This is a genomic window from uncultured Pseudoteredinibacter sp. (assembly GCF_947500695.1).
GTDB lineage: Bacteria > Pseudomonadota > Gammaproteobacteria > Pseudomonadales > Cellvibrionaceae > Pseudoteredinibacter.
Genome location: NZ_CANMSS010000002.1, coordinates 576,163 through 684,717, shown reverse-complemented (window position 1 = coordinate 684,717; position 108,555 = coordinate 576,163). Strand labels below are relative to the sequence as shown.

General features: G+C 45.5%; 108 protein-coding genes and 1 tRNA gene (1 of these 109 only partly in view). 47 read left to right on the top strand and 62 right to left on the bottom strand.

All coding sequences use genetic code 11. The annotated features are described in order from the left end of the window. Window positions 1–474: 474 nt before the first annotated feature. Window positions 475–1,167, bottom strand: coding sequence for a fumarylacetoacetate hydrolase family protein (locus tag Q1A08_RS06655; protein ID WP_299771090.1), 693 nt, complete (start codon window positions 1,165–1,167; stop codon window positions 475–477). Window positions 1,168–1,290: 123 nt separating this feature from the next. On the opposite strand from Q1A08_RS06655, the gene serA reads away from it, so the two are divergent. Next, window positions 1,291–2,520, top strand: a complete 1,230-nt coding sequence (gene serA, locus Q1A08_RS06650) for a phosphoglycerate dehydrogenase (protein ID WP_299771088.1) — start codon at window positions 1,291–1,293, stop codon at window positions 2,518–2,520. Between the two features lie 62 nt (window positions 2,521–2,582). Here the strand turns inward: serA and Q1A08_RS06645 are convergent, their stop codons facing one another. After that, a complete protein-coding gene (locus Q1A08_RS06645) occupies window positions 2,583–3,362 on the bottom strand; it encodes a transporter substrate-binding domain-containing protein (RefSeq protein WP_299771086.1) in 780 nt (259 codons plus the stop codon). A 237-nt stretch (window positions 3,363–3,599) separates the two neighbouring features. Here Q1A08_RS06645 and Q1A08_RS06640 point away from each other — a divergent pair, with 237 nt between their 5' ends. Then, window positions 3,600–4,664: an AraC family transcriptional regulator gene (locus Q1A08_RS06640; protein WP_299771084.1), complete on the top strand. Its 1,065-nt coding sequence runs from the start codon at window positions 3,600–3,602 to the stop codon at window positions 4,662–4,664. A gap of 83 nt (window positions 4,665–4,747) precedes the next feature. Next, complete coding sequence (locus tag Q1A08_RS06635; RefSeq protein ID WP_299771082.1) at window positions 4,748–6,052, top strand: serine hydrolase domain-containing protein; 1,305 nt, start codon at window positions 4,748–4,750, stop codon at window positions 6,050–6,052. Window positions 6,053–6,107: 55 nt separating this feature from the next. On the opposite strand, the gene Q1A08_RS06630 is transcribed toward Q1A08_RS06635, so the two are convergent. The 6 genes from Q1A08_RS06630 to cyaY form a co-directional block, all read right to left on the bottom strand. Further along, complete coding sequence (locus Q1A08_RS06630; RefSeq protein WP_299771080.1) at window positions 6,108–6,419, bottom strand: pyrimidine/purine nucleoside phosphorylase; 312 nt, start codon at window positions 6,417–6,419, stop codon at window positions 6,108–6,110. Between the two features lie 468 nt (window positions 6,420–6,887). Then, on the bottom strand, window positions 6,888–8,093 hold the full coding sequence (locus Q1A08_RS06625; RefSeq protein WP_299771078.1) for an acyl-CoA dehydrogenase family protein: 1,206 nt from the start codon (window positions 8,091–8,093) through the stop codon (window positions 6,888–6,890). Window positions 8,094–8,256: 163 nt separating this feature from the next. After that, a complete protein-coding gene (locus Q1A08_RS06620; RefSeq protein ID WP_299771077.1) occupies window positions 8,257–9,261 on the bottom strand; it encodes an alpha/beta hydrolase in 1,005 nt (334 codons plus the stop codon). A 3-nt stretch (window positions 9,262–9,264) separates the two neighbouring features. Next, window positions 9,265–10,464, bottom strand: coding sequence for a hypothetical protein (locus tag Q1A08_RS06615; RefSeq protein ID WP_299771075.1), 1,200 nt, complete (start codon window positions 10,462–10,464; stop codon window positions 9,265–9,267). Window positions 10,465–10,504: 40 nt separating this feature from the next. Next, complete coding sequence (locus Q1A08_RS06610) at window positions 10,505–11,191, bottom strand: crotonase/enoyl-CoA hydratase family protein (RefSeq protein ID WP_299771073.1); 687 nt, start codon at window positions 11,189–11,191, stop codon at window positions 10,505–10,507. Window positions 11,192–11,279: 88 nt separating this feature from the next. Further along, window positions 11,280–11,696: an iron donor protein CyaY gene (cyaY, locus tag Q1A08_RS06605; protein ID WP_299771071.1), complete on the bottom strand. Its 417-nt coding sequence runs from the start codon at window positions 11,694–11,696 to the stop codon at window positions 11,280–11,282. 65 nt (window positions 11,697–11,761) lie between these two features. On the opposite strand from cyaY, the gene Q1A08_RS06600 reads away from it, so the two are divergent. Genes Q1A08_RS06600 through Q1A08_RS06575 form a run of 6 tightly spaced genes read left to right on the top strand, consistent with a single transcriptional unit; the run spans window position 11,762 to window position 16,481 of the window. Then, window positions 11,762–12,001: a lipoprotein gene (locus Q1A08_RS06600; RefSeq protein WP_299771069.1), complete on the top strand. Its 240-nt coding sequence runs from the start codon at window positions 11,762–11,764 to the stop codon at window positions 11,999–12,001. Window positions 12,002–12,052: 51 nt separating this feature from the next. Further along, a complete protein-coding gene (gene lysA / locus Q1A08_RS06595) occupies window positions 12,053–13,291 on the top strand; it encodes a diaminopimelate decarboxylase (protein WP_299771067.1) in 1,239 nt (412 codons plus the stop codon). 31 nt (window positions 13,292–13,322) lie between these two features. After that, window positions 13,323–14,153, top strand: coding sequence for a diaminopimelate epimerase (dapF, locus tag Q1A08_RS06590; protein ID WP_299771065.1), 831 nt, complete (start codon window positions 13,323–13,325; stop codon window positions 14,151–14,153). Beyond that, window positions 14,150–14,830, top strand: coding sequence for a DUF484 family protein (locus tag Q1A08_RS06585; protein ID WP_299771063.1), 681 nt, complete (start codon window positions 14,150–14,152; stop codon window positions 14,828–14,830). The genes dapF and Q1A08_RS06585 overlap by 4 nt, the downstream gene beginning before the upstream one ends. Before the next feature lie 2 nt (window positions 14,831–14,832). After that, the gene (xerC, locus tag Q1A08_RS06580) at window positions 14,833–15,732 is read left to right on the top strand and encodes a tyrosine recombinase XerC (protein WP_299771061.1); all 900 of its coding nucleotides are present in this window, start codon (window positions 14,833–14,835) and stop codon (window positions 15,730–15,732) included. A gap of 11 nt (window positions 15,733–15,743) precedes the next feature. Continuing rightward, entirely contained in the window at window positions 15,744–16,481 is a 738-nt protein-coding gene (locus tag Q1A08_RS06575; protein ID WP_299771059.1) for an HAD family hydrolase, read from the top strand. A gap of 6 nt (window positions 16,482–16,487) precedes the next feature. On the opposite strand, the gene Q1A08_RS06570 is transcribed toward Q1A08_RS06575, so the two are convergent. The 5 genes from Q1A08_RS06570 to Q1A08_RS06550 form a co-directional block, all read right to left on the bottom strand. After that, entirely contained in the window at window positions 16,488–16,751 is a 264-nt protein-coding gene (locus Q1A08_RS06570) for a hypothetical protein (RefSeq protein ID WP_299771057.1), read from the bottom strand. A gap of 578 nt (window positions 16,752–17,329) precedes the next feature. Then, window positions 17,330–17,668: a P-II family nitrogen regulator gene (locus Q1A08_RS06565; RefSeq protein WP_166852649.1), complete on the bottom strand. Its 339-nt coding sequence runs from the start codon at window positions 17,666–17,668 to the stop codon at window positions 17,330–17,332. Window positions 17,669–17,831: 163 nt separating this feature from the next. Then, window positions 17,832–19,082, bottom strand: coding sequence for an ammonium transporter (locus Q1A08_RS06560; RefSeq protein ID WP_299771049.1), 1,251 nt, complete (start codon window positions 19,080–19,082; stop codon window positions 17,832–17,834). A gap of 95 nt (window positions 19,083–19,177) precedes the next feature. Further along, the gene (locus tag Q1A08_RS06555; protein WP_299771047.1) at window positions 19,178–19,516 is read right to left on the bottom strand and encodes a P-II family nitrogen regulator; all 339 of its coding nucleotides are present in this window, start codon (window positions 19,514–19,516) and stop codon (window positions 19,178–19,180) included. 53 nt (window positions 19,517–19,569) lie between these two features. Next, a complete protein-coding gene (locus tag Q1A08_RS06550) occupies window positions 19,570–20,286 on the bottom strand; it encodes a TorF family putative porin (protein ID WP_299771045.1) in 717 nt (238 codons plus the stop codon). A 421-nt stretch (window positions 20,287–20,707) separates the two neighbouring features. Between Q1A08_RS06550 and Q1A08_RS06545 the strand changes: the two genes are divergently transcribed. From Q1A08_RS06545 to Q1A08_RS06510, 8 genes are all read left to right on the top strand, one after another. Continuing rightward, window positions 20,708–20,971 (top strand): accessory factor UbiK family protein, encoded by a 264-nt coding sequence (locus Q1A08_RS06545; protein ID WP_299771043.1) that lies wholly within the window; start codon window positions 20,708–20,710, stop codon window positions 20,969–20,971. Window positions 20,972–21,130: 159 nt separating this feature from the next. Then, the gene (locus Q1A08_RS06540) at window positions 21,131–22,648 is read left to right on the top strand and encodes a YifB family Mg chelatase-like AAA ATPase (protein WP_299771041.1); all 1,518 of its coding nucleotides are present in this window, start codon (window positions 21,131–21,133) and stop codon (window positions 22,646–22,648) included. 78 nt (window positions 22,649–22,726) lie between these two features. Further along, window positions 22,727–24,748 carry a DNA helicase Rep gene (rep, locus tag Q1A08_RS06535; RefSeq protein ID WP_299771118.1) on the top strand — a complete coding sequence of 674 codons (2,022 nt, stop codon included), beginning with the start codon at window positions 22,727–22,729 and terminating at the stop codon, window positions 24,746–24,748. A 108-nt stretch (window positions 24,749–24,856) separates the two neighbouring features. Further along, window positions 24,857–25,237, top strand: coding sequence for a BlaI/MecI/CopY family transcriptional regulator (locus Q1A08_RS06530; RefSeq protein WP_299771039.1), 381 nt, complete (start codon window positions 24,857–24,859; stop codon window positions 25,235–25,237). A gap of 6 nt (window positions 25,238–25,243) precedes the next feature. Beyond that, entirely contained in the window at window positions 25,244–26,230 is a 987-nt protein-coding gene (locus Q1A08_RS06525; RefSeq protein ID WP_299771037.1) for a M48 family metalloprotease, read from the top strand. Window positions 26,231–26,335: 105 nt separating this feature from the next. Continuing rightward, the gene (locus tag Q1A08_RS06520; protein WP_299771116.1) at window positions 26,336–26,986 is read left to right on the top strand and encodes a HupE/UreJ family protein; all 651 of its coding nucleotides are present in this window, start codon (window positions 26,336–26,338) and stop codon (window positions 26,984–26,986) included. Window positions 26,987–27,000: 14 nt separating this feature from the next. After that, window positions 27,001–27,522, top strand: a complete 522-nt coding sequence (locus tag Q1A08_RS06515; RefSeq protein WP_299771036.1) for a hypothetical protein — start codon at window positions 27,001–27,003, stop codon at window positions 27,520–27,522. Between the two features lie 33 nt (window positions 27,523–27,555). Continuing rightward, window positions 27,556–27,885, top strand: a complete 330-nt coding sequence (locus Q1A08_RS06510) for a DUF6488 family protein (RefSeq protein ID WP_299771034.1) — start codon at window positions 27,556–27,558, stop codon at window positions 27,883–27,885. A 528-nt stretch (window positions 27,886–28,413) separates the two neighbouring features. On the opposite strand, the gene Q1A08_RS06505 is transcribed toward Q1A08_RS06510, so the two are convergent. After that, window positions 28,414–28,800: a c-type cytochrome gene (locus tag Q1A08_RS06505; RefSeq protein ID WP_299771114.1), complete on the bottom strand. Its 387-nt coding sequence runs from the start codon at window positions 28,798–28,800 to the stop codon at window positions 28,414–28,416. A 301-nt stretch (window positions 28,801–29,101) separates the two neighbouring features. On the opposite strand from Q1A08_RS06505, the gene Q1A08_RS06500 reads away from it, so the two are divergent. The 7 genes from Q1A08_RS06500 (at window position 29,102) to Q1A08_RS06470 (ending at window position 34,701) form a co-directional block, all read left to right on the top strand. Further along, window positions 29,102–29,989, top strand: coding sequence for an AraC family transcriptional regulator (locus tag Q1A08_RS06500; protein ID WP_299771032.1), 888 nt, complete (start codon window positions 29,102–29,104; stop codon window positions 29,987–29,989). 61 nt (window positions 29,990–30,050) lie between these two features. Then, window positions 30,051–30,764, top strand: a complete 714-nt coding sequence (locus Q1A08_RS06495; protein ID WP_299771030.1) for an AzlC family ABC transporter permease — start codon at window positions 30,051–30,053, stop codon at window positions 30,762–30,764. After that, on the top strand, window positions 30,761–31,078 hold the full coding sequence (locus Q1A08_RS06490) for an AzlD domain-containing protein (protein WP_299771028.1): 318 nt from the start codon (window positions 30,761–30,763) through the stop codon (window positions 31,076–31,078). The genes Q1A08_RS06495 and Q1A08_RS06490 overlap by 4 nt, the downstream gene beginning before the upstream one ends. A gap of 156 nt (window positions 31,079–31,234) precedes the next feature. Then, window positions 31,235–32,263, top strand: a complete 1,029-nt coding sequence (locus Q1A08_RS06485) for a fatty acid desaturase family protein (protein WP_299771026.1) — start codon at window positions 31,235–31,237, stop codon at window positions 32,261–32,263. Window positions 32,264–32,331: 68 nt separating this feature from the next. Beyond that, window positions 32,332–33,150 (top strand): amidohydrolase family protein, encoded by an 819-nt coding sequence (locus tag Q1A08_RS06480; RefSeq protein WP_299771024.1) that lies wholly within the window; start codon window positions 32,332–32,334, stop codon window positions 33,148–33,150. An 84-nt stretch (window positions 33,151–33,234) separates the two neighbouring features. Then, the gene (locus Q1A08_RS06475) at window positions 33,235–33,906 is read left to right on the top strand and encodes a 2-hydroxychromene-2-carboxylate isomerase (protein WP_299771022.1); all 672 of its coding nucleotides are present in this window, start codon (window positions 33,235–33,237) and stop codon (window positions 33,904–33,906) included. Between the two features lie 84 nt (window positions 33,907–33,990). Beyond that, window positions 33,991–34,701: a glutathione binding-like protein gene (locus tag Q1A08_RS06470; protein WP_299771020.1), complete on the top strand. Its 711-nt coding sequence runs from the start codon at window positions 33,991–33,993 to the stop codon at window positions 34,699–34,701. A gap of 115 nt (window positions 34,702–34,816) precedes the next feature. Here Q1A08_RS06470 and Q1A08_RS06465 read toward each other — a convergent pair whose 3' ends face one another. Further along, window positions 34,817–35,416 (bottom strand): hypothetical protein, encoded by a 600-nt coding sequence (locus Q1A08_RS06465; protein ID WP_299771018.1) that lies wholly within the window; start codon window positions 35,414–35,416, stop codon window positions 34,817–34,819. A 115-nt stretch (window positions 35,417–35,531) separates the two neighbouring features. On the opposite strand from Q1A08_RS06465, the gene Q1A08_RS06460 reads away from it, so the two are divergent. Continuing rightward, window positions 35,532–36,395, top strand: a complete 864-nt coding sequence (locus Q1A08_RS06460) for an SDR family NAD(P)-dependent oxidoreductase (protein WP_299771016.1) — start codon at window positions 35,532–35,534, stop codon at window positions 36,393–36,395. Here the strand turns inward: Q1A08_RS06460 and Q1A08_RS06455 are convergent, their stop codons facing one another. The 13 genes from Q1A08_RS06455 to Q1A08_RS06395 form a co-directional block, all read right to left on the bottom strand. Continuing rightward, the gene (locus Q1A08_RS06455) at window positions 36,396–37,187 is read right to left on the bottom strand and encodes a PaaX family transcriptional regulator C-terminal domain-containing protein (RefSeq protein WP_299771015.1); all 792 of its coding nucleotides are present in this window, start codon (window positions 37,185–37,187) and stop codon (window positions 36,396–36,398) included. A gap of 118 nt (window positions 37,188–37,305) precedes the next feature. Beyond that, window positions 37,306–38,628 carry a sulfatase gene (locus Q1A08_RS06450; RefSeq protein ID WP_299771013.1) on the bottom strand — a complete coding sequence of 441 codons (1,323 nt, stop codon included), beginning with the start codon at window positions 38,626–38,628 and terminating at the stop codon, window positions 37,306–37,308. An 8-nt stretch (window positions 38,629–38,636) separates the two neighbouring features. Beyond that, window positions 38,637–39,644, bottom strand: coding sequence for a type I glyceraldehyde-3-phosphate dehydrogenase (gene gap / locus Q1A08_RS06445; RefSeq protein ID WP_299771011.1), 1,008 nt, complete (start codon window positions 39,642–39,644; stop codon window positions 38,637–38,639). A 71-nt stretch (window positions 39,645–39,715) separates the two neighbouring features. After that, window positions 39,716–40,834: a DUF819 family protein gene (locus Q1A08_RS06440; protein ID WP_299771009.1), complete on the bottom strand. Its 1,119-nt coding sequence runs from the start codon at window positions 40,832–40,834 to the stop codon at window positions 39,716–39,718. A 117-nt stretch (window positions 40,835–40,951) separates the two neighbouring features. Then, window positions 40,952–41,257 carry a hypothetical protein gene (locus tag Q1A08_RS06435; protein WP_299771007.1) on the bottom strand — a complete coding sequence of 102 codons (306 nt, stop codon included), beginning with the start codon at window positions 41,255–41,257 and terminating at the stop codon, window positions 40,952–40,954. Continuing rightward, the gene (locus tag Q1A08_RS06430) at window positions 41,254–42,249 is read right to left on the bottom strand and encodes a sugar kinase (protein WP_299771005.1); all 996 of its coding nucleotides are present in this window, start codon (window positions 42,247–42,249) and stop codon (window positions 41,254–41,256) included. The genes Q1A08_RS06435 and Q1A08_RS06430 overlap by 4 nt, the downstream gene beginning before the upstream one ends. Window positions 42,250–42,275: 26 nt before the next feature. Next, window positions 42,276–43,463 (bottom strand): mannonate dehydratase, encoded by a 1,188-nt coding sequence (gene uxuA, locus Q1A08_RS06425; RefSeq protein WP_299771004.1) that lies wholly within the window; start codon window positions 43,461–43,463, stop codon window positions 42,276–42,278. Between the two features lie 18 nt (window positions 43,464–43,481). Then, window positions 43,482–44,984, bottom strand: a complete 1,503-nt coding sequence (locus Q1A08_RS06420; protein ID WP_299771002.1) for an aldehyde dehydrogenase family protein — start codon at window positions 44,982–44,984, stop codon at window positions 43,482–43,484. Window position 44,985: 1 nt separating this feature from the next. Further along, a complete protein-coding gene (gene hisC, locus Q1A08_RS06415) occupies window positions 44,986–46,071 on the bottom strand; it encodes a histidinol-phosphate transaminase (RefSeq protein ID WP_299771000.1) in 1,086 nt (361 codons plus the stop codon). A gap of 92 nt (window positions 46,072–46,163) precedes the next feature. Further along, the gene (locus tag Q1A08_RS06410; protein ID WP_299770998.1) at window positions 46,164–47,801 is read right to left on the bottom strand and encodes a thiamine pyrophosphate-dependent enzyme; all 1,638 of its coding nucleotides are present in this window, start codon (window positions 47,799–47,801) and stop codon (window positions 46,164–46,166) included. Between the two features lie 39 nt (window positions 47,802–47,840). Beyond that, complete coding sequence (locus tag Q1A08_RS06405; RefSeq protein WP_299770996.1) at window positions 47,841–48,095, bottom strand: hypothetical protein; 255 nt, start codon at window positions 48,093–48,095, stop codon at window positions 47,841–47,843. Between the two features lie 8 nt (window positions 48,096–48,103). Further along, the gene (locus Q1A08_RS06400) at window positions 48,104–49,258 is read right to left on the bottom strand and encodes a nitrilase-related carbon-nitrogen hydrolase (protein WP_299770994.1); all 1,155 of its coding nucleotides are present in this window, start codon (window positions 49,256–49,258) and stop codon (window positions 48,104–48,106) included. A 55-nt stretch (window positions 49,259–49,313) separates the two neighbouring features. Continuing rightward, window positions 49,314–50,897 carry an NAD(P)/FAD-dependent oxidoreductase gene (locus tag Q1A08_RS06395; protein WP_299770992.1) on the bottom strand — a complete coding sequence of 528 codons (1,584 nt, stop codon included), beginning with the start codon at window positions 50,895–50,897 and terminating at the stop codon, window positions 49,314–49,316. A gap of 349 nt (window positions 50,898–51,246) precedes the next feature. Here Q1A08_RS06395 and Q1A08_RS06390 point away from each other — a divergent pair, with 349 nt between their 5' ends. Beyond that, a complete protein-coding gene (locus Q1A08_RS06390) occupies window positions 51,247–51,966 on the top strand; it encodes a FadR/GntR family transcriptional regulator (RefSeq protein ID WP_299770990.1) in 720 nt (239 codons plus the stop codon). A gap of 18 nt (window positions 51,967–51,984) precedes the next feature. On the opposite strand, the gene Q1A08_RS06385 is transcribed toward Q1A08_RS06390, so the two are convergent. From Q1A08_RS06385 to Q1A08_RS06375, 3 genes are all read right to left on the bottom strand, one after another. Then, on the bottom strand, window positions 51,985–52,761 hold the full coding sequence (locus tag Q1A08_RS06385) for an SDR family NAD(P)-dependent oxidoreductase (RefSeq protein ID WP_299770988.1): 777 nt from the start codon (window positions 52,759–52,761) through the stop codon (window positions 51,985–51,987). Window positions 52,762–52,857: 96 nt separating this feature from the next. Next, window positions 52,858–55,155, bottom strand: coding sequence for a TonB-dependent receptor (locus Q1A08_RS06380; protein ID WP_299770986.1), 2,298 nt, complete (start codon window positions 55,153–55,155; stop codon window positions 52,858–52,860). 391 nt (window positions 55,156–55,546) lie between these two features. Further along, on the bottom strand, window positions 55,547–56,173 hold the full coding sequence (locus Q1A08_RS06375) for a bifunctional 4-hydroxy-2-oxoglutarate aldolase/2-dehydro-3-deoxy-phosphogluconate aldolase (protein ID WP_299770984.1): 627 nt from the start codon (window positions 56,171–56,173) through the stop codon (window positions 55,547–55,549). Window positions 56,174–56,371: 198 nt separating this feature from the next. Here Q1A08_RS06375 and Q1A08_RS06370 point away from each other — a divergent pair. Continuing rightward, window positions 56,372–56,448: transfer RNA gene (locus Q1A08_RS06370), tRNA-Arg, on the top strand. Window positions 56,449–56,807: 359 nt separating this feature from the next. On the opposite strand, the gene Q1A08_RS06365 is transcribed toward Q1A08_RS06370, so the two are convergent. Then, entirely contained in the window at window positions 56,808–57,662 is an 855-nt protein-coding gene (locus Q1A08_RS06365; protein WP_299770982.1) for an SDR family oxidoreductase, read from the bottom strand. Between the two features lie 119 nt (window positions 57,663–57,781). Between Q1A08_RS06365 and Q1A08_RS06360 the strand changes: the two genes are divergently transcribed. Continuing rightward, window positions 57,782–58,672, top strand: coding sequence for a LysR family transcriptional regulator (locus Q1A08_RS06360; protein ID WP_299770980.1), 891 nt, complete (start codon window positions 57,782–57,784; stop codon window positions 58,670–58,672). 120 nt (window positions 58,673–58,792) lie between these two features. On the opposite strand, the gene Q1A08_RS06355 is transcribed toward Q1A08_RS06360, so the two are convergent. Both Q1A08_RS06355 and Q1A08_RS06350 read right to left on the bottom strand, forming a co-directional pair. After that, complete coding sequence (locus Q1A08_RS06355; RefSeq protein WP_299770978.1) at window positions 58,793–59,551, bottom strand: helix-turn-helix domain-containing protein; 759 nt, start codon at window positions 59,549–59,551, stop codon at window positions 58,793–58,795. Continuing rightward, on the bottom strand, window positions 59,538–59,945 hold the full coding sequence (locus tag Q1A08_RS06350) for a carboxymuconolactone decarboxylase family protein (protein WP_299771112.1): 408 nt from the start codon (window positions 59,943–59,945) through the stop codon (window positions 59,538–59,540). Before Q1A08_RS06350 ends, Q1A08_RS06355 begins: the two co-directional genes overlap by 14 nt. 659 nt (window positions 59,946–60,604) lie before the next feature. Here Q1A08_RS06350 and Q1A08_RS06345 point away from each other — a divergent pair. The 3 genes from Q1A08_RS06345 to Q1A08_RS06335 are packed head-to-tail and all read left to right on the top strand — an operon-like array spanning window position 60,605 to window position 62,109. Continuing rightward, window positions 60,605–61,168: a TetR/AcrR family transcriptional regulator gene (locus Q1A08_RS06345; RefSeq protein WP_299770976.1), complete on the top strand. Its 564-nt coding sequence runs from the start codon at window positions 60,605–60,607 to the stop codon at window positions 61,166–61,168. Window positions 61,169–61,197: 29 nt separating this feature from the next. Further along, window positions 61,198–61,491 carry a hypothetical protein gene (locus Q1A08_RS06340; protein WP_299770974.1) on the top strand — a complete coding sequence of 98 codons (294 nt, stop codon included), beginning with the start codon at window positions 61,198–61,200 and terminating at the stop codon, window positions 61,489–61,491. 18 nt (window positions 61,492–61,509) lie between these two features. Then, a complete protein-coding gene (locus tag Q1A08_RS06335) occupies window positions 61,510–62,109 on the top strand; it encodes a DNA-3-methyladenine glycosylase I (RefSeq protein WP_299770972.1) in 600 nt (199 codons plus the stop codon). 178 nt (window positions 62,110–62,287) lie between these two features. Here the strand turns inward: Q1A08_RS06335 and Q1A08_RS06330 are convergent, their stop codons facing one another. Next, the gene (locus Q1A08_RS06330) at window positions 62,288–66,769 is read right to left on the bottom strand and encodes an EAL domain-containing protein (protein WP_299770970.1); all 4,482 of its coding nucleotides are present in this window, start codon (window positions 66,767–66,769) and stop codon (window positions 62,288–62,290) included. On the opposite strand from Q1A08_RS06330, the gene Q1A08_RS06325 reads away from it, so the two are divergent. Continuing rightward, the gene (locus Q1A08_RS06325; RefSeq protein WP_299770968.1) at window positions 66,762–66,884 is read left to right on the top strand and encodes a hypothetical protein; all 123 of its coding nucleotides are present in this window, start codon (window positions 66,762–66,764) and stop codon (window positions 66,882–66,884) included. The genes Q1A08_RS06330 and Q1A08_RS06325 overlap by 8 nt on opposite strands. A gap of 285 nt (window positions 66,885–67,169) precedes the next feature. On the opposite strand, the gene Q1A08_RS06320 is transcribed toward Q1A08_RS06325, so the two are convergent. Then, window positions 67,170–67,745 (bottom strand): thioredoxin domain-containing protein, encoded by a 576-nt coding sequence (locus Q1A08_RS06320; protein ID WP_299770966.1) that lies wholly within the window; start codon window positions 67,743–67,745, stop codon window positions 67,170–67,172. A 418-nt stretch (window positions 67,746–68,163) separates the two neighbouring features. Here Q1A08_RS06320 and Q1A08_RS06315 point away from each other — a divergent pair, with 418 nt between their 5' ends. Genes Q1A08_RS06315 through Q1A08_RS06305 form a run of 3 tightly spaced genes read left to right on the top strand, consistent with a single transcriptional unit; the run spans window position 68,164 to window position 70,203 of the window. Then, entirely contained in the window at window positions 68,164–68,811 is a 648-nt protein-coding gene (locus tag Q1A08_RS06315) for a DUF6134 family protein (RefSeq protein WP_299770964.1), read from the top strand. Between the two features lie 4 nt (window positions 68,812–68,815). Beyond that, on the top strand, window positions 68,816–69,328 hold the full coding sequence (locus Q1A08_RS06310) for a lipocalin family protein (protein WP_299770962.1): 513 nt from the start codon (window positions 68,816–68,818) through the stop codon (window positions 69,326–69,328). After that, a complete protein-coding gene (locus Q1A08_RS06305) occupies window positions 69,328–70,203 on the top strand; it encodes a 1-acyl-sn-glycerol-3-phosphate acyltransferase (RefSeq protein ID WP_299770960.1) in 876 nt (291 codons plus the stop codon). Before Q1A08_RS06310 ends, Q1A08_RS06305 begins: the two co-directional genes overlap by 1 nt. 14 nt (window positions 70,204–70,217) lie before the next feature. On the opposite strand, the gene Q1A08_RS06300 is transcribed toward Q1A08_RS06305, so the two are convergent. Next, the gene (locus Q1A08_RS06300; protein WP_299770958.1) at window positions 70,218–71,021 is read right to left on the bottom strand and encodes an enoyl-CoA hydratase/isomerase family protein; all 804 of its coding nucleotides are present in this window, start codon (window positions 71,019–71,021) and stop codon (window positions 70,218–70,220) included. Window positions 71,022–71,133: 112 nt separating this feature from the next. Here Q1A08_RS06300 and Q1A08_RS06295 point away from each other — a divergent pair, with 112 nt between their 5' ends. Next, window positions 71,134–72,348, top strand: coding sequence for an MFS transporter (locus tag Q1A08_RS06295; protein ID WP_299770956.1), 1,215 nt, complete (start codon window positions 71,134–71,136; stop codon window positions 72,346–72,348). Here the strand turns inward: Q1A08_RS06295 and gap (Q1A08_RS06290) are convergent. Continuing rightward, the gene (gene gap, locus Q1A08_RS06290) at window positions 72,345–73,349 is read right to left on the bottom strand and encodes a type I glyceraldehyde-3-phosphate dehydrogenase (RefSeq protein ID WP_299770954.1); all 1,005 of its coding nucleotides are present in this window, start codon (window positions 73,347–73,349) and stop codon (window positions 72,345–72,347) included. The two genes, Q1A08_RS06295 and gap (Q1A08_RS06290), sit on opposite strands and share 4 nt — an antisense overlap. A 355-nt stretch (window positions 73,350–73,704) precedes the next feature. Between gap (Q1A08_RS06290) and Q1A08_RS06285 the strand changes: the two genes are divergently transcribed. The 3 genes from Q1A08_RS06285 to Q1A08_RS06275 are packed head-to-tail and all read left to right on the top strand — an operon-like array spanning window position 73,705 to window position 76,067. Continuing rightward, window positions 73,705–74,247: a VOC family protein gene (locus Q1A08_RS06285; protein WP_299770952.1), complete on the top strand. Its 543-nt coding sequence runs from the start codon at window positions 73,705–73,707 to the stop codon at window positions 74,245–74,247. A gap of 12 nt (window positions 74,248–74,259) precedes the next feature. Further along, entirely contained in the window at window positions 74,260–75,870 is a 1,611-nt protein-coding gene (locus Q1A08_RS06280) for an FAD-dependent oxidoreductase (RefSeq protein ID WP_299770950.1), read from the top strand. A gap of 11 nt (window positions 75,871–75,881) precedes the next feature. After that, entirely contained in the window at window positions 75,882–76,067 is a 186-nt protein-coding gene (locus tag Q1A08_RS06275; protein WP_299770948.1) for a DUF2783 domain-containing protein, read from the top strand. Between the two features lie 88 nt (window positions 76,068–76,155). Here the strand turns inward: Q1A08_RS06275 and Q1A08_RS06270 are convergent, their stop codons facing one another. The 5 genes from Q1A08_RS06270 to Q1A08_RS06250 all read right to left on the bottom strand — a co-directional run bounded on the left by Q1A08_RS06270 (window position 76,156) and on the right by Q1A08_RS06250 (window position 83,088). Next, window positions 76,156–77,667 carry a trypsin-like peptidase domain-containing protein gene (locus Q1A08_RS06270; protein ID WP_299770946.1) on the bottom strand — a complete coding sequence of 504 codons (1,512 nt, stop codon included), beginning with the start codon at window positions 77,665–77,667 and terminating at the stop codon, window positions 76,156–76,158. An 11-nt stretch (window positions 77,668–77,678) separates the two neighbouring features. Then, window positions 77,679–78,287, bottom strand: coding sequence for a hypothetical protein (locus tag Q1A08_RS06265; RefSeq protein WP_299770944.1), 609 nt, complete (start codon window positions 78,285–78,287; stop codon window positions 77,679–77,681). Between the two features lie 122 nt (window positions 78,288–78,409). Continuing rightward, on the bottom strand, window positions 78,410–79,606 hold the full coding sequence (locus Q1A08_RS06260; protein WP_299770942.1) for an MBL fold metallo-hydrolase: 1,197 nt from the start codon (window positions 79,604–79,606) through the stop codon (window positions 78,410–78,412). A 106-nt stretch (window positions 79,607–79,712) separates the two neighbouring features. Further along, window positions 79,713–80,708 carry an MBL fold metallo-hydrolase gene (locus Q1A08_RS06255; RefSeq protein WP_299770940.1) on the bottom strand — a complete coding sequence of 332 codons (996 nt, stop codon included), beginning with the start codon at window positions 80,706–80,708 and terminating at the stop codon, window positions 79,713–79,715. A gap of 82 nt (window positions 80,709–80,790) precedes the next feature. Continuing rightward, window positions 80,791–83,088 carry a molybdopterin-dependent oxidoreductase gene (locus tag Q1A08_RS06250; protein ID WP_299770938.1) on the bottom strand — a complete coding sequence of 766 codons (2,298 nt, stop codon included), beginning with the start codon at window positions 83,086–83,088 and terminating at the stop codon, window positions 80,791–80,793. Window positions 83,089–83,321: 233 nt separating this feature from the next. Here Q1A08_RS06250 and Q1A08_RS06245 point away from each other — a divergent pair, with 233 nt between their 5' ends. After that, window positions 83,322–84,068, top strand: coding sequence for a class I SAM-dependent methyltransferase (locus Q1A08_RS06245; RefSeq protein ID WP_299770936.1), 747 nt, complete (start codon window positions 83,322–83,324; stop codon window positions 84,066–84,068). Between the two features lie 8 nt (window positions 84,069–84,076). Then, window positions 84,077–84,241: a hypothetical protein gene (locus Q1A08_RS06240; protein WP_299770934.1), complete on the top strand. Its 165-nt coding sequence runs from the start codon at window positions 84,077–84,079 to the stop codon at window positions 84,239–84,241. A 34-nt stretch (window positions 84,242–84,275) separates the two neighbouring features. On the opposite strand, the gene Q1A08_RS06235 is transcribed toward Q1A08_RS06240, so the two are convergent. The 5 genes from Q1A08_RS06235 to Q1A08_RS06215 all read right to left on the bottom strand — a co-directional run bounded on the left by Q1A08_RS06235 (window position 84,276) and on the right by Q1A08_RS06215 (window position 90,277). Further along, a complete protein-coding gene (locus Q1A08_RS06235; RefSeq protein ID WP_299770932.1) occupies window positions 84,276–85,967 on the bottom strand; it encodes a methyl-accepting chemotaxis protein in 1,692 nt (563 codons plus the stop codon). Between the two features lie 334 nt (window positions 85,968–86,301). Further along, entirely contained in the window at window positions 86,302–87,789 is a 1,488-nt protein-coding gene (locus Q1A08_RS06230) for a methyl-accepting chemotaxis protein (protein WP_299770930.1), read from the bottom strand. A gap of 22 nt (window positions 87,790–87,811) precedes the next feature. Further along, window positions 87,812–88,321, bottom strand: coding sequence for a DUF6436 domain-containing protein (locus tag Q1A08_RS06225; protein ID WP_299770928.1), 510 nt, complete (start codon window positions 88,319–88,321; stop codon window positions 87,812–87,814). Window positions 88,322–88,432: 111 nt separating this feature from the next. Beyond that, entirely contained in the window at window positions 88,433–89,272 is an 840-nt protein-coding gene (locus Q1A08_RS06220) for an NAD-dependent protein deacetylase (protein WP_299770926.1), read from the bottom strand. Between the two features lie 27 nt (window positions 89,273–89,299). Continuing rightward, window positions 89,300–90,277, bottom strand: a complete 978-nt coding sequence (locus Q1A08_RS06215; RefSeq protein ID WP_299770924.1) for a threonine/serine dehydratase — start codon at window positions 90,275–90,277, stop codon at window positions 89,300–89,302. 76 nt (window positions 90,278–90,353) lie between these two features. Between Q1A08_RS06215 and Q1A08_RS06210 the strand changes: the two genes are divergently transcribed. Next, the gene (locus tag Q1A08_RS06210; RefSeq protein WP_299770922.1) at window positions 90,354–90,767 is read left to right on the top strand and encodes a DUF393 domain-containing protein; all 414 of its coding nucleotides are present in this window, start codon (window positions 90,354–90,356) and stop codon (window positions 90,765–90,767) included. Between the two features lie 78 nt (window positions 90,768–90,845). Here the strand turns inward: Q1A08_RS06210 and Q1A08_RS06205 are convergent, their stop codons facing one another. Genes Q1A08_RS06205 through Q1A08_RS06185 form a run of 5 tightly spaced genes read right to left on the bottom strand, consistent with a single transcriptional unit; the run spans window position 90,846 to window position 95,331 of the window. Beyond that, window positions 90,846–91,172, bottom strand: a complete 327-nt coding sequence (locus Q1A08_RS06205) for a DUF6482 family protein (protein ID WP_299770920.1) — start codon at window positions 91,170–91,172, stop codon at window positions 90,846–90,848. Between the two features lie 19 nt (window positions 91,173–91,191). Further along, window positions 91,192–91,950: an SDR family NAD(P)-dependent oxidoreductase gene (locus Q1A08_RS06200; protein ID WP_299770918.1), complete on the bottom strand. Its 759-nt coding sequence runs from the start codon at window positions 91,948–91,950 to the stop codon at window positions 91,192–91,194. Continuing rightward, window positions 91,947–93,200 carry a cyclopropane-fatty-acyl-phospholipid synthase family protein gene (locus Q1A08_RS06195; protein ID WP_299770916.1) on the bottom strand — a complete coding sequence of 418 codons (1,254 nt, stop codon included), beginning with the start codon at window positions 93,198–93,200 and terminating at the stop codon, window positions 91,947–91,949. Before Q1A08_RS06195 ends, Q1A08_RS06200 begins: the two co-directional genes overlap by 4 nt. Then, window positions 93,197–94,000, bottom strand: coding sequence for a DUF1365 domain-containing protein (locus Q1A08_RS06190; protein WP_299770914.1), 804 nt, complete (start codon window positions 93,998–94,000; stop codon window positions 93,197–93,199). The genes Q1A08_RS06195 and Q1A08_RS06190 overlap by 4 nt, the downstream gene beginning before the upstream one ends. After that, the gene (locus Q1A08_RS06185; protein ID WP_299770912.1) at window positions 94,000–95,331 is read right to left on the bottom strand and encodes an FAD-dependent oxidoreductase; all 1,332 of its coding nucleotides are present in this window, start codon (window positions 95,329–95,331) and stop codon (window positions 94,000–94,002) included. The genes Q1A08_RS06190 and Q1A08_RS06185 overlap by 1 nt, the downstream gene beginning before the upstream one ends. 120 nt (window positions 95,332–95,451) lie before the next feature. Between Q1A08_RS06185 and Q1A08_RS06180 the strand changes: the two genes are divergently transcribed. The 4 genes from Q1A08_RS06180 to Q1A08_RS06165 all read left to right on the top strand — a co-directional run bounded on the left by Q1A08_RS06180 (window position 95,452) and on the right by Q1A08_RS06165 (window position 98,031). After that, window positions 95,452–96,021 (top strand): sigma-70 family RNA polymerase sigma factor, encoded by a 570-nt coding sequence (locus Q1A08_RS06180; protein ID WP_299770910.1) that lies wholly within the window; start codon window positions 95,452–95,454, stop codon window positions 96,019–96,021. Continuing rightward, on the top strand, window positions 96,018–96,686 hold the full coding sequence (locus Q1A08_RS06175) for a ChrR family anti-sigma-E factor (protein WP_299770908.1): 669 nt from the start codon (window positions 96,018–96,020) through the stop codon (window positions 96,684–96,686). The genes Q1A08_RS06180 and Q1A08_RS06175 overlap by 4 nt, the downstream gene beginning before the upstream one ends. 134 nt (window positions 96,687–96,820) lie before the next feature. Continuing rightward, on the top strand, window positions 96,821–97,774 hold the full coding sequence (locus Q1A08_RS06170) for a MerR family transcriptional regulator (RefSeq protein ID WP_299770906.1): 954 nt from the start codon (window positions 96,821–96,823) through the stop codon (window positions 97,772–97,774). Beyond that, window positions 97,771–98,031: a DUF3081 family protein gene (locus Q1A08_RS06165; protein WP_299770904.1), complete on the top strand. Its 261-nt coding sequence runs from the start codon at window positions 97,771–97,773 to the stop codon at window positions 98,029–98,031. Before Q1A08_RS06170 ends, Q1A08_RS06165 begins: the two co-directional genes overlap by 4 nt. A gap of 66 nt (window positions 98,032–98,097) precedes the next feature. On the opposite strand, the gene phrB is transcribed toward Q1A08_RS06165, so the two are convergent. The 7 genes from phrB to Q1A08_RS06130 form a co-directional block, all read right to left on the bottom strand. Further along, entirely contained in the window at window positions 98,098–99,501 is a 1,404-nt protein-coding gene (gene phrB / locus Q1A08_RS06160) for a deoxyribodipyrimidine photo-lyase (RefSeq protein ID WP_299770902.1), read from the bottom strand. Between the two features lie 9 nt (window positions 99,502–99,510). Further along, a complete protein-coding gene (locus Q1A08_RS06155) occupies window positions 99,511–100,461 on the bottom strand; it encodes a DUF523 and DUF1722 domain-containing protein (RefSeq protein WP_299770900.1) in 951 nt (316 codons plus the stop codon). An 86-nt stretch (window positions 100,462–100,547) separates the two neighbouring features. Next, window positions 100,548–101,615, bottom strand: coding sequence for a ferrochelatase (hemH, locus tag Q1A08_RS06150; protein ID WP_299770898.1), 1,068 nt, complete (start codon window positions 101,613–101,615; stop codon window positions 100,548–100,550). Between the two features lie 146 nt (window positions 101,616–101,761). Then, window positions 101,762–102,922 carry an acyl-CoA dehydrogenase family protein gene (locus Q1A08_RS06145; protein WP_299770896.1) on the bottom strand — a complete coding sequence of 387 codons (1,161 nt, stop codon included), beginning with the start codon at window positions 102,920–102,922 and terminating at the stop codon, window positions 101,762–101,764. Between the two features lie 118 nt (window positions 102,923–103,040). Next, window positions 103,041–103,901: an acyl-CoA thioesterase II gene (locus Q1A08_RS06140; RefSeq protein WP_299770894.1), complete on the bottom strand. Its 861-nt coding sequence runs from the start codon at window positions 103,899–103,901 to the stop codon at window positions 103,041–103,043. 198 nt (window positions 103,902–104,099) lie between these two features. Then, the gene (locus Q1A08_RS06135) at window positions 104,100–104,831 is read right to left on the bottom strand and encodes an SDR family NAD(P)-dependent oxidoreductase (RefSeq protein WP_299770892.1); all 732 of its coding nucleotides are present in this window, start codon (window positions 104,829–104,831) and stop codon (window positions 104,100–104,102) included. Between the two features lie 114 nt (window positions 104,832–104,945). Next, a complete protein-coding gene (locus Q1A08_RS06130; RefSeq protein ID WP_299770891.1) occupies window positions 104,946–105,455 on the bottom strand; it encodes a helix-turn-helix domain-containing protein in 510 nt (169 codons plus the stop codon). A 146-nt stretch (window positions 105,456–105,601) separates the two neighbouring features. Here Q1A08_RS06130 and Q1A08_RS06125 point away from each other — a divergent pair, with 146 nt between their 5' ends. Beyond that, window positions 105,602–107,419 (top strand): sulfatase-like hydrolase/transferase, encoded by a 1,818-nt coding sequence (locus Q1A08_RS06125; protein WP_299770890.1) that lies wholly within the window; start codon window positions 105,602–105,604, stop codon window positions 107,417–107,419. An 8-nt stretch (window positions 107,420–107,427) separates the two neighbouring features. Here the strand turns inward: Q1A08_RS06125 and Q1A08_RS06120 are convergent, their stop codons facing one another. After that, window positions 107,428–108,324, bottom strand: coding sequence for a glycosyltransferase family 2 protein (locus tag Q1A08_RS06120; RefSeq protein WP_299770888.1), 897 nt, complete (start codon window positions 108,322–108,324; stop codon window positions 107,428–107,430). 20 nt (window positions 108,325–108,344) lie between these two features. Then, window positions 108,345–108,555, bottom strand: partial view of a glycosyltransferase family 2 protein gene (locus tag Q1A08_RS06115; RefSeq protein ID WP_299770886.1) — the end only. The gene runs 1,568 nt beyond the window's last position; the window shows 211 of its 1,779 coding nt (coding positions 1,569–1,779); its start codon lies off the right edge, out of view — the gene reads right to left on this strand; it ends in the stop codon at window positions 108,345–108,347.

Genomic DNA, 108,555 nt, shown 5'->3' with positions numbered 1-108,555 from the left:
GGGTCAGATCCCACTTCTTTTAAGAAAGCGGAGGCTGATGGCTTTTAGCGGCTTAACCTAGACGGGATCTGACCCCGACTCGAAGACACACTGCCTGAAACATAGCCAACCCATTTAGGGGGTCAGATCCCACTTCTTTTAAGAAAGCGGAGGCTGATGGCTTTTAGCGGCTTAACCTAGACGGGATCTGACCCCGGATCGAAGACACTTTCGCTGAAACTTAGCCAACCTATTTAGGGGTCAGACCCCACTTCTTTTAAGAAAGCGGAGGCTGATAGCTTTTAGTGGCTTAACCTAGACGGGATCTGACCCCGGTTCGAGGGCACTCCCCCTGAAACATGGCCAACCCATTTAGGGGTCAGACCCCACTTCTTTTAAAAAAGCGGAGGCTGATGGCTTTTAGTGGCTTAACCTAGACGGGGTCTGACCCCGGGGTGGAGGCACCATAGCCGGAGGCCACTACGAAGCCCGCGCTTAATAAGTCCTAGCTACCACTTCTGCGGCTAAATCGATATTGTTGCTCTGGGTCTTCAGCTCAAACTGCAGCTGATCGCCTGGCTCAATGGGGCCAACGCCTGCGGGGGTGCCGGTTAGTACGATATCGCCCGGCATTAGGGTGAAGTGTTCGGTGATATGACCAATCAACGGCAAGATACCGGTAAGCATGTCACTGCTACGGCCTTCTTGTTGTAGCAGGTGATTGCGTGTCATGCGCAGCTCAATGGCGGACCAATCCTCATCTGCATCAGGGCTGATAAAGCCTGAAACCGGGCAGCTGCCATCAAAGGCTTTGGACTTCTCCCAAGGCAGGCCCTTCTCTTTTAGCTCACTTTGCACATCTCTAAGCGTTAAATCTAAACCGATACCTACACCAGCGATGGCAATATTGGCCTGAAAGTCGGTAGCGCGGGCAATCTCGGCACCGATCAAAATGGCGATTTCGGTTTCGATATGACAGCTACCGCGATTCACTGGAATGCTGAAATACGGGCTGATGCGGCTCACCGCCGTGGGCGGCTTCATAAACAAGATAGGCTCATCGGGCACAGGATTATTAAGCTCGGCCGCATGCGCCGCGTAATTACGTCCAACACAGACTATTTTACCGACACCTCGGTCAACACAAGGGGCGAAAGGCTGACCATCCAGCGTAATTTCAGCGGCCATAAGCTTAGAACTCCAAATCAATAGCACCACGGGCTGCATATGCTATCATAGCGCGCCTTAAAACAGGGCCGACGCATGCGTAAAGAGCCCAAAAGACGACCCATAGCAAGTAACGAGTTTCCCATGGCCAGTATTTCCCTGGAAAAAAGCAAGATTAAATTCCTGCTCCTAGAAGGTGTTCACCAATCCGCCATTGATACCCTAACGGCGGCGGGCTACACCAATATTGAATATCTCAAGACTTCCCTGCCGGAAGCCGAGCTGATTGAAAAGTTAGCCGATGCCCATTTTGTTGGCATTCGCTCGCGCACCCAGCTAACCCGCAAGGTGCTGGAAGCGGCACCCAAGCTGATTGCTGTAGGCTGCTTCTGCATTGGCACCAATCAGGTCGATTTAAAAGCCGCTGAAGAGCTAGGTGTGGTGGTGTTTAACGCACCTTACTCCAACACTCGCTCGGTTGCCGAGCTGGTGATCGCCGAAGCCATTTTGCTATTGCGCGGCATTCCAGAGAAAAACGCGGTTTGTCACCGTGGTGGCTGGATGAAATCAGCGGTGGATTCCTATGAAATCCGCGGCAAAACCCTAGGCATTATCGGTTACGGTTCTATCGGTACTCAGGTGAGTGTATTGGCCGAATCCCTAGGCATGAAGGTTATCTTCTTTGATGTGGTTACCAAGCTGCCATTAGGTAATGCCAGCCAGGTTCGCAATCTAAATGAGCTGCTTAATCGCTCTGATATTGTTAGTTTGCATGTGCCTGAAACCGCCGCTACCAAAATGATGATGGGCGCTGAAGAAATTGCCCAGATGAAAGATAAAGCCATTTTGCTAAACGCCTCGCGCGGCACCGTGGTAGATATCGAAGCCCTTGCCGAAGCCCTTAAGGCTGGCAAAGTTGGCGGCACAGCGATTGATGTGTTCCCAGTAGAGCCACGTGGCAACGATGACGAATTCCAAAGCCCATTGCGTGGCATTGATAATGCCTTACTTACGCCACATATCGGCGGCTCTACCCAAGAAGCCCAAGAAAACATCGGCCTAGAAGTTGCCGAGAAGTTAGTGAAGTACTCGGATAACGGCACCACCATCACCGCCGTAAACTTCCCGGAAGTTGCACTGCCAGCACATTCCGATGTACACCGCCTATTGCACGTCCACAAAAACGTACCTGGTGTGATGTCAGCTATTAACTCGGTGTTTTCTGAAAACAATATCAACATTCTAGGCCAGTACCTGCAGACCAACGAATCGGTAGGTTATGTGGTTGTCGATATCGATGCCGAATACAGCGACGTTGCCCTGCAACAGCTTAAGAGCATCGAAGGCACTATGCGCTGTCGCGTGTTGTTTTAAGAAATCGCTTTTACTTAAAACCCAGCTTAAAACCTTAGCCGTGTCATACTAATGTGACACGGCTAATCTTCTTTCCCATCAACTTTAACAACACTGGCAACACCATAACGCTGCAGAATAGCTTTATGCGTGCCATCTCGATACATAGACCCCAAAGCCTCCGACAGTTCTTTTTGCAGTAAAGCATGATTCTTTATCGGAGCGCGCAAGCTAATTGACGGATAAAAGCCTCGTCGAGAGTATGGCCCTGGGTGCATCACCTCAACCTCCAAGCCCACCTCATCGGCATAGTGCAGTGCCACATCAGTATACATAAATATAGCGTCTACTCGCCCGCGCTTTAACATCTCCAACACTTGCCGATGACTGGCAATTCTACTGACTTCGATATAGTTTTTATCTTTTGCTGCTTGTAGCTCCTCTCCCAGTGGAACCACATTGATTAAACCTATTCGTTTGCCTCGCAGGTCTTGCGGCGATTCATATTTAAAACCCTTTCCCGCCAAAACCAACAAACGATACTCAGCCCAGCGCAAGGGGTAGTCTGGATACAAGGAGAACTCTTGAAATTCTTTATTACTGTAATTGAAAAATAAATCCAATTTTCCTAGGCGATAATCCCTCATTGCCCTAGCAATGGATATCTGCACCACCTCCAATTCAAAACTAGGCATTCGCCGAAAGGCTTCAATGCTCAGCTGCAGATCAGGGCCATCCAATTTGCCATTAATATTTTGCTGAAGAGGCGGATATTCAATATTAAATTGCACCAAACTCACCTTTTCGGCGAAGGTAAGCAACGACACACAAAGCAGGCTTAATACACTTACAAGCTTCAACATTTAACTACACTCAATACCACAACTAAGACCAACCCTATAAGCACAGCGTTAGCTACACGCAAAGCTACTCGAAAAAGCAGCTGTATTTTCAGCATAGACTAATCTTGCAACCTAGCGGCGGGTAAAGCACTGAAACTTCGAGGAGGGTGTCACCCTGCTTTCCTATAAGCTTCCAAATGGCATGTTCTCACCTTAAACATATGAGACAATCTGGGCTCACTAAGCAAAGTAAATGCAATGACCATTTCAGTATCCACTGTCCAACTACTAGATCTCGCCCTACGCTTTGCCGCTATCGGGCCACTGTGTTTATTGTTGCTCTATCTTATTAAGCAATATGGCTTTAAGGCGCCAGAAAAGCTTGGTTTGTGCCTTTCAATAATCGCTTATATCGCCCTTACCGCCCCCATCGAGAATCACCATTATGGCTTTAGTCGCAATGTTTTATTGCTGCTAACCGATATCGTTCCGTTTATGGCCCTGTGGTATACATTAAGGCAACTAGATGCAGGCTTTACACTACAGCAACTACCCAAAAGCGTTTTAATTGCAACTGCCGCTTGGTTTATTGCCCTAGGCGTTTTGTTTTTAGGTTTTGACGGCAAGCACGTCTTACATGATATTAATCACGGCTTAGGGATCACCTTGCTACTGGCTTTGGTTTATCTCTGCCTGCGAGATTTTCTGGATGATCTCGACAACCACCGTCGTCGCACACGTATATTGCTGGTGGCGTTTTGCTCGCTGTATATGGCGGGCTTGGTAAGCTTCGAATTTATGGATCGCGATATTCGTAATTCTTGGCAATTTAGCCTATCGAACGCGCTGTTTATCTTTATCATCATTCAAGGCATTTGTGCTTACGTTATATTTGCCTCTAGGACAAACAGCCTCAAAGAAAACAACTCTAAAGAAAGCAGCGACGCTGCTCAGCAAAAGCGCGATGCCAAGCACAAGTCAGAACAGGCCAACAAGCAACAACTGGATAAGCTAAAACAGCTCATGGAGCAGGACGCTTTTTTGCAAACCGAACTCAGCATTGGCAAGCTGGCTGAACAAATGCACTTACCCGCCCATCAACTGCGCCGCTTAATCAATCAAGAGCTGGGCTATAACAACTTCTCGCAATACCTAAACAGCTATCGCATACCCTGGGTTTGCCAACAGCTGCGCGACCCCAGCAATAGCTCGCCTGTTTTAAGCATCGCCTTAGAAGCTGGCTATGGCTCTATTGCACCATTCAATCGAGCCTTTAAGGCTCAAATGGGGCTCACCCCCAAACAATATCGTGATCAATTTTAAAAATTTTCGGATATTTTCAATTCTGCAAAGCAGAAATAAGCTAAATCCGGTGAAATAAGCGCTTTTCTTCGCTGGAGCATTACGTGAAAAAACTGATTCTCAGTCTTGTTGCCATTTTAATCGCAGCTTTTATCTATGCCGCCCTACCGGTATACCAAGGTTTATCCTATCGCGGTAAGGCGCCAATGTTGGCCTTCAACTATATTGATTGGCCAAAAGATCAACCTGCTACCAGCAATGTCCACCAGCCTCGCTTTACCACGCTTGATACCGCCGCTCTAAAAGCGCTAAAGGCGCAACAAAAAGTCGTCTCGGCTCCAGGTTACACCGCGGCCGTTGCGATCGATGGCAAGATGGCGTGGTCAGCAAGTGTAGGCTGGGCCGATATCGAAGATAAAGTTGCTATGAGCACAGCGACCAGCATGCGTATTGGCAGCACTTCAAAAGCACTAACAGCCACCGCACTTGCCCGCCTTGTATCTCAAGGCAAACTGGATTTGGATGCCCCACTCAACAGTTACTTCAAAGAGCTGCCCCACCCAAGCTGGGCCAAGATAAGCGCAAGGCATTTAGCATCCCATATGTCGGGCTTACCCCATTACCGTCGCAATGCAGATCGTTATGGCATGCTGGCCAGCTTAAGCGCCCAGGGTGAATACGATAATGTACAAGATGCCGTAAAGCTGTTTGATGCCAGCGATTTACTCTTTGAGCCCGGCGACGAGTTTAGCTATTCCAGCTGGGGCACTGTATTACTTAGCGCCCTAATTCAGATAAAAGCCGAGCAACCCTACCAAAACTTTATGGGGGAGGCCGTTTTAACACCACTCAATATGAGCTCAACCCGCAGCAAGCTCTCGCAACAGGGCAAGAAAAACAAGACGCCTACCGCCCAGTTCTACTGGCAAGACCCAAAACAAACTAGCCGCTTAAAGCCATGGTACTCACTCAACCTTAGCCATCGCCTGGCAGGTGGCGGCTGGCTATCCACCTCGATGGATCTTGCGCGCTTAGGTCAGGGTTTTATGAATGAAGACTTTTTACCAGTAAATATCCGAGAGCAGTTTTGGACCCCACAAAAGCTCAATAACGGTGAATTTAATCCGCAGCATTATGGCCTTGGGTGGCGAGTTCACGAGCTAAAACTCGGCGAAGATTTCGAGCCACTGATGTATATGCATCACGGCGGGGTCGCCGCTGGCGCACAAAGTTTTTTACTAGTAGTGCCACGCTATAAACTTTCGATGGCGATCAATGCCAACATTAGAACAGAGGTGTTTTCAGATTTTGCGAAGGTAAGTCATGAGCTATTAAAGCTGTTTATTGCCGAACTAGAAACGCAAAGCATTGAGAGACAAAATAAGGCACAAGCAGAACTACAGATTTGAGAGAAAATCAGGGTAAAAAAGCACAGGCTAGGTTTTCCCCAGCTGTGCTTTTTATTTACAGGTAAGAACAGCAGTAATCTAGAGGCTCTGATACTTTCAACGAGAAAGAACTGTTCGCCGGCACATTAAAGTCATCACCCGCAGCATAATTCTTCCACTCACTATCGCCCGGCAATAATATCTCGGCCTTACCCGCCAGCACTTCCATCAATTCGGCCGCTTCGGTATCGAAGGTGTAATCCCCAGGTAGCATTAAACCAAGGGTTTTCTTACTGCCATCTGGAAATAGAACGGTACGGCTTACCACCTTACCATCAAAGTAGATGTTAGCCGCTTTAACAACGCTTACGTTTTCGAATGTAGACATGGTTTTCTCTTTGCTATGGTTTTGTTTAATTTGCAGTGGATTATATAGCAAAGAAAGCCATGCGTACCGAGCTTACTAAATGTTCTAGAAACAGTCCCTGAAGTCTGACCGATTTTATGTCCTGCAGTAGCTGATCTGGAACACGCTTAAACCATGGGTTCGCACCGTCCAGGTGCTCAGCCTTCGGCCAAGCCCAAAATCCCTCCAAGGGATTTGGTCACGGGCGCTCGACTTCACGACATCCATGTCGCTCTACGGTTCCTGATCAGCTACTGCAGGACATAAAATCTACATTGTGCTTAGTTAAATACTGCTTACGTCATATACGCTGTAGCCCTTAGAGGGTGAAGACGCTTGCCAGCAACCGTAAAGTGTCACGGATGACACGACCCGAGCGCCCTGGACGGCTTGAGCGCGTTGCGGGCGAGCGTTTTCACCCTCTAAGGGCGACAAAGAATCGAAGAACCATTAATCTCTCAATAAATCCTTAGCTATCGCCAGCACCTGCATCTCATCCGTACCACCATAAATCTGTAGAATCTTCGCATCACGCATAAGCTGCTCTACCCGGTATTCGCGCATATAACCATTGCCACCAAAAATCTGCACCGCCTGAGTCGTAACCTCCATGGCCGCTTGCGCCGCATAGAGCTTCATCGAAGAAGCCTCAGCCATACTCATCGGAATACTTTGCTGGCTCATCTCAATATAACGAAACACCATATTTTGAACATTGACCCTAGCCACCTCCATATTGGCAAGCTTCAACTGAATTAACTGAAACTGCCCAATGGCCTGACCAAACTGCTGGCGCTCTTTAGCGTATTCCACACAAAGCTCAAGCGCACGCTCAATAATACCGAGGGCCATTGCCGCAATGCCAGCACGCTCTTGCGCGAATGTCGCCTTCGCACCACCACGACCATAGCTGTTAACACTACCGCCCAAAAGACGATCTTCCTCAACAAAAACATCTTGTAAAAAAAGCTCGCCAGTTGGAGAAGAACCAATACCCATTTTATGGAAGGGCTTCGATTGCTCTAAACCATCCATGCCGGAATCTAGAACAAAAGAAACAATTTTACGTTGCTCGGCGGGTACACCGTCCTCTTCAAGTTTACAAATAAAGACAATAGTGTCGGCATAAGGACCATTAGTAATGAAGGTTTTATTGCCATTAAGTAAAAAGCCACCATCGACTTTTTTGGCGCTAGACTTCATCTGCCCAAAAGCATCACTGCCAGAGTTAGGTTCAGTTATCGCCCAGGCGCCAACTTTTTCTAGTGTAAGCAAAGGCAAAGCCCAACGTTGCTTCTGCTCCAATGTGCCCTTGGACATAATTGCACCGCCGGTTAAGCCCATGGACACCCCCATAGCTGTCACCAAGCCCTGGGCATGCCGACTGATCTCAATGGTAGGTATCAAGCTTAAAGCGGCATCTCTCGTAGAATCTCCATCTGGCTTTTTCTCAGGGTTTGATTCAGCGGCGATACGTCGCTCAAAAGAAGCCTTGGCCATTTCATCCAGGCCAAAGGTTTTTACAAATTTGCGCAGAATATCGTAAGGCGGTAAGCCACCATATTCTAATTCATCTAAATGAGGGACGATTTCCTTTTCGACAAAATCCCGCACCATATCGCGCACACTCTGGTGCGTTTCGCTCCACTGAATCATAGGGCCTCCGAGTTATTGTTATTTTAAGCGTTGTTTCTTAATTCAAATTTATAGCCGTACCGCGCTGCGCTCTATTATCAGCCGGAGTAAAAGCCTGGCAACAGGGGGATTACTGTCGCTTAACTGGCAGGATTAACCACTTAAGGGCATTTATTAGGCCACGCTAGCGGGCCTCTAGATGATGATCGATAAGAGCAAAGACTTGATCACGATAGCGTTTCGCCTCGTTTACCAGTTGATGGCGGCCATCCTCGATAAGCTCAACCTTCACACTGGCAAAGGCTTTTTCTATTTGTGGCAAGTTATATTCCCAATCCACTGTCTTATCATCGGTGCCTTGGATAACGACAATAGGATTAGTGCAGGGTTCTTCGATGGCTGCCACTCGCTCTAGCCAATCTTTCATGGCAGCCACCCATGGCACAGATAACTGCTTTGGCTGCAAGACATCCTGCTCCGCGAGAAACTTCATAAAAGGAATATTATGGGAGTTAATTGCAAAGCGTCGCGGCATACTACTGATGCGCTTATTTAACAATTTAAACAACCACTGACCACTATCCCAGGCAAAGGGTTTTACCAGTGGAGCCAGCAGCAGTACCTTATCAAAAGCGAGCTCGTCATTATTGATCAAATAATTCATAATCGCGGCGCAGCCGGTGCTTTGGCCAATAACATGAATTGGCAGCTCACTGTGGTCCAGTAAAGTCCTAACGTTCTTTAAGGCTTCGGCGTAGTGGTCAAAATTTTCAATCGAAGCACGCTCACCTGTACTTAGGCCATGTCCGGGTAAATCAAAACCCAAAACAGCATAACCTGCACTAAGAAGGTGGCGAATGATGTGCTGGTAGATTCCCATATGGTCGTAATAGCCATGTACTAACAGCACCCAAGCTTTAGGATTAGATGGCTGCCAGGTCTGGCACAGCAACTCAAAATCTCCACTTTCCATTTTCCCCATAGAATGTTTCAACTCTAATTCCGGAAACTCGGCAGAAAAATCGATATTGTAAAAACTAAGATACTGCTGTTTTAGTATGGCTAGAGTTTCTTCTAGCTCGCCAACTTCGTTTAACGAGAAAGCGGGTAAACCCTTGCGGAGTTTTTCTAGCTGCTTCTCTGTTAGCCAATTGCCATTAGGGTAATACTCGGCTTCTGTACTGATCATAAACTATAGGTCTTTCAAATCTTTTGCAGGCTCGCCTGTTGCTAAGGCTCGACGCCAGTCTTTTAGGCGCTTATCGATGAGCTCGCTGGTTCTAGCACCCACTTCCCAATCATAGGCCAATTCCATCGTAGCAATGGCCTCCTCTCGCAGGCCCTGCTCCCAATAAATGATAGCCTCCAATTGGGCAAAGTTGCCTTCTCGGTCGCTAATTTTCTTCGCCAACGTCAAATGCTCGAGAGCACCCGTATAGTTTTTTTTGCGAAAATCTCTCTGGGCATTTGCGAAATGATAATAGGGGTTTCTTTTTCGATGAGAAGAAGATTGTTTCGCGAGAGCCTTAGCCTCCTCTAAACGACCAGTAATCCTATACAGGTTAGCGAGGTTCGTCATGACACTGTAATCTCTTCGCTCAACCGACAGAGCTTTTAGATAAGCCCTTTCTGCGAGCGCTAGACGATTAATTCGCCGAAGAGCCAGGCCCAAATTACCCCAAGCCACCACCTTATCAGGGTCGGCCTTAATGGCTGAATGCAAATACTTAAATACTGTTGGCCAGTCATCCTCAAACATCGCATCTACAGCAAGGTTATTAAATTGCAGTGATAGAGCTTCCAAATCAGTAATCGTTCTACTGGGATAAAAGTGGCTAAAGCGATCCATACGGAAGTCGATTATTTTATTACGTCCAGCACCCGTTTTGCCAATAACATTCACGTGGCGGAACCTAAGTAGTAAATCTTTTTCCCCTAAACTCCAGCTAGGTGGTAAATCCACCTCTTGAAAAGATAGATTTAAATTGACATGCCGCCCCATGGCTATAAACATTGCTGAATAAGAAAGACAGTTTGCCTGAGCTTTATCAAAGGCTTCATCCGCCGTGTAATGTGCATCCGCTTTGTAGTCTATTGTTCTTGAAGGATCATTAATGGCGTTATGTATATCTTGAATACGCCGACTGGCTGTCCCCTTAGGCCTAACGTAGAAACTAGAAAAAGCTTTCATATCATCGCTCATGAATAGAAATTTTTCTAATTCGGCTTGAACATCAAGTGCGGGATAGGTGTCTAAAAAGGCCTTTAGCTGCTCAAAGCTTGCAGCTTGATCAGTGGAGCTATGCTGGGGAGCGCCACAAGATAATAAAAAGCCAACCATAATCACGGTCAGCCCTCGTAAGAATGTTTTTTGAAAATGTAATATAAACATGCCTTGTCTCCTGTAATTACAACAGCGCAAAGCAATGGCTTTACATTTTATTATCTTCCTCAATGGCCCAGTCTAAAGCATCCAATTGCTGTTTGCGGGCTTTTACTTTTGTTGCTTTGAAAGCATCACAGTTGAGGCTTGCCATTTGCTGCGCTAGCGCTGCAGCTGCTTGCTGCAGTTCATTTTCATCGGCAACGACGCTGTCTAAAAAACCAGCGGTAAGCGCTGCCTGCGGATCAAACATTTCTGCATTGATAATAGCACGATTGAAATAGACTGGCGCGAGACGCCCTCGACATAACTCGATACCTACATGATGCATGGTCATGCCGATCGCAACTTCGTTGAGGCTTATCTTAAAATTACCCTCAACCCCGATTCGGTAATCTGAAGCCAGTAGTAAAAAAGCGCCTTTAGCGATGGCATGGCCATTACATGCCGCAATGATGGGCTGTGGGTGTGCCAGCATGCGACGTGTTAAACGCGAGCCAGCATCTACCATAGCTCTGGCAGCCTCGATTCCCTCTTGCATCACGGTCAAATCGTAACCACCGCTAAACATACCTTCGCGGCCAGTAATAATCACCGGCTTGGCCACAGCCTCTGCGCGATCTAAACCTTCGTTGATGGCCGCCAACACCGCTGGGGACAGGGCATTTACTTTACCATTGTTGAGGCGAATGGTTACCGCATGTTCAGATTCGCTATATTCGATCAAATCACTCATATAAGTTCTCTAAGCTCTCTATGTTTTCTAAGCTCTTTTTCATTTCTAGGGCTCCTCACGGGAGCAGCCACAAGAGCTGTTACAAGGGCTATAGCGCTACCGGCTGACTGGATTGCTCACTCAACACACGGTTAAGCAACTCATCCAAGCTTTCGCCCGTTGTGGTACAAGTCCACTGGCTACCTTCCCAATCACAATGAAAACCACCAGACTTGGCCGCCACCCAGATTTGCTTCATCGCCAGCTGGCGAGATACGATCACCTGGGTATTGCTATCTTCACAGTCGATGGTCAATACTCCGCTGCTGGATTCAAAGTCTAAAGCGGCATCACACTCATCGATGGCGTCTTCTAGGGCCATCAGGGTGTCTTCAGCTTGGGCTATAAATTCAGCTTCATTCATGGTCGACTCTCTCTTAGATTCAGTATCATCTATCAAACAATTCAGACCAGAGATTGTAGCATGCCCCACATCAACGATCTGACACAGGGTCAATGCTGCCAAAGCTATATCCACCGCCGCCTTTACCGTATACTGCGGCCTGCTTATAGCCTTTATAGAGACGCATTATGAAAAAAGCATTCGCAATCCTATTTGGCCTTACCCTTGTGGCCGCTCTAGGCGCGTGCGGCCAAAAAGGCCCATTAGTCTTGCCTGCTGCTGAGCCTGTTGTGCAAGAGCCGTCAGCGGTAACTAAAGAGCCGTCAGCGGTAACTAAAGAGCCGTCAGCGGTAACTAAAGAACCATCAGCGGGTAATGAAGAGCCCTCAACGGTTAACGAAGAGCCAACCAAAGACGAGGTGGAATAATAATCCACCCCAAACAACTACAGTCATTGAGTTAAATACAGCAATAGCACCATGCAAGATTTTTACTATAACGAACAACAGCTCATGGCCGAGCAATGCCAACTGCAAGATATCGCCGAACAATACGGCACCCCTTGTTACGTCTACAGCCTGGCCCATATACAACGCCAATACCTCGCCTATGCCAACGCCCTCGGCGATAGTGGCATGGCCTGCTATGCGGTGAAAGCCAACTCCAATATCGCGATTTTGCAGCAGCTAGCCAAGCTAGGCGCTGGCTTTGATATTGTCTCTGAAGGCGAGCTTGAGCGAGTGCTCGCCGCCGGCGGAGAACCCACAAAAATCGTCTTTTCCGGTGTCGGCAAAAAGCCCGGCGAGATGCGCCGAGCACTAGAGGTTGGGATTCACTGTTTTAATGTGGAATCTGAAGCCGAGCTCGAGCTACTCGCCTCAGTTGCCAAAGACATGGGCAAGGCCGCCGCTGTATCGCTGCGCGTAAACCCCGATGTCGATGCGAAGACACACCCTTATATCTCCACCGGCTTGAAAGAAAACAAGTTTGGTATCGATATCAAGCGCGCACCCGAGGTATACCAGCGCGCCGCAAGCCTAGAGGCTCTTGAGGTTGTCGGTGTTGATTGCCATATCGGCTCGCAGCTGACTGAGCTCGCGCCTTTTATTGATGCCTTAGATCGTATTTTGCAGCTTATAGACACCCTAGCTGGCTTAGGTATTACTCTAAAGCATATGGATCTAGGCGGCGGTCTGGGTGTCGACTATCAAGGCGAAAAGCCACCGGCCATCAGCGAGTTGGTTGAGGCCGTACGAGCCAAACTGGGCGATCGTCAATTAGAGCTCATCTTTGAGCCTGGGCGCTCTATTGTCGCTAATGCCGGCGCCCTACTCACCCGAGTAGATTACCTAAAGCCTACCGAACATAAGAACTTTGCCATCATTGATGCCGCCATGAACGACAATATTCGTCCTTCGCTGTACCAAGCTTGGCAACAGGTTTTACCTGTCCAAGAGCGCTCCGAAGAAAGCTTGGAATGGGACTTGGTCGGCCCGGTTTGTGAAACTGGTGATTTTATGGCCAAACAGCGCCAGCTCGCCTTGGCAGAAGGTGATATATTAGCTGTTATGTCGACCGGAGCTTATGGCTTCACCATGAGCTCTAACTACAATAGCCGCCCCAGAGCTGCTGAAATTCTGGTAGACGGCGATAAGGCACAGCTGATTCGCAGACGTGAATCTATAACAGAGCTATTTGCCCACGAGCAGCTATTGTAAGCGCCAGAAAGTTAGATAGAAGGAAGATAGAGTGAGACTGAGATTCACCAAGATGCACGGTTTAGGTAATGACTTCGTCATGATTGACGCCGTCAGCCAGCGCATCCGACTCAGTGCCGAGAAGGTTCGAAAGATTGCCGATCGACGCTTTGGTGTCGGCTGTGATCAATTGTTGATCGTTGAAATTCCCAGCCGTCCCGATGTTGATTTTAAATATCGTATTTTTAACTGTGATGGCAGTGAGGTAGAAAATTGCGGAAACGGCGCACGTTGCTTTGCGAAGTTTGTGCGCGAGCGCAAATTAACCGGCAAGAAAGAGATCAAAGTAGAAACAAAAGCCGGTGTTTTGCTATTAAAAGTGCAAGACAATGGTGATGTCAGTGTGGATATGGGCAAGCCCGAACTTAGCCCAGCACAAATTCCCTTTGATAACGTTGAAGAGCAAAGTAAGTATCGCATTGCACTAGATCATGGCGAGATAGAGATCGGCGCCGTATCGATGGGCAACCCCCATGCTGTTACTGTAATCGATAGCTGTGAGAAAGGCCCAATTGAAGAATGGGGCCCGCAGATAGAAGCTCATGCCCGCTTTCCGCAGAAGGTAAACGCCGGCTTTATGGAGCTGCTATCTCGACAGGAAGTTAATTTGCGCGTTTTCGAACGCGGTGTAGGTGAAACATTAGCCTGTGGCACTGGCGCCTGTGCCGCTGTGGTTAGCGGCCGCCTACAGGGCTTATTGGATGAGAAGGTAAAAGTGAATCTGCCAGGTGGTAGCTTGCAGATTGAATGGCCAGGGCGCGACCAGCCCGTTATCATGACAGGACCCGCAACGACGGTTTATCACGGACAAATAAAAATATGAGCAACACAGAAAGTGCTATAGACGAACAGGATATCGTTGAGTTTTTAAGAAACGATCAAGAATTTTTTCTACGCCATCCTAATTTAATCAGCGATATTCAATTGCCTCACGCCAGTGGTAATGCGATTTCATTGATTGAACGTCAAGTTAGTGTTTTACGTGATCGCAATATGGAAATGCGCCACCGCCTAAGTAGTCTGCTGGAAAATGCTCGTGATAATGATAAGTTGTTCGATAAAACCAAACGTTTAGTTCTGGCATTGATGGAGGCTCAGGATCTCGGCGATATTATTGATGCTCTGTTCTACAGCTTTAATAGTGAATTTAAAATTCACTATACTACCCTACTGCTATTCAGCAAAGACGATAATATAGATGCCGGCCCAGCCCGCATTGTTACTTTGAATGAAGCCCGTGAACCGCTTGGCATGCACATTAAATCTGGCAAAGCCTGCTGCGGACATTTCGACGGCAATACCATTCACTACCTCTTTGAAGATAATGCCGCAAAGGTAGGCTCAGCTGCTATTGCGCCCCTTATTCACGGCAACTGCTTTGGCTTGCTAGCCATTGGCAATCGCGATCCAGATTATTATCGCTCTAGCATGGGCACGCTATTTCTGTCCTATATTGCCGACATGCTAAACCGCATTGTACCCAAACATTTACCAGGCTAGGCATGAACAACTTGCTGCTACAGAGTCAGAGCTTCTGCGATTACCTGCAGCAGGTGCGGCAAGTTTCTCCCCATACCCTCTCAAACTATCGCCGCGATTTAGATAAATTTATTCATTATTGCGACTCCCAAAGCCTCGAGAATATTAGCGCCGTAAACGCGCACCATATTCGCCAGTGCATTGCACAACTTCATCGCCAAGGTTTAAGCGGACGAAGCATACAACGCTTACTCTCAGCCTTACGTTCCTGGTTTCGCTTTGCCATAAAAGAGCAATGGATAAAACAAGATCCCAGCGCTGGCATCAGCGCGCCCAAATCGCCCAAACCACTCCCCAAAACCATGGACGTAGATCAAACGGCAGACTTTATGTCGGTTGATCACGAAGACTGCTTCTATGAAACACGCGATGGAGCCATTTTAGAAACCATGTACTCTTCTGGGCTTCGCCTGGCCGAACTGACCGATCTTGATTTGGGAAATATTGATTTTTCAGCCGGCACCGTATTGGCACGAGGCAAAGGTAATAAACAAAGATTGCTGCCACTAGGTAAGATCGCCTTGAACGCCATCAAACAATGGCTAAGCCAGCGCAAACTATTCGCGGAACAAGATGAACCTGCCGTATTTATCAGTAAAAAAGGCCAACGCTTAAAACCGCGAAGCATTCAGGCACGTTTTAATCGCCAAAGCCTGGCTAAAGGGCACCCCGTTAATCCACATATGCTGCGCCATTCTTTTGCCAGTCATATGCTGGAATCCAGCGGCGACTTAAGAGCTGTGCAAGAGCTTTTAGGGCATGCCAATATTTCGACCACCCAGGTCTATACTCATTTAGATTTTCAGCATCTCGCGAAAGTCTATGATAATGCCCACCCTAGGGCGCAGAAAAAAGACGATTAAGAAACTGCTCTATGCCAGATATTAAACTGATTTGCTTCGATCTCGATGATACGCTTTGGTCAACCAAGCAAGTAATGATGGAGGCTGAAAAACAAGCCTTTGCCCTACTTACTCAAAGAGCCGCAGTAATCGCTGAATACTACGACATGATGAGCTTGTTTCAAGCAAGAGTTAAAAAATGGAAACAGCTGACTGCCGATCAACCACAATTGAAGTACCAGGTAAGCCAGTTACGCCGTCAATCACTCAGTTTAGTTTTACAAGATCATAATTTTAATCAAGCTGAAGCAGAGCAACTCAGCGATGATATTTTTCAGTGCTTTATGCACTGGCGACACAAGCCGGTTTATTTTGAACACACCGGAGAAACGCTAGCGCAGTTAAGCGAACAGTATCAACTCGCGGCCATCACCAATGGCAATGCGTGCAGCAAACGCTTAGGACTCGATAAATACTTTACATTGCATATCAGTGCGGAAGATCTCGGCATCGGCAAGCCTGAGCCAGAACCCTTTGAGCAAACCTTGAAACATTTCAATGTTAGGGCAGAAGAAGCATTACATATCGGGGACAACCCAAGTGACGATGTTTGGGGAGCGCAGCAAGCTGGATTGTATACAATATGGTACAACCCTAATAATAAACCGTGGGAAGAATCTGAATATACGGCGAGCCTGGAAGTCGACCAATTAAATAAAATACCTGCAGCCGTAGAACGACTGCAGGCCAACTTGCAGATGAAATCGTAAAATTCTTTAGATAGGCCTAGAACCGTAATTGTTCTGAGGCTTTTTCGGCGGATCGGCCATCACGTTAGGTGCAATATCTTGAATTTCTCCACCGTGGCTTAGAAACTCCTGCACCTGACGATCCAACTCGGATCTAAGATCGGCTCGACAGCCCGGCGTAAAGGATTGCTCTTTGTCTAACTTTGCGAGCGAATCCAATCCTACCGGATTGTCATTCACATTAAGCTGCTTAACAGCTTTTTCTTTTTTATGCTGTTTTAGTATTGTCATTTTATTAAGTACCCTAAGAATACACCCTTCGTATTTAGGTATAGCCTATTGATCAGAGTAGGCAACCAATTGTCGGAACTTTCTTATCACTTTTTGTCATCATTATTACGAAAAAAATTCCACTTTTTTTGAAATGACAGCTTAGACAGTTAGTTCTTTAGTTTTAATTAAAAAGTTACGCTTTAGTCTTATTTTGTCTGTGGTTTTTGCGAGACCAGTAGCACCGTAAAAGCCACCCAGAGCCATTGATAGAGCAACAAATTGAAAATCTAGTTTTGCCCACAAACGGTGCAATAAAAGTGTCTTTGCTTAAGCAAATATTTTTTCAGCAGCTAGATCTTTATGACTTAACAAAGGCACACCTTCAATCAGGGATTATTTGCGATAAATTAATTAACAGCTAAAGTAGCCAAGCTTTATTCGCTGTGGAATTTAATAAGTGTTTAGACACTAAAAATGACGGGAAAGAAATCGAATCTGGAAAGGCAATAGAGAAAAAAACGCAAAAGAAAGAAAACTAAAAAGAACAAATAAGAGAGGACTAGCAGCCACCAAAAACCTTAGTGGCTGCAAGGTTTTTATACAGCCTCTGGGCCTGTTTCGCCAGTGCGAATTCGGATAATCTCATCCAGTGGCGAAATAAATATTTTACCATCACCAATCTTGCCAGTTTGGGCCGACTTGCTAATCGCTTCTACCGCCTGTTCAACCATGGCATCATCTAAAGCCAGCTCTAGCTTCACCTTAGGTAAGAAATCCACGACATACTCAGCGCCTCGATAAAGCTCTGTGTGACCTTTCTGACGACCAAAACCTTTGACTTCAGTAACTGTCATACCTTGCACGCCTACTTCTGATAAGGCTGCACGTACATCGTCCAATTTAAATGGTTTGATAACCGCTGTGATTAACTTCATACCGGATTCCTGTTTGAACTTGAATTGCTAAGGCTTTTCATGGTTTTTTTAGAGGGGGCACCATACACGGAAAAGCCCTAAAAATCACCCAAACAAGCCTTTCTCAGCCATAAAAGCCCCGAAAACCGGGGCTTTTATGATGTAACACAAACGCTGTGCCCTGTTACTTAGTCGTGAACTCTGGGTAGGCGTCCATACCGCACTCGGCCAGATCAACACCGTCGTACTCTTCCTCTTCGCTTACACGTACACCGAAGATCTTATCGATGATCAACCACACCAAGAGGCTTGATAGGAATACCCAACCAAAGATAGTGGCAGCACCAATTAACTGACCGGTAAAACTAGAGCCTCCATCAGCTGTCAGTGGGTTAGTAACAGGAACCAGTAACAAACCAAGTAGACCCACAACACCATGGACAGAAATAGCACCTACTGGATCATCGATTTTTAGCTTATCCAAAGTCAGAATGCTAAATACTACGATGACACCACCTAGCATACCGAACAAAGTAGCCTGTAATGGCGTTGGCGTTGATGGCTCTGCCGTAATGGCTACCAAGCCGGCTAAAGCACCGTTCAATGCCATAGTGAGATCCGCCTTACCAAACTTAAAGCGGGCAATGGCTAGTGCACCGATTAAGCCACCCGCTGCGGCAGCATTGGTGTTCATAAAGACAACCGCTACACTGTTTGCACTTTCAACACTGGCCGTTGCTAATACCGAGCCGCCGTTGAAGCCGAACCAACCCAACCAAAGGATAAAAGTACCCAAGGTAGCCAATGGCAAGTTACAACCTGGAATCGGAGTGATGACATTACCTGGACCGTATTTGCCTTTACGCGGACCAAGAATCAATACACCAGCCAATGCTGCTGCAGCACCTGCCATATGTACAATGCCCGAGCCAGCAAAATCAGAGAAGCCAAGATCACCTAGGTTATACAAACCGAAGACATCTTTGCTGCCCCAAGTCCAAGAACCTTCAAGTGGATAGATGAAACCTGTCATCACCACCGCGAAGGCTAAGAATGCCCACAGTTTCATGCGCTCAGCGACAGCACCTGAAACAATCGACATGGCGGTTGCTACAAACACAACCTGGAAGAAAAAGTCCGCCGAGGGAGCATAGCTCGCTGGCTCGGCGGCTCCGGCAATTCCGTCCCCCGTTATGCCGGACAACAGCCAATCGGCTGACCCGTACATAATCGTGTAACCACAAATCATGTACATGGTGCATGCGATTGCGAACAGAGCGACGTTTTTGGTCAAAATTTCTGTGGTATTTTTAGCGCGAACTAAACCGGCTTCCAACATGGCAAAACCAGCGGCCATCCACATTACTAAGGCGCCACAGACTAAGAAATAAAAGGTGTCGAGGGCATAAGCCAACTCGTTAACTTGGGTTTCCATCAGTTTTCTCCAGACAAAAGAATCCTGTCGCAGCTAAAAAAGCCGCAAAAAATAAGGTTTTTGAGTTTATTACGAGGTTAAATTAGATCGCTATACTAGATAGCATCTTCACCGGTCTCACCAGTTCGAATTCTAATAACCTGCTCTAGGGCGCTGACAAATATTTTTCCGTCGCCAATTTTTCCGCTGTGTGCTGCTTTTGAAATAGCTTCAACAACAACTTCAACATCTGAATCTGCTACTGCAGCTTCAACTTTGGTTTTTGGCAAAAAGTCGACAACATATTCGGCGCCGCGATACAGCTCAGTGTGGCCTTTTTGTCGGCCATAACCTTTAACTTCCGTTACCGTAATGCCATGCACACCGGCTTCGGATAAGGCTTCTCGCACGGAGTCGAGCTTGAATGGTTTAACAATTGCAGTTACTAATTTCATAATTCCCCCGAACTGGGGCCAGCTTTAGCCAGCCCCGAAATGCGCTGCGTTGTTTATAGCGATTTAGCAATAGTAAAAATGAATGAGCCATCGCAGAGACTGTCATTGTCAAAGCACTCGGCTTTATTCAAGTCGGTATCGTAATAGCCCAAACTGAAATCAACACCGCCATAACTTTTGTTTAGGGTGATGTTGTAGTCTGCGTATGAATCTGCGCCACCGGTCAAAAAGGCATTTTCACCTGGAGCGGCATTTTGAGTACTGCGATCTAAATCACTAAAGCCATAGTGAATAGCAAGGCTGAAATCTTCCGGCAAAGAAAACTCATAGCCACCATAGATGTAAATCAGTTTGCCAGTTTCTAAGTAGTAGTCATCGGAGTAGTTCACCCCCAAAGTAAAATCTTTGAAAGACACACTACCGTAAACTTCAGCGTAATCATCTACATCAGGAGTACCTGGGTAATCGTAATAAAGGTAACCAACATCGATGGATACATCTTCATTTAAATCAGTGCTGTAACCGATGTAATAATCCAGCTCTAAGCTGTTGGCAAAATCAACATTGGAACCCCAGGTACCAACGTAAACGCCATTTTCAAAATTCACATCGAAGCCACCTTGAATAGCTGGACTGGTGTCAGTCTGTGAAATGCCTCGAAATTTGTAATCGCTGGTTAGCGCAACGTTTGCACTGATTTCTGCAGCCTGGCTTGAAAATGCCGCCAGACTTAAAGCAGCAGCTGATACACAGTTAATGACTCTCTTCATAATTATTCTCCAAGATTTAAGTGCTTGTAAGTTTGTTTATAAGTATTGGCACCGCTCTTAGCGCTTAGGAACGGCCTAGGCCATTCTTTAAGCTATAGCACATGGTGTTTATTCCGCCGCCGGCACTCTAAAACTTCTACCTAGCGACACTCGTGATTGAATCAACTAAATTGCTTATTGCACATCGCGGGCCAACTTTTAATTTTTCTCCTATGTATTGATTTTTCGGGGGATTAAAATCGTTTCGGGGAATTAATGGGCTTTTTTCGCACAGCCCTGGTGCAGTTCTTTTTTCGCATCGAGCAACGCTCATTCTTGGTGCATTATTTTTGGCCCTCTCTTGGTGCAAAACAGGCTTTTATGTATCTTCCTGCAACATGGTTTAAACTAGCGCCCTACTTTTTATCGGGAATGCTCTTCCATGCTGCAAGACTTCGCACAAAAACTCGCCAATGACATTCACCAGGCCATGGAAAACGGCCCTGCGCCTCATAGTCAGCTTCAGCAGATCATTAGCTCTGCGGTAAAACGCTTAAACCTGGTTGGACGTGACGAATTCGATGCCCAGGGCATCGTGCTGCAGCGCAGCCGTGAAAAAATTGATGCCCTAGAGCAGCAATTGACTCAGATGCAACAACAGCTGAAAGAGTTAGAAGAACTTCAAAAGCCCTCTACCAACTCATAACCATCATTCGCAACAAGGCCTATTCCGGCTTTTGCCCGATACTGAATAGTTATAACGGCTGTTAGCCTAATCCCATTACCCCACAGAATATGTGCACTTAGCCGCCACCGGCTTGCTAGGGCCTAGCACTTAAAAGGGCTTCAAAGGGATTAGCTGAACATGTCATTAGCTGTTGTATATAGCCGTGCCAGACTGGGTATTGATGCGCCACTGGTTACGGTAGAAACCCATATTTCCGGTGGTTTGCCCAAGCTCGCCATTGTTGGATTAGCCGAAACGGCGGTCAAAGAAAGCAAAGATCGCGTGCGTAGCGCCATTCTTAATAGTCATTTTGAATTCCCCGCCCGTCGAATAACCGTAAATTTAGCTCCTGCAGACCTCCCCAAAGATGGCGGCCGCTTTGACTTGGCTATTGCTCTGGGCATATTGGCGGCCTCCAAACAGATCCCCCAGGGCGAGTTACAACATTGCGAGCTACTGGGCGAGCTTGCCCTATCGGGCGAGCTTAGGCCTATACCCGCAAGCCTTAGTGCTTCACTGGCGGCCAGCGGACAGCAACGTAAGCTCATTGTGCCAAGGGCCAATGCAGCCGAAGCCGCACTTAGTGCCAATACCAAGGTGCTAGCGGCTGATAACCTGCTACAGGTTTGCGCCCATCTCAATGGCAATCAGCCACTTGATCCCGAGCCGGCAGCAGTGACGACAGAGCGACAGCAGCTCAGCGGTTTAGACATGCAAGATGTTAGGGGCCAAGCCCAGGCCAAAAGAGCTTTAGAAATCGCGGCCGCCGGCGGCCATAACATCTTATTTTTTGGAGAGCCCGGCACAGGCAAAACCATGCTGGCCCAAAGGCTCGGCGATATTCTGCCCGAGCTATCTGAGCAAGACGCCATTCAAGTCGCAGCGATTCATTCTATCCATAAGCCATTTGATATTGCCAAATGGCGTCAGCGCCCCTTTCGCAACCCTCACCACTCGGCCTCGAGCACGGCTTTGGTGGGTGGAGGTGCGAACCCGAAACCGGGCGAGATAAGCCTAGCCCATGGGGGCGTACTTTTTTTAGATGAACTGCCCGAGTTTCCTCGCTCAGTACTGGAGGTTTTAAGAGAGCCCCTGGAAAATGGTGAGATATGTATCTCGAGGGCCAGGGCCCAAGCAACCTATCCCGCACGGTTTCAATTGATCTCAGCGATGAACCCATGCCCTTGCGGTTACTTCGGCAGTCGCCAACGCGCTTGCCGCTGCAGCCCAGAGCAAGTTCAACGCTATCGCATGCGGCTTTCAGGCCCACTATTAGATCGCATCGATCTGCATATCCCCATGCAGACCATTAATAGTGATGAACTGCAAAACGCACCCATTGGCGACAGTAGCCAGTTAATACGCGAGCGGGTAATAGCAGCACAAAAGAGGCAATTACTCAGACAACAGAAACTCAACGCTAACCTAAGCAATACCGAGCTGGATGAAATATTGGCCAACAAGCTAGTCGCCAGCGCCGCAAGCCTTGAACTACTCGCAAAAGCCATGAGCCAACTGAAGTTCTCGGCCAGGGCGTATCACCGCATTTTAAAACTGGCCTTGAGCATTGCCGATCTGGGGGGTGCTCAAACATTGGAAGCGAATCATATCAGTGAAGCCTTGAGCTACCGCGGACTAGATCGAGACAGTCAGTAAATTCCTCTGACAATTGCTCGTCTCATCGCTACAATAGGCGGCCATACACAACAGCTTGATTCACTCGTGTCCCATCTTATCCAACACCTCAACCCACGCCAGAAAGAGGCGGTGCTCTATATCGACGGCCCCACTTTGGTACTGGCTGGCGCCGGCAGTGGTAAAACCAGTGTAATTACCCGCAAGATTGCCTATTTGGTTGAGGAATGTGGCCTAGCGGCCCGCAATATCGCGGCCCTGACCTTTACCAATAAGGCGGCCCGAGAGATGAAAGAGCGGGTGAGTAGCTTGCTGCCCAAAGGAGCAGGGCGAGGCTTAACCGTATCGACATTCCATAACCTAGGCCTGAATATTATTCGCCAAGAGTGCAAAACCCTGGGTTATAAGCCGGGCTTTTCTATTTTTGATGCTGAAGATTCCCGCACCCTGCTAAAGGACTTAATGCTCAAAGAAGGCGATATCGATAGTGACCATTTGGATATGGTGCAAAACCAGATTTCCAACTGGAAGAATGACTTAGTTATCCCGGCCCACGCCAAAAGCAAGGCCCAAAGCAAAGGCGAAGAATTTATCGCCTATGTTTATGAACGCTACACTCAAGCATTGAAAGCCTATAACGCACTGGATTTTGATGATCTCATTCTGATTCCAGTGCAGCTGTTTCATAATGAGCCCGACATACTGCAACGCTGGCAAAAGAAAATACGCTACTTATTGGTGGATGAGTATCAGGATACCAACTCCAGTCAGTACCTACTGGTAAAGCAGTTGGTCGGCGATCGCGGCAAGCTCACGGTAGTAGGTGATGACGATCAGTCGATCTACGCTTGGCGTGGCGCACGCCCAGAAAACATGAGCATGCTACAAAAAGATTATCCTAATTTGCACTTGATCAAGCTGGAGCAAAACTATCGCTCTACTCAGCGCATCCTAAAAACGGCGAACTATTTGATTGCTCACAACCCCCATGATTTTGATAAGGCCTTGTGGAGCGATAAATCCTACGGCGAGCCCATTCGAATTATCCGCTGTGGTAATGAAGACCTTGAGTGCGAGCGGGTGGCCAATGAAATTATTACCCAGCGCCTGCAGCGACAGATTCAATACAAAGATTTTGCCATTCTTTATCGCGGCAACCATCAGGCTCGCCTAATGGAAATCAAGCTGCAGCAACACCAAATACCCTATGCCATGTCAGGCGGCACCTCTTTTTTCTCGCGCACCGAGATTAAAGACATCATGGCCTACTTAAAATTGATCGTGAACCCGGATGACGACAATGCCTTCTTACGTATTGTTAACACCCCTCGCCGACAAATAGGCACGAGCACCCTAGAGGCTTTGGGTCGTTATGCTGGCGATCGACATATTAGCTTGTTTGCCGCGGTTGATGAAATGGGCCTAGCCCGTGAAATCCCTAAGCAAACCTTAGCGAGATTGCTACGCTTTCGCGAATGGGTTTTGCATATCTCTGAGCAGTGTGAGAACGCTAACCCTATTAACGCTCTCAGGGAAATGGTCAATGATATCGACTATGAAGGCTGGCTCGTTCAAAACGCCAGCAGCCCCAAGGTTGCCGAAAAGCGCATGGAGAATGTTTGGTATCTAATCGATTCCATACGTAATTTGCTGGAACGCCAGCAAACCGAAGACGATCTCAATGAGCAGGACATCGGCCTAGAGGCCGCGCTCAATAAATTGATTTTGCGCGATATGCTAGAGCGCAACGAGGAAGAGGAAGAAATGGACCAGGTGCAGATGATGACCCTGCACGCCTCTAAGGGCCTAGAGTTCCCCCATGTCTTTATGCTGGGCTTTGAAGAGGACATCCTGCCCCACCGCACCAGTATTGAAGAAGACAATGTCGAGGAAGAGCGCCGGCTTTGCTATGTGGGCATTACCCGCGCCCAAAAAACCCTCAGCATTACCATGGCTGCCAAGCGCAAGCAGTATGGCGAAATCATCGATACCAGTAACTCACGCTTTCTTGAAGAGCTTCCTGAAGAAGAGATTGAAACCGAAGGCTTTGGCGATCATTGCCCGGTTCGCAACGAACAAAAAGGCCGCATGACCCTCGATAGCCTGCTTGCCGACCTATAATTTCATCACCTAATCCAGTCACTTTATCTTAGTGAAATTAAAAACCGATTGCCTATCGGTTTTCAATCTGCCAGAATCGCCTCACCATTCAAGTTATAGCAATTGAAGATGCAGCTAGGCGATTTAGAAAAACAAGTTTTACATACACTTTGGCAACAGGCGCCCGCCTCAGCCAAAGAGGTTTATGCCATTCTGAGCAAAAGCCGGGGCGGTTCACTCAATACCATTCAGAGCACCTTGGATCGATTGTACAAAAAAGAGCTGCTAAGCCGTGCTAAAGAAGGGCACGCTTGGTATTACTCGCCGCGTGTCGAACGTCGTCAGTTGATCGCTAAAATTATCAATCAGGCCACCGAGGAATTTGCCGAGCATCAGCAAAGCGGTCTTATTGCGGCCTTTGCCTCCATGTCTGAAGAATTAGATGCAAAACAGCTGGATGAACTTGAAACCATGATTCAAGAACGCCGCCAAGCTTTGGAAAGGCGTTAAGATAATATGTTGAACACACTATTAAGCTTGTCTCACTTTAGCGGTGTGTTTTTGCTAGCCTTGCTAGCAAGTCTTATCATATTTAATGTTCTCGCCAGCCTTCTTTCCTTAGAGCTTCTGAAAAGAGCCTTTAATCAATGCCAGGCTCAATTGCGCTTAAGATTCCTAGGACTGCTTGCTAGCACACCATTACTCATTGCCGCTCTTAGCACTGCTGCGGTTTGGGGCTTGACCAATAATCCCCAGCTATCCAACCGCTATCTTCACTGGCATCATGTCCCAGAGCAACTTAGCGGGCACAGTATTAGCGGTTTCCTATTTGGGGTTTTATTGATTGCTTTTATTGTTATCAGATTACGACGCTGGCAAAAAGCTCAAAAACTATTTGCATTGTTGTGTAAGAAGGATGAATACAGTAAGAGGAATGAGCATAGCGCTCAATTGGGAACGACTCATACGGCCTCGCCCCAGCCTCTCGCTTTTAGTTTTGGATTGGCTAAAGACAGTTATTATATAAGCCCCAAGCTAGAGCAATTGCTTTCAAAGGAAGAGCTTCACATTGTAACAAGCCACGAGCAAGCACACTGTCAGTTTCGAGATCCAGCAAAGCTGTTTGTTTTTAAGGCGCTTATTGAACTTTGCTTCTACCCCTTTCGCCAAAATCTACTCAAGCTTTATTTACTCGCCATGGAAGAGCGAGCTGATTTAGCCAGCCAATCTGCCGGCTGTAATCGCTTCGATATTGCCAGCACTTTAATCAAAGTCGCTCGTTTACAGCAATTACAAAATCAAGCTAAGGCTCAAGCAATGGCAACTTGTGCTTTTAGTGATAGTTTTATCAAAGCAAGAGTAGAAGCCCTAAGCTCGGAAAGAAAAACATCTCGCTGGCTTGGTGCTCTATTATTGCCAATGCTGGCTATCACTATCATGATGATATTCTCTATCGATAGCGTGCATCATCTAAGCGAAAGCGCCCTGCTTTTCGTTTTATAAATTCACCCAAGCCAAACAGGTAAAAATGTGACAGACAAACAACAACTCACAATAAGAAAAAAACCGATTAACGATCGGCTTTTTGGCAGAGTATTACTTTTAGCTTTGACAATATTGTTCAGCAGCTTCGCCATCGCTCACGGAGTGGACGAGCAAACCCGTTTGTTTCTACAAAGCAACACTGGTGCTAACTTCATACCCTTTATGTATATAGGCGCCAAGCATATGATCACTGGTTATGATCATTTGCTGTTTTTATGTGGAGTCATTTTCTTTTTATTCCGCACCCGAGATATTTTAATCTACGTCAGCTTATTTACCTTAGGGCATAGCACGACGCTACTGTTAGGTGTGCTAATGGAAGTGCAGCTCAATGCCTATCTTATCGATGCTGTCATCGCCTTATCCATCGTCTATAAAGGCTTTGATAACCTCGGCGGCTTTCGAAAACTTTTAGGCAAAAGCCCCAATAGCAAACTGGTAGTATTTATCTTTGGCTTATTTCATGGCTTTGGCCTGGCCACCAAGTTGCAGGAGTTTCAATTACCCCAAGATGGGCTACTCAGCAATTTAATCGCTTTTAATGTGGGTGTAGAGCTAGGTCAGTTTGCCGCATTAGCGATGATTCTAATTGCGATTAGTGCTTGGCGTCGCCATAGCAGCTTTATGCGCTTCGCAACCGTAAGTAATACCCTATTGATGAGTTCCGGCTTTTTACTAATGGCCTTGCAACTCAGCTTGTACTTTCAATCTTAAAGTAGGAATTTACCATGGAACAAAATTTATCCGGGCCAGCACTCATCAAAGCAACTCTTATTGCATTGGTTCTGGCCGCTATCGTCTTCGTTACTACCGTCATGCCAGCTGAATTTAACTCAGATCCAACTGGCATAGGAAAGACTCTTGGCCTAACCGCTATCGCCGAAGCCGAAGAAGAAAACGAAGTGCAATACAGCATAAGTAATGGTGAGCTTCGCGAAGACACCATTGAAATCGTAGTGCCCGCAGGTAAAGGTATTGAATACAAACTATTTATGAATCAATTCCAAAAAGTCGAGTACGAATGGCTGAGTGTAGGCGATGCGCTTTACTTCGATTTGCACGGTGAACCAGAAGGAGATACCACGGGATATTTTGAAAGCTATGCCATCGCCACTTTAGCTGAGATGAAAGGTAGCTTTACCGCACCATTTACAGGAACACATGGCTGGTATTTTAAAAACAGCAGCCCTGATGACATAGAAATTTTATTACAACTTAAAGGCCAATACAGCCTCGCTAACAAACCTTAAGCCCAACACACTAAACCTACAAAAGGAACGACAATGAAAAAAATAATGACAGCCATGTTATTAACTATCTTAAGTTTTAACAGCCAATGGTTAGCGGCACATGCCGATCACGGTTTTATCAATGCCGGCCAAGCGCAAGCCATTGCACTAAGCATGACCAAAAAGTTGAGCTTAAAAGATTTGGGTTACAGTGTCGGGAAGCTCGATGCGAGCTGGCGTAAAATTAGCAGCGAGAACATCACTGTTTTACCAAGTGATTCCGGCAAGCATCAAGTCAAAGTCAATAACCCAGCAAACAATAACAGTATTATTGTTAGTATTTCAGCCACAGGTGATGTACTAACGGTAAAAGCTGCCCAGTAAATTTGATAAAAAATAGACCCGCAATAAAAAAGGCCTTATTAATTAAGGCCTTTTTTATTTTGGCAGTAAAGCCAATGGAATTTGGTGGCCCTGAGCCCCACGGTGTAAGAGTTACAAAAGCAAACAACCTAGAATCTAAACGATAGCGCAACTGTTGGCTTGGGACATACCCTGCTCGGCCTTGAGTCACCGTGCGCTGTTTGGTTTTGTTCTTCTCTTTGTCACCTCTGTGGAGCCCAAGGTCTGAGAATAAGCATACGCATTTCTTAATGGCTTTGCATGATTTTCCGCGACAAATGGCGGCGATTTAACAACCGTTTTGGCCTAAGAACTTTAGTATTAAGAATAAGAAAGAATCAGTTTACATGGCGCCTAATCTTTACACTTAAAGTGAAAAATAGCTTTTGAAGCTAAGCACTTGTTAAACATAAAAAAAGCCGCACTGGAGCGGCTTTTTTGGCTTTTATATAAGGGAACTTTTTAAAACTCCCTTACCCCCTTTAGTCAAACAAGGGGAGAAAATAGTAGTTACTTACTATTTTCTAGCATATGGTCAACGGCAGCTTTTAGCTCGTCGTCAGAGCAATCCATACACATACCCTTTGGCGGCATGATGCCGTTTAGGCCGTTGATTGCGCTACCGTATAGCACATCCATACCTTTAGAAATACGCGGCGCCCAAGCTGCAGCATCACCCAACTTAGGAGCACCTGATGCGCCAGTGGTATGACAGGCCATGCAGCTTGCGTTGTATACATCAGCGCCAGAACGAGGACCTGCAGCTACCGGGGCAGCAGGAGCGGCGGCACATGCTTCACCGGACATACAAACATCGCCGATTGGCGCAATACGCGCTTTAACAGAATCATCTGCAGCGAAGACCGCAGCAGAAACTACAGCGGCAGCGGCCGCCATGGAAAACAGGCTAATTACTTTTTTCGCGTGACTCACGGTTTTGTCCTCTTTGGTTGCTCCGGGTTTACCGGGCAGCTTGATTGTGCACATTTGCTATCAGGCGGGCACAATCCATTGGCTACGGCTATTGCAGCTGTTCGACCTTCTCGGCCAAATCTATATGGCTATCCACTGACAGCCTACAAAGCGTCGGCATTATAGCGCCTTGGCCCCTAAGTTGAAACTAAGAAGGCCTTAGGAATCATAAGGATAGCGCAATAATGTACAAAATCCGTCGAATCCGCTGTGTTAGACTGGCCAAATGAGCCGTGCAACTAAAGACAAAGCCCTTGAACAGGCCACCTATCACCACGCCCAGGAGCTAGGCGGGCTAGCGCTATTGAAAGCCAGCTATCAACAGCAAAACTTTAGTAAGCACACCCACGAAGGCTATACAGTCGGGGTCATTGAAGCCGGCGCCCAGCAATTTTATCGCACTGGCGATAATCATATTGCCCCCCAATACAGCATTATTTTGGTGAATGCCGACCAGGTTCACACTGGCTGTGCTGCTAGCCAAGGCGGCTGGTCTTATCGAGCTATCTACCCAACGCCCGAGCAGTTTTTTAATGGCGATGAGAATGGAGATTGCGATACAGGCATCTGCCCTGACGGCGCGCCCTATTTCCCCAATGCCGTAGTGGAAGACCCACAGATGGCCGACATGTTAAGGCACTGCTTCAGTGTTCTAGAGCACTCCGATAATCGTCTACTGCGCGAAAGCCTGCTACTCAGCTGCCTGCAACAGTTGGTGCAACGCCACAGCATGGCGAGGGGCACAGCGCTTATCAGTTGCGATGCCAAACCGCAATTATTAAGGGCCAAGCAGCTACTTGATGACATACCCGAGTCGGATATCAGTTTAGAGGAGTTGGCCAAGCTGGCCGGGATTAGCCAATATCACTTTATCCGCCAGTTTCAAAAGCACTTTGAGCTCTCGCCACACGCTTACCAGATTCAAGCACGCCTGCGTAAAGCCAAGCAATTGATCCACCACGGCCACAGTCTATCTAATGCGGCTCATAGTGCAGGCTTTCATGATCAGAGCCACTTTCATCGGCACTTTAAAGCCGCCATGGGAGTGACACCAGGTCGCTTTGCCAAACAAATACGCAACCATATACAAAACAGCACAATGCGCTCTCATTAAGCTGTTTTGAATTATTGATCAGGCCTAACATTTTAAGCCCCGCCTCTCAGCGAGTAGTTTTATGTCCCACACAGTCGACCCCAACAGCAAGCCGCCAAGCAAAGAGCTTTGGCTAGGCACCATCGCCATGACCCCACTCAGTATTGCGGTAGCTCCTTGGGGGTTTTTAGTGGGTGCCTATGCTTTGGAGGTTGGCTTAAGCCCGCTTGAAGCCCAATCGCTATCGCTGTTTGTCTTTGCAGGCACTTCACAACTGGTGGCACTGGGCTTACTGCAAGCTCAGGCCGGCTTCGTGGCGATTATGTTAACCACCGCCCTGATTACTAGCCGCCACCTACTTTATAGCATGGCCCTGCGCGATAAAATCAGCCCCCTGCCTGCCCGCTGGCGCTATGGCTTGGGTTTTTTATTAACCGATGAATTGTTTGTCCACACCCCCAGCAATGACGGTAAGCCACTCAATAAATGGTATGCGCTAGGTGCTGGTTTAAGCTTTTATATCGCCTGGAACCTAGCAACTTTACTGGGTATTTTAGCGGGCAGTGCCATTCCAAACCTTACCGAGCTGGGCCTAGAGTTCGCCGTCGTAGCAACTTTCACGGCCATGCTGGTGCCTATGATCCGCTCCCTTGCCATTGCTTGCTGCTGCGCCACTGCCAGCACGGTGGCTGTTTTGGGCGCGGTAATGGACTGGCAGGCGGGGCTTCTGCTGGCCATTTTAAGCGGCATGTTTGCAGGCTTTATATTTGAGCAGGCGCAGGAGTATCTACAGTGATTGCCTTAACGCTAGCGGCCATGGCGCTATTGGTATTTGCCAGTCGCTATCTGTTTTTAGAACCTAGATTGCCTATTGAACTCGGCCCAAAGCTACGTCGCCTTATGGGATATGCCACGCCTGCCGTTCTTTCAGCCGTAATTGCACCGATGGTATTAAGCCACCAAGGGGAGCTCGTCACTGATTGGCAAAACCCTTATTTACTGGGCGCCATCGCCGCTGTTTTGATCATGCTGTTAACCAAAAACACCTTACTGAGCACCGTGTTAAGCATGGTGCTATTTGTGATGCTCAAGTTTTGGCTCTTTGCCTAAGGCCACTTAAGCAAAGGGCTGAGAGAAAGCTAGCAGCCCAAAATCAACAAAATGATGATTTTTTAAGCATCATTACATTTGTTATTGTAAATGGCCATTTTAAGTAATATTCTATTACTATATTAAATTGGTACATTAAAACAATACGGGTTGATTATGTCTGAACAGGATCTTTTCGCTGAGGGCCTGCAGCGACAAAGCGCAAGGCGGAAGCTCACCGAGCTGCTAGGCGAGCAAACCATTAAAGATTTGCACCGTCGCTCTAATTGGATGGGGTTGTGGTCTATTGCCTCTTGCTGGGGCGCCATTGCGATTGCCTTTGGCATGATTGTCTGGGCGCAAACACAAGTGCTGTGGCTTGCTTTACCAACAATTATTATTGCCTTAGCGATCTTGGGTGGCCGCCAATTAGGCTTGGCCATATTGATGCACGAAGCTTCCCATCGCGCACTATTTGAAAATGTTTGGCTCAACGACAAACTCTCAAATTGGTTGTGCGGACATATCATCTTCTTAGATGTCGAAAAATACCGTAAGCATCACTTTGTACACCATGCCAAAACCGGCACCAGTGACGATATTGATTATTCATTGATACGTGGTTTTCCCACAAGCCAGGCCTCACTAGTTCGCAAGCTATCACGAGATTTTTTTGGTATTACCGGCTTTAAAAATCTTATCGGCGTGTATTTGATGAACGCCGGCTATGTGAAGTGGACAGTAGCAAGTGATATCGAAAAGCTGCCACGCAATGGCCGCAGCCATCTCGACTATTTTATTAACTTTTTAAAAGAAGCTTGGCCCAGCTTAGTCGCCAATGTGATTCTATTTACTCTGCTGTGGGCTATTGGCCACCCAGAGCTCTATCTGGCCTGGTTTGTGGCCTATCTTAGCCCTTATCTTTTATTCACCCGCATTCGAGCCCTAGCCGAGCACGCCATGACAGAGCAGTGCCCCGATATGCTGAAGAATACCCGCAGCACCAACGCCGGTCCAATTGCGCGCGCCTTATTTGCGCCATTCCGTGTGAACTATCACATCGAGCATCATGCTTTGGCGTCTATTCCCTATTGGCAGCTACCTAAACTGCACAAATTATTACGCGAGAAAAACGCGGTGCCTAAACCACCGGGCTATTGGTATGTACTCAAACTCGTGTCCTCGAAAGATTTACAGGCTGCTTAAAGTAGCCGCAAAAAATTTAGAAACCGCTTTCAACTAGGTATCGCTAAAAGCGAAAAACAGGTATTACTATGAGCGAAAGAATTATTGATGTTTGGATGCAGCATCCAAATTTGGAGTTCTCTAATCATGAGATGTTTGCGTCATTACGCCGCTGGAATAAAACCGATATTTTAACCGAAGCTATCCCTCTAGACTGGACCTTAGCAGCCATGGATCAAGCGGGTATTGATAAATCTCTGGCCTGCGCCTGGTCTAGCCCTAATGGCTATTTGATCTCCAACGAAGAAGTAGCGGACATCGTGCAAAAAGCACCTGATCGTTTTGTTGGCGTAGCAGGCGCGAATCTAGCCAAGCCAATGGAAGCCGTACGCGAGCTTCGCAAGTGGGTAAGTGAATACGGTTTTAAAGCCTTGCGCATCGTGCAGTGGGTTTGGAACCTGCCACCCACCGATCCTTTGTACTACCCACTGTATGCCGAGTGTGTAAACCTAGGCGTTCCAATTTGCTTGCAAGTGGGTCACACCGGGCCGCTTCGCCCTTCAGAGACTGGCCGCCCTATTCCTTATATCGACCAGATTGCTTTAGACTTCCCTGAGCTACAAATTGTCGGGGGCCATGTGGGCTACCCATGGACAACCGAAATGATCGCCGTTGCCACCAAGCATGAGAACGTCTTTATTGATACCTCGGCCTACTCAGCCAATCGCTTCCCGCCAGAGCTGGTTGAATTTATGAAGAGCAATGGCCGCAAGAAAGTTATGTTTGGCACCAACTACCCGATGATTACCCCTGAAAAATGTTTACGCGACCTCGACAGCTTAGGCATGGATGAAGAGAGCCGTGCGCTATTCTTGTCTGGTAACGCCGAGCGCGTATTCAAGTTATAAGCTCGGCTTAACATTAAAGGGCAGAGTGATTGATTCCGCCCTTTTGATAATTTGTTCACCGTAATAGATATTTCAGGGCATGCAATGAAGGCACGATTTTATTTCGATTATATTTCTCCTTATGCGTTTATCGGTTGGCAAAAACTCAATCAACTTCGCCAAAACACCGGTTTAGAAATCGAACCCGTCCCCCTCTTATTCGCTGGTTTATTAAGAGCCTACGGTCAAATTGGCCCAGCTGAGCATCCAGCCAAGCAAAAATGGATGCAAAAGAACATTGCGCGCAAATGTGAAGAAATGGGCATTGCCATTAAAGCACCTCAGTTTCACCCTTTTAATCCTTTACTAGGCTTAAGAATCGCAGCCGAAGAACAGGATTTATCGGTGCGAGAGAAAATTATCGATGCCCTCATGAGCGCGGTATGGCAACAGCAAAAGCATATCAGTGAAGAGCAAGATGTCATTGATGCGCTTGATCAAGCTGGCCTAGATTCATCAGCGCTAATCAAACAGGGCCTAAGCAAAAGTGCCAGTGATAGGCTTAAAAGCAATACCGAAGAAGCCATCAAGCAGGGTGTTTTTGGTGTGCCTACCATCGTGATTGATGAGGAATTGTTTTTTGGCCAGGATGATTATCGCTATATCGAACTTTATCTTGCCAACAAAGACCCAAGCAAGAATGAACAAGGGCAAGATTGGTTGAGTAGCGAATGGCAAGCATCTTCTATGCGTAAGGAAATGAAGCAAAGAAGCTAGCATTGAACAACCAACTTCAAAAAACAAAAATCAAACAATAAGCACCGAACAACAAGAGTCAAACAATAAGAAGTGAGTTAAAGCATGAGTGATTTACAACTGTGGACCGCCGCCACCCCCAACGGCTGGAAAGTCAGCCTAATGATCGAAGAGCTGCGAGAAACTGGCCATGCATTAGAAGGCTTGAGAGTTCGCACAATCGACCTAATGGCCGGCGAGCAGTTCGAAGAAAAGTTCAGTCGCCGAAACCCCAATCAAAAAATCCCTCTGTTTATTGATGGCGACCTTAACCTCATGGAAAGCTGCGCCATTGTTCAGTATCTCGCTGAAAAATACCCTAGCGATTTATTACCCGAGGAGAAAAAATGGCAAATTCTACCCTGGGTATACTGGCAAGCTGCCAATGTCGGCCCGGCCTTTGGCAATAAACTTAGCTACACCCGCTATATGAGTGATGTACCACAAGAACAAAAAGTACATCCACTCAATCGTTTTAATAAAGAAGCCCAACGCCTGGCGGGAATTATTGAAGAACAGCTTAGCCAACAGAATTTTATCTGCGGCGAATCGCTAAGTATCGCCGATATTGTTATCTACCCTTGGGTACGAGGCTGGAAGTGGAGCAAGGTTGATATGAGCGATAAACCGAATATCTTAGCTTGGTTAAAACGCTTACGCTCACGCCCAGCTTTCGAACGTGGCCTAGCTTATGGTGCACCGGAAGGTGAAGTAGACCAGTGGAGTGAAGAGACCAAAGCGAGATACGCAAAAGCCGGCAATAAAATCAGCCAATAAACATCGTGCCCAAACTCGGGGTCAGAACCCATGAGTTCTGACCCCACCATCATCAAAACCAGGGGTCGGAACCCTTGGGTTCTGACCCCAATATCGAAGCCACTTATCTAAACCATTAAACAGCGGCAATTAACTCATAAGCCCCGGCCTTTAAAGCTTCAACCCCTGACTTCCCACTCAAGCGATTCTGCATAGCCACGCCAAACAAATAACTGCCTAATATCGTGGCACGTTGATCACAATCCGTTTTTTTATCCAAACGCCCTTCGTTTACTGCCCGCTCAAAAAAAGAAGCCAATAAAGTTTGCACCATTTGGTGCTGCATCAACACGCGATCTCGAATACTGGGCAACTCTGTTAAACTGGCTGCAACCAACACAAAATAAGCCTGATAGCTGGCCTTGTTCTGAATGTCGTCAAAGTGAATATCGGTGTATGTTTTCAATGCATCTAAGCCACTTAGCTCATCCACATTACATTCTTTTAGACGATTTACTTGCTCTTGATATAGGCGGTCCATCAGACGGGCATACATGGTATCGCGCTTACCAAGACGGGTAGTGGTTAGACCACGGCTATAGCCTGCTTGCTTACCAATTCTGTCGCAGGTCGCAGCCGTTACCCCTTCGCTATTTACGATATCAACAAGAGCATCAAATAGCTTTTGCTCGGATTCAGCCTTGCGCTCAGCTTGGCTCTTTCTACTGTCGTTCATATTTTCGGCTCAAGGGCTCTAATTTTTACAGAGGCTTATTTTTATGCATTGTTTACATATTTGCCAGAGCCAGTGTAACATATTTGACAACTGTCCAATATGTTAAGGAGTTGCCATGAACGTACAACACCCCGCCCTACAGGCAAATAAAGTGGCTGTTATTACTGGCGGCGCCAGCGGGCTTGGCCTTGCCGCAGCGAATAAATTTTTGTCACTCGGCATGAAGGTACTGCTCAGTGATATAGACGAATGTGCCTTGCAAGCTGCCGCCAATGATCTGCATGAGCAATACCCCAATGCTGATTTGATAACTAGCACGGCAGATGTCAGCCAATTAGCCTCACTAGAAAAACTACAAGAGCAGGCCTTTGCACAATTTGGCCGCGTCAATGTACTGATGAACAATGCCGGAATCGCTAGGCGTAGCAGCAGCTGGGATAACTACGATAATTGGCAGGAGATTGTGAACATCAATTTGTGGGGAGTTATCAACGGCCAGCAAGCGTTTTGCCAGGCCATGCTTACGCAAAACGAGCCCGCAGTCGTCATAAACACGGGCTCCAAGCAAGGGATCACCTGCCCTCCTGGTAGCCCTGCCTATAACGTCAGCAAAGCGGCAGTAAAAGCCTTAAGCGAATCCTTACAGCATGAACTACGCAATGTCGAAGGCAATATCGCGCCCAATGAAGTGAGCGCACATTTATTGGTACCGGGTTTTGTGTATACCGGCATGATAAAACGATTTATTCCCGAAAAGCCGGCCTTTGCATGGAGCCCAGAACAAACTATCGACTATATGATGCAGCGCCTGGAAGCTGGTGATTTCTATATTATCTGTCCAGATAACGAGACTACTCGAGAGATGGATAATAAGCGTGTTTTATGGGGCGCCACAGATATCAGCTTAAACCGTCCAGCTCTGTCACGCTGGCACCCAGACTATAGCGAAGCCTTTGCTCGATACATGGAAGAGGAGTAATTAACCTACTTGGGCAAATTCTTGGTAGAGCTGCTGCCAAATGGATTTGCCCATCTGGTCAAAAGCGATCAGTGTTTGCAGATATTCTCGACGCAACTGAGTATCAACCATTTCTTCCGGCAACATAGGATCGTAAGCAATACAGCGAATGTACTCATCGCCAATCAAAAATGATTCCTTGGCGGCGGTTTCAGGATCTAGCTGCTCAGCTCTTGCCATCCAATCCGCCATAATCTTCTGGGCATCACGGTAGTGCTGCTCCAAGTCCTTTCTATCCCAAAGCGACATGGCCCGTTTGTGGGAATCCCCGTCGAGCTCATCGATACGAAAGATGATGGCCTCTTCCTCAAGGCCAATAGACTGCAGACGTTTACGCAAAGCCTGCACGCCACCCACTAAGTTATTCGGCCTTACCGCCAAGCCCTGCTCAAGCGCACTAAAGCCCGCCAGCTGCAGCAAACGCTCACGGCGGCGCAACGCCGTGCGATCACTTCGCCCCAACATGGCCTGATAAACACCAATCCAGCTACCATCCCAGTCACAAAGCTTACTTTCCAGCTCCCGCCAGCTGGCTAGATCGGCGGCTAGGTTTCTAGACCGGGGCCCAAGCTGATACAAACCTCGCTCGGGTGCCTCCACCATCCCTTCGGAGCTCAATCGCGCCAAAGTCACACGAGCACTGTTTTCGGTTATATCGAATAATTGGCAGATACGGATAAACACCTGAGAGCTAATTGCCCGCTCAGCTTCCAATAATAAATTTAAAATCAGATGTTTAGGTTTAAGCGCCAAACCAAGCCTCTTATGCTTAGAAATCAGAGGCTTATAGTGTATGACAAGCGAGGGCCTTATCCTAGAGGGGATAAGCTTATCCCCCCTATAGCCACAATAATACTGATTTATATCAGCGCTATTGTGGGAATGTTTTGGCTTTGGGCCTAGTTCTCAAGCTATCAAACTTTTGTCCAGCAGCGGTTAATTCGGCACGGTGGCGCTCGAGCACCTGAGGAAATCTATCTGCCAAACTATACCTTTCTCCAGTGGGGGCTTGCATATCGAACAGCAAATCGTAGGGTGATTTAAAGCCTGGCAACTGACCAAATTTAGAGAAATCGCCAATAGAGGTTCGATAATAAGTTTGGATAAGATATTTCCAGCGTTGGCTTCGTACAGCGATAACATCTTCATTGTTAAAAAAGTAGAGGTATTCACGCTGAGGATCTTGGCCATTCAGTATAGGTAGCAAGCTTAGCCCGTCAAAATCAGCTGCTTTATCGAGACCTACAGCGTCAGCTACCGTTGGCAAAATATCGATATTCATGCTGACTGAATCGATACGTTTTGCGGAGCTAAGTTTATTCGGCCAGCTGACAATTAAGGGAACACGGAAACCACCATCGTAACTCGAACCTTTACCGCCTTTTAGGCCAGCGACACTTCCTTCAAAAAAGGGACCATTATCACTCGTAAAAATGATCAGGGTATTTTCATAGAGACCTTGTTGTTTTAAAGCCTTAATCAGTCGCCCCATATTCCAATCAAGTTCTTCAATAACATCTCCATAAAGGCCAGCCTGCGAGCGGCCCTTGAACTTCTCTGATGCGAACAATGGAATGTGGGGCATGCTATGGGATAAAAACAAGAAAAAGGGCTTGTCTCGTTTTTGCTCAATAAAGTCGATTGCCTGATCGGTGAAGCTTTTGCTAAGTAATGCCTGATCTACATCTCCGGAAATCGCTTGCCGACCATCGTAGATCGTAAAGCCTGCCATATCATTGCTAAACGGCACTCCATAAAACTCATCAAAACCATAATCCAATGGATGGTATTTGGGAAAGTTGCCAAGGTGCCACTTACCGACCATCTTAGTTACGTAATCTTCTCGTTTTAAAAGTTTAGCAATATTCTCTATATCTTTCGGCAGACCTCTATCGTCACCTTTTGCCTCTACTACTCCATGAGCTAAGCCTGTTCTAATCGGGTACAAGCCTGTTAGCAAGCCCGCCCTAGAAGGCGTGCAAACATTGGCACTGGCATAGAAATTTGAAAAATTAGCCCCACTGGCTGCTAAAGCATCGATATTTGGTGTTGAGATAGATTGTGCACCATTAGCACCTATATCTCCGTAGCCCATATCATCGAGCAACACCAACAACACATTAGGTTTGTCCGCTGAACAAACCCAATGACTAAAAAACAGTGATAACCCTAACAAAAAAATACGCTTGAACATAATAAGCCTTAAGCTGCTGAAGTATGGGCTAACTTGGTTAAATCCAACATGCGATTTGAAAAACCCCATTCATTGTCATACCAAGCCATCACCTTAACCATTTTACCATCCACCTTGGTTTGGCCAGCATCAAAACTGGCTGATGCACTGTTGTGGTTAAAATCGACCGACACTAAAGGCAACTCATTGTAGTCTAAGATAGCCGGCTGTTTTATTGAGGCTTCCTTCATTAGCTGATTAACCTCCCCTACTGTGGTTTCACGCTCGGTAAAAACAGTTAGATCAACGAGCGAGACATTCGCGGTAGGTACTCTTACCGCCATACCATCTAGCTTACCGTTTAGCTCAGGTAGTACTAGGCCAATAGCTTGAGCGGCTCCCGTTTTTGTGGGGATCATAGAGCTTGTTGCTGCGCGAGCCCGATACGGGTCGCTATGATAACTGTCATGCAGTTTTTGATCATTAGTAAAGGCATGAACAGTTGTCATCATGCCTTGCTCAACACCTAGATTGTCGTTGAGTACTTTTACCACAGGGGAGAGGCAATTAGTGGTACATGAACCACAGGAAATAATGTTGTGCTCTGGCTTTAAGGTCTCGTCATTTACACCGCATACAATCGTAGCATCAGCTCCTGAAACTGGGGCTGAAACAATGACCTTCTTGGCGCCACTGCTAATGTGCTTATTAGCAAGTTCTGGCTTAGTAAAGAGTCCCGTACACTCAAGCACTACATCCACATTCAAGGCTTCCCAAGGTAAAGCCTCCAAGCTGGGTTCGCGAAGCATCATAATGCTTTGATTGTTAACAACTAAACAATCATCTTGCAAACTCATGTCAAATGGAAATATTCCATGTACTGAATCGAACTTTGCTAAATGAGTATTCAGATTGATATCCGCTAAATCGTTAATTGCGACCAATTCTATTTCTTTATCCAGGCCTGATTCAAACAACGCCCGAAAAACTCCGCGACCAATACGACCAAACCCATTAATCGCGATCCGAATACTCATTGTAACCTCCAACTTCTACACTCACGGTCGTATGCGACCGAAGAAAATGAACAGCCAGCAAAATAAAGGCATTAAGCTAGTAACTGACTAATCGCCACACCAATAAATGTGGCAATTGCATAACCAAATATTCCACACATGATTCCTGGCGTCACTAGGTGTCGCCAGTTTTTAGACGTAGCAATCGCTGCGGTAACAGCAGGGCCAACTAGGGCAGCCCCTGATGCCACTATGGTTTCATCTAGGCGAAAACCCAATTTACGCGCTATGAACAACGTCGAACAAAGGTGAAAAATAATAATAAACATGCCGTAGAAAAACAGAGTAATAGCAATACCTAAGAACACCGACATATCTGTGCCAGCACCAACTACTGCAAAAAACAAATACATCAATAATAAGCCACACTCATATTCCCCTTCTACTGCAGCCATCTGCTTTGGGAACACATTGGCAATGAATATTGTAATTACGGTGATAACTAGAAAGGTGTACTGTTCATAACCCGACAATAAAGCAATGTACTTTGCCAATGCGCAAATGGTGAAACTCAAAGCAATCGCGCCGCTTAGATGGCTTAATTTCAACTTGGCAGTGGGATGTTCGGTACTATCTATTTGACCACTATTAGCTTCCCCCTTTTCCCTGAAGAAGCGCTGCACAAAGCTTAGAGACGGAATAGCCAGCAGTAAGGTTAAAGCGAGAATACTAACAATGCTGCTTGCACTAATCGCTGTGCTAAATTCTGTTTCGCTCATTTGTACAACCTGAGAAACAGCAAGAAAATTTACTGCGCCACCAACAAAGCCACCCGTGTAGACACCAGCTACTTTTGGTCCTATTTCACCCAATTCGAAAAGATAAAACCCAATGGTTGCACCGATAGCTGTCGCGGAACCTGCAATAAAAAATACCAGCATAACCCGGCCGCTTTCTCGAAATATCTTTCTTAGATCGCTTTTGAACAGCAATAAAGGAATCGCTAGCGGAACAAGATTAGCCCCTACAAAATCGTAAGCGGCCGACTTGAAAGGAATTAAACCGAAATTAGAAAGCAACATTGCACCAACCAAGACACAAACCACGCCTGAGATCTTGCGGCCGATGGCCAGTGTATCGACCCAGAAGCCAAACCACGCCAAAGCAAAAATAACCGCACATACGGCCATTGTATTTTCTGCTGAAATCATCGTTTCTACCTATGTATTGTTGGTCTTATTATTGTCTTAGCTATTTATTAGCTTAGTTACTTGAAAACACCTTTGCCAAATTCGATAACGTTGCAGATACCACGCAAGGCAACTCAGTTATAACTCTGTACTCTCCAGCAACTCTTTGACTCTCGTTTTCAAGAGTACATCCGCTTTCAAACGATCTTTACGTTCCGGGTAAGCGGACAAATACCCGTCATGAGCATCGCCCAATGCAGTAGCCATGATTTGCTGCACCAACTCTTCCGGCGGAAGATGTAATGCTTCTGCAAGCGCTAAGACACGCGCCTCTGCATGAGGCTCCAATTTAACGGCTGCCAATTGAACTTGTCGATCATCGCCTTTAGTCAATTTCCCACGGGCTTCGCGACTGAGTTGCGCTACCTTTCTATAAGTTATCACTCATCAGCCTCCCATACATTTGGCATACTATTTTTGTCGATAATAGCCCCGTGCTGCTGAACAACACTGGCCGCTAATCTGTGGCCGTTTTTTGCGGCTGTAAGTTGTGATTGCCCGCGTATTCGCGAGGCTAGATATGCCGCATTAAATGAATCTCCTGCAGCCGTGGTATCTCGCGCTTGTTCAACAAAGTTCGCAGGGCAGGCCATCCGCTCTTCTGCTGAGACCAATACACTACCTTGCGGGCCTTTCTTCAGTACAATTTCTTTAATACCTAGGGCAATTAAGCGATCAATAACCTCCGCCTCGCACACGGCTGGATAAAGCAACTGTTCATCATCTAAAGTAGAAAGAGCGATATCACTTAAGCTATAAGCTCTAGCAAAACATCGCCTAGCCTTATCTATATCAGGCCACTGCCGCGGCCGGTAGTTACTGTCAAAAGCAATTAAACCACCAACCTTAGAGAACGCCTCTAGAAATTCAAATAGCGCCTCCCGGTCCGGCTCTGGAAAGAGCGATAAACTAATCCCAGAAAAGTAAATTAAGTCCATATCCTGAAGCTTTGAGAACAATTTTTCTCGCTTTTCTTTATTGCTCAGCATGCGTCGTACAGGAGCCTGATCCCTCCAATAGCTGAAGCTGCGCTCACCACTGCGATCCGTTTCGATGGCATACAAACCCGGCAGAGCATTCTCTACCCGATCGACCAACTCACAACGAACATGCTCTGACTGCCATTGAGAAATCATCCAATCACTATAAGCATCCTGCCCTAGCGCACTCACATAATGCGTATCCACGCCCATTCTTGCGAGATAGACCGCCGTATTTAGGGTGTCACCGCCAAAGGCTAAACTGCAATTGAGATCACCGAGAGCGCTTGATTGCTTACTCGCTGTGTTGGCTAAAGCTACCGGCAAACTCAACTCCAGCATGCACTCACCGATAACTGCTATAGTGCTGGCCTTGGCCAGGTCTTTGCTGCTCAAAACTTTTTACTCAATCAATTCACCTACTAAGCCGATTCAGACTGCATTCTCTCTAGGGCATAAATGGCACCCCTTAATTCGGCTAAGCCTTTCATTCTACCCAGCATCGAATAACCAGGATTTACCTTCTTGCCTATATCATCCGCCAGCAGATGGCCGTGATCTGGGCGCATTGGAATCGAAAGATCTTCGCGGCCTTGGGATTTACGTTGCGCTTCTTCTTCAAGCAGGGCCTTAATGAGCCCATACATATCGTTATCACCTTGCAGATGTTCTGATTCATAAAAAGAACCATCCGGCTGACGCTCGATATTTCGCAAGTGAACAAAATGAATGTGTTTTCCCAGCTCTTTTACAATGGCGACTAAATCGTTATCCGCACGCGCACCATAAGACCCCGCACACATAGTGATGCCATTCGCAGCGCTGTCCACGGCGGCAACAATCGCTTTAGCGTCATCAATTGTCGAAACCACTCGTGGTAAACCAAACAAAGAAAACGGAGGATCATCGGGATGAATACACATCCTCACGCCGCATTCCTCTGCCGTTGGTATAACCTGTTGCAAGAAATAAAATAAATTTTGCGCGAAATCTTCGTTGCTAACTCCTTGGTATTCATTGATAGCACTAGCGATACCTGAGCGATCATATGCTTCAGCACCTCCAGGCAAGCCAGCAATAATGTTGTGCTCTAGAGTGGTTATCTCTTCTTCTGTCATCGCCTTATAGCGACGCTCTGCGCTTTCCACTTGCGCCTCGCTATAATCCGAGCGACTATTTTCACGCTGCAGCACGAAGACATCGTAGGCCACAAAATCATCCATGCAGAATCGAAGGGCGTAACTTTCATTAGCAAGCTTGTACATTAGACTTGTACGAGTCCAATCCACCACAGGCATAAAGTTGTAGCAAATGGTATTCACCCCAGCGGCTGCTAGATTTCGAATGGTTTGGCAGTAGGCTTTTATGTACTGCTGATAATTTCCCTTTCGTAGCTTGATATCATTGTGTAAGGGCACACTTTCCACTACAGCCCATTGCAGACCTTTAGCTTCAATCAAGCTTTTGCGTTTGTTAATCTCGTCTAGAGACCACACATCACCTATAGCAACATGATGCAAGGAAGTTACTACCGCCTTGGCTCCCGCCTGAATAATATTCTCTAGGCTTACGTTATCATTGGGACCAAACCAGCGCCAAGATTCCAACATTTTTCTACCTCACATCCTCTAAAGTCGCACAATCACTGATTTTTGTTCAGTGTATTGCAATAGGGCTTCGTAGCCGTTTTCACGCCCCCAACCTGATTGTTTGTAGCCACCAAATGGCACGGCCATATCGGGAATGCCGTGGCAGTTTACCCACAACAAACCCGCTTTGATTTTGGCCGCGGTTTTATGAGCCAAAGCAATATCTTTGGTCCAAATACTCGCCGCCAAGCCATACTCACTGTCATTGGCTAAAGCCACAATATCGTCGTCATCATCAAAAGCGAACACCGATAAAACTGGGCCGAAAACTTCTTCGGTAGCGATATCCATACCCGCATCGACATCAACGAATATCGTTGGCTCTACAAAATATCCGCCGCCATTCTCACTCACCCTTACCCGTTTGCCGCCACATAAAAGGCGAGCCCCTTGGGTTTCAGCTCGAGTGATTTTTTCAAGCACGGAATCCAACTGGCGCATGGAAATCATGGGTCCCATGTCCATATCTGGATCCAATGCGGAGCCAACTTTGATAGCTTCCGCCTTCTCTTGAATAAGTGGCAGTAACTTTGAATAAACAGATTTATGCACATAGAGCCTTGAGCCTGCGACACATACTTGACCCGCGTTTGAAAATATTGCCGAGATCGCACCCTCGGCAGCATCTTGCAAATTGGCATCGGGAAATACCACCATTGGTGATTTTCCACCTAACTCTAAAGACACTTTTTTCAAATTACCTTTCGCGGCATCGATGATTTTTTTGCCAACAACAGTAGAGCCGGTAAAGGAAACTTTATCGACATCATAATGTGCTGCGAGATGCCCTCCAATTTGGGGGCCATCCCCCAAAACTACGTTCAGCACACCATCTGGTAACCCTGCCTGCTGGATGATTTCTGCTAGCTTCAAAGTGGATAAAGGCGTTTCCTGAGCTGGCTTCAAAACACAGCTGCACCCAGCAGCAAGCGCCGGCGCGATTTTCCAAGCGGCCTGCACTAATGGTCCATTCCAAGGAACAATAAGTGCGGCTACGCCAATGGGCTCTCTACGGCTGTAGACATGAAACTCGTTACTAGGGCCAGATGAAATTTGCTTAGTTGCACCGTCGATTTTGGTGCACCAACCCGCAAAATATCGAAAACACTCCGCAGCAAAGGCAACCTCACCTTGTTCTGCGGACGCATAAAACTTACCAGCGTCGAGCATTTCTAGTTCAGCCAATTCAGCCTGCTCGGCTTCCATCAAATCGGCTATTCGCCATAGCACTTTTGCTCTCGCTGCTGGGGTGAGGCCCGACCAACGCTCATCATCAAAACTACTACGTGCTGCAGCGACAGCCTGATCGACTTCGACGACCGTTGCGCAAATAGCCTGGCTAATAACAGCGCCAGTAGAGGGGTTGTGTACATCGCTGGTAGCTTGCTGGTTTTCACGCAGCCAATGGCCTGCGATAAAGTGCCCTTGCACTTGCTCCAGACGCTGCTTGATAGCTTCTGACTGTTGGTAGGCTTTACTCACTCTAGGCTCCCATATATTCACGCAATGCAGTTATCACTGCAGCATTCTCTTCGTCGAGTCCCACGCTGATGCGAAGATACTGATCAGAGCCACCCGCAGGCCTTGGAATAATGCCCTTAGACTGCAGGTAGTCAGCAGCAGCACTGCCGCTCTTGCCCGCTGATTCCGGAAACTTCAGTAAGTAAAAGTTTGTTTGGCTTGGAACAATATCAATGCCCATCGCACTTACCTGCTCGGATATATGCTTCAAAGACTTTTTGTTATGTGCCTTAATCTGTGCCGTATAGTCTACATCTCTAACAGCTGCCGCAGCCGCTGCCAATGCCGGTCCATTGGTATTAAACGGCGTACGAATACGACCAACAACACTCACTACTGAACTTGGACAATAGGCCCAGCCGATTCTTACCGAGGGTAAACCATATATTTTTGAGAAGGTTCGAGTCATTACAACATTCTCAAACTCATCAACCAATGCCGAACCATCTTCGTAATCTTCATCCCATACATATTCAGCGTAGGCATCATCAATGAGTAGCAAGCAATCCGCCGGCAGGCCAGCGTGTAGGCGGCGAAGCTCAGACTTACTAATAAAGGTTCCAGTGGGATTATTAGGGTTAGCAATCGAGCAAAACTTAGTTTTTTCCGTCACACGCTCTAGTAGAGCATCAACATCTACTTGGTAGTTTTTCTCAGGAGCAATCACCAATTCCGCCCCTTGCGCTACACAGTGGATATTGGTCATGATAAAACCATTCTCACTTAATAACGCTTGATCACCCGGATTTACGTAAGCACGCACCATTAACTGAATAAGTTCATCAGAACCGTTACCGCAGATAATTCGATCTGGGTCGAGATCGTGTACATCAGCAATTGCTTTACGTAACTGGTACTGGCTACCATCAGGATAACGGTTTAAGTCTGGCAGGCATTCTTGATAGGCCTTGATGGCCGACGGCGCTGGTCCGTGTGACGACTCATTAGAAGACAGCTTGATAGGCTTTTCCACACCTTCGATACTGCTCCGCCCCTGTACATATGGACTTAATTTTTCTACACCAGGTACAGCCTTAAGCTTAGTCATAATTTAACTCTTAGTATTATCACATCGGGGCAGCTCTGCTTAGATCAGCCCCAACTGTCTTTAGCTTGTTACACTCACGCAAGCGCGTATAACTATTTACAAACAGACTCACGATTTTGCGGCATCATCAAAAACGGCCAAGGCGCTGGGAAGAACTCATTAACCTCTACCTCAATAATAGATGGGCCTTTTTCTTCATATGCCTTTTTAATAGCCGATCGTAAGGTTTCTGGATCTTGCGCCCTAAAGCCTGCAGCACCGAAGCTTTCCGCCATTTTCACAAAATCTGGGTTATGTAAATCCGAGCAGATCACTCGACCGTCGAACCATTCTTTTTGCTGACGCTGAACATTGGTGAAGCGATTATCATTGAAAATGATCGTCACCAATGGCAGTTGATATTGCACAGCGGTCGACAGTTCTTGCATGGTGAACATGAATCCACCATCACCGCTAATTTGAATAACACGCTTATCCATGTTGCCCGCCATGACACCAAGCGCCGTGGCATAACCGTAACCTAGAGTGCCCTGGTAACCAGCACTGATATGCTGACGCGGCTTGTAGACAGGAAAACCATACCAAGACACAAAACCACACTGTGTTACCTCATCAACGAAGATGCCATCTTCTGGCAACTCTTCACGAATCACATCGAGATAAGCCATTTGCGGGCCTACTTTTTCTCGTATCTCAGCGTCGACCTTAGCTTTTAGCTCGCTCAACTCCGCTTCTCGGCTACTCGCCGAATGATCACCCAACTGATCGCTAATGGCAGAAGCCGCCATTGCAGCATCACCAACAATTCCGACTTCCGGCTCACAAATTCGTGCAAGCTGAGTTGGATCAACATCAACACGAATAATTTTAAGTTTATCGTCTTTGCCCCACATGGTTAGCGGCCAATTCAGACGCGTTCCAATAGCTACTACCGCATCGGCCTCACCCCATAGACGATGACCCATTGGGAAATTAGCACTTAAATAGTTACGTGAATCTACAATACCTTTACCGCTGCGACAGGCCATTACAGGTGCCTGCAATTGTTCCGCCAAAGCTAGAACTTCGGCACTGGCCTCCAAAGCACCAGAACCAACCACAATCATTGGTTTTTTCGCTTGCTTTAGTATTTCACAAGCTTGCGAAACTAGTTCAGCATCAATGGCTGTTTTATGGTATTCACTGACCGCAGGGAGAATTTCCACTTCAGCTTCCAATGCCATTATGTCCATTGGCATTTCGACTTCTACCGGACGCGGATACCCGCTTTGTAGCTGCTTAAAAGCTTCGGCAATTTTTTCAGGTGCCTGAGTTGGGTGGTCGATGGAAGATGCCCACTTGGTAATATGGCTAATCATCCCAAGCTGATCATCGATTTCATGCAGATCGCCGTAACCTTTACCAATCGCGGTCGACGGGATTTGACCTGAAATACACATAACAGGCGCATAGTTTGACCAGGCCGTACATAAGGCGCCAGCTGCATTTAACAAACCCGGGCCAGGAACCACGGCACAGGTACCTACCTTGCCCGTCGATTTTGCATAACCATAAGCCATGTATGCAGTCGCTTGCTCATGACGAGTATGAATTAGTCGCAGATCACTGCCTTCTTTGTACATAGCATCAAACAAGAAATCCAGCTGCCCACCAGGTAATGCAAATACCGTGTCTACACCATTTTCCCGTAGGGATTTAACGATGGCTTCACCGCCAGTCATTTTAGTCATTTTTAAACCTCAAAATTTTTTACAATATCAAGCAAAAACCTATGATTTAGCTTTTGCCTTTGCCGCTTTACGACGTCGATAGCGGATTAAGAAAAACGGAAAGCCAATCATGTACGCCCAAAACATTGGCAGCTTTATGGCCTTACCCAACGCGGAGACCACATCATCAGGGCTCACATACACTTTGCTCTGCATTGATTGGTCAGGATGGCTATGGATGATTAGATGATCTTTTTTATATTCGAAATGACCAAACTCAAAATCAATATCTGCCAATTTACTTTTGACTTTCATAGTAAGCTCTAACCTTTCGCTAAACGCCCAGTCGCCTGAGCATAATCAATTCGGTCCTGCAACTGCTTAGATACATCTCCCGGCTCCATACCTGCAGGCGGAGTAAACTGTCCGCGCGCATAAAGGTCGTCATAAACTTCCTTACAAATACTGATTTTCTCGACCAGAGCCTTAGGAGGCTTACCTGGTGGAAAACGATTAGGCGGATAGATTGAGTTGGTGTACATTTCACGAAACCCTTCGGTTCGCACATCAATCCAGTTGTTGTGATTAGTTTTGGTTCGATACTGACGCAGCGCTTCGATGTCGATAGTTGTCGCCAACACCTGCTCATTAGGATAAGGCGCTTCTACCATCATGTTGCCGCGATAGTCGATACCAAAAGAATGGCCTGGACAAAAAGCTTTTGGATAGTAGTCGTAATTTACACTGCCCCAGTTAGAACCTAGGACATAACACATATTGTCATGTGCGCGAGCACGACGAGTAAATTTCCAAAAATCCCAAGGCTCTGAAACACCTTCAAATTCTTGAATCGCTCCAGGGTGGCAAATTACTTCTGCCCCGTTATAACCTAGTGCACGTGAAACCTCTGGCGTACAACCGTCATGGCAGGTCATGGTACCTAGCTTGCCAATTTCAGTATCAATAACCGGGAATAAATCTTTGATACCTCCACCGAAATGCTTGCAGTACTCATCGAAAACATCGTGCGGACTGGTGCCAAGACCCAAGGAGGCATTGATATGCCATTTGTGATATTTCAGTACGACATTACCGCAAGGCCCTACAATAAAATTGGTATTGAACCAGCGATCAGGAAATTCTGGCACCTGCTCAACGACGCCGCCACCACAAATGTATAAACCATACTCCTTGGCGATCTCGCCCAATTGATCCACCTCTGGACCTGGAATAGTTACGGCCTTTTTCATCTGATCAGAAATTTTACTTTCGCCTTTTCCTGGCGTACCAACACCCTGCATGAAGTACTCAGGCAGCACCACTAAGCGAACCGGAATCTCCCAGTGATAACCCACTCCAAAGTGAATTAGGTTTTTCACCCGATCGAGATTCATTTGAATCCCTTCTCGATCGTTAACTACGGTTACCTCAGGCTGTATAATCAGCGCGGTATATTGATCAACTTTTTTTGCTTTCATATTAAATTCTGTCTTTTAGTCGATGTACTTGTAATGGCTAGGCTAAAATCAATACTTAAAAATCGAAGTCGTCGTCTTCTGATTTCAAACCTAGGTCTGCAAGAATTTCATTCGCTGCAATTGTTCCCATGCCACAAATTCCGCCGCCGGGGTGACATGAAGGACCTGTCATGTAGAATTTTTTCACTGGTCCGCGATAATCAGCGTAGTTCGGGAAAGGACGGAAGGCACCCATCTGGGCGAGAGTTCTTTCTCCACCCGTGGTTACCCCACGATTGAAGCATAAGTTGGCACGTGCCAAGGAGGGACCCGTTTCAACGTATTCAGCCAGGATGTTGTCATCACTCATGTTAGTGGTGTAGTTGCGCAGCTGAGATAAAAGATTATTACGACAGTAATCCGCACCAATCTTTTCCCAGTTTTCGCCACTGGCGAGGTCTACCGGTACAAAGGTATCCATAATCAGAGTGTGCTTACCCTCTGGGGCACGGCTTGGATCCATTTGAGTCCATGCCGCCGTCCAAAGAAATGGATCACTCGGTGCCTGGCCTGCGGCAATTTCGCGATATTGCTTGTCGATATCAGCAACGGTACCAAACATACGCTGGAAAGCCGTTGCATTCATATCAGAGCCACCCTTAAAATTTGGGGCCTCGTTCATAGCGTAGTGAACACGCGCAATGGTAATATCACCAAAGCTGAAATTGCGCACCATATCTTTAAAGCCGCTTGGCAACTCATCATCGTCGAAACCCTTAAGATAGGTTTGAAATGGATCTAGAGCACTGACCACACCTTGCTTAGCAAAAATATCTCGACCATCATCCAAACGAATACCTTTGCACTCACCGTTTTCGGTAATAAATTTCTCAACCGTCACACCTGTCATTACAGTGCTACCACTGGCCTCAATATATCGGCGCATGGATTCCGACAACATCCCACTGCCACCTTCAGGAATTGATTGCCCAAAGTAGTGAATACTTGGAATCATCACATAGAAACCAGCGGCCGTACCAAGTTGATCCGGCAAGGTTTGAGGAGCCATAGCCCAGCCTAGAATAAAGGCCCGAACATGATCATTTTCGAAATTCTCTAGAGTAAATTGGCGCGAACTCAACTGATAGTCACGCAATCGTTTTAAGCCAAGTGGGTTATTTTCCAAGCCCTGGTACATATAACTCGGCGGCGCAGGTGGTGAGAACATACCCTTGACCACCCCGTCTTGAATCTCGCCAAACTCTTCGTAGATTTCCTTATAGCGTTGAGCATCTTTTTTGGAATATTCAGCAATGGTGGCACAGGTTTTGTCGACATCTTTATAAACGATGATGCCATCGCCTTCGTATTTATTTGGGTGGCCGGTAATTTGATCATCAGACCAGATGTATTTTAAACCGTGCTTTTCGAGCTCTGGCTTAAGCTCTTGAAAATCTGGATTGAGGTGGATCCATACATGAGAAGAGCCGAAGGGGTCATGTTTGAAACCAGGTAAGGTTAGCTCACGAGTAAGCGCCCCACCGCCAACCCAATCATTGCGCTCCGCAACAAGAACTTTTAATCCGTTCTTAACCAATAGCGAGGCACATATCAGCCCATTATGGCCACCCCCAGCAATTATCACATCGTAGTCTGACATAAGACCTCCACCAACTCTCTTTAAGCTACCCCCACAACAAACAAGCAAGGGCAGTATTCGTATTTACAATGAAACAAATTTAATAATAATCCCATTATAAGTCAATAATCCCATGATTAAATTAAATTATATTTATGTGCTAGGAACAGAAATATTCTCCGAATGACAGCCATAAACTCTTGTTTTATATGCATTTATAGTGAATAAACAACACTAACAGCCAAAGAGATAAACAAACGAACACCTAAAGAAAAATCCACACTATAATCCCATTAAATGCTTTTTGATTAGGAAAACAATGCTTCTTTAGGTAGAATCACCCCTCGCCTCTGCAGATATAAGGACGAAAATGTCTACCCAAGAAGCTCCACGGAAAAATGCGCGCGGCCAAGTGAATGCTGCCGTTAACACGCTCGGCTCCCGCATCGCCAATGGCACCTATCCAGAGGGAAGTACATTGGCGATCGAGCAAGAATTAGCCGCCAATTTGAGTGTGGGACGTAATGCGTTGCGTGAAGCCGTTAAGGTGCTTTCCGGCAAAGGCTTAATCTCCACTGCACCGCGTAGCGGAACAAAAGTTCGCCCACGCAGCGACTGGAATATGCTCGATCCAGATGTACTGGCCTGGCATGCGGATCCAGAAACCGCCACCAAGGAGTTTATGCTCGACCTTATTGAGCTGCGCAGAATCATTGAACCCAAAGCTGCCGAACTCGCAGCACGGCGCGGCGACAAGAAAGATGTTGCTGAAATACTCTCTGCGTACGAAGCCATGGCCAACGCTGGGATTGATCAAGAAAAACGCCTAGAGGCCAATATTGATTTTCACACTGCTATATTAAAGGCTTCGCATAACAACGTACTGAGCCACTTTAAACACGCTATCTCCACTTACTTACGCGCTCACATGCGCCAAGGTGAAGTACAGAGCGAGGAAACCAACCGCGAGGATTTGGAGCGCCATCACCAGATCGCTTGGGCAATTGCTTCTGGTAAAGCTAAGACAGCCCACAGCCTGACAGTTGCCATGCTTGATCAGAACCGTAGTCACTTTGAAGGCGAAGGTTAGAGCTTTCGCCAAACAACCCTATAAGCAAGACCAGCTACGCGCCAACTGTTGGCGTTCCTTTGCTGTTTTCCCGGATAGGACACCCAGCACAACCTTGGCCTGCTGGTTTCCTGGCCGAGCGAAACCATCAAGATCGTCGGCAATGAAATTACTCACCGCCACTACCACCTCATTTAGAGCGGCCACCTTCTCTTGTGAATAATCCATCGAGCCTTTAATCAAACCCGAATAAAATGCCCCCGGTATCACTATTCCCACAGATATACCAAGCGGCGCCAGTTCCACATCCAGGCATTCAAACAACCTCTCCAAGGCCGCCTTACTTGCGCTGTAAATAGCATCATTTTCCAAACCAATATGTGCCGACAAAGAACTGATTGCCAGTAGCTTCCCAAAACCTTGCTTTTTGAGTATGGGAATCAAACATTGAGCCGCACTCAACACCGAATAAAAATTTACATCCATGATGTCACGGGCTCGATCAAGATCCATAGACTCCACAGCCGAACCATAATGAACTGCCGCATTGAAAAGCACAGCATCCAAAGACAGGCCAGCATTCAGTAAGCTCGACACCTTCAAGGCTATTTGTCGTCCCGCCCCCACAGAAGCCAAATCAAGCTCCAAAACATTCAAGCGATTACCAAGGTGAGCCTGAGCCTCTTCATTCAACTGAGATGCATCCCTAATCACCGCCAGCACATGAAAACCTTGATCCAGGAAATTCGCCAGCAGCTTAGCACCAAGACCGCCGCCGCAACCGGTAACTACAAGTAACTTTGCCTCAGCCTTCATCTCCAATCCTTTTTGTTTTCAGTAGGCACAAAAAAAGGCAGCTAAAAGCTGCCTCAAGCAGGACACATCCACCGAGCTATGTTTACAAACCCAAATTTACTTAAACATATAGGTGAATTTCATACCAACAACGCGTGGGTGTGGCTTCAATCGAATACCCGACAAACCAAAGCCATCACCGGTACCGGTGTAGTAATCTTCGCCAAGAACATTCTCAATAAAAGCATTAAGCTTCCAGTCCTCAGCTTCTACGCCTGCGCGTAAATTGACGACATCATAAGCATCTACCTGATAAGGGAAGGACGGCAGACTCAGCAAGCCAGCTTCAGAAGCAACAGCCTCCAAATTGCTTGCAGCCTCACTGCGATAGCTCCACTCGCCACGTACAAATGCTTCCAAGTCACCAAGGGAGAATCCATAGTCTAATGCCGCACTGGCCGTTAATTCCGGCGTCATGGGCAGTGACTGCCCCGTGAGATCGATTTGGGTAGAGTTACCCTTAATCAACGCATTATCAAATTTATCAAACTCGGTATCCAGGTAACCTGCCGCGAAGCTGGCTACCAATCCTTCACTCAATAAGGCCGTTAACTCAAACTCCGCACCACTTGCCGAAGCTTCAGCTGCATTTAGCGTTTTCTCGACGGCCGAGCTAATATCGCCAGGCACAGCAAGGAAGTTAGATTGAACCTGAAGATCCTTCCAATCCAGTTGGAAAACAGCCGCGGAGAGACGTACGCGACCATCGGCCAACTCAGATTTAAAGCCAAGCTCATAACTGGTTAGCTCTTCAGGGTCAAAATTTGTAATATCGCCACTGCGAGTAAAATCTACACCACCTGCCTTATAACCCTGTGAAATCGATGCATACACATTGAATTCATCGCTGTGGGTATACTTAGCAACAAATTTTGGAGAAAAGTTTTCAAACTTCGCCTTTCCGCCAGAATCCGGCACAGCACCTTCGAAGGCAACAACATCAAAGGCGCGGTTATTAATGGTATCTTCTGTATAACGACCGCCAAGCGTGATATCCCACTGATCACTCAAGTGCCACACCGCCTCACCAAACACAGCTTTGCTTTTGGTTTTAAAAACGCGGTTGTTTTCATTAATACGGAAACCAGCAGGAATTGGCGGCAATAGACCAATAACTTCACCTGTCACTGGATTTGTATAACTTCCATCAGCACCTGCCTGAATAGAGTTAAACTGCTCAATCTCATCATCCGCGTAAAAAACGCCTACCGTCCAATCGAGAGCTTCCCCCGTGGTAGACTGCAATCGAAACTCCTGTGAAAAAGAATCGCCAGAATATTCATTAAATCGACGCAACACATCAAGACTAGTTCCATCTTGATCAAAATCTCTTTCAGAGTCGCTTTTTACCAGGCCAGTAATGGACTTAAATGTAAAGTTGTCAAAATCATAGGCCACGCGAAGATTGCTAATTGAGAAAGCGTTTTCATTACGCTCTTTAAGATCACGCGTTACCTTATCGTCGTTTTGAGGATAAAAGCCCAACTCATTGATCGCCACAAAGCTTGAACCAAAAATACTCTGGGTATCTTGATCCAATACACCTGAAGGCACACTAATATCACCACCCTCTTTCTCATCGGTGTATGTATAGGACAAATCAACTGTCATTCTATCACTCGGCAAATAGCGAAGTGCTACACGCGCAGAGTTATGCTCATAACCGTTGTCATTACCCACAGAGTTAACATTATCAACAAAGCCATCGGACTCTTGATAAGAATATACCGCTCGTAACATCAGCTGATCAGACAGCGGAGCATTAACGATGGCCTCACCGCCGTAGGTAGAAAAGTTACCGGCATTTGCTGAGACTTCCGCGTAAAAATTCTCGTCAGGTAATTTTGTACTTATGTTTAGGGCGCCACCAAGCGCATTACGCCCAAAATAGGTTCCTTGCGGGCCACGCAACACTTCGATACGTTCCATATCTTGCAGCTGCGGGTTAATGGTGCCATTAGAAACACTTCCCACATTCAATTCATCAATATAAAAACCGATAGAGTTGGCAGTACTTACCTCACCCAAACCAACATTACTTACACCACGAATACTAATGTTGATACTGCGACTACCTGAACCACCGTCATCACTAAAGCCAACATTTGGGGCAACACTTAAATAATCACGCGCTTCAGTAATATTGTTTTTCTGAAGGCTTTCAGCAGAGAAAGCAGTAACACTGATAGGTACCTCTTGCAAAGACTGCTCACGACGCTGGGCCGTAACCACAATCTCTTCAAGGGTAAGTTCTTCTCCAGCAGAGGCATCTTCCTGTGCCAGCGTAGCACCAGCCACGGTCATCAATGCAATGCTTGCCGCCAAAGGCTTCATGCTAAGACTACGTCTGTTCATCTCTTCACTCTCTATTCTAATTATTGGCTTTATCTTGCAAACGGCAGCTGCTCAGATTAATCCCATGATTATTACTCTATTGCTGCAGCTTGGCTACAAAATAGGCTCTAAAGCAGTTGAAACCAAAATTTAATCCCATCTTAATATAATTGCAACCCTTTTTAATCCAATTAAATCCCATTAATTGGCGTAATTGAGACGGCCGAACAGCCTAAAAATGAGCACTTTTTTACCATAAGCAACTGAAAAACAAAGATTTATTTGGAAAACATCCTTATTCGGACACTATTTTTCAATAGTCCCATTAATAAAGACAAAAAGAGAACTTTTTAGGATAAGGCGTCAAAAGGTGCCATTGAGCAGGCACCCCATGATCATAGTGAGTGGAAATTTACAGTGACAAATTAGCAGCTTCGCGAGCAAGGGACTCGATGAGCTGCCAGTCTTTATTGGCAATTGCCGCCTTATCCATCATCCAGGATCCGCCCACACAAAGAACATTCGGCAGCAAGAGGTAATCATTGGCATTTGCTGGATTGATCCCGCCTGTAGGGCAAAACTGCACATCCGCCAAGGGGCCATTAAGCGCAGCCAGATACTTGGCCCCACCGCTCTGCTCAGCCGGGAAGAATTTCATATAGCGCAAGCCCTTTTCCATCAGAGCCATAACTTCAGACGCACTGCTAACCCCTGGTAATAAGGGCACTGAGCACTGCAGAGCGGCATCCAGCATTCTTGGCGCCGAACCCGGGCTCACCAAAAACTCGGCCCCAGCAGCAATGGATCTTGCAACATCATCGGCGCTGATTACCGTGCCCGCACCAACAACCGCACCGGCTACCTCTCGCTTGATATCCGCGATTGCCTGTAGCGCATGCTCGGTACGCAATGTCACCTCTAACACTGATAGGCCGCCCGCAACCAAAGCCTTGGCGAGAGGAACCGCATCTTTCGGATCGTTAATCACAATGACAGGAATGACCGGCGAGCGCCGCATAATGGATTCTATTTCAGACATCTCAAACTTCTCTTGTTTAATCATGGGACAAATTTAAATTAATCCCATGATTAAGTCTATATGGCAATGTCGAACTAGCAACAATCTAAGATAGGATTCTAACAAACAATAAGCATCAGCCGTTACCGTCACTACCTTGCCTATTAGCAAGGCAAACTATAAAATGCGCCTCCTGCCTGACAATGCAAACACCATAAACCACCCTTAGCTCAGCTGGATAGAGCGTCGCCCTCCGGAGGCGAAGGCCAGAGGTTCGAATCCTCTAGGGTGGGCCATTTTCCTCTAGCGTATCTCAAACAAGCAAGCACTTTGAGGCATTACCCCCATCAATATAGCTATCAAATGCTCCCTTTTCTCACTAACCAGTTTTACTTTGTCATCCAACTCAGCCACCAAGTAGAACCCTCGGCGTTAAATTACATCTGAGCCACTCCACTACTTTATGCAATAAAGGCTTATCCGAAATAACTACCCTCAACACTCCTTATCCCTGATAAATCGATTAATTTAAATTATTGGCACTTGTCCCCGTTACCCATGTAACACAATAACAATGCGCGGGTTACAAGTGACGCCATTAAAAAACGTCACATGACCAAACAACATTAAATTTCTGCAATTGCCACAGCAATAGCTATTTACATAAGAGCTCAAGACCAAGTTGCTCTACTACTCCTCGCTGAACTGTCGCGGTAAACTCATTAATAGACTTGGAGCCGTAGTCTGCGCCTATAGTAACTCTATCTGGGCGCGTCCCTTGAGGCATTGCTACTAGCTCTCGAATACCCACTGCAACATCTATAGGATCAGGTGCACCCGAAGACTCAAATGCAGCCATAAATTGTGCAAACATAGCCTCAGGAATAGACCCTATTTCACCATATTGCGCTACACGATTCATATCATTAGGCTGTTTGGCACTGCTGTACATTGATGTCGGAAATGCGCTCGGTTGAATTAGTACACACTCTACCCCCAACTGTGACAACTCGTATCTGTAGCTTTCCGTTAAGGCCTCTAGTGCAAACTTACTCGCACCATACAGTCCAAAAAACGGAAAGGTTACGCGCCCCAAGATGGAGCCTACATTAATAATAAGCCCTGATTTTTGTTTCCGCATTGCCGGCAGTGCCGAGCGCATCATTCGCTGAACGCCGAAAACATTGATATCAAAAAGTTCCTTGAGCTGATCGTCGGAGAAGGCCTCCGATACTCCCGCTGCGGCAATCCCTGCATTGTTAACCAGAACATCTAACCTACCCGATTTTTGCAGCACTAGTTCGACAGCAGCTTGTATCGATTGATTACATGTGACATCCAGCTCTATTACATTGACTCCATAGCTCTCTAGCGCTTTCGCGTGAGAGCTGTTTTTCGTAGTTGGTGAACGCATTGAAGCAAATACTCTGTGACCTTGCTCTGCAAGTCTTACCGCACTTAGATGACCAAAGCCCGTTGATGCCCCGGTTATTAAAATTGTCTTTGACATAGAATTTTCCTTACAAATAAATGGTTGGGATGAAAACAAAGTTGTGACCCGTAGATTACCTGATAGAAATGTGTTAAAAACCGGCGATCACGCAAAGGATTTATGCAGGCTCTGCACAAATGAAAAGTACTTTACCTATAGATTTGTTTGTTCGTGTAGTTCAGTTGGGAAGCATTTCCGCTGCTGCTAGGGAAGTTGATTTGATGCCCTCCTCAGTATCAAGGCAGATCAGCTCCCTAGAGCAGGAACTGGACGCCAAGCTATTTCAACGAACTACCCGAAAGCAATCTCTTACTGAAGCTGGTGCAGTTTTCTATGACTATGCGCTAAGACTTTCTAGGGATATGGAGGAGGCCAGAGAAGTTATAGGCCAACTTGGAAACTCTCCAAAAGGAACACTCTATATCGCAATGGAATCTGATTTTTCACAGGAATTCGTTGCACCTTTATTGCCCGAGTTTTGTGAACTCCACCCTGAGATAAACCTCCGAATAGTTTTGAATTCAAATATTACTGATATTGTGGAAAGCGGAATGGACATGGCCATTCGGATTGGCCACCTTGACGATTCGAGCTTGATATCTAAAAAGCTCACCACAAGCCAATCGATCCTATGTGCAAGCCCCTTATACCTATCAAAGAATGGAGCGCCCAAAAACCCTGAAGGACTAACGTCTCATCGCTGCCTATCCTTTCAAGTAAGACAAGGTAGGATTGCTTGGATGTTTAAAAAAGATCTTGAAATTTATAAGGTTTCAATAGAAAGTCCCATAAAGGCAAATAGCCTTAGCTTTCTGAAAAAGCTGGCATTGGCGAGCCAAGGTGTTGTTATGCTCCCTAAATGGATGGTACAAACGGAGCTAAAAAATAAAGAGTTGGTAATCGTCTTGGATAACTATCAACTAATTCCTTCCAGCACACCTGTACAAGCTGTGTTTCCTAGCAAAGCTAGGCTTGCACCAAAAGTGCGCACATTCGTAGATTTCTTATCTGAAAGACTGGAAAGCTAAATTTTTAGTATCCAACGACATATAATTATAGACAGCCTGTATTGCGCCTTCATTGCTCAAAGTGCCGGTTTCAAAATAGTGACACAATCAACTATAAAAAATCATAGGCAACCTTACTAGTCAAAGATGTCGAGGAGTAGTACTGGCTATTTCCCTGAACTCCCTATTCATATGAGCCTGGTCACTATAGCCAAAATTTTGTGCAACATCTGACAGCTTCACATTTTCATTTAAACGCAGAAAATGTATTGTTCTTTTGACCCTCAGTATCCTCTGATATTGTTTTGGCGTCACCGCCACCCAAGCCTTAAATAAGCGCTCCACCTGTCGATGGCTTATATCAACACAAGCGTTCAATTCCGACAAATCCCCAAACAAGCTTATTGACTTCAACGCCCTATCCAGACTTTTAGGCAGAGGAGTAACATTCGCCAACCTCCCGACCGCCCAATCACTTATATATTGAATAGAATTCTCTAAATTATCTATACTCTTCAGCTTACTATAAAGCTGATGAACACAATATTCTTCACTATCCCCATGACTTAATAGTGTCGGCCTATCGAAGTGCTTTCCAGCAAATGCAAACCCACCCCCAGGGTGAAATCGAATACCTGCTACCCTAGCCCCTTCAAATAAAACCATGTTATCGGCTCTACTTTTAACAGGTAATGCCACTATTCCCTCTGGAAAAAGATTTTCACCAATAGCGATATTTCCAGCCAAGTTAAAAATGATTCCACTACATGCATCAGCATAAAGAGTTTTCTCGATCCCAACTCCACCCAATACAGATGCCGACCAAATTCCTTGAACTAGTGAAGATATAGACGATTTAGGACTTGAAATCAAAAGCCTAAATGAATCATCCTGGTTCATAGCTACCTACCTCTAGTTGAAACGTCTTTGCGATTCGATTCCAGCTATTAACTGCATTTATAGCTACCGCCAAATCGACCATCTCCCTTTCACCTAAACACCCCGCTATACGGGAAAAGTTATCGCTGTCAATATCGCCTTCACAGGTCAACTTCTCTGCCAAGAGCAATGCGGCCCTTTCAGTCTCAGAGTAATAAGGCATTTCACCCCATGCAGACAGGCCAATAATCCGCTGCATGTCTACATTCAGCTTTACGAGTTCTTTCCCATGCATATCCGTACAGAACGCACATTGATTAATCTGGGAAATTCTAAGTTTCACTAATTCCCAAGTGATTATTGGAACTGTGTTTGATCGTATAAATTGATTTTTTAAATACTCCTCTAGATTCATTAGGATTTGTATAGCTTTAGGTGAAATATCAAAGTAGTTAAGACGCATAGACATACTGTAGATTCCGAGTGACATAAAACCTAACTGTAACTATTCGACCATTCAATTTATTGAATATTTTCGACATGCACCGTCACACACTTCTCCTAGATAAATTCGACGTTCATCCATAAAGCCAACCAACGTTTACGTTTTTCACCTGGCGATAGTAGTCTAGGGGAGACAGACTTTGTGCAAGACAATTTCATATATTGGGAAAAAAAATTTCCATTTACTGCTCCCTTAGTATTTTCCCCAAAGGGAGAACTTACAGCAACAATGCTTTTGCAATTTGAACATTGCCAAAAATCCGCCTGTTCAGAGCCATGCTTAAGGCTCGCCAATCGATGTTTCGCATGGACTACTAATATTCCACCAGGAGCTGAAAGATAGTACATATCGTATTTTCGGCAAAACTCACAGTCACACTGTCGGGGTAAGTAATCATCGATTGGGCCTGGTGTCTCTAAACTTAAATTCACTCTTCCGCAATGACAGCTAGACAGATACTTCATAGATCATTCACCCCAATGGAGACATGCAAAGACTTAAAATCATTGTTGACAAAATAGGACGGTCATCCTAACATCTTTAAAAAGTTCAATTCAAGGTCCAAATTGGTGAGTGATAGTACGAGAGATAGGATTATTAATGTTGCAGATGCCTTGTTTTATCAAAAGGGGTTTGAGCATACATCCTTCAGTGACATCGCAAATAGCGTCGGTATATCCAAGGGTAATTTTTATCATCACTTTAAGACGAAGGATGAAATTCTCAATGCTGTTATTGACTTTCGACTATTTAGGACGCGAGAGCTGCTAAATGCTTGGCATACATCTGAAGCAGAACCAGATAAGAGAATCCAATGCTTCATTAAAATTCTCATAACAAATCGCGCTAAAATAAAGTTATATGGCTGTCCAGTAGGAACCTTAACCACTGAACTTGGGAAGCTGTCTCACCCTTTATTGGTGGACGCAAATAAGATTTTCACCCTCTTTAAAGATTGGTTGGCATCTCAGTTTGAAGAACTTGGAAAATGCAAGTCCGAATCAGAAGCATTGGCGATGCAATTACTAGCAAGAAGCCAAGGCTCCGCTACTATCGCTAGCGCCTTTGGTGACGAAGAATTTCTCTATGAAGAGGTCGAATCACATGTCCGCTGGTTAAATGAGATCAAATAGAAAATACTAATCACTGGAGTAATATTGAAATGAAAATTTTTGTGGTAGTACTGCGTTTCGCAGAGAATAGGGATTTAGCGATTAAATATATGTCGTCGCACAATGACTGGATTACTAAAGGAATTAGTGAGGGAAAAGTCCTTATCGTTGGAGGACTGGAGTCAGGTAATGGTGGATGCATTATTGCAAGATCGAGTGACAGACCATCCCTAGACGAGTTCATTCAGAAAGATCCATTTATTGAAAACGATATAGTTAGCTCCGAGGTTATCGAATTTACCCCCTCTTTAAGCAGTGAAGGCTTAAATTTTCTTTTAAACTGAGAGGTTGGCTCGCAAGCTATGACCAATTTATTTAAAGGGGAGGATGGCATTAATCGCTGTACTTGGTGCAGATCTTCTCAAGAATATATTGCTTACCATGATCAAGAATGGGGATTTCCCGTAAAGGACGATTTCAAGCTATTTGAGAAAGTTTCGCTTGAGGGGTTTCAAGCAGGATTAAGCTGGCGAACTATTCTAGAAAAGCGTATTCATTTTAGAGAGGTTTTTAAGGGTTTTGACTTCAATCTAATTTCGAATTTCACAGAAGCCAACGTAGATAGCTTACTGCAAGATAGCCGCATAATCCGCCATAGAGGTAAGATTGAGGCAACAATCAACAATGCCCAGAAAGCTCAAGAAATGGTTAAACAAGAAGGGTCGCTCGCTTCTTTTTTCTGGCGTTACGAACCGAGTAAGCAACCCCTAGATAAGAGGTCTACATCCCCTGAGTCGATTGCACTTTCTAAAGAGCTAAAGAGGCGAGGGTGGAAGTTTGTAGGGCCAACTACTGCATATGCATTTATGCAGGCAATGGGCTTAGTAAACGATCACGCTGAAGGCTGTTATTTTAGAGAATTAGTTGTTAAGAGCCGAAATGATTTTACAGTGCCTGAATAACATTTCTTATTACTCCCAGCCAGTTAACTTAGTACTCTCATCAACTTAACTAAAAAGCTTAAGAATAAACTCTTAAGAGCATATTTCAAAAACACACATGTCTTTTGTCACTCATCAAGATAAGAATAAATCAAGCCAAAATATACCTTTATCCAAAGTACACTCTAAGCAATCACTATCACGCTTCCGCGACACATTTAAGCTTTAAGAGTTGAGATATTTTTTCCGCCTCAATTGGCGGGTAGTAGTAATAGCCCTGAATCAAAGTACAGTTCTTAGCCAAGAGATAATCCAGCTGATCTCGAGTTTCCACCCCTTCTGCCACACAGACAACATTAAGGCTTTCGGCCAGTACTAGGGTTGCATCTATGATGGCTTCATCAGCTTTTTCGGTACCAATTCCGGAGATAAAGCTTCTGTCTATTTTTAAAATATCTAAGGGTAGTTTTTTAAGGTAGGCCAATGAGGAATACCCTGTCCCGAAATCGTCTAGTGCCAGCTTCACGCCTAACTCTGACAGCTCCTGCATTGTTTTCACTGCGCGCTCGGGGTCACCTATAAAGGCGCCCTCCGTTACCTCCAGTTTGATTGCACTGGGGGGAATATTGTATTGCTTCAGCTTTCTTGAAACATAATCCACGAGAGATGAATCAGCAAAGTGTGGGGCTGATATATTAATCGCGAGTGCAAAGTTGTTTTTAATCGATCTCCAGGCTACTAAATTTTTCAGGGCCTTATCCAACACCTTATCGGTCATGGCTTTAATTAAACCCAGCTCTTCGGCGATCGGAATAAATTCACAAGGCGAGACGACCTGGCCTGACTTGTTCCAACGCATTAGCATTTCTACACCCACAATATTTGAGGTTTCGGCACTAATCAAAGGCTGATATAGGCAATAAAACTCATCATTTTTAAGAGCAAACTTCAAACCTTGCTCTATGAACAAGCGATACTGTGCTTCTTCATTCATTTGTTGCTCAAAGAAACGGTATCCATTACGCCCATTTTGCTTGGCGTTATACATTGCCACATCGGCGTTCCTAAGCAGTGTTTCTTGATCAGATGAATCATTTGGATATACCGATATACCTATACTGGCACCAATGCTTACCACGTGATCTTGAATGTTAAACGGCAACTCCAAGGCATTAATGATCTTTTGCGCTATGTGTGACAAGTTTCCATTGGATTTAAACTGCTCGACTAGAACTACGAACTCATCACCACCAATGCGAGCCACCGTATCGTCTTCTCTAAGCGTTGAGGACAGTCTTTTTGCCACCTCTTTTAATAGAAGATCGCCATAGTAGTGTCCCAGTGAGTCATTCACGCTTTTAAAGCGATCGAGATCCACAAACATTAGGGCAATGCTTTCTTTTTTTCGAGAAGCCTTTTGAATTCCATGCTTAATACGATCCAGTAACAAGCTTCTATTGGGCAGGGCCGTTAAATCGTCATAGTTTGCCATTGTGCGAAGCTTATTTTCCGCATCCTTCAAAGAGCTCACATCCGTCATTACAAAAATATAATGCATAGACCCTGTTTGCGAGCTGCTCTTACTAATACTTATTAATACATGGTACTTATCGCCTTTAGGCGTAGTAATTAATTCTTCTCCGCTCCAGTGCTTTTCGTCATGCTTAAGTGAGTTCAATACATCTAGGTAAAAACCATATCGCTCTCTTGGCACCCCAAGGATTTTAGTATCGAAATCAAATTCCTCTTTATCAAAACAAAATAGCTCTTTAAGGGAAGGGTTTACGGTTACCTTTTTGAATTTGCTATCCAGCATAAAGACCCAATCTTTGGTTTGCTTAAAAGCATCCCCATAGTGTTTGGCCCTCTCCTCATCCACTATGCTTTGAGTAATATTGGTGTAAGAACCTGTAACCCTAATGGCATGGCCAGCTTCATCGCGCTCTACGATTTTCCCTAAATCTCGATACCAAAGCCAGGCACCTTCCTTTTGATGCATACGATAGGTACAGCTAAATCCCTTATCATCTGACGAATTAACAAATGACGACCAGGCCGACACATACTTTTCTCTATCGTCTTGATGAATAAGGCTGATATGTTCATCCATCGAGATAGATGTGTTTTCTGCAACTACTTTGAGATCTTCGGAAACTCGCTTTTGGAATACCCGATTATCTCTTGATGTCCAATCCCAAACCTCGCTATTACTGCCCGCCAACGCTAGTTTTAGAGTACTTTCGCTTGCTTTTACATGCTCATGGGCCTTCAGCAGCTCAGCTCTTCTTTGGTATCTATTTAATAGAACCCCAACTATGAGGACACCTCCCACAAGCCAATACAATGCTATAGCGACTGGCGATGCCCAAGGTGCATGTTTTACATAGATTCTTAATGGCTCTGAAGATACAACATTTCCATTGAAGGGGGAGATAGCAAATACTGTCAGCTGATAATCGCCAGGGGCAAGCCTAGAAAAAGTAATACTATTATCATAAGAAAACTCCGAGTTAACGCCGTTTTCACCTTTTAGCTCATAGCGATATTTTACTGAGTCTGCATGTAAAAATGCGAACGCCGAAAAGTCTACCTTAATGCCAACGTCGCTATAGTCTAGGTTGATTGTGGCACTACCCACATTCAATGGTGAAAAGTCTATCTCGCTAGACATTGATGAGACACTGGTGATCCTTACATTAAAAGTATCAACATTGCTTTGGAGATCAATTTCTAAAGGGTCAAATATACTCAGGCCTCTCATTCCACCATAGGCCAACCTACCATCATTAAGCTTGGTAAAGGCGCCACTATTGAACTCTCCTCCCACCAAACCATCAACCATGGAGAATTTTTTAATATCTTTGCTCTTGGCATCAATTCGGTACAAGCCATCGTTACTAGAAAACCAAACATTAGCAAATTTGTCGGTAGTGATTCCGTATACGCTATTGTTGATTCCGGAGTTCTCACGATTGAACAACCTCTGCCCTTCCAGAGAGTCCATGCTCATCGATACAACTCCCACCCCGGTATATGCTATCCAGAGCTGGCCATCTTGAGCTAAAACATAGCTATCAATATATATTTCTTCATTATCTGGCACATCCTTGAACTTTTTGACTACTTCTAATTCCTTCTCTCGCCGATCATACGACCAGAGTTCATCATTTGTACTCAACAGCAATTTATTTTCATCGCCATCAAAGTCAGGCAGTATTTTCCAAATACTATTAAGGCTAAGTACGTCCTTCAATCCATGAATGGTTTCAATACTCCCCTTTTCCAAATCCAAGACAAAGGCTTCTTTTTCACTGACCAGCCAGAGGTTTTTACCGGTGATTGTAATATAGTAAAGCTCGTCTTCAGACAAGATATCATTGACCTTTTTTGAGAAGGGAAAGCCAGTCAATTTTCGAGTTAGTTTATCGAACAGTTTCAAGCCAGAATAAGTCGATAGAAATAAGAGGTTTTTATATTGGGCCATTTCTATAATTTCACTGATCTTAGTACTTTCCCAAGATTCACCTTTCGACAAGTAATGGTTGATCTTGTTCGTCTCTAGATCTAGGGCATTAAGCCCATTGGTGGTAGATGCCCAAAGTGTATTTTCATCTGCGACAAGCCCAGTGATCACATTGTCTGTTAGACTTTGATTTCCATTTCCCTGACCGAAGCTCCTAACAAGGCGACCTAGAGAGTTTGCGTAAAAAAGACCGCTGGCCTGAGAACCCATCCAATAGATACCGTCATTGTCGATAAATAGAGTGGTTACCGTATTGTTTCCGATATCGTCGAATACTTTTGAGTATTCAATTTCAACATTTAGGGTTTTGCTATCTGAGTTATAGCGTAGTAAGCCCTGCTCTGTAGAAATTAGCAAATCATCGTCTGCAATCAAGTCCCAAACCGCGAGGCTTTTCTTTTCCAATGTGACATTGACATTATCACGCTCGCCCACGACAAAGCTGTATAGCTCATTCCAGCCAATTGAGAAAAGTCCATCATTTGAGCCTAAATAGAGCGATTCATTTAGAACCTCAAGATCAAAAACCTTATGAGCCTCGCTCGCATTAAAGCTCCCTTGCTTGGGCAAAGGGATCTGCTTTAAGGTTTTGGAATCGATTTGATAGGAGAAAAGGCCCACCCGTGTGCCAATCAACAGTAAATTACCGTACTGCTTCATCGTATAAATATAATCATAGCCCTGTAGCTGAGGCCTAAGATCGACTACTCTTTCATACTTTCCAGTTTCGGGCGTAAAGGATCCTATGGTTTTATTACTAAGCAGCCATATCTTCTCTCCGCTTTCTTGCGCAAAAGAAAGATAAATAGGTAGCTCTTCATCAGCGGGATCATTTCTTAAAATATGCTGATAGGAATCACTTTGTGGATGATAGGAATAGAGTCCTTGCCCTGAAGCCGTAAACCAGATCTTGCCTTGAGCGTCCTCTCTGATCTGATATATCTCATGCCTCTCAAGCTCGCCATCAATCCCTGGCAGACTCCAAACTCTATTGCCGTCATAGATGTTAATACCGCTACCGGTACCAATCCAAAGGTAACCTTTACTGTCTTTGATTACAGTATTAACAGTGCTTTGATTCAGGCCATCGCTAACCGACAAACGCTTTAGATACTGGCGGCCCTGCCCAATAGCTAAATGCGAGAAGCATATGAGCAAAAGCAACAGCGATGTCAAACGCGAGGGGTTTATTAACAAAGTCGCAAACCTAGGGCCTAAAGATGAATATCAATTGAAGCTAGGCGCGCAGTTACTTGCGGACCAAAACCCATAAATAAAGTGGTCAACAAGAGGTAGAAAGCTCTGCTTATCGCAGAATCAGTGTTGCACGATTTAAATAATCCCTAGGATCGTGTAAATATCCATCTAAACACAATTGAAAGCGCCTAGCTCTAATTTAAGTATAGTTGATATTCCTTGAGAGATATAAAAGTCGAGCAAATATCTCCTTTTTATTTTTGAGTGGTGCTACCCAAAGCTGAAGGCTGAGACATAAGGAGTGTCTATACAGAATTAGCCCGCAATAGATCTGAGATATAATTCTCTGCAGGCGCATCTTCTAAACAAATAGCGGATCGAGCAGTTGCTGCCAGGCACTCAAATCTGATTTATGATCAACCGGCACATTATCCCCATTATTTACAAAGAAGGTAGGCGTGGCCCAAACTGACTTAGTAGCCGCATAGCGGATCGGCGTACGTGCATCAACGTAGATCTCATGGCTCTGCATTCGCTCCAAAAAGGCATTACGATCGGCCGCCCCATGCTCTTGGGCTAGATCAGCCACCAATTGCTGCAAATCCACATGGGATTTATTGGAGAAGGCGGCATTATTGAATTGCTCTTGCCGCTCAAATAAGAAGCTAACAAAATCTCTGCACCTTTCAGCATCACCCTCTGCCAACGCAAAAATACCTAAGCTTACATCCCAAGCTTGGCGATGGTTACTTAAAGTTAGCAGGTGTACCCGCAAGCTAAGCGATTTATCTTTATAAGACTCCATTAGCACCATCAAGCTTGGCCAGGCGGCGCGGGAATGCGGGCATTGGATATCTAGGAAGACATCGATAGTAACCAAGGCATCAGCCTTACCGAGTAGAAAGCCACTGGGGCGGCGAGGAATGGGAATGGCCATAAACTTGATTCTCTTAATTCTAAAACGCTTGGTTGATAAGCTATCGTACGGCGTTTACCGCTAGGCACCTTGACGTAATTAGCTTGTAAAGTGCACCTCCATAATAGCCATTACTTGGAAGTTTGCCACCCACGAAGAGATTCTTGTTCTGCATGTAGAGACTTCCCCAGTAAACAGTCGCTGACTCTAAGGGCATTGGATCGCTCCAGGTCGGATACTGAATGGGATTTTCGAGGCCGTTACATTCAAGGCAGCTAATATTGAAAATCTCAATGAATACTTAGCGTAGGCAGGCCAGGCCCTGATAGCCTCTGTAATCTAAATAAGCGCCCGCATCGTATAAGGTATACCCTCTAATTAAAAACTTAAGATTTGTCTTGTCATCATGATGCCAACTCCAAAGATATGCTGCCTAGCTATGTTCCTATTAATATTTAGCGCAGGAACTATTGCCAATAACATCGAGGCGAATACCGATACAAAAGCTGGTGAACTACCGCAAAACCTGTATTTCGATGTTTTTCTTGATGATAAGAAAATTGGAAAACACAACTTTATTTTCTCAGCCATAGACAATGGCTACGAGCTTAATTCAGAAGCCAGCTATAAAGTTAAAATCTTGGGCATTACCTTCTTCAACTATCAGCATCAAAGCAAAGAACATTGGCAGAATAACTGCCTTAAGTCTATTCAAAGCAACACCAATTCGAATGGGGATAAGTATTCTGTCAGTTCCGCCTTAGTTAATGAAAACCTGAAAATCACAACGCAAGACGAGACATTTACAGCAAAAGAGTGCACCCGCAGCTTTGTATATTGGGAGCCAGACCTGCTTTTTAGTAAGCAACTCTTAAATAGCCAGACCGGAGAGCTTCAAGAACTTAAGCAGTCTGAAGAGTTAAACGGCGAGTTACGAATTATCAAACTTTCTGGCAAAGATATGGATATTGAGCTGCACTATAAAACAAATCAAACAACAGGTCTGGAACAGTGGAAAGCGCTGATAGCTAAGTTAGAAAACGGACGCACCTTAAATTATCGCAGCACGAAACTTGAGGGAAGTTAGCCCAATGACCCAGCGATATATAGCCACAATATTAAGCATAACAATACTTAGCGCCTGCCAAAGCCACCCGCCTCTTAAGACCGTAGAAAACTTGGACCTACAACGCTTTATGGGTGACTGGTATGTCATAGCCCATATTCCAACATGGCCAGAACGCAACGCTAGTAAGGCCATTGAAAGTTACCATTTGAATGACGACGGCAGCGTTGATACGGTGTTTACATTCACAGAAGTCGGCGATACAAAGCAAAAAACCATGACGGCCACAGGCTTCCCAGATGCCAGCAGCAATTACAGTATTTGGGGCATGCAGTTTTTTTGGCCAATAAAAGCTGACTATCGTGTAGTTTATATAGATTCGGATTACCAACACACCATAGTGGCCCGAAATAAGCGTGATTACCTTTGGGTAATGTCCAGAAAACCCTGCATTAGCTCGCAGAAAATGAAGGAGCTAACAGCCTTTTCAGAAAAGCTTGGCTACGACATGAGTAAACTCAGGCAGGTACCACAATAATGTCTCGGTCAGCGTCTATTCACAGCAATGTAGGCCCTATTCGGCTGGTTGGTCGGCATTTACTCGCCACCGCCTCTTTGCTTTGGGTCTGCGGTAATTTAATTATCGCGCTTTCTCTATTGCTCGCAATCGCCATAGTGAAAATGCTACTCCCTATCAAGGCGATTCAAAAAAACTGTGATTATTTAATTGAAGCCCTATATCAACTTGCCGTACGGGTAGATAGCTTTTGGATTGAAAATATTCTGGGTATCAAGTTTGAAATTAAGGGGGCCCCCATCCAGCACTCTGCACCCGTAGTTATTTCCAATCATCACTGTGGCTTTGATGTGGCGATATTGCAGGAGATCATTTCAGGGCGTGGACCACTTCTGAAGTTTTTGATCAAGAAGGAAATTATCTGGCTTCCTATTTTTGGCTGGGTTTGCTTTCTGCTTGATTTCCCTAGATTAAACAGAAACAAAAAAAGCCAAGACCGTGAGAAAGACTATGCCACGGTAAAAGCCGCCACCCAGCAACATGGCATTGAACGAAACAGCCACTCCGGCGCCCTATTGATCTTCCCTGAAGGTACGCGTTTTACAGAAGCAAAAAGAGCAGATCAACAATCGCCGTACCAACAGCTCCTAAAACCAAGAAGTGGTGGCTTAAAAATTATTCAAGAACATGCCGAGCCCGGCACGCCCTTAATCGATATAACTATTGATTACAGATCTAAAAACGCCAGCCTTTGGACATGCTTATATGGCGTACCCAATAATATTATTATTCACATTCACCATTTCAATCTCGATGAGATTGACAACATGCAACAGTGGTTGAACCAACGCTGGCATGAAAAGGACAAATTACTTGGCAACAGAAAAATCAACTAGGCTGCCGCTCAGAGTTATTTCCCTTTATATTTTGGCGGCCGCTTTTGCAAAAACGAATCAATGCCTTCTTTAAAATCTTCACTGTACTGAGTTAATACTAATTGATCTGCATCCATATAGCTGACCGCATGGTTTAAGGCATTTGCGGCAACATTAATCGCCTGCTTACACATACGACTAGACATAGGCGGCATAGATGCGGCTTTTTTAGCTAACTCCCTTGCCTGCTTAACAGTCTCACTAGGCCTGGTGATATAGTCGGCCCAACCCCAATCAAAGGCTTGCTGCGCGGATACCTGCTCGGCCAGCATAAACATACGCTTGGTTTTTGCTGGCCCAATTAAATTGACACTACGCGGAACACTTTGCCAACTCATATTCATTCCACGCTCTATTTCAGGAACATAGAGCAAGCCTTTACCTGAACAGACTCTTAAATCACAAGCCAAAGATAGGGCGACTCCGCCACCTAGGCAGGGGCCTTCAATAGCAGAAACTGTCAACGCCTCGATGTTTTCCCAAGCTCGGCACATTTTTGCACCTAGCGCTGATGCGCGGCGTAAGGTCTGTAAATCAAATTGGTCGGGGTTTAATACCAATGGATCATTCAAGTTCATACCGACACTGAACAGATGCTCTTGCCCGCTTAAAATGACAGCGTGAACAGACATATCCTCACTGAGTTCATCAGCTACATTTATCAGCTCTGAGATTGTCTCTAAGCAGAAGGCATTTCCTTTATGCCCAGTATTAAGCTGAACAATCGCTATCTCACCGCCTATTTCAACATTGATATGCTGGTAGTTTTTAAATCGCATTATTGCAGGCCTTTAGTTTTTCTTCTTTAACGAGTAAATCGGTATAATTGCTGTTGGCCACTGTATTTTAATACAGCCTCAATTACCTTTTATTGTTTGATCTAGCCAATAAATGTCTACCGATAAAGCATTTGATTCACCGCCCCCATTCCTATTGGCATTAATGGCCATTGCGAGCCCTATCGCGCTGAATATATACGCACCACTTATGCCCATGCTGGCAGATCAATTTGACGTTTCAAATGAAAGCGTCCAGTTTGGCTTTACCTTGTATCTCCTATCCTTGGCTGTTGGACAATTGATTGCAGGCCCTCTTGCGGATAGGTGGGGGGCAAGGCCAGTTTTGATTTACGGCTTTCTTATTCACATAGCGGGCTGCCTATTAGTAATAAGCAGCCAGGATATCGCTGTTTTACTCATAGGCCGCTGCTTGCAGGCAGCAGGCGGCTGTACTGGCATGCTACTGGCCAGAAGCCTGGTGTTACAAAACAACAGTTTGGATAAGAGTGGAGCCCTGCTGGCTTATATCACGCTCGGCATCGCCAGCTCTCAAGCTTTGGCGCCAACACTCGGTGCTTATCTAGCCGAATGGTTTGGCTGGCGCAGTGCAATATTGCTGTCTTTTGTAATAGCACTTGTCATCTTACTGTTTGCAATTCGCTTCTTATCCAAAGAACAAAAATCCTCACAGCAACAACAAAATAGTAAGCTCTTAAGTAGTGCCTCTAAAAACTACTGGGCTGTACTTAGGAACCGAGTATTTTTAACTTTTGCACTGAGTAACGCTCTCATTACCTCAAGCTATATTGTTTTTATAAATAATATGCCATTTGTTGTGGAGCAAGAGTTGAATGGCAGTGCTACAGATTTTGGTAATTGGTTTCTTTGGGTTGCAGGTGGGTTTTGGTTAGGCAGCTTTATAGCCGGCAGAAGTGCTATCCAGCTAGGCGCAAGGCGGCTATTAGTTTTTGGCTACAGCCTCTCAGTATTTGCGGCCTTCACTATGCTTTTCTTGCTGTATCTTTTTATGCAACAAACAAGCTATTGGCAGTTTTTTATTCCTATGGCGGTATTTACAATAGGGCGTGGTTTAAGCCAACCCAACGCTCAGGCCACTGCCGTAAAATCCTGCCAGCATAATATCGCCAGTAGCAATGCCGTATTTGCAGCTATCCAGTTATTACTTAGCTCTCTGATCGGGCAACTCAGTAGCTATTGGCTACACTCATCCATTTTGAACATCGCCATTATTATTAGTGGCCTTTCTATATTGGCGTTTGCATTAGCTGTTTTCAATTCACGAACTCACGATATAAAAGCCAGCTAAGCCACAGCCATAAGCGCAGAACAGTTATCCAACATGCGATTGGCAAAGGCCCATTCATTATCGTACCAAGCCATAACTTTAACGAGATTTTCGCTTGCCTTAGTTTGCGTTGCATCAAAATTCGATGAGGCCAACTGATGATTGAAATCCGCCGAAACTAAGGGCAAGTCATTATAGGCCAATACCTGGGGTAAATTTTCCGAAGCCTTGCGAATAATTTCATTAACCTCATCGACAGTCGTCGCCCTTGAAGCAATAAAGCTGAAATCAACTAAGGAAACATTGGCTGTGGGCACCCTAACCGCCATGCCATCCAACCTTCCTGCCAACTCAGGCAATACTAAAGCAACGGCCTGCGCCGCTCCCGTTTCAGAGGGTATCATCGATAGTGCCGCGGCTCGTGAGCGATAGATGTCTTTGTGATACACATCTTGCAGTTGCTGATCACTGGTATAGGCATGAATGGTTGTCATGATACCGCGCTCTATACCTATCGATTGATTCAATACCATCGCCAGCGGGGCCAGACAATTTGTGGTGCAAGAGGCGTTTGAAATAATCTCGCAAGCGGCATCAAGGCAGTGGTGATTCACCCCATATACTACCGTCGCATCGACATTTTTGGCCGGCGCTGAGATGATCACTTTTTTGGCCCCAGCCTGAATATGTGCTTCGGATTTTTCCCGACTGGTAAATAAGCCGGTGCATTCTAAGACTATATCAATGGATAAATCAGCCCAGGGGAGCTTTTCAGGATCAGCCTCTGAGCAAAGTTGAACCTGCTGTTTTTCAACTAGCAAGTTTTTACCTTGAATATCGATGCTTGCGGGGAAGCGCCCGTGGATTGAATCAAATCGAGCAAGGTGCAGATTGGTCTCTGGAGGCGCCAAGTCATTTATGGCCACCAATTCTATATCGCCGTGATCCTGAGAGGTGAAAATAGCTCTAAATATATTTCGGCCTATACGTCCAAAACCGTTTATCGCAACTCGTATACCCATAGCAGCTCTCCACTGAAGTTTTTACATCTATCTAATTGTTTCCTCTTCCTACTTTTACGAATCTGGTACTCAAAATATTAGTTTACTTAGCGTTGGCTATCCAAGCCGATCTAAGCCCCTTTAAGACCGATAAGGACTTAAATCACCCGCTGAAATAACATCCGACAAAATAAATTCTCATTTGAAATGAATAAACGTACAAAAACCAGCGTAGAAACCCTATAGAAGACCTCCAAAAGCCCCTAAAAACCGCCAAGCAGTACAATAAACACTCAGAATTATTCAAAAACCTCTTCACATTAGTTTCATTTGAGAATACCATTAGTTTCAAATAAGACGATTGACAGGAAAAACCATGATCAATATTAAGCAAATCCACCATGTCGCTTATCGCTGTAAAGATGCCAAAGAGACCGTGGAGTTTTACCGTGATGTTCTCAATATGGACTTTATCCTAGCAATCTCGGAGGACAGAGTGCCCTCTACCAAAGAGCCCGATCCCTATATGCATCTGTTTATGGATGCCGGCAATGGCAATATCTTGGCTTTCTTTGAGATTCCAAACTCCCCTCCAATGGGCCGCGACCCTAACACCCCTGATTGGGTACAACACATTGCCTTTGAGCTCGAAAGCGAAGAAGAACTACTTGCAGCCAAAGCCGAGCTAGAAGGCAAAGGTCTTGAAGTTGTCGGCCCGACAAACCATGAAATCATTAAATCAATTTACTTCTTCGACCCCAATGGGCACCGCCTAGAGTTAACCGTACGAACAGACAAAGCCGGACAAATTGAAGAATTAAATCGTATCGCCCCAGAGATGCTTGAAGAGTGGAGCCAAAAGAAAACCACGGTAAAGCAAGCTGCCTGGCTGCACAGCGATGAATTCTCAGAAGACTAAAAGGGTGAGCACATGCTAAATACTTATGATTATCCTGAGTTCGACTACCAGCAATCAGCAGAGCAGCAATCCGGAGAGTTGAAAAGGCATCCTGTGGTCATTATTGGAGCTGGCCCAATCGGACTTACCGCGGCTTTGGAGTGCGCAAACCAGGGAATTCCTGTGGTGGTACTTGATGATAACAATACCGTCAGCATTGGATCACGCGCCGTTTGCTACGCCAAGCGCCCGCTCGAAATTTGGGATCGCCTAGGTGTTGCAAGCCCAATGGTTGAAAAGGGCATTAGCTGGCAAGTTGGCAAGGTTTTTTTCAAAGAGAAGCTGGCGTATCAATTTGACTTGCTACCAGAGCAAGGCCACAAAATGCCCGCCATGATAAACCTACAGCAGTATTATCTTGAAGAGTACATGGTCAATGAGTGTGAACGCCAAGAGCTTATTGATTTACGCTGGAAGCATAAGCTCTTAAGCATCTCCCAAAATCACGATATCGCCACCTTAGTCATCGAGACGCCAGACGGTGTCTTTAATATGGAAGCTCAGTGGGTAATTGCCTGTGATGGTGCCAACAGCGATACCCGAAAAATGTTAGGCGGAGACTTCTCTGGTCAGTTCTTTCAAGATCGCTTTCTAATCGCAGATGTGGTCATGAAAAACGACTTCCCAACCGAACGCTGGTTTTGGTTTGATCCCGTCTTTCATAAAAACCAATCAGCACTTTTGCACAAACAATCCGATGATGTTTGGCGGATCGACTTTCAGTTAGGCTGGGATGCAGATCCTGAGGGGGCTAAAAAGCCGGAAAATGTTATCCCTTTGCTAAAGCAGATGCTGGGCGATGACTGCGAGTTTGAACTTGAATGGGTTTCGGTCTATCAATTCGCTTGCCGCCGAATGGATAAATTCCGCTATGGAAGAGTATTGTTTGCCGGTGATTCTGCCCACCAAGTTTCGCCATTTGGTGCCCGTGGTGCCAATACAGGTGTACAAGATATTGATAATCTTGGCTGGAAGCTAAAACTCAACCTCGACGGCAAAGCGCCCATTGAATTGTTGGATAGCTATAGTGAAGAACGTGTTTTCGCTGCCGATGACAACTTAATGAACTCGACTCGATCGACAGATTTTATTACCCCCAAAAGTAAAAGCAGCCGCGTTTTTCGCGATGCAGTTTTACAACTGGCAGAAAAACATGAGTTCGCCCGCCCCTTAGTTAACAGTGGTAGACTCTCAACCCCGACCCCCTATTTGCAATCTAGTTTAAACAGCGAAGACGAAGATGCGTTTTCAAGCTGCATGGCACCTGGAACTAATTGCGCTGACGCTCCCATTACTGTATCAGGACATAGCAGCTGGCTACTGAATCATTTAGGCGGCCAATTTAAACTACTGATCATCAATGAAGATGCTGCTCACAGTGTAGAACAAGGCGGAGTTAAAGCAGATGTTCTAAAGCTAGGTACCGACTTCGACGACACTGAAAGATTAGTCAGTCAACGCTACGATGGCGAACAAGGTGCGGTGTATCTAATACGCCCAGATCAACACGTTGCCGCCAGATGGCGTAAGTTTGATGAAGCCAAGATTAAAGCAGCAATCGCAAAAGCTTGCTGCCAGCATTAATGGGAGGGAATATGAGTTTACAACTTCAAACCAATATCGCAAAACCCGACAGCTTCTACAACCGCCTTATTGATATGCAGAGAGACTTAAGCGAAGAAGAAGTTCAAATGATGAATGCCAAATTGATTCTCTTACTCTCAAATCATATTGGTGAAGAAGAGGTTTTATTTGAAGCGATGGATCTTGCAAAGCCATAGAGCTTAAAAACCATAGCTCGCATGTTTTTGATCTACACTCAAATGTAGAGCACTAATAAAAAAGCCCCTTTAAAAGGGGCTTTCTTAGTTAGTCTATTAAAGGTTGATTCAACCAATTGTAAATATAATACAATAGGCCAGATCCGGCGCTATCGGCCTCTGCTGGATCAAGACCTGCACCAGCAATTATTTTTGCCTGCAAGTCACTAACCTGTTGCTTAGCACGGCTGGCAAAATCCATCTGGCTCGCTTTAATATTCAGCTTATCAAGCGCATCTTCAATCGGTATCAAGTAGTTGATATTTAGCGATGTACCTTCACGGGTCATAAGCCCAGAAACACTAATGGCTACAAGCTCACCATTTTTATTAAATACCGGACCACCCGAATTACCAAAGTTAATTGCTGCATCTGTTTGGATATAAGACATGCCACGCATTTCACGTTTAGCCGACACAATACCGCGTGTAATAGTGTGACTAAACTTCATATCCAGCGGCGTTCCAATCACAAACAAAGAAGCACCGATATCAACACCTTTTTTACTAATAGGCACTGGATTTGGCACATAAGGTGAATCAACTTTTAGCAAGGCAACATCACGAATGGCATTCTTTTGGATTACCTTCGCTTTGAAATCATCCTTACCCGAAATGACCCTACACTCTTTTTCATCACCTACGACATGAGCATTCGTTAGCACATAGCCATCTTCACCAATGTAGACACCACTACCATGCCCCGAGGACATTTTTATGATCGCAGTACGATACTTCAGTGATTTTGCAGCGTCTTCAAAAGATTTAAACTCGTTCTTGTAATTAACCTTTACATCAATCGATTCAGTATCTAGCTTAGCAACTCTGCTCTCATCTACCGCCTCACTGATCGCTTCAATAAATTTTTCATTGGCTAGCATGTTGTTAGTAGCCATTTCTAAGGCCGTATTAAAGCTTTTAGATCGACCTTCTGAACGAGCAAGCTCAGATATACCATGATGCGAGCCTTTGGTTTCAAAAACCAAAACCGTTTCATCAAGCAATGGATCTCGCAAGGTCCACTCAATCTTAATATAAGTGCTGTCTTTAGATGATTTTCTTGCTTTACTTTTGACACAAGTATTAATGAAGACTTTCTTGATTCTAGCTGTTAGATCCAAATCTCCTGCCTCTCGTACTGGAACTCCAGTACGGGCAAGGTAGCCATGAGATTCAAAGACCTTGTTGATTTTCGGGCCGACATAGTCCTTATCTAAGCGGACATAGCCTTTTACCCAATACAAATCAACGGGAGCCCCGCAAACAACTCGCCCAATAAGCACATCTTCACTTTCTGACTTTGGAAGATCCAGGGTGAAATCGCTCAACACAACACCGCGTGTTGTGGCTTTCCCCGAATATGAAATGGGGGTTAATTGCTCAGCCACAGGCACGGCATATTTATCTTTAATATTGATAACTTCCGACTGCTGGTCAGCTTGTGCCATTTTCGACTTATCACCGTAATGCACTACGCCATTTTTATCTTTCCACTTGTATATCTGAGCGGTGGCGCCGGCACTTAGTAATGAAAGCAGCGCTATTAAGAATAGGGTTTTCATTGAAGCTGCCATCACTCACGGTTCCATGTCATTAATCGGTAAACACCCAATACAAAAACCACCAAGCCTATGGCGGTTCCGCGTCGCAAAAGGGATTCATCAAAGGGAGGGAAGACGAACAGGAAGCTTGCGCCAATTAGCGAATAACTAATACCGCTTAAACTGCGCTTCATAGCACTAAAGCTAACTCGCTTTTGAAAGCTATGCAGTTCTTTTTCTTGAGCTTGAGTTGCGGCTTTATATTGGGGCTCTTCTTCCGCTACCGAACTAGCCCGCAGCGAAGGCTCCGGCTCTTCTTTTTCTACCAATGCCATGCTGAGTGCAGGAGCTGCAGCCTTTTGGGCCTGCGGTTCAGCTGAGACTTGGGGGGGCTTGGGCTTTGCTTTGCTATCAATGGGGACAACCCGGCTTTGGGCACCGATCTTCGCCAGTTTAAGCTGTAAATCTTGTGCTTGCTCTAGATTTACCCCTTTTTTTAGCGGCACTGGATTTCCAGAAAATAGCTTTCGAAGCTGAGCGTCATTGAGCTTCATTGATTGCTGCAATCGACGCTGTACCTGCTGAGATGTAAAACCTTCTATAACCTGGCCGCGAAATACTACGTTATACGACTCGCTCATGCCTGCATTCATCCTTGCTTTGATTCGGTGATCGGCCTAAGAAACGCGCGGCCAAATCAGCAAGCAATTTAACAAGGAAAACACGACATAGCAATTGGCCTCGCTAGATAAGCCACTTATTCCTAGCGATAGGGTTTCAGCAACTCATCAACCTTGGTCGACCAAACGGTATAGCTATCGGCCCCCTTCCAGGGCACCTTGGGCCACCAGCGTTCTTGAACAGGTGTGGCGGGTTCAAACGGTTGCCCAGGTATTGGGATAATGATCTCTTGAGACAAGCCTTTCTTCTCAGCCGCTTGCAGCAGGCGCTCAATCGGCTCTACCCAGCTATGCCTTGATAAATTAAAGCCTGCCCAGTGTACCGGCAGCATGGTTTTAGCATTTAGCATTTGATGCGCAATCAAGCCCTGCTCTGGCCCCAAATGATTGTCTCGCCACAAAGGATTGTAAGCGCCGATTTCAACAATCGATAAATCGAAGGGCCCGAGGCGCTTACCCACCTCAAGGAAGTCTTCATGCATAGCCGTATCACCACTATAGACTACCGAGCTTTTCGGCCCAGCAATCGCCCAACCAGACCATAGAGTTGACTTATGATCGCTGCGCGATGCCGTGCGCCCAGAGCTATGGCGACTGGGAATGGAGGTAATTTTTAGAGCACCAACTTGCTGATCATCCCACCAATCCATCTCATGGATATCGTCTGGTGCAACCCCCCAATAGCGAAGATGAGAACCTACTCCCAATGGTACATACCACTGCAGACCTTTTTCTTTTAGCTGTTTTACCGTTGCCATATCTAGGTGATCGTAGTGATCATGCGATATCAAAACGGCATCAATATCTGGTAAATCCTCTAAAGCTAAGGGCGAAGGGTAGAAACGTTTAGACCCCAAAAAGCTAAAGGGTGAGGCTCGCTCCGACCACACGGGATCGATGAGAACATTTTGACCATCCACCTCTAGCAGCAAAATTGAATGGCCAAGCCAAGTTACCCGTAATCCAGATTCGGGCTCTTTAGAGAATATATCGGTATCGGTGGCCGCTATTTCCAAGCGTGGATTAGGCTCTACGTCTGGATTTTGATCCAAGAACATCGATTTCATGGCCTTCCAGCCGTCAACCGGCTGTTGCGCCAGTTTATTTTTGAAATGTGCACCATCCCACTGAGGGGAGGCTTTGATGGGGCCCGCTACGGCCTCATCGTCAAGATCGGGTAACTTTCCAAAAGAGCTACAAGCTGCGATAAAAATGGTCGCAATGGCAATAATGCTAAAAACAAAGAGGTATTTAAATGGCTGCAGGAGCTTTCTTAACATTTTAATGATCTTACAGTGCATACTTTTAAAAACGCACTGTAAGATCTGACTTGCCTAGGTACAAGTAAGTTAGTGTTAAGGCCTGCTGGCAGCGAATTTTCAAGCGCTAGTTCTTTGCCCAGCGCACGAGATTACTCAAAGACTTTTGCACACCGTTTAGCGGCTGAACAATGTAGTTTTCAGCCGTCAACTGACCTTCCTCATTGGCTTGCAGTTGTTGATGTAAGCCTTGTAAATCTTCAAGACTCATGGCCATCGAGGCTTCATCTGGCTGATAAAGGCTGCCAATCTTATACATCTGGCCGGCCTCTTGACTCATTTCAATGTGCGATCCCAGCACATAAGAAACTGGTTTAGTTTTGGCGAACTCATAAATATTAGCGATACTTTGTTTATAATCAGCCCAGTTTTTTACATACAACATTCCTGGGTAGAAACTGTCGCCAGTTAACAGCCAATTGGTATGGCTATCATAAACCGTAATCGCTTCTTCTTGGTGCCCTGGAGTTTTTAGGAGGCTCAATTCACGATCGCCCAAATCGATTTTAACTTCTTGCTTGCTATAAAAGTCCTCAAAGGAATCTTTATTTGCTGCCACAAGCTCGACATTAGCAAGCTTGATAAAGGCCGAATCACCCGCGGTGTGATCACTATGATGATGAGAGTGGATAACCAGCAGCTCTGAGCTATTTCCATATTTTGACAACAGCTCTTGTACCAGCCCTGCTAACTCTTGACCTTGTGTCGGCTCATCGGCACCCGTATCCAATAATAGATTTTTATTTTTACCCAGCATCAAATACATGATTGGCGCTTCAACATGGCTACATTTGTTCTGGCGAATGATAAAGCTACGCTCGTCGTATTGATGAACTTCGTAATTGGACAAAATAGACTCTTTTATCAGGCGAGCACTACAATCCTCTTTGCCTGAGCTCCACTGTTTATTCTCTAAGTCTTGGCCGTATGACATACGAATCACATTGGAATAATTAAAATCTATTCCACTTAGAGATGATGAAGATGACTCAATAGATTTGTTGGCACAGGCGGCCAAACTGACAGAGCTGAACGCTATTGCTATGGCTAGAATTTTCTTCACGATTTATCCCTCATCTGGTTTATGAAAACTTAGACGAGAGATAAATCGAAACGGTTTAAAATATTTTACGTCGGCTTTTAAATTAACAAATACTTACTTTTGCCGGTACAAATTTATGTAACGGAGTGCCAATAAATTTGTCGCGGTGGAGCACACTGGTTAGCTCATTGACATAGACACCAGTATCTTCCAACTCATTGTTTTCATTTACAAAGCGCATCCCCTGGCCATTGGGAACCGAGATAGTCCCTAGGTGCATACGCTCATCGAAGGCAAGCTCTACTTCCGCCTGTCCGGTTTCTGTTTCTAGCTTTACCCGAATGCCTTCGTCAAAGCCATGCTCTGCAGCATCATCTGGATGCATAGTAAGTGCCATGACAGCTTTACCTTTCGCCCACTTTGGATCTCGAATATTGCAGTTTGCTGTATAAGCTCTGCGAACACCGGCCACTAAGGCAAAGGGAAACTCTTTGGAAGTCTTATGTAATGGCTGCAGTTTATCTAGCTCGTCCACTTCATCCAAAAGCTCTGCAATTAACATTTGCAGCTTGTTATCGGGATGGGGAATCCTAGACCAGCTTTCTTCATAGGTAGAGATACCGATTTCTACAGCCGTTGGGCTATCAACCAAAGCTTGATACAAATCCGTACCCGCACTTGGGCCGCTAAAGCCCGCTCTAGCCGCCTCGGCACTGTGTTTTAAGACGTACATCTGGCACAGCCCCCAGATTGCGGCTGTCGAAGCCTGCCCATCGGGCAGTGAAGGCCCCAAACTGCGATATAAAACATATGGCAAGTAAGAGGCTATCTTCCGATTGCTGCCCATTTGATTAAACAGCTCAGCTTGGTAGGCGGCGAAACCGTCTTGTGCAGCAAGCTTTAAGCTATTGAGTTCATCAGTTTCGAATACTTCTAGCGCCTCAATTAAGCGAGCGTGCATTTCAGGTTCAGCCAAAGTATTGGGCATCGGCTCAATTAACGGCTGACGTAGATGGAAAATATTGGCCGGGAAGTTTCTTGGAAAAAATGTCGCTTCCCACTTTTCATATTGGCTCGATGCTGGCAATACATAATCACACTCCAGTGCTGTTTCGCTCATTACCACATCGATAGCCAGACTAAAATCCAAGTGACGCAAGGACTTTCTCATTCGGCCGGCATCCGATAGGGAGTGTACTGGATTTGAACTTTCTACTATCAGTGCTCGCGGGCGCTTAGGATCATCATTCAGTATTTCTTCGGTGAGATAGTTAGCTGGAAACAACCCACTGACAATCGGAGCCCCAGTAACCGGAAGGGTGCGGCGCTCTGTCTCATAGCCATTTTCATCCACTGGACCATAGTCGACTGCGATCATTTCAGCCAACTGAGTAAACATGCCGATGGTGCCTGGGCGGCCATAATTACCATTCATCAACATTAATAGAAAGTTGAGATAGGTTACCAGAGTCGAATGGGGTGCCATTTGCACGCCAATATCTTCTTCCAGAGAAAATGACTGCGCCTTGGCGATAACTTCGGCCGTCGACTTAATTTGATCAGGACTAATACCAGAAAACTCAGCATAGCTATCGACATCGATGTTTTTAAAACGTGCGATAACTTTTTCATAGCCATGGGCGTGCTTTGCCAACCAATCCATGGGCAGAAGATCACTTTGTACGATATACGCCAGAATGGCCGATAAGCACCAAGCATCACGGCCTGGTCTCACCGCCAGATGAATATCAGCATGATCTGCTGTCTCACTGCGTCGGGGATCAACTACGATCAACGTACGATTAGGGTCTTTCTTTATTTCCTTTAAAAACAGACGAGCACGATCTAAGCCATTACTCATAAACGGATTTTTGCCGACAAACATCGCCACTTCTGCATGGTGCACTTCGGGATGTACCAGGCCACCAATCATGCGACTAAATACCCATGACAGGCCGGTCTTTTCTTGTGAGATAGCGCTGCTCTTATATCGAATACCCAGGGCCTTGCGAAGACTGGTAGCGTAAGCACCACCTAAGTGATTACCTTGGCCGCCACCACCGTAGTACAGTATTTTATCGCCACCATGTTCATCTCGAACGGCACCTAATTTTGCCGCAATTTCGCTAATGGCAGTATCCCAATCGACGGGCTCGTAACTGCCATCGGCTTTACGCCGCATGGGACTGTTAATCCTTGCTGTGCTGTTTTGGTAATAGTCGATCCGAGAAGCTTTATTACAAATATAACCCTGTGACGTTGGGTGCTCTTTATCGCCACGAACTTTCAATATTTGTCGCCCGTCTTCACCCCCGAGCTTGAATTCTACGCCGCAATTTACAAAACATAGGTTACAGGCAGTGCTATGCCATTCCTCTTTAACTTGCTCTGGCTTGCTCATCTTCTCTTACCTTTAGGCTGAACCCGCTGCTGCCCTCCCTCCAGAGGTGCACATATAGAGGTGTGCACATAGAGCTATCTACATAGCCGCGAAGTTCTTTTTGTTATTATTCATCTCTAAGCTCACATTCAATTGGCTGACTGTAAGCTGTTGGTATCTTTTTGGAACCCACAAATCATATGGGGCTCTAGCAGGGACTGTCAAGCGCTCAAGACATTAGATGCGAGGGAAGCATGACTGAAATCTACGATCAAATTGGCGTGCAATATCGACAAGGGCGCATGAGTGACCCAGCCATTGATGGCTTTATTCAAGGCCATGCGGACATAAATAGCCGCACCTTAAATATTGGGGCGGGAACTGGATCCTATGAATCTAGCTTTGAGGAGCTTATTGCTCTAGAGCCATCCTGGAAAATGATTCAACAACGTGCCCCAAGCGCCCACCCTGCTATTCAAGCTTATGCTGAAGCCCTGCCCTTTGGGGATAATTCTTTCAAGCAGTGTCTTACGGTTCTTTCAATACACCATTGGCAAAACCGTACTCTAGCCCTTGAGGAGATAAAACGCGTTACCGAGCGGCGCTTTATTGCATTGAGCTGGAACCCCGATGCAACACCCTATTGGCTACTGCAAGACTACTTTCCAGAGCTCTACGCCATTGATCGAAGTATCTTTCCAAAGATCGATGAGCTAGAGACCCATTTCCCCAATATTCAGATATACCCCTTGGCCATTCCAGCAAACTGCCAAGACGGTTTTACGGCCGCTTACTGGGCTAGGCCAGAAGCCTATCTTGATGACAAGATAAGACAAAATATGTCGTCGTTTAGCAAGATAGAGAATGTCGATAAGGGCTTAAAAAAATTAGCTGAAGATCTTAGCAGTGGGCAGTGGAACCGCAAATATGCTAGCCTGCTAGAGCAAAGTCATTTGGATGTGGGCTATTTCCTTGCTGTGTGGGATAAGCCATTAATTTAGGAGCCATCATGTCGAAATATCTTCCTTGGGGTATTGTAATCGGTTCTCTCGTCGGGCTTTTTGCTGGCATCTTTTGGTTTGAAATGGGCTTAGCATTGCTTGCGGGTACAGCTGCAGGAATTATTATTAGCGCCTTTCTTGCAGCCTTAAAACCCGGCAAACAAAGCAGTTAGACAATCGATAACTATCTAACTGCCTGCCTGCAACTTAAACTTTGAACTGGGCGATTATTCCAGCTAGTTTATGTTCGATGTTTTGTAAGTCTTGAGAAGCTTCTAAAAGCTGCTCGGCTCCTTGCGCAGAGCCTTCGGCTATCGCCGTCACTTTTTCCACATTATGCGATATCTCAGCCGTCACAGAGGTTTGCTCTTCGGCAGCAGTCGCAATTTGATTATTCATACTGCTTATTTCACCCACAGAATCTGAAATGGTGAGCAAAGATTCATTCACATGTTCGATCTGCTGAACCGTATGCTCACGCTTTGATAAGCTATTCGCCATAACCTGCACAGCTTCTTTGGTACCATTCTGCAAACCTTCGATCATTTCATGAATTTCATTGGTGCTTTGTTGAGTTCTGTTTGCGAGCACGCGAACTTCATCAGCAACCACCGAAAAACCTCTACCCTGCTCACCAGCTCTGGCCGCTTCGATTGCCGCATTCAAAGCCAATAAATTAGTTTGATCAGCGATTTCGTTAATAACATCCACAATATCGCTGATCTTCTCGGCATTGCTCTGCAAAGAAGTAGTTACCTCCGAAGCTTTGTTGATTTCATTAGAAAGGTCATTAATTGCTGCTACGGTATTGACTACAGTTTGCTTACCAGTTTCTGATTCTTGATCGGCATTTTTTGCTGAGCCCGCCGCCTCAGCCGCATTGCGAGCAACCTCTTGCGCTGCAAAAGCTAGCTGCTGCACAGCCGTTGCAGCCAAGGTAGTCTCTTCTTTTTGTTGCAGAGAACTATTTTGTGTCACTTCTACAACCTGGTTAGTTTTTGCAATAGACTCGCCTAAATCGTCGATACTTAACTTCAACTCAGTGATTAATGTCTGCATCTTATCTGCAAAACCATTGAAGCCTTGTGAAATCTTTCCTACTTCATCTTTGCTTTTAACGGGCAAACGCAAGGTTAAATCACCTTCTCCTCGACTAATATCTTCAAGCGCTTGGGCCGTTGCTTCCAATGGTTTAACAACTCTCGAAGTTAACAAGAAGGCACACCCGATCGAGATTACTACCAGTACAGCGCCAATAGCCGCAATCAGTAACATAGTATGTTTTATTTCTGCTTGGGTATTTGCACGTGTGGCTTCGACGGCACTATCAATATCATCTACATAGAAGCCCGTCCCTATCATCCACTGCAAGCTTGGGATTGATTCTGCGTAGCTCATCTTCGGAGCTTCTGTTTCAATTGATGGCTTTAGCCATAGATAATCCACATAGCCGCCACCACTTTTAGCTTTTGAAATCAGCTCGTAAATCAATTTTACGCCGTTTTTGTCTTTTAGATTGATTAGATTCTGCCCTTCAAGACTTCGATTAGGTGCGGTAGCAATATTTACACCTTCATAATCGTAAACAAAGATATAGCCGTCTTTCTTTTCACCAAAACGCATGGATCTCAAGGATTCGGCCACTTTTTCTTTCAACTGGTAATCAGAAAAAAGAGATTCGTTTTTTAGAATCGGCTCCACCGCTGTCTGCGCCAGAGCGACATAATTTTTTAGGTTTTCACGCTTTAATTGCGTCATAGACTGACGTATGTCTTTAACTTCTAATTCACCCAGATCATTAAGGCGAAGATTGACATAGGCCATCACAGCCAGCACCACCAATATTATGGGTACGGCCGTCAGTAATAGAATTTTTTGTTTAATTGAGATAGCTTTCATTGTGGCACCTGCATATCCGAAGGTTAAGTTCTAATAGTACGAACACTGCTTTAACCTCAATTACTTCTAACCTAGGCACTGCTTAACGTTCAAGTACTGCTACATGCATCTACCAGCCATGGTATTGCTAAAAGTAATTCCTCTTACAATTAAGGATTCGGCAAGAAAGAAATAATAATTAGTCTACTTTGGTCTAATAAACGTTATTTTGTCGTTTAATGTATTATTGATTACTTTAGACCCTGCTTAAGAATAGGTATAAACTATATACAGCCTCTGAAACAAAAAAGGACGCCAATAGGCGCCCTCACTTTTATTACTGTTTTAGTTAGCACTAACTAGTTTTAAACTGATCAACTTTTTTGACTAAGCCCTGACTATTCGCAAGCATCTCACCACTTAGCCGATCACTATGAGTGGCATGTGATTTATTTGTTTGGGAAAGGGTTTGAATCTTTTCAACATTGTCCACCATTCCTGCTACTAGATTCTGTTGCTCAATTGAAGAGCTTTCTACAGATGAAACAATTTCTGAAAGAGCTGACAAATTCCCCTGTACTCGTTGTAGCACCTCAACAGTATCCTGCGTTTTACTTACACAACGCTCTGCGTTTTGCTGACTATTCTCCATAGCTGTCATGGACTGCTTTGAGCTTTGCTGCAGGGCATCTAGAGTTTCCTGAACTTCATTGGTGGTGGCCTGAGTTCTTTGCGCCAACACTCTAACCTCGTCGGCTACAACTGCGAAACCTCGCCCTTGATCTCCCGCTCTAGCTGCCTCAATGGCCGCATTAAGCGCTAGCAAATTAGTCTGCTCAGAAATGCTCTGAATCGTACCTAACAAGGAGAATATTTCTTCACAGTGGCTATCCATCTCTCCCACTTTGGTCGAAGCATCTCCGATCAAATGGTTTAAACGTTGAATGTCCTGCAAAGAAGCATCTCCGGCCTGAGAGCCTCTCACAGAATCTTGATTCGCCTCATCCAATTGAGCAGTAGCTAGCTTCACAGATTCAGAAACCTGCTCGGCACCACCATTCAATCGTTGCATTGAATTCGCAATTTCATCGGTTTGCTTACCTTGGGATATCAGCTCATTTGCGATCTCTTTGTTACTGCGATTTAGCTCTGCACCTTGATCAGCAAATTCGCATGCCGTGGATTTTACCTGGGCGGCTAACTGCTCTGTAGAATCCAAAAATTCATTAAGTACAGCCACAACACCGCTGTCTAGACCTGCTCTGGCTCGCAAATCTATTTCACCCTTATTCTGCATTACTTTGTTTATGCAGTTATTTACAGCCTCAGTTTGAGCGTACTCTCTCTTGGCATCCAATGCCATCCAAACCACAACAGCGGTTTCAAATACCACATAGCCCGCATGCAAAAACACTAAGCCCCAAGATTGGTTATCTGGGCTTAGCATATACACTGGCTTACCTTGGCTTTGTAAATAATAAAAGGACACATGATGCACGGCAGCAACGCCCGCAGCTACGATCGGAGGTGCCCAATCGCGGTAGTAAAGCAGCAAGGCCAGCAATACAAAGATGCCAAAGTGAAACTCAATTAAGCCATGGCCCTGCTGGATATGCATCGCGCTAAAAATCATAAATACAGCCGCAACGCTGCAACGCAATAAACGACTGCCAGGCACAAGCTTATTGAGCAAGGCAATAAGCGCAAGACAGCTGCCACCAGTCACAATGGCGATACCCCAGGTATCATGCAGACCTGCTAGCGCGAGGCCATAGATAAATAGGCCACAACAAATGCCCAGCATCAGCTTATCGGCTTTAAGGTAATGGGATTGGATATTCATTTAACAAGACTTCCTTTAGCGACTATGCACTAACTTCATTATCAGGCCACGGGCAAAAACATCCTACGCCTGCGGTATTGCTTATCATCGGGTTATCGCCTGACTGCAAGCTTTGCAATACAGGCTCAATCAAACTTGTTTTGGCGTTGCAAATAACACCATTGCTATAGGGGCCGAAATAGGCAAGATCACCATCCGCCGTCCAAATCGCCACAGCTGGGCTTGAAGGGATAGCGGTCTCTAAATTTCGAGAAGGCTCTACGGTTTGGAATGCGACCCCCTGAGCACCATAATTTGTACTCAGCTCTTCGCTATGTTGCTGAACATAGCGATTACATGGGCAGCTAGGGTCCAAGAACTGCTGCACAGTGACTCTTCCCGCCGCTATTGCAGGTAATCGCTCGCCATCAAACTGCACCAATGATTCATCAAAGCGTCCCAACCAGCGCCACTCGAAAAACCACAATGCAAACAAGGCCAGGGAACCCAATATGCCTATTGCCGCAAATGCCAGCAGCTCCTGTCTCAGCATGCCTAATCAACCTCTGTTTAATTAAGCTATCGACAGTTTTTGGGTGATCTTTACTGACAAAGAAGGTTTTATATGACATGGAAACGCCTTTAGGCCCTTAAGAAAGGGCTACTACAGTGCTGCTGTAATAGCCTCTAGCGCCGGGCTGGCGGCTAGGGACAGTTTTGCAGTGAGTAGTGGGTCCGCTCTGGTCTCACCGATATTGATGGCCGCAATCGCTTTGCCTTGTTCATGGGCCAGCTTACAAAAGCGATAGCCCGAGAATACCTGCAATGAACTGCCAATAACCAATAGAGCGTCTGCTCGATCAATGGCGGATTTACAGTGATCTACCCGGCCCTTAGGTACTGTGCCACCAAAGAACACAACATCTGGCTTTAGACTTTGCTGCCTGCAATATGGGCAAGTCGGACAATTCACTTTGCTCATATCCCAATCGTCGACATTCGCATCACCATCTGGCCCAGCATCAATACTGCTGCTTTGAACTGCCTGCCATAGCCCTGGATTCAATTCGATCAGTTGTAGCTGTATATCCGAGCGATGACTGAAACGATAACAATTGAGGCATTGCACCCGATCAAGCCGTCCATGGAGCTCTAGCACATTGTTTGAACCAGCCATACGATGCAGGCCATCAACGTTTTGACTAATAAGTAATTCAATGCGTCCTTGCCGCTCCCATTCTGCCAAAGTTTTATGAGCCTTATTAGACCTCGCTTCAGATACCAGCTTCCAGCCAAGTAAACTGCGCGCCCAGTAACGTTGCCGTTCGCTATTGAGTTCAATAAATTGCCGATGTTGGATTGGCTCTCGCCTTAGCCATTTACCACTGGTATCACGATAGGTTGGTATCCCAGAAGCGGCGCTTAAACCTGCGCCAGTTAATACAACTAAGCGCGGGTGCTGCTTTATAAAGCCCGCCATTGCAGCTATTTCGTCGGAGCACATCACAGTATCCAAAGTAAGAAAATCTAACTATGCGCCATACTTTGTGAGTAGCTTGGCGAACCAAGCTGGATCGACATTGCCACCACTCAATATTATTGCGCAACGCTTGCCACTGATATCTACCTTCTTAGCCAGTAAAGCAGCCAGCGCGACAGCTCCACCGGGCTCTACCACCAGCTTTAAATTCTTCCAAGCAAAATACACCGCGGCCTCTACCTCTTCATCTGTCACGGTAGCTACCTTATTGAGATATTGTTGATTGATTGGAAAGGTCAGCTCACCAGGGGCCGCCGCCATCAGCGAATCGCATATCGACATATTCGATTGCGATACAGATTCTCTCTTTCCATTTTCTAAAGAAAGGTAGGTATCGTTATATAGCTCTGGTTCAACACCGATTACTTCTGCCTCGGGCCAATGTTGTTTGGCGGCCATAGCACTACCTGAGCATAGGCCACCTCCTCCGCAAGGGCTAATAAAAACATCGGCAGGCTCTGCTAGCTGTTGGGTGATCTCTAGCCCAACCGTTCCCTGCCCTGCAATAATATGTGGATCGTCGTAGGACGGAACGAGAGTTGCAGAAAGCTGCTCACACAATGCCCTTGCAACCTGCTCTCGATCTTCGCTATAACGATCATAAAACTCGATATCAGCGCCATAGTAACGAGTTTTTTCCACCTTGATACTGGGCGCATCCGCCGGCATCACAATGGTCGCCTTAACACCTAGCAGTTGGGCCGCAGCTGCAACACCTTGCGCATGGTTACCAGAAGACCAAGCAACCACACCTCCGGCCCGCTCTTCCTGACTTAATTGCACGATGCGGTTATAAGCCCCGCGAAATTTAAAAGCACCAATGTGTTGTAAGCTCTCTGCCTTGACGAATACTTGTCCATCGCAGGCTTCATCAAGTGCACGACTGTGTAATAATGGTGTTAACTCACTGACGTTCTGCAGGCGCTTGGCAGCCGCTTCGATATCAGTGTAAGAAATCGCTAAACTCATAATATGCCTTATTCACGTTAGATGGCCTAATTATGCCAGAGCTATCAGAATGAGAAAGCCAGAATAGGATAAGCCAATGGAAAAAGTACCGCACCTGAGTATTTTCTACGACGGCCAATGCCCTTTGTGTGTTAAGGAAATGGACAGCTTACGAAAGCTGAATGCGGAAGGTAAATTAGCCTTTATCGATATTGAAGCCGAGGGCTTTGCTCAAGCTTATCCGAATATCGATAAAAAAGAGGCTCGAACAATACTGCATGGTTTGCTCGGCGATGGGCAGTACCTTTATGGTTTAGATGTAGGCTACGAGGCCTGGCGCACTGTGGCAGAGAAGCAATTCGTCACATATATATTTGCTTTCAGCCGCTTGCCTATTGTGAAACCCCTAGCCAACCTTATCTATCGATTTTTTGCAAAGTATAGAAACTACATCTCACTTTTGCTAACGGGGAAAAGCCGCTGTGATAATGGCAATTGCCGTATCGATTGAGGATACTGTTTTATTAATTGAGAATACTGTTCTTTTAACTGAAAGCACTGAGTTATGCCCCAAGAACAGCTCAGTGAATTAATGCCGAGTATTTTTGCTTAACTCCTCCCAGTCCAACTTCACCTCCAGCGGAGCGACTTTTTCTTGGGCTTCATGGCCGATCATTTCATCGTATGGACTGCTTTGAATCAACACAGCGGAGTATGGTTCTAGACCCTGTAGCTTTTGCACTAAGAGTCCAATACTTGCTGCTTTCAGGTTATCGCCTTTGTTATCACAAAGCACCATATCAAGCTGATCCTCAAACATCACAAAGGCTTGGTAAAGACAAGATTCCAATGAAACCACTTTCAGTTTTACCTCGCCCTTATAAGCGCAAATCTGCGATAGGCTAATCTTTTTCATAGTTGCTGGTCATTTATAGTTATTGATTGCTTATTTTTCGAATAAGTGGAAAATAAATCCCATAGGGCAGCCATTTCAAAAATCCCATAAATTGAGCAAATGGTGTAGGGAATCGAATTTCAAAGCCAGGCTTCGACAGTTTGGAGGCAATATGTTTGGCAGCCCACTCAGCCTCTACCCGTTGCGGCATTGCAAAATCATTTTTATCCGTTAATGGTGTTTTCACAAATCCCGGATTTATAACCTTGATATCAACATTCTCTCTGTGTAGTTCGGTATAAAGCGATTCTGCCATATGGATGAGTGCGGCCTTACTCGCTCCATAAGCCGCCGACCTTGGTAAACCTCGATAAGCAGCTAAAGATGCAACAATCGCTATCTGTCCATTACCCTGCTTGCGCAAAGCGGCAACAGCGGGCTCCAGACAATTTACTGTGCCAAATACATTAAGTTGGAATAAATCTCTTAAACTCTGACAATCAAAGTCACTGGCATCAACAGGCTGATAGGTCCCGGCATTAAGAATAACCTTAGCAATTGGACCTTCGCTAAGAATGGAATCCAATACGGTTTTAACATCAGCAGCGTCTTCAATATCCAAAGGTTTGGGTACAATCATGCCCGACAGCTTCTGACCCAAAGCTTGCTGTTTTAATTCTTGAAGGGCAAGTTGATTTCTAGCCGAGGCGTAAACTATAAATCCCTGTCGAGCGAGCTCTAAAGCCAGAGCCCTACCCAAGCCTTGGCTAGCCCCAGTTAACCAAATCGATTCCATCATGCCACCCCATTACTATTCTTTGGTTTTTGAAATTCAAATAGGCGTACATCAACAGATTGATAGTTAAAACCAGCCTCGCAATAGCACAAATAGTATTCCCACATGCGCTTGAACTTATGGTCAAAGCCCTGCTGTTTGAGCGAAGGCCAGGTACGATAAAACGACTTGCGCCATATAGCTAAGGTTTTTGCGTAGTCTGCGCCAAACTCTAATTCTGAGTTTAGTTTAAGCCCGGCCTGCTTTCCTAACTCTCTTACTTTCTCAGGGCTAGGCAACATACCACCAGGGAAAATATACTTCTGTATAAAGTCAGTATTTTTTCGATAGCTTTCAAAACGATTATTTTCAATACAAATTACTTGTAAAACCGCCTTAGCTCCAGGCTTTAAGGTTCGATTCAAAACTTGGAAGTAGTTTTCCCAGTTATCCTCACCTACAGCTTCAAACATTTCTATACTAACAACAGCATCATAGCTATTTTCGAGGTCACGGTAGTCCTTCAGTTCGAAGTTAAGCCGATCGCTATAACCAAAGGCCGTCAACCTCTCCTGTGCCCAGTCAAGCTGCTCTTTCGAAAGCGTAAGTGCGTGCAATTCGGTATCTTCCACAGCCATGAGCTCTTCAGCGAAACCACCCCAACCGCAACCAATTTCGAGCAACTTATCGCCCTCTTTAACACTCGCCATCTCTATTACTTTTCTGTACTTATTAAGCTGGGCTTCTTTTAGGCCTTGCTCCTGATCGAGATACAGTGCTGAGGAGTAACTCATGCTTTCATCTAGCCATAAGCGATAAAAGTCATTACCTAAATCATAATGATATTCGATGTTACGTTTACTGCCTTTGCGGCTATTGTTGTTTCGTATGTGTATGAAGCGATTGTAGAGCGTACTTAATCGCTTACTAGAAAACCCTTTTTCTAGCTTATCCAAGTTAAACATTGCCCAGTTGCAAGTAGACATTAAGTCATCACTTCTCCAATGCCCTTTTAAATAGGCTTCCGACCAACCCAGCACTCCCGAACTTAGTGCCGAAAGAATAGCCTTAAATCTAATTATTTGAATATGAGCTACAGGTACACCCGGCTTGATTACACCCAGGGTGATTTTTTTATTTGAATCACCGCAAAAATCTATTTGAAACCGGCTCAAGCCCAAGGAATCTAGCTTACGAAGCAAAAATTTTTGCCAATATTTTAGTGCAGGATAAACTTCGGCTCTGGCACCCTGACTAGTATAGGAACGGCTCATGGTTTTTCCTCTAAACGGCTATCTTTATGCATTGAAGTAATACTGACTGGGCTATTGGATTGAACTTTAAATGGGTACCACGGAAACGAAGCAATGAATAGACGCAAAGCGTGCCAATGGATACCTAAGACAACTTTGTAAGAATCCATTAAGGATCTAATAACATAAACCCGTAGATTAACCTTTGAAACCTCTGTCTTTGAACCTCTCCAAAGGGCCGAAAAGTGCTTCTCACCATTAATATAGTGTTTTATCAGCAGGCTAAAATAGTTATCACTTTCCTTGATAGAAAATTCATATTGGCCATCAATCATGGAAAATGGGGATACGTACATCTTTTTGTCCACTCGATGGACATTTTTTGTCCTGCTTTCATTGCCATTGTTTTTCAGATCTACAATGTAATGGTGTTTTTCACCTTTAGTATTTTTAACTTCATAGACCAAGGTTTCTGTTTCGCCCTTTTCATTCTCACATAGCCAAACACAAAGAGGATTGAATACAAAAAATAGGCTTCGAGCTCCACACAAAAGTCTAATACGGCTAGGCTTTTTGATGGAGTATTGATCTAGAAGATCATAAATAAACTGCTCTACCGATTGCGTCCCAGCAAAACCATAGTCGGCATCATAGAATGACATTAAGGACCATCGGTTTCGCCTAAACAACTTGGACAGATCCGTCAATTGACATAATTCATCAAGGTCCAACATCATACTGTTGTATTTTTGTTTTAGGCGATAGGGCTTCGGGATATGACGCTGATGAATAATTTCGCCATAGATAAGCTGACTATTCATTACGCAGCCTCATTGCGTTTTATCCATCGATCAAAACTTCGCGATAGAGGGATGCGACTGTTCCACTTATCATCATCCGTTAACCAAGGGCGTTTAACATGAGAGATCGCCTCTGCGACGAGAAGTCCAGACTGCAAACCATCCTCATGAAAACCATGGCCACACCATGCACCACAAAACCATGTATTGTGGCTGCCCTGTATATTCCATAGGCTCTTTTGGGCTTGCTTGGTTCGCTGATTAAATAGAGGGTGGTCGTAAAGGAAGCTCGCGTGAATTTTGCTTTCCTGAGGCATTCTCAGCGGGTTTAAGCTGACAATCATTGGCTCTTCACATTTTAGATGCTGTAACTTGTTCATCCAGTAACTGACAGACACATCCGAGTTTCCATCCGACAAATAGTTCCAGGCAGCCCAGGCTGATTTATTTTTTGGCATTAAATTTTCATCGCTATGAAGAATGGCCCGATTTCTTTGATACTCAAAACAATCGAGAAGCTCTTTCTCGTCGGTGCGAATATCATCAAGTAGCTTTAAGCTTTGATCCGGATGACAGGCGAAAACCACTTCATCGTAGTGCTCTTTCTTACCCTGCCAATCTTCAATTAAGACCTTGCTCGCTATTCTACGGACTGACTTCACGGCCCGATTGCAAAGTGCCTCACCTTGAAAGTCAGCTACCAGCTTTTTGACGTACTCGCGACTTCCGCCACAGACCGAGTGCCACTGAGGTCTGTTATAGAGCTGCAGCAAGCCGTGGTTCTGACAGAACTCGATAAAACTTGCCGCTGGATAATCGAGCATTTTGTCCATCGGCGTAGACCAGATAGCGGCCCCCATAGGTAGAAGGTGGTGACGGCAAAAAGCATCACTCATTTTCATTTCACTTAGAAGCTCACCCAAGCTTATGTCTTTATCAATCTCGAGATTTTCAACATTCATCTTTCTATAAAAAGAAATAGTATCGCTCAACATCTGCCAAAACTTCGGCTTTAGAACATTAGCCGCCTGTGAAAATAATCCTTGCAGACCTTCACCGCCGGCGTATTCGAAACACTCATTACTAACCGAGAATGACATGGTGCATGTCTGGGTAGAAACACCGAGATGGTCGAACAAAGCTGTTAAATTGGGATAGTTGCGCTCGTTATATACAATAAATCCAGTATCGACAGGAATATGTCCTAACCGACTAACAGCTTCAACCGTATTACTGTGACCACCCAGTCGATCATCCTTTTCATACAGGCAAACTTGATGCCGCTTCGACAGCAACCAAGCGCATGACAAGCCAGCGATACCTGAGCCAATAACTGCAATTTTTTTAGACATAAAGTTAGACATTAATTAAACATGAACATACTTATTGATACGTTGCTCTTGCCCAACTGGATCAAATTCTATTTATTAAGCGATGTAGATCTAATACAGCACTTCAAACGTAGATAAACTATGAAGACGGAAAAGCTGATGGGCGAATTAAAGCTAGAGAACTCCGAGCAACAGGACTGGGACAGCTGTCTTGTTGCTGTTGCCGAGACTGGCGATAGAAAGCTGTTTATGGCTTTCTATGATTATTTCACCCCACGCCTGCGGTCTTGGTTAATCAAGCTAACGAGTGACAGGGATTTGGCGGAAGAACTTAGCCAGGAAGCTTTCTTACAAGCATGGCGCCGGGCCAAAACTTTCGACCCGAAGAAAGCCAAGGCCTCCACCTGGCTGTTCACAATCGCGAGAAACTTATTTGTGGATCACAAGCGTCGCCAAAAGGTAGAACAAAAGCACGCTGAAAAGTTGGCAGGCGGAGATATTCAAGACGTCGACTTTGGCCTAGACAACGGCCTCGTTAAGAAAGCCATTGCTAACTTGCCACACCAGCAATCCCAGATGATTTATCAAAGCTACTATCTTGGCCGGAGCCATAGTGAGATCGCCAAAGCAACAGGGCTTCCCCTAGGTACTATTAAATCAAGTATACGTTTGGCTTTTCAGAAACTGTGTATAGAATTAGATCCATTATGAATCATATAAACCATCATCCTGACGAAGCAACCTTGCTAAGCTATGCAGCTGGTGCACTTCCGCGGTCTTTCGCAGTATTAATTGACTGCCACCTTGAGCAATGCCCGCAGTGCCACGAAAAGATATTCAAGGCAGAGGCGATTGCCGGTGAATTCATCGAGCACTCCCCGCCAATAGAAGCAAACGACTCCGACGCTTTAAGAGATAAGTTCTTTGCGGCCCTAGATGCAGAGCCTACTCCGCAGCAACTTGCCCACACAGTGGGTAATGAGCCTCAACTACCGATCGAGGTAGTAGCGGTTTTATCGGGTAGGGATCAAGAGTTACCTTGGCGGTTTATTGTACCGGGTATGCACAGCATCACCCTTAACTCCAGTGATCTTCACTCTTCAGAAAGCAGCTTAAAACTGTTGCGTATCGCCCCTGGGCGTAACCTACCCATGCATAGCCATCAAGGCTCCGAACTGACTATGGTCCTGCAGGGCGCCTTTCAAGATGAGCTGGGTTGTTTTCGTCCTGGTGACGTTGCTGATTTAGACCATGAGGTTGAGCATCAGCCTATCACCATTGGCAATGAAGCCTGTATTTGCCTAGTCGCCATGGATGCCCCTCTGGAGTTCAAATCCCTAGTACCTAAACTTTTACAGCCTTTTATCGGCTTTTAGACAAAACCTGTAAAACAACCACAATAACTATACATTATCTCGCCAAATATAGATTTGTATAGATTTAAAACGGATTTTCTCTACATATTTTGATATATCTAGATATATATTCTAGACACGTATAGGAAATGCCGATGAATAATCTAGCGGAATTCGGAATAGCGACGGTATCTCGACAAACTGGCATCAGCGCTCACCGCTTAAGAGCCTGGGAACGTCGCCACCCCAGCCTTTTAGTGGGCCGCAGCGATACCGGCCGCCGGAGGTATTCCGAGGCCGATATATTTCGCCTAAGATCCATCAAACACTTAATCGACGATGGCTACAAAATTAGTGAGCTTGCCACTCTTAGCCAAGATGAACTTTCAGCTTTGGGTAGCCAAGAGGAATTGCACACGCCTTTATCTGAAAGCCGCCCATCAATAGACAGCAGTAAACTCAAGATTCTGCTATGCGGTGAAGCTATCCCTTCAACCTTAATTACTAAGCTCAATGATAATATGCAGCTGAACCTGGCCGCTCGCTTACGGAGTTTCTCGCAAATATCAGAAGCCACAGAAAGCGAGCATTTCGATATTGCGGTATTACAGATAGAAACCATAAACGCCAGCGCCTTACATAGCCTCAGGGAGCTTTATCAAAGCCAAAGAGTAGAGTCGGTCTTTGTTGTATTTCATTATGGTCTTCGAGAACTCGTTGAAGAACTTCGAAACTTTGATTTCAAGCTTTGGAGAGCACCGCTAAACAGCGCCGAGCTTTACCAAGCCATTAGCCAATTGGCTACCCCAGAGGCTGAACAAGACGAAGAAATCGATAGCTCAGGAATGGCGCCTATCCATATATTTAACCCCTCGCAACTAAATAAACTTAGTAATGTAAGCACGGCTATTGATTGCGAATGCCCGAAACATATTGCTGAGCTTATCCAGTCACTTTGTGCTTTTGAAAGCTATAGCCAGCAATGCGAAAACAGAGATACCGAAGACGCCATTTTGCATCATAGAATCTATCTGCAAACTGCTCACGCTAGGCATACGATGGAGAAAATGCTCCAACAGGTGATTGAAGCCGAGAATATAAAGCTATGACTCAGCCAGCTGATCGAAGGCGCTTACTGCTTGCGGCAGGTCTTATTGAGAACCACGGGCTAAAAGTAGAAAATCGCTTTAGTCTTGATCAAGTTGAATTAGACAAAGGCCCAGACGGTTATCAAGTGACCCTTAGCTTTCGAGAGGTGAATGTGACCTTGGGATTTCATAACACCATCAATAGTGGTGGTGCTAGTCGCAAGGAGCTAGAGGACTTTTATCACAGACTTGACCGCATTATAAAAAATCACTCTTAGATACTTTCCCTCGCCAATGTTGCCCCTATTAGCATTCTAGTTAAGAAGGTGATGTCAGGAAATTCTCTAAACTTTAAAAAAATCTAAGGCTTGTTGGCGTGCTTCTTTATAATCGACAATTGGGTCAGGGTAATCAAGTGCCAGTCGTTGCTCCGGGCTTGGACAATGGATTGATTTGGCATCCAGTGCAGCCAGCTCAGGGACAAAGCGCTTAATAAACTCACCATCTTTATCAAATTTTTCTGATTGCGTAGTGGGATTAAAAATCCTAAACCAAGGTGATGCATCACAGCCTGTGGAAGAACTCCATTGCCAGCCACCATTATTGGAAGCAAAGTCGCCGTCCAACAGCTGCTCCATAAAAAACCTCTCACCTTCGCGCCAATCTAAACACAGAAGCTTACAAAAAAAACTAGCCACCAGCATTCTAAGACGATTATGCATCCAACCTGTCTGCAACAACTGGCGCATAGCAGCATCAATAATAGGGAAGCCTGTTTGACCCTTTTTCCAAGCATCTTGTGCTTCAGTATCGACTCGCCAAGCCCTGGCAAGAGGCTCCGTTTTGAAGTTCTCGCCTCGACTTATATGCTCATAGTTAAGCATCAAATATCGATAGAAATCTCGCCAGGCTAATTCTCGAGTCCAGATATGACCGATAGCTTCTCCGATATGCACGCCCTGCTCGGCGCACGAAAAAACCAACTGATGAAAGCAGCGCCTAGCACTCAGAGAGCCAATCGCTAGATAGGGTGAGATTACACTAGTGCCAGCTATTGCCGGATAATCCCGCGATGCTTCGTAGCCGGCCGCTTTGCGCTTGCAAAAGCGTTCCAACAAGGCTAAGACGTCGACTTCATTACTTAGCCATATATCTTCCCGAAATACTTCCGCACCACTTAGGGATATCTCTTTTGTTGTAGTTACGGGCGAAGACACAGCTTCTGGTGACGGCAAGACTTTTGGCAAAGCATTAAACAACTCCTGCACCCAGCTTTTGTACCAGGGAGTAAATACTCTATAAACCGCACCTTGTTTGCTGAGCAAATTTCTATGAACGATTCTATCATCCGCGTAACACTTTACAGCGACATCGATCGCCGAAATTTCAGCTTGTACCGCTTTATCTCGGCGTTGTTCATTTAGCGGAATCTCTCGATTAAAATGCAGTTTGCTTATCTCGTGCTTTAAGCAGTAAGTACTTAATACACGAGGAATATCAATAAAGCTATCGGTTTCTAGAAGCTCAAGAGGTATGCCCAGACCTGCAAGCGTTGACTGTAAACACCTCAGTGTTTCTTGAATTAGCCCTAGCTTGCGGGGCGACTCATTATGAGCTCGCCACTGTTTCGGGCTTGCAATATACACTACTAAAACAGAGTCTTTATTGTCGATAGCTTGTTGGCAAGCAAAGTAGAGCGCTGGATTATCATCCAAGCGCAAATCATTACGAAGCCAAACCAACTGCATATCTCAAACCTAAAGAGTATTTCTCAAACCCAAAGACCCTGGGTAAGGGTCAAAATAGCTTTGCGAATTAATATAGTCACCGCCGAATCTAGGCGTATAGTGCTTTAGCAATGTAATGGGTGTAATTAAAGGAATTTCACCCTTTCTATAACGCTTGATAACCGTAATAAGATCCTGACGCGACTGGCTATCAACTGTCTTTTTCAGAAAGCCTAGAATATGCATCATAACATTGCAGTGGCCAGCCTTACTCGCTGGCTTAGCCAGAATTTCCATAAAACGCTGCTCATAATCCTGAGCAACCTCCACTAAGTCCATCTTATGGATACTCGCCAGCATTCGACCGAGCGCTACGGTTTTATCATAATTATGGGCCTGAAGAATAAATTTGTGACGACTATGGAACTTAATAATGGCAGCTTTACTGACATTCTTATAGACCTGCTCTCGCCACTCATGATAACAAAACACCCGCAATACAAAATTCTCATAAAGAGGCTTGTCATTTAAGCGCCCCTCTTCCTCGATTGGCATATTGGGGTAGGATTTGCGCAGCTGTTCGGTGAATAGGCCGTCACGCTTTTTCATATGTGGATGACCATTATCTTGGTAAACCTTGATCCTTTCCATACCACAGCTTGGAGAGTTCTTCATCAAAATATAACCATACAGGTCTTTCATGGCAGGCATAACTTCTTGGCTTGCCGCAATCAATTTATCACTGACATCAACACTATGATCATCGCTATAGCTTAGCTTTGGTTTTGCAGGATCTCCGGTTAAACGCATAGTGGGACGTGGTATCGAAAATCCAGCAGCAACTTCTGGACAAAAAGTTCTATACTCGAAAAATTCACTCAAAGTCTTCAAGCACAAAATTGATTGGCAGTGACCGCCATTGTAACGAACCTCTTGACCCAGCAAACAGGCGCTAATACCAACTCGAATTTTATAACTCATGATATTCCCCTTCTTTACCGTAACTAAAAACCAATTGCTAAGCTCCGGAAGTTATGCTCAAGAAACCTTAGCGAGTTTTCACCGCTTCAAGCAACACGATCTACTATCTTTGGCAATGTGCTTTGATGATCTACAAATGCATTTTCCTCAACTAAACAACGCATTAATTCGATATGACTGCCCTGCTCGTTTAAGCAGGGTATGTATTCATAGCTTTCACCACCGGAAGACAAAAACACTTCTTTGTTTTCCACCAGAATTTCTTCTAGGGTTTCCAAACAGTCGGCAGAAAACCCTGGGCATATAATGGCTAACTTCTTCGCGCCCTCAGCAGGCAACTGCTGTAAACGAATATCCGTATAAGGTTGCAACCATTCCTGCTTGCCAAATCGGGACTGGAATGTGGTTTCATATTCAGACTCTTTAAGCTCTAGGGTCTCGGCCAATAAGCGGGAGGTTTTCATACAGAAACAATGATAAGGGTCACCCTTGTCTAGGTAGGCTTTGGGGGTTCCGTGATAGGAAAGAATAAGCTTATCTGGGCGACCATGTTTCTCGAAATGGCGGATTACCGATTGCTTTAACGCCTGAATGTAAAGCGGGTGATCATGGTAACTATTAATGAACTTCAAGCTAGGAACCCAACGCGAATGTTGCAGCTCGGCACTTAAAGCATCAAAAGCTGATGCTGTAGTGGCCCCGCTGTACTGCGGGTATAAAGGCAAAACGATTAGCTTATTACTAAAGCTCTGGCGCTGTTTAGCAATCGCCTGCTCGAAGGATGGCGCACCATAATTCATCGCCAGTTCCACATGATACTGCCCGCTGCCATATACCGAGTCTAGGCTATTTTGTAAAAGCTTCTGCTGCGCCTTAGAGGTGACAAGCAGAGGTGAGCCCTCATTGGTCCAGACCTGCTGATACAGTTTCGCAGAAGCCTTAGGACGAAACGGCAAAATGAACAATCTCAAAATAAACCACCAAATTATTCGTGGCACCTCAACAACCCTTGGATCACTTAGAAACTGTTTCAAGTAAGGTCGCAGGGCTGAGCTTGTTGCTGTCTCAGGAGTGCCAAGATTGCATAGCAAAACCGTAACCGGGGCAGCCGAGGCTTTTTGATGTGGATTCGAGGTTTCAGCTAAAAAAGCCACGGGGCTGTGCTCCAATTCAGTGATTACACTGAAATAGTTGTACACAGCCCGTCTTAACTCAAGGGAATTGAGACAAAGTCTCGGTTTTGTCTAACTTTTAAGAATTTAGCCTAGACAAAACTGAGCAGTAATTAAGAAATTTAGACTTAATCTAGAATGCTTTGATAATTCTCAGAGAACACATCTCTGCCAATGATCAACTTCATGATCTCTGAACTACCTGCCAATATGCGATTGATGCGGGCATCGGTGAACATGTTACAAATTGGGTACTCTTTCATATAGCCGGCTCCGCCGTGAAGCTGTACGCCCAAATCCAACATGCGGCCTTCAATTTCGCTGGCCTGTAATTTTGCCTTAGCCGCCATATTGACACTTAGCTCACCTTTATTATGCAGGGTTACACAAGTATCTACATAGGCCTGCATGATATCGATCTCTGCATCCATTTCCGCCATGGTAAATTGAGTGTTTTGCATATGGGAAAGTGGCTTACCGAAAACCTTTCGCTCCATCACAAACTGACGCGTCAAATCAAATGCCCGACGAGCATTCGCCGTTGACCCAACGGCTGCAATCAAACGCTCTTCTGCTAAACCTTGCATTAAATAGAAGAAGCCATGACCTGGTTCACCCAAAACATTGTCTTTGGGAATGCGCACATTATTAAAAAATAGCTCGGCGGTATCCTGGGCCTTCATACCCATTTTATCGAGATTACGGCCACGCTCGAAACCTTCCATATCTCGTTCCACAACGACTAGAGTCATGGCATGTGGATTGTTTTCAGGGTCGTTCTTTGCCGCAACGATAATGAGGTCCGCATTAATACCGTTGGAGATATAGGTCTTTGAACCATTAAGAATAAAGTCGTCACCATCGGGCTTTAAGGTACTGCGCATGCCGGCTAGATCGCTACCCGCGTCAGGCTCGGTCATTGCGATAGCAAGAATTTTTTCACCTCGAACACAAGGCGGTAAAAAGCGCTTTTTCTGCTCTTCATTCCCAAAGTGATCTAAATAGGGGCCAACTAAACGGCTATGCAGCGTCGCGAACCACTCACCGGTACCGGCACGTGCATTTTCTTCGATAATGATTTGCTCATAACGAAAATCGCGATCGCCCATACCGCCATATTCTTCATCTGGCCAAATCATCAAGAAGCCTTGCTCACCAGCTTTTAGGAATGCCTCGCGATCAACAATTTCCTGCTCGCGCCAGCGCTCCATGTGAGGACTAATTTCTTGTTCTAAAAACTTGCGATAGGCCTCGCGAAACATGGCCTGCTCTTCGGTAAAAACTCTCATGGTGGCGCTCCTTATTTAGCATTTTATTAGGGCCTAAGCCCCCATAATAAAGGCAGCAAAGCAAAGCCCACCATGGCAAAGTTTTTCAAGCGAGAGACGAAAACTACCAATCGTTGCCTTAATCTCGCACTCGAATCAAGCCTTCTTGGGCTGTAGAGGCTAGCAACTGGCCATCGTGGCTGTAAAAGCTACCGCGATTGAAGGCGCGGCTACCGCCACTTTTGGGGCTATCCAAATGATAGTAGATCCACTCATCAACTCGCACGGCATTGTGAAACCACATGGAATGATCCAGGCTCGCGCCCTGTATCTTCTCCATCAATCCCGGCACACGATGTGGCCTTAGCCCCGTAGTCATCAACTTATAATCAGAAATATAAGTTAATAGGGTGCGATGAATATTATCGTTATCCGCTAACTTTCCGTTAAAGCGAAACCAAAATCCATGTTCTGGTTCAGCTGGTTCGGGATCGATTGGGTGCTGGGGTTGGGTGGAGCGGATATCAACCATGCTTAGCGGAAAAATAAAGGGGGCACTTTTATCGGCGTGCCCCGCATAAATACGCTCAGTGCGAAGCTGATCACTTTCCAACTCATCCGGCATAGGTGTGCCAGCAGGGAGATCCATTTGATGCTCTAAACCCTGCTCTACTTTCTGGAAAGAAATGGAGCAATTAAAAATAGCGGCGCCATTTTGCTTAGCCACGACTCTGCGGGTATTAAAGCTGCCGCCATCTCGAATAGGATCGACATCAAAAATAATGGGACGCTTGGCGTCACCTGGGCGTAAAAAATAGGCGTGCATTGAGTGTGGCTGGCGATCACTTTCAATAGTGCGCGCAGCAGCATTGATTGCTTGCGCCAATACTTGGCCGCCGTACACACGGGGCAAGGCTAGCGGTAAGGAAGTACCACGAAAAAGGTACTTATCCAGTTGCTCGACTTCTAAAGTGTCTAGCAATTGATTCAATTTGTACATCGGCTACATTCACTGTTTATATTACTATGGGGCACGTCTTCAAAGCCGTGTGATCAAGGCTTCAACTTGCTAAAGTCTTAGTGCTTTTTAAATCGGGCAAGGCAGAAGAAACGAGAAGGCTCACTTTACTGAGCCTCATAGAAAAGAACAAGCAATCAAACAGCAATAAATTGTCAGTATTCACCAAGACTATAAACGCTACCAAGTTTCGACCCAAGGCCGCAGATCCATTTCAAAAGTCCAAGCATCTCTAGGCTGACGGTGTAACTGTACATAGGCCTCAGCAATCGAACTTGGTTGCACGATGTCATCAGCTGGGCGCTCTTGTTTATGAGCTAAGAGGTTTTCACGAATCCACTGGGTATCTACTGCTGCATCGATAACGACATGGGCCACATGAATATTTTCGGGCGCCAGTTCCCTAGCCATGCTTTGGGCCAGAGCTCGCAAACCATGTTTAGCACTGGCAAAAGCGGCAAAGCCTGCTGCGCCGCGCACACTGGCCGTAGCACCAGTAAAGATTATTGTGCCCTTGCCACGAGGCAACATGGTTTTGGCCGCTTCACGACCTGTTAGGAAGCCGCCAAAACAAGCCATTTCCCATATTTTAGAAAACTTACGGCTACTGGTTTCTAAGATCTTCATGGGTACATTGGCGCCCACATTAAACACGGTAACTGCCAATGGCCCGACCTCAGATTCGATACGAGCAAATAGAGCAATGATGGCCTCTTCATCACGGGCATCCACCGACCAGCCGTGAGCATTACCGCCAGCAGCTTCGATTTCGGATACCAGCGATTGCAATTTGTCGCCATTGCGTCGCACCGCGACAACCGTATAACCCTCTTCGGCAAAGCGCCTAGCTATGGCACTTCCAATTGCATCGCCTGCCCCAACCACTAAAGCGACTTCTTGTTTCTCAGTCATCATCTCACCTATGCAATTCGCTGAATGAAAGATATCATTAAACACAAGGTTCCATTTTGCAACCCTTTACTTAGATCAAGCTGAAAACGAAATCGCCTGTCGAGTTATAAGGGCTTACTTTTTAGATTTCGCCAAAGCACGAACTCCAGGGCGGAGCTCATCAAGATCTAAATCTTTGAGGGCAGGCCCTGCTACAGGGCGCATATCTTGGGGGCGTATTGGCTCTTTGCAGTCCGGGCAGAAATAAGCCGGCTTGATACGCTGACCACAGCTTTTATGCTCATACTCAATGGGCGCACCAGCATCACCTGCCATCCAGCGATCCCCCCACTGTACGAGCGAAAGCATAATAGGATAGAGATCCAACCCCTTTTCAGTCAGCAAATATTCGTAGCGCAGAGGCTTTTCTTGGTATAAGACCTTCTCAAAAACCCCCTCCTCAACTAGCTTGTTTAGACGGTCAGAGAGGCGGTGTTTAGTTAGTCCGATATCAGACTGAAAATCAGAGAAGCGGCGAGCTTTCAGGAAAGCACTGCGAATAATCAATAGGCTCCAACGATCCCCAACTACAGAAAGGGCTCGGGATACTGAGCAGGTCTCATTGCCTATGTCATTCCAGCGCATTGAAACGTCCTTAAGTTAAGATACTTAATTATAAGACATTGAATAGCCTTGGCAAAATGAAAATGAGGCTTTGGTAACATATTAAGATTGCATTACAATGACAAACTCGAAAATAACATACTACCATGCGAAATGGATCTTCTTTGATGTACAATTTTTCCCTTTTTGGCTCCATCTTCTTATTTAGTGCTGCAATACTGCTTGGCCTTAACTTCAAATCGAAAAAAGCCCTAAATGCATTATATTTTACTGGCGCGTGCTGCTGGGTAGTATTAATAACCACCTATTTAGTGGCAGATTCTTTTACCGGAAACGGAATTGACGAAGCTACAATCTACCACCTGAAGTATGGCTTAGGTGGTGCCGGGTTTGCTGAGTATTTAGATATAATCATCTGGGGAAGTTTTGCTCTTATCTTAATAGCGATATTGATTGTTTATACTTTTTTTATAGCATCCCCTATTAGATCATCTAGATATGCAAGTGTGGTGACAGCTACTCTCATAATTGCAGCCATCTTGAGCAATCCAAGCCTGAGCGATATTTACAGACTTTCAGGCCTAAGCAATCCAGTAAAGCAATCGGACTTTAACAACTACTATGTAAAGCCGACATTAAGTACCACACCAAAACAAGCAAAAAACATTGTATACATCTACGCGGAAAGTTTAGAGCAGAATTACTTTGACGAGTCCCTTTTTCCTGGTTTGACCCCAGGGTTAAACAAACTACAGAAAAAGGCATCCGTGTTTACGAATATCAAACAGGTGTATGGCACTGGCTGGACGATCGCTGGGATTACTGCAAGCCAGTGTGGGATACCTTTAGTTACACCATCTCATGGAAACTCCATGTCGGGAATGCAAGAGTTTCTACCTGGGGCTGTTTGCCTCGGGGATTTGTTAGCCGACCATGGCTATCAACTAGAGTTTCTAGGTGGAGCAAAGCTAGAGTTTGCTGGAAAAGGTAAATTCTTCAAAAGCCATGGTTTCAAAGCAGTTGATGGTCTTAGCGAGTTCAAAGCAAGGGGAGAAGCTGGCGAAAAGCTGTCTGCCTGGGGCCTTTATGACGACCAACTTCTAGAGCTGGTGAAAAAACGATTTAAGAAACTCGCGAGCAAGAAGCAGCCTTTTGGTATTTTTACACTTACCTTAGACACCCATCACCCCAAAGGTCACATTTCTAAAAGCTGTTCTAATTTACGCTATCGGGATGGGCTAAATCCAATGCTCGACTCTGTTCATTGTAGCGACAAGTTACTATCGGAGTTCATTCAGTCTATTCTCGATTCTGACGCAGCTAATAATACTATAGTAGTCCTGGCATCAGATCACCTAGCTATGAAAAATTTGGCATGGGATACTCTTAAAAAGAAACCAAGAAACAACCTATTAATGATTTTCGACTCAAGCAAAGATAGCGCCCAAGTTGAAAAGCTCGGTTCTGCTCTTGATATCGCCCCAACATTAATTGAACACATGAACTTAAAAGGATCTATAGGGCTCGGACAGAGCCTTCTTTCGGAACCCCAACAAGAAGCGAGAAATATCTTTCAAAAATTGCCCAAGTGGAGAAATGACCTACTCGAATTCTGGAGCTTTCCTCAATTAATCGGAAACACTACTATCGATTTGAAGCAGAGGCAAATTTCTTTTGCACAACACCATATGAAGCTACCTGTTTTATTAGAGGTTAAACCGAATTTAAGAACAGTTGCAAGATTCCAATTTCATAGATCTGCTGGGCACAAGTCCTTTCAAGATCATATTGAAGAGTTGGATAGCGAGTCCCACTTTTTATGGGTCGACCAATGTAGCAACTTTTCGACTGCCCCCCAAAAAACCACTGATAAATTTTGTATAGGGGGTGGCAATAAAGCCGGTCTAAATAATGTAGAAGCGCTTCAATTGAAGGAAACCTTTACAATTAAAAAGCTACGTAAGCTGATGGGCATGCAGCTATAATCAGGCCGTCAACATTCAATTGGCCTGCCCCAAAAAGCAAGTTTGGTATAGTGCCAAATTTGCTTTCGGTCTTTACTTAGCAACAGAAGCAACGAAGTTTTTAAAGCAAAGCGGGCTATATCTCTCACCTTCCAACCCACGGGAGAGTAATTCTGTCGATACAAGTCGATTCTATTTCTTGTTGTGTAGTAAAACCTTTTCGGGTTGTGATGTTTAAACCCTAGCCGTTTAAAAAGTGAATTTTCCTGCTTTTCGCCGATTGAGTGAATCAGACTCGCATCGTCGCACCCCAGCACTAGAAACCCCAAAGAAGTTGCACGAAAACACCACTCTAGATCAATATTATCTATAAAGTATGAGCTTTTCATTGGGCCAACTCGCCTCATGACCTCTAAGGGGATATAACTACCAGAAGTGATGACAAAACTACTTTCGTAAACACCAAGCAACTCGTCTAGCTGCTTATCCGACTTCGCTGCCAAGCCAGAAAAAAGCTTAAAGTCTGTCCCCCTACCTGTTTCAGGGTCAAGTAAGCGGGGTCCTATTACAGCACAGCGGTGACGACTTTCACTCTGCAAGCTATCATAAACACCAAGTATATTAGCTGCGTAATCACCCACGGGGGTACTATCTTGATCAAATAGCAATACTGCCTGATAAGACTCTTCCTCAGCGCATCGAATTCCCAAATTTAGGGCTTCAGCCAAACCAATATTTAAAGCTTGAGGGAAAAAAAACTGTACGCGATCTTCGGCTAGCTGTGCGATCTCTTCAGCTTGTCTAGAACCGTTATCGACTAAACAAACATGACTTTGTTTCGCAAGAGAATCAAGTAAGTTTTTAAGCTGATCCAGATCTGGCTGATAACTCACCACAATCGAAAGCAGCTCTTTATTTACGTTCACATCCAAGGGGCACTCTCTTTTTAAATAAAACGCTTAACGTTTTGTTTTAATGCGTGCTTCAACTTAATAGAAAATGGAAGTCTCTCCGCGACCTGCTCCTTTGGCATGGAATGATATAGCTCAAAAAAATCCGCTATTCCAATCTTTAACTCTAATTGTTTTTGCTTCTCAAGTGCCTGTTGGTAAGCTGCATCTAGCTTCTCCTGCCGATCAGCAGACACCTTTTCACAG

What these genes read in the sequence shown, in the direction of transcription:
- Q1A08_RS06240 (WP_299770934.1), top strand. Translation starts at nt 84,077, where the DNA reads ATGTCGAAATATCTTCCTTGGGGTATTGTAATCGGTTCTCTCGTCGGG.
- Q1A08_RS06365 (WP_299770982.1), bottom strand. Translation starts at nt 57,662, where the DNA reads ATGTCAAAGACAATTTTAATAACCGGGGCATCAACGGGCTTTGGTCAT.
- Q1A08_RS06205 (WP_299770920.1), bottom strand. Translation starts at nt 91,172, where the DNA reads ATGAAAAAGATTAGCCTATCGCAGATTTGCGCTTATAAGGGCGAGGTA.
- Q1A08_RS06235 (WP_299770932.1), bottom strand. Translation starts at nt 85,967, where the DNA reads ATGAAAGCTATCTCAATTAAACAAAAAATTCTATTACTGACGGCCGTA.
- Q1A08_RS06630 (WP_299771080.1), bottom strand. Translation starts at nt 6,419, where the DNA reads ATGTCTACATTCGAAAACGTAAGCGTTGTTAAAGCGGCTAACATCTAC.
- Q1A08_RS06475 (WP_299771022.1), top strand. Translation starts at nt 33,235, where the DNA reads ATGAAGGCACGATTTTATTTCGATTATATTTCTCCTTATGCGTTTATC.
- Q1A08_RS06125 (WP_299770890.1), top strand. Translation starts at nt 105,602, where the DNA reads ATGTACAATTTTTCCCTTTTTGGCTCCATCTTCTTATTTAGTGCTGCA.
- Q1A08_RS06320 (WP_299770966.1), bottom strand. Translation starts at nt 67,745, where the DNA reads ATGGCCATTCCCATTCCTCGCCGCCCCAGTGGCTTTCTACTCGGTAAG.
- lysA (WP_299771067.1), top strand. Translation starts at nt 12,053, where the DNA reads ATGCAAGATTTTTACTATAACGAACAACAGCTCATGGCCGAGCAATGC.
- Q1A08_RS06170 (WP_299770906.1), top strand. Translation starts at nt 96,821, where the DNA reads ATGAATAATCTAGCGGAATTCGGAATAGCGACGGTATCTCGACAAACT.
- Q1A08_RS06340 (WP_299770974.1), top strand. Translation starts at nt 61,198, where the DNA reads ATGAAAATTTTTGTGGTAGTACTGCGTTTCGCAGAGAATAGGGATTTA.
- Q1A08_RS06280 (WP_299770950.1), top strand. Translation starts at nt 74,260, where the DNA reads ATGCTAAATACTTATGATTATCCTGAGTTCGACTACCAGCAATCAGCA.
- Q1A08_RS06615 (WP_299771075.1), bottom strand. Translation starts at nt 10,464, where the DNA reads ATGTTTATATTACATTTTCAAAAAACATTCTTACGAGGGCTGACCGTG.
- gap (WP_299770954.1), bottom strand. Translation starts at nt 73,349, where the DNA reads ATGGGTATACGAGTTGCGATAAACGGTTTTGGACGTATAGGCCGAAAT.
- Q1A08_RS06405 (WP_299770996.1), bottom strand. Translation starts at nt 48,095, where the DNA reads ATGAAAGTCAAAAGTAAATTGGCAGATATTGATTTTGAGTTTGGTCAT.
- Q1A08_RS06305 (WP_299770960.1), top strand. Translation starts at nt 69,328, where the DNA reads ATGTCTCGGTCAGCGTCTATTCACAGCAATGTAGGCCCTATTCGGCTG.
- Q1A08_RS06620 (WP_299771077.1), bottom strand. Translation starts at nt 9,261, where the DNA reads ATGATCAGTACAGAAGCCGAGTATTACCCTAATGGCAATTGGCTAACA.
- Q1A08_RS06270 (WP_299770946.1), bottom strand. Translation starts at nt 77,667, where the DNA reads ATGAAAACCCTATTCTTAATAGCGCTGCTTTCATTACTAAGTGCCGGC.
- Q1A08_RS06450 (WP_299771013.1), bottom strand. Translation starts at nt 38,628, where the DNA reads ATGTTCAAGCGTATTTTTTTGTTAGGGTTATCACTGTTTTTTAGTCAT.
- Q1A08_RS06335 (WP_299770972.1), top strand. Translation starts at nt 61,510, where the DNA reads ATGACCAATTTATTTAAAGGGGAGGATGGCATTAATCGCTGTACTTGG.
- Q1A08_RS06355 (WP_299770978.1), bottom strand. Translation starts at nt 59,551, where the DNA reads ATGAACCAGGATGATTCATTTAGGCTTTTGATTTCAAGTCCTAAATCG.
- Q1A08_RS06480 (WP_299771024.1), top strand. Translation starts at nt 32,332, where the DNA reads ATGAGCGAAAGAATTATTGATGTTTGGATGCAGCATCCAAATTTGGAG.
- Q1A08_RS06465 (WP_299771018.1), bottom strand. Translation starts at nt 35,416, where the DNA reads ATGAACGACAGTAGAAAGAGCCAAGCTGAGCGCAAGGCTGAATCCGAG.
- Q1A08_RS06525 (WP_299771037.1), top strand. Translation starts at nt 25,244, where the DNA reads ATGTTGAACACACTATTAAGCTTGTCTCACTTTAGCGGTGTGTTTTTG.
- Q1A08_RS06210 (WP_299770922.1), top strand. Translation starts at nt 90,354, where the DNA reads ATGGAAAAAGTACCGCACCTGAGTATTTTCTACGACGGCCAATGCCCT.
- Q1A08_RS06575 (WP_299771059.1), top strand. Translation starts at nt 15,744, where the DNA reads ATGCCAGATATTAAACTGATTTGCTTCGATCTCGATGATACGCTTTGG.
- Q1A08_RS06390 (WP_299770990.1), top strand. Translation starts at nt 51,247, where the DNA reads ATGTCTACCCAAGAAGCTCCACGGAAAAATGCGCGCGGCCAAGTGAAT.
- Q1A08_RS06250 (WP_299770938.1), bottom strand. Translation starts at nt 83,088, where the DNA reads ATGAGCAAGCCAGAGCAAGTTAAAGAGGAATGGCATAGCACTGCCTGT.
- Q1A08_RS06385 (WP_299770988.1), bottom strand. Translation starts at nt 52,761, where the DNA reads ATGAAGGCTGAGGCAAAGTTACTTGTAGTTACCGGTTGCGGCGGCGGT.
- Q1A08_RS06155 (WP_299770900.1), bottom strand. Translation starts at nt 100,461, where the DNA reads ATGAGTTATAAAATTCGAGTTGGTATTAGCGCCTGTTTGCTGGGTCAA.
- Q1A08_RS06135 (WP_299770892.1), bottom strand. Translation starts at nt 104,831, where the DNA reads ATGACTGAGAAACAAGAAGTCGCTTTAGTGGTTGGGGCAGGCGATGCA.
- Q1A08_RS06505 (WP_299771114.1), bottom strand. Translation starts at nt 28,800, where the DNA reads ATGGCGGCCGCTGCCGCTGTAGTTTCTGCTGCGGTCTTCGCTGCAGAT.
- Q1A08_RS06515 (WP_299771036.1), top strand. Translation starts at nt 27,001, where the DNA reads ATGGAACAAAATTTATCCGGGCCAGCACTCATCAAAGCAACTCTTATT.
- Q1A08_RS06375 (WP_299770984.1), bottom strand. Translation starts at nt 56,173, where the DNA reads ATGTCTGAAATAGAATCCATTATGCGGCGCTCGCCGGTCATTCCTGTC.
- Q1A08_RS06395 (WP_299770992.1), bottom strand. Translation starts at nt 50,897, where the DNA reads ATGTCAGACTACGATGTGATAATTGCTGGGGGTGGCCATAATGGGCTG.
- Q1A08_RS06285 (WP_299770952.1), top strand. Translation starts at nt 73,705, where the DNA reads ATGATCAATATTAAGCAAATCCACCATGTCGCTTATCGCTGTAAAGAT.
- Q1A08_RS06485 (WP_299771026.1), top strand. Translation starts at nt 31,235, where the DNA reads ATGTCTGAACAGGATCTTTTCGCTGAGGGCCTGCAGCGACAAAGCGCA.
- Q1A08_RS06565 (WP_166852649.1), bottom strand. Translation starts at nt 17,668, where the DNA reads ATGAAGTTAATCACAGCGGTTATCAAACCATTTAAATTGGACGATGTA.
- Q1A08_RS06380 (WP_299770986.1), bottom strand. Translation starts at nt 55,155, where the DNA reads ATGAACAGACGTAGTCTTAGCATGAAGCCTTTGGCGGCAAGCATTGCA.
- gap (WP_299771011.1), bottom strand. Translation starts at nt 39,644, where the DNA reads ATGAGTATTCGGATCGCGATTAATGGGTTTGGTCGTATTGGTCGCGGA.
- Q1A08_RS06640 (WP_299771084.1), top strand. Translation starts at nt 3,600, where the DNA reads ATGACCATTTCAGTATCCACTGTCCAACTACTAGATCTCGCCCTACGC.
- Q1A08_RS06275 (WP_299770948.1), top strand. Translation starts at nt 75,882, where the DNA reads ATGAGTTTACAACTTCAAACCAATATCGCAAAACCCGACAGCTTCTAC.
- Q1A08_RS06310 (WP_299770962.1), top strand. Translation starts at nt 68,816, where the DNA reads ATGACCCAGCGATATATAGCCACAATATTAAGCATAACAATACTTAGC.
- Q1A08_RS06350 (WP_299771112.1), bottom strand. Translation starts at nt 59,945, where the DNA reads ATGAATCTAGAGGAGTATTTAAAAAATCAATTTATACGATCAAACACA.
- Q1A08_RS06130 (WP_299770891.1), bottom strand. Translation starts at nt 105,455, where the DNA reads ATGCGCTGGAATGACATAGGCAATGAGACCTGCTCAGTATCCCGAGCC.
- Q1A08_RS06185 (WP_299770912.1), bottom strand. Translation starts at nt 95,331, where the DNA reads ATGTCTAAAAAAATTGCAGTTATTGGCTCAGGTATCGCTGGCTTGTCA.
- Q1A08_RS06625 (WP_299771078.1), bottom strand. Translation starts at nt 8,093, where the DNA reads ATGATTCAGTGGAGCGAAACGCACCAGAGTGTGCGCGATATGGTGCGG.
- Q1A08_RS06260 (WP_299770942.1), bottom strand. Translation starts at nt 79,606, where the DNA reads ATGTTAAGAAAGCTCCTGCAGCCATTTAAATACCTCTTTGTTTTTAGC.
- Q1A08_RS06410 (WP_299770998.1), bottom strand. Translation starts at nt 47,801, where the DNA reads ATGACTAAAATGACTGGCGGTGAAGCCATCGTTAAATCCCTACGGGAA.
- Q1A08_RS06510 (WP_299771034.1), top strand. Translation starts at nt 27,556, where the DNA reads ATGAAAAAAATAATGACAGCCATGTTATTAACTATCTTAAGTTTTAAC.
- Q1A08_RS06470 (WP_299771020.1), top strand. Translation starts at nt 33,991, where the DNA reads ATGAGTGATTTACAACTGTGGACCGCCGCCACCCCCAACGGCTGGAAA.
- Q1A08_RS06655 (WP_299771090.1), bottom strand. Translation starts at nt 1,167, where the DNA reads ATGGCCGCTGAAATTACGCTGGATGGTCAGCCTTTCGCCCCTTGTGTT.
- Q1A08_RS06300 (WP_299770958.1), bottom strand. Translation starts at nt 71,021, where the DNA reads ATGCGATTTAAAAACTACCAGCATATCAATGTTGAAATAGGCGGTGAG.
- Q1A08_RS06555 (WP_299771047.1), bottom strand. Translation starts at nt 19,516, where the DNA reads ATGAAATTAGTAACTGCAATTGTTAAACCATTCAAGCTCGACTCCGTG.
- Q1A08_RS06245 (WP_299770936.1), top strand. Translation starts at nt 83,322, where the DNA reads ATGACTGAAATCTACGATCAAATTGGCGTGCAATATCGACAAGGGCGC.
- Q1A08_RS06140 (WP_299770894.1), bottom strand. Translation starts at nt 103,901, where the DNA reads ATGTACAAATTGAATCAATTGCTAGACACTTTAGAAGTCGAGCAACTG.
- phrB (WP_299770902.1), bottom strand. Translation starts at nt 99,501, where the DNA reads ATGCAGTTGGTTTGGCTTCGTAATGATTTGCGCTTGGATGATAATCCA.
- Q1A08_RS06460 (WP_299771016.1), top strand. Translation starts at nt 35,532, where the DNA reads ATGAACGTACAACACCCCGCCCTACAGGCAAATAAAGTGGCTGTTATT.
- hisC (WP_299771000.1), bottom strand. Translation starts at nt 46,071, where the DNA reads ATGACTAAGCTTAAGGCTGTACCTGGTGTAGAAAAATTAAGTCCATAT.
- Q1A08_RS06545 (WP_299771043.1), top strand. Translation starts at nt 20,708, where the DNA reads ATGCTGCAAGACTTCGCACAAAAACTCGCCAATGACATTCACCAGGCC.
- Q1A08_RS06295 (WP_299770956.1), top strand. Translation starts at nt 71,134, where the DNA reads ATGTCTACCGATAAAGCATTTGATTCACCGCCCCCATTCCTATTGGCA.
- Q1A08_RS06265 (WP_299770944.1), bottom strand. Translation starts at nt 78,287, where the DNA reads ATGAGCGAGTCGTATAACGTAGTATTTCGCGGCCAGGTTATAGAAGGT.
- Q1A08_RS06315 (WP_299770964.1), top strand. Translation starts at nt 68,164, where the DNA reads ATGTTCCTATTAATATTTAGCGCAGGAACTATTGCCAATAACATCGAG.
- Q1A08_RS06180 (WP_299770910.1), top strand. Translation starts at nt 95,452, where the DNA reads ATGAAGACGGAAAAGCTGATGGGCGAATTAAAGCTAGAGAACTCCGAG.
- uxuA (WP_299771004.1), bottom strand. Translation starts at nt 43,463, where the DNA reads ATGTTGGAATCTTGGCGCTGGTTTGGTCCCAATGATAACGTAAGCCTA.
- Q1A08_RS06560 (WP_299771049.1), bottom strand. Translation starts at nt 19,082, where the DNA reads ATGGAAACCCAAGTTAACGAGTTGGCTTATGCCCTCGACACCTTTTAT.
- Q1A08_RS06225 (WP_299770928.1), bottom strand. Translation starts at nt 88,321, where the DNA reads ATGCTGAGACAGGAGCTGCTGGCATTTGCGGCAATAGGCATATTGGGT.
- Q1A08_RS06400 (WP_299770994.1), bottom strand. Translation starts at nt 49,258, where the DNA reads ATGAAAGCAAAAAAAGTTGATCAATATACCGCGCTGATTATACAGCCT.
- Q1A08_RS06195 (WP_299770916.1), bottom strand. Translation starts at nt 93,200, where the DNA reads ATGAGCCGTTCCTATACTAGTCAGGGTGCCAGAGCCGAAGTTTATCCT.
- Q1A08_RS06230 (WP_299770930.1), bottom strand. Translation starts at nt 87,789, where the DNA reads ATGAATATCCAATCCCATTACCTTAAAGCCGATAAGCTGATGCTGGGC.
- Q1A08_RS06175 (WP_299770908.1), top strand. Translation starts at nt 96,018, where the DNA reads ATGAATCATATAAACCATCATCCTGACGAAGCAACCTTGCTAAGCTAT.
- Q1A08_RS06610 (WP_299771073.1), bottom strand. Translation starts at nt 11,191, where the DNA reads ATGAGTGATTTGATCGAATATAGCGAATCTGAACATGCGGTAACCATT.
- Q1A08_RS06585 (WP_299771063.1), top strand. Translation starts at nt 14,150, where the DNA reads ATGAGCAACACAGAAAGTGCTATAGACGAACAGGATATCGTTGAGTTT.
- Q1A08_RS06360 (WP_299770980.1), top strand. Translation starts at nt 57,782, where the DNA reads ATGAAAAGTACTTTACCTATAGATTTGTTTGTTCGTGTAGTTCAGTTG.
- Q1A08_RS06495 (WP_299771030.1), top strand. Translation starts at nt 30,051, where the DNA reads ATGTCCCACACAGTCGACCCCAACAGCAAGCCGCCAAGCAAAGAGCTT.
- Q1A08_RS06220 (WP_299770926.1), bottom strand. Translation starts at nt 89,272, where the DNA reads ATGTGCTCCGACGAAATAGCTGCAATGGCGGGCTTTATAAAGCAGCAC.
- Q1A08_RS06325 (WP_299770968.1), top strand. Translation starts at nt 66,762, where the DNA reads ATGAGCAAAAGCAACAGCGATGTCAAACGCGAGGGGTTTATTAACAAA.
- Q1A08_RS06600 (WP_299771069.1), top strand. Translation starts at nt 11,762, where the DNA reads ATGAAAAAAGCATTCGCAATCCTATTTGGCCTTACCCTTGTGGCCGCT.
- Q1A08_RS06500 (WP_299771032.1), top strand. Translation starts at nt 29,102, where the DNA reads ATGAGCCGTGCAACTAAAGACAAAGCCCTTGAACAGGCCACCTATCAC.
- serA (WP_299771088.1), top strand. Translation starts at nt 1,291, where the DNA reads ATGGCCAGTATTTCCCTGGAAAAAAGCAAGATTAAATTCCTGCTCCTA.
- Q1A08_RS06645 (WP_299771086.1), bottom strand. Translation starts at nt 3,362, where the DNA reads ATGTTGAAGCTTGTAAGTGTATTAAGCCTGCTTTGTGTGTCGTTGCTT.
- Q1A08_RS06165 (WP_299770904.1), top strand. Translation starts at nt 97,771, where the DNA reads ATGACTCAGCCAGCTGATCGAAGGCGCTTACTGCTTGCGGCAGGTCTT.
- Q1A08_RS06190 (WP_299770914.1), bottom strand. Translation starts at nt 94,000, where the DNA reads ATGAATAGTCAGCTTATCTATGGCGAAATTATTCATCAGCGTCATATC.
- Q1A08_RS06550 (WP_299771045.1), bottom strand. Translation starts at nt 20,286, where the DNA reads ATGAAGAGAGTCATTAACTGTGTATCAGCTGCTGCTTTAAGTCTGGCG.
- Q1A08_RS06145 (WP_299770896.1), bottom strand. Translation starts at nt 102,922, where the DNA reads ATGAGAGTTTTTACCGAAGAGCAGGCCATGTTTCGCGAGGCCTATCGC.
- Q1A08_RS06540 (WP_299771041.1), top strand. Translation starts at nt 21,131, where the DNA reads ATGTCATTAGCTGTTGTATATAGCCGTGCCAGACTGGGTATTGATGCG.
- Q1A08_RS06440 (WP_299771009.1), bottom strand. Translation starts at nt 40,834, where the DNA reads ATGATTTCAGCAGAAAATACAATGGCCGTATGTGCGGTTATTTTTGCT.
- Q1A08_RS06215 (WP_299770924.1), bottom strand. Translation starts at nt 90,277, where the DNA reads ATGAGTTTAGCGATTTCTTACACTGATATCGAAGCGGCTGCCAAGCGC.
- Q1A08_RS06570 (WP_299771057.1), bottom strand. Translation starts at nt 16,751, where the DNA reads ATGACAATACTAAAACAGCATAAAAAAGAAAAAGCTGTTAAGCAGCTT.
- xerC (WP_299771061.1), top strand. Translation starts at nt 14,833, where the DNA reads ATGAACAACTTGCTGCTACAGAGTCAGAGCTTCTGCGATTACCTGCAG.
- Q1A08_RS06200 (WP_299770918.1), bottom strand. Translation starts at nt 91,950, where the DNA reads ATGATGGAATCGATTTGGTTAACTGGGGCTAGCCAAGGCTTGGGTAGG.
- Q1A08_RS06530 (WP_299771039.1), top strand. Translation starts at nt 24,857, where the DNA reads ATGCAGCTAGGCGATTTAGAAAAACAAGTTTTACATACACTTTGGCAA.